Here is a 115,343-nt window from a genome sequence, read left to right as displayed (position 1 = left end):
CGCGCTGATATTCCTGAGAATATCGTAGAGCAGTCTATCATCGAGCTGTACTCTAAGTAATAATTGATCCTTTCCGACTTTCGAGTCATTTAATAGCAGTGATATGGCTTTACTAGTATTCCAAAAACCAGACAAGCTGGTCTTCACGGAGTCGACACCCACACATGGGAGAGCAGACTTCAAGCCATTGGAGCCCGGATACGGTCTTACCATTGGCAATGCTCTGCGTCGTATTCTCCTCTCCTCGCCCGTGGGCTTTGCCATCAATTCCATCAAGATCTCCGGCGTGGCTCATGAGTTTGCCACCGTGCCCGGAGTTGTTGAGGATGTGACAAATATCATTCTTAATCTCAAGAAGGTCCGCTTCAAGCAGACCATCCAGGGTGAGGACGATGAGCAGGTGACGATCAAGGTCAGTGGAAAGGATAAGAAGCAATTGACAGCAGGCGACATCGCCCCGCTATCCAATTTCGAGGTGATCAATAAGTCGCAGGTCATCTGCCACCTCGACAAGTCAGCCTCCTTTGACCTCACGCTCTTCATCGACAAGGGTCGTGGATGGGTCTCCTCTGACGATATTGCCGAGTCCTTTGATGACCCGGAGCGTATCGCCATTGATGCGATCTACACCCCGATCCTCAATGTCAAGATGAGCGTCGAGAATACCCGTGTGGGTCAGAAGACTGACTACGACCGCCTGATCCTTGACATCGACACCGATGGCTCGGTGACGCCCAAGCAGGCGCTCGTGGATGCGGCTGATGTCCTGATCTCTCATCTCCGACTTTTCCACGATGAGACGATCGAGTACGATCTGGAGACCGAGGAGGGTAGCGATACCTTCGACGAGGCCACCATGCGTCTCCGTCAGCTCCTGAAGACAAAGCTCTCTGAGGATATGCTGTCCGTCAGAGCGCTCAATTGTCTTCGTGCTGCCGGCATCGATACGCTGGGGGACCTGGTCGCCTTCTCGGAGAGCGAGCTGCTTAAGATCCGAAACTTCGGCAAGAAGTCTCTCAATGAGGTCTACGCACTCCTCGATGAGCTCAAGCTCACCTTCGATATGGATGTCGCCAAATACAAACTTGATAAAGACTAAGTAGCATAATGAGACATAATAAGAAATTCAATCATCTCTCCCGCACCAGCAGTCACCGCAAGGCTTTGCTCTCCAATATGGCTGCCTCGCTGATCATGGAGAAGAGGATTGTCACCACCCTCGCTAAGGCCAAGGCACTCCGTATGCACGTAGAGCCGATGATCACCCGCGGTAAGGAGGACAATCTCAATAATCGCCGTATGGCATTCCGTGACCTCCAGAATAAGGAGGCTGTCACTGAGCTCTTCACGGTGATCGCACCCAAGGTGGCTGACCGTCCCGGTGGCTACACCCGCATCATCAAGCTGGGTCGTCGTCGTGGTGATGACACCATGACCTGCTTCATCGAGCTGGTGGACTTCAATGAGGTCTACACTCAGAAGGGCAAGACCAAGGCTACGGAGGAGAAGACCGCTAAGAAGACCCGTCGCTCTCGTCGCAAGAAGAGCGAGGAGACCGCTGAGGCTGCTCCCGTAGAGGAAGCCAAGGTCGAGACCCCCGCCGAGGAGGAGACCAAGTAAGGTCACTTCTATATATAAAGTCAATGGAGACGTACCCCGCTCGTGGAGTACGTCTCCTTTTTTTGTACCCCATTACGCGGAAAATGGGTAACTTGCCGACGTATGTAATGACAAGACCATATCCAACTATTTCTAAAAAAATACCATGACCTACGATATCGCAGTCATCGGCGGTGGTCCCGCCGGATACAATGCAGCAGAGTATGCTGCCGGGAAGGGGAAGAAGGTGGTCCTCTTCGAGAAAGGCAACCACCTCGGCGGCGTCTGCCTCAATGAGGGCTGCATCCCCACCAAGGCTATGCTCCACTCCGCCCACCTCCTCGAGAAGATCAGCAATGCTGATAAGTACGGCATCACCGTTGATGGCGACGTCACCGCCGACTACGGCAAGATCATGACCCGCAAGAAGAAGATCGTCCGCAAGCTGGTCGCCGGCGTCAAGCAGAAGCTCCTCAAGTCCGGCGTCGAGATCATCGATGGTCTCGCAGCCCTCGACGGAGAGACCGATGACGGCAAGATCCGCATCCGCTGCAACGACACCGAGTACGCCGCCACCGATGTCCTCATCGCCACCGGGAGTGAGGTGAGCATCCCGCCCATCGATGGCATCGGAGAGACCGAGTACTGGACCTCCACCGAGGCCCTCAGCGCTCCTGAGCTCCCTGGGTCGATCCTCATCATCGGCGGAGGAGTGATCGGGATGGAGTTTGCAGGCTTCTACTCCGCTATGGGCGTCGATGTGACGGTCGTGGAGATGATCCCCAAGATCCTCGGCCCGATGGACTCTGAGGTCTCCTCGCTCCTCCAGCAGGAGTATGAGAAGGCGGGGGTAAAGTTTTACCTCCAGGCTAAGGTGGTCTCCCTCCATACTGGAGCCGTTACCATAGAGACCTACGAGGGTCAGCGAGAGGTCCTCGAGGCAGAGCGCATCCTCCTCTCCACCGGTCGCCGACCCATCACCGAGGGGCTGGGGCTGGAGACGCTCGACATCGAGATGAACCGCCGTGCCATCAAGGTCGACAGCCACATGCGCACCTCTCACAAGCACGTCTACGCTGCAGGTGACTGCGTCGGTGGCATCATGCTCGCCCATGTCGGTTACTACGAGGGCGAGGTGGCCATCCGCAATATCGTCGATGGTGCTGATGAGGAGGCTCGCTACGACTCCATCCCCTCAGTCATCTACACCAGCCCTGAGTTTGCGAGCGTGGGAGCCAGCGAGGATGAGCTGCAGAAGGCTGGCACCGACTACAAGGCTCTCAAGATCCCGATGACCTTTGCCGGACGCTTCATTGTAGAGAATGAGCGCGCCACCGGACTCTTCAAGATCCTCTACCATGCCGAGACGAAGAAGGTCCTCGGGGTGCAGATCTATGGTGACCCCGCATCTGAGATCATCGCCATCGGCGGTCTGGCGATCACTGAGGGCATGACGCTCGATGAGCTCCGCCATCAGATCTTCCCCCACCCGACGGTTGCCGAGATCTTCCACGAGGCTGCCTATATGGCCGAGGACTGATTCCCCCTATATTCTTACAGTTGCTAAGGCAGAGAGATCGTCGCAAGACAATCTCTCTGCCTTAAGTTTTGGTGTCAAAGGTCAGCGCTTTATAGATCGAAAAGTGGTCTCCGACATATACTCACGACCATAAGAGTCTATCGTGCGGACCTTGATGATATGCTCACCGGGAGTGGTCTTGCGAGGAAGCCCTGCACTCCAGATATGTGAGCAGATAATAGGATTATTGGGTCGCCGACCGTCCTTAAGTGTATCTCGCTCCTCATCGTACTCCATCACCATTTGAGCGTAAGATGGGTCAGGCAGCAGCACCTTGGTCATAGGTCTCCATTCACCTCCATCAATCGAGTACTCCACGATGTCACCCACACGTCCCATGAAAATATTTGCCGTCAGTATGCCTCTCCCGTCGTCCGCGTCTACGACCCTCGTATTGTATAGTCTCATCCCCATACTAGGATCAGCACCCTGCACCTCATATCTAAGCTTGTAGTCTGTCCCATTGACATCAATATAAGCGAAGCCCCTTGGGGTCCCGTCCCGCATAGTGCCGTCAGGACACTTAGGATCTGCATGGAAGTCACCTGACCACCAATCGCCACAGACGGTGCCGACATTATACTCATGGAGAGGCTTGACACCATACCAGCCCTCTTCGGGACCAAAGAAGTGGTGCATCTGATAGTGGGTGTGAGCAGAGAGAAGGAGGACGTTCTCGAAGGGTCTCAATAGCTCAAAGAGCTGACTCCGGTCCCGAGTGTTGAATGAGTCTCCCGACTCATTAAAAAGTGGGATATGCTGGGCGATGATCACAAGACGATCGTGAGGTACATGTTTGAGATCGTTCTTGATGAAGGTTAGCTGGTCCTCTCTGTATCCACCCCAATATTGTGACTCCCCTTTTGGGTCCGGGAAGAGGATATCGTCTAGGACTAAGAGATGCACCTTGCCATAGTTTACGGCATAGTTCTCAGGTCCTAGTACCGCACGGAAGGTCTCCGAGGCTAGACTGTCGTCCGCAACGTCCTGATTGTGGTCATGATTTCCCATCACGTGATACCAAGGAAGACCAATCCTGTCTATGGCGCCCTTATAGTCTGGGAGGAGGTCGAGGACATTATTGACCAGATCTCCTAGGGTGATCCCAAAGGCTGCCGACCTGGTGCCCTCAAGCTCATCGATCACACTCCTCTGCAAATACTCGACTTCCTTCTCATTGGAGACCTGTGTGTCCCCGAAGAGGAGTATACTGAAGCTATTCTCCTCAGTGGGATCAGCGATGAGACCGAAGTCTACTGACCGAGGCAGTGGACCGGTCGGCTTAATCCCCGTATACTTCAGCTTCTTCGATGAGCCCTTCTCGCTGTGGACGTAGTAGGACTTAGACTGTCCCTCTCCGTCTGCGAGAAAGCGATACCCCTTCGGCTTGATCACGAAGACGACACCTGATGGACCCATTGGCAGGTTATAGGCGCCATCTGAGGAGGTGAGTACCACCTCTCTGCCGTTGGATACCGGGATGCCGGATAGGCCCCTTTCGCTGCTGTCCCTGAGGGCATTGATATTCCTATCCTCATAGACGAAACCGCTTACGTTCTGACCCCGCATTGTGATGGAAGCGAGTGATAGGAGTGTTACTGTTACCGCTAGGATTGATCTTTGGTGTGACATTGTTTAGAGTTTGAAATGATTAGACCATATTTACGTATTGCAAAGGTGCCAATACACTTTGACGATCTGCCTACAAATCTGTGACGATACGGATACTCCTATACTAATTTTGTATTTGCCTCTCTCTGTGACAATTCTTATGTGTTTTGTGATTAGTTCGTAAACAAATCGTCATACGCATCGTCTATTTTTGTCATGGATAAAGTCCGTAAAGAAAATGACAAGTAAGATGACTCTACAAGCAAATCTCAGGCTCAGGGAGCTTTTGCTCCTATTGATTTCAGTACTCTTGCTCAGCGTGTGTCTCCACACATTGAGGGCACAGACTACCCTTGCTACTATCAGTGGGATGGTGTATGATGAGGAGGATCTGGCACTCCCGGGTGCTATCGTCAGGCTTCGGAATGAGTCTACCGGATTTCGGCAGACCACGGCGACCGGAGCAGACGGGAGATATCTTTTCAGGGAGGTCCCCCTTGGGGGTCCCTACGTAGTCTCCGTATCCTATGTGGGGTATAAAGACCTGTTCAAGAATGGGTATACCCTCAATCAAGGGAATGCATTGAGTGTGGACTTCCACTTTGGCAGTCACTCTGTCAACCTGGATGGGATCACCGTGGTTGCCAATTCGCTCAAGAACGAACTTCCCAATGTAGGGGCTGCCACATCCATCTCCACTGGAGACATCGCTCTGCTGCCGGTCGAGGGGCGAAATTTTACCGGACTGATGGAGCTCTCGCCCCTGACGAGCGGAAGCAGCCTCGCAGGGCAGCTCCAGAGCTCTACCAATTACACAGTCGATGGTATGACTTCCAAGAGCACCTATTCCTCAGGTACAACCAATAGGGGACCTTACTCCATCTCTATGGAGGCGATCCGTGAATTTGAGATCGTCACTAATCGCTATGACGTTACCTTTGGGCGATCAGGAGGAGGTACCGTCAGTACCGTGACAAAGTCTGGGACTAATGATCTGCGAGCAAGCGCATTCACTTTCATACGTCACAATGTGCTAGCAAGTCCCTTCGATGCCTCGGGCAATGATCGGACGAGTGAGTATTCTATCTATCAGTATGGTGGGTCAGTAGGAGGTCCGATCATCCGTGACCGGCTGCACTTCTTCTTCGCCTGGGATCATCAACGGGATGCCAGACCCCTTAGGATTGCAGATATTCACAGTGTTGACGAGGAGCGCCGGTATAGTGTCTCGCAGGAGACGCTAGATGCATTTCTCGATATTGCCCGGACCAAGTATGGGGTCGGCGAGGGAGCTCAGTTTGGCTCCTTCGACAAGATTCGTCACTCTGATGCCCTATTCGCACGACTTGACTTTCAGATCAATGAGGACAATCTCCTCACGGTAAGAGATAATTTCGTCCGTGACTTCAATCGTCGAGGAGTTGGTGATCGAGGATACAATATCAACCTCCTAGAGGTCTACGGGAGCCACTTATCGATGGACAATAACCTTATGGTCCAGCTCCGGAGCAAAGTCGGGGCCTCGATGACCAACGACCTGAAGCTTCAGTACCTCCACGTCCTGGACCATGGCACTCCGGGGGAGGAGCTCCCGAGAGAGAATATACCTAGAGCTATAGTTGAGAATGTCGTCTCCAGCGTAGATGGCAAGGAGGTCCGCAAGGGGTTCCAGATCGGAGGACAGCGGTACTTACCAGAGAAGTTCAGCGATGATGTTCTTCAGTTGGTCGACAATTTCTATATTGATCGTGGACCTATGCAGTACCTTGCAGGAGTCGACCTAATGTACACCCATATGTCCTCCCTCATTACGAGTGAGCAAAACGGTGTTTTCTACTTTTCTGGTCTGGACGACTTTAGAGACATAAAGCCCTACCGTTTTGCTCGAGAGGTCCCCCTGGTGGACGATCCTACAGTGCGACAGGGAATACTTTTTGCTGCTATCTACGGTCAAGTGACAGCACAGATAGGAGGGGGACTCACCCTGATGGGAGGCCTGAGAGGTGAAGGCACTTTTTACTTCAATAAGCCTGCCCACAACCCTCTCATCAAGCAGGAGCTTGGGCTCGATACTGACAGAGGCGTCCGCAGTCTCCTCCTGCAGCCTCGTATGCAGCTCACATGGGATATCGGAGAGAGAGGCACCGACTTCTTGCGTTTCGGGACGGGGCTCTTCGGCTCAGCCATCAATAACTACTCTATGATTAATAATCTTCTCAATGATGGAACCAAAGTTGGTGCTGTAGATATCAGGCAGGATCTGCCGGTGCCCGACTTCAAGGGTTATCGTCAGGATCCCTCCACAGCTCCTGGTCGGGAACTACCGATGGTCTCTACGATTAATATGAATAGCCCCCATGTGCGTGTCCCCTATGTCATCAAAGCCAATCTCTCCTACTCCCACTTCTTCTCCAATGCGCTCAAGGTCACAGCGACCCTTTACGGCTCTTGGACGAGGAATAACTACTTCTACGTTGATCGCAACATGGTGGAGAAGCCCTTCTTTACCCTCTCTCAGGAGGCCGGTAGAGGAGTTTTTGTTCCTGCTGAGACGATCAAAGGTGGACGACCTGACTGGAGAGAGGGACGACTCAGCCCCAGGGTTGGTCGTGTCCTCGAACTCATCAGTGAGGGACGGGTCAATCAGTATGCACTAGTCCTTGATGCTGTCTGGCACTACTACAGAGATGGTGTACTCAATGTCAGCTACACCCTCGGCGATACACGGGACAACACCTCATACAACGGAAATGTCGCCAACTCTGCCACCCTGTATTACCAGGTAGTGGATGATCCTCGCGATCTCTCGCGGATGAATTACTCCAATAATCACTTCCGCCATAAGGTCGTCGCCTATGGAGCCTTACCTTCTATCTGGGGAGTGTCTGTAGGTATGCGCTTTAGCGGGATCGCCGGGCAGAGATACTCTATGACGGTCAATGGTAATGTCAATGGAGACTTTGTCGACAGCAACGACCTCGCCTATGTCTTTGATCCCGACGCCCCAAGCACCCCCAATGAGATCGCAGATGGCCTCACTGAGATCCTCAATAATCCCGAAGTAGATCCAGGGTTCAAGAAGTATCTCAAGAGTAGCTTCGGTAAGGTCGCCGAGCGCAATGGAGGGGAGCAGGGATTCTATGGAACGCTTGACCTCCGCCTCACCAAGGACTTCAAGGTCTACAGAGACCACCACATAGAGCTGTCGCTTGATCTATTCAATGTAACTAACCTTCTCAATAAAGCCTGGGGAGTGGATAAGAGACTGGGGAGCACTGTCGCCCTCTATAATATCAAGGGTTTTGACCCTGTCACTAAGGCTTATCAGTATCAGGTTAGACCCAATGCTGGTATGCCCTTTTACTCCGGTAATCCATGGCAGATCCAGCTCGGAATACGATACCGCTTTAGGTAACTCGTACCTAGGACTATCTTCCTTCGGGGCACTTCGGCGCAGACCCGGGGTGTCCTTTTTTTGTATGATGGGCATGTCATACATCTGTGGTGAAAGTCCACTCGGGGTGTAGTTGCCAACGAACTCCATAGCGACTTGCAATTCTCAAGGGGTGACCCTTGTGAGAGAAGAAGCAATAGCGAACTCGTGGCCTGACGAACAGAAACCTAATACAAAAGTGTATCAAGCGGACAAGCTGTCCAAAGACAGTTAAGATCCAAAAGGCAACCGTAACCTTGACGCGTCAATTAGGCAGATAAACGATGAAAGATGTAAGGCTTATCCCGTGAGGTCTCGGCAGTCCATTGAGGATAGTAACAACGAATGTCGAGGAGTCAGCAGAGGTCGAAGTAGCAGTTCTCGAGCAGGATAAGACGAAGGACAGACGTTAATCAAGAATGTATGTTCCGATGTTATTGCTGACGGGTGGCAACGGTCAAAATGTCAATGCTAGCGACCACAAAGAGCTAAGCACGCATGCATCGGAAGCGGCAATTAAGAGAGACGGAAGATAAAACTAATCGAATATGATTAGACACTCTTTGAAAAAGAATTAAACCGCCGAATGCCAGACGGCACGTACGGTGGTGTGAGAAGGAAGGAAACGAAAGTAGGTCAGAAAACTTTTGCTTCCCAAATGACTCGTTCCTTATGCCCTCTCTACAGTCGATCCCATTGCCATCAGTCCCTTTTTACCTTAGTATACCTCTCGCTAATGCCGGTATTAGACTCCGCTCTTCCCGCAGGCTGTCTCAGAGCCGATTGCGCTCGGAGGACTTGACGGTCGACCGGTGCTGCTTGTTTTCCTTGGAGCTAAAGCGCCATGTGATCGTCGCACTGATGTACGATAGGTCTTGATCCTCCACCTGTGCGAACCCTATGTCCCCTATCTGCGTGGCGTACCTGCTGATGTGCTTCCGCAGTGGGTCGTGCCACTTGAGCGTCAGGTCAAGTCCCTTACTCGGTAGGGAGCCGTGGATGCTGAGGTCTATGTAGTGCACCGGCTCCACAAGGAATATGCCGGAGTAGCCCTTGCCGGTATATGTATAGTCTAAGCTCATATCCACGTGGTCGAGAATCAGGCTGTTGCCCAGGTGGAGGTATGGCTGTGGTCTGCTCAGTCGCTTCACTTCATCGCCGACCCTTACTGCGGCTGAGCTGCCGAAGAGTCCGAGCGAGATATTCGGGTTGTAGACTCCGTATCTGTGATTGAAGTTGGCTAAGAGGGAGCTGCTCCAGTAGTCCCCCTCAAAGTTGTCCCACGAGTTAATGAATCGATGTCGGTCAGTCGGATCGGTCCTGTAGGTGACGAAGATCGGATCCTTGGTGCGGGTCAGCTTTCCGCTCACGTAGAAACTCCTGACAGACACGACGTACTGCAGTGTGGTCTTGAGCTGTCTCTTGAGGTCGGGGTTGCCTACCTGACTATTGTACTTATTGAGGTAGTAGGTGCTGTTACTGAGCTGTCCGAGGGAGGGTCTCAGAGCAACGGATCGGATGCTGAGATTGTGAGACCATATCCCGGATGAGAAGGAGAGGGCGAAGTAGGGAAGTAAATTTCCATAGCTTGCGACCTCGCCGGTCTCTGACATCTCTGTACGCTGGTACTCGTATCGCAGTCCCCCACTTAGTGAGACCTTGTCGAGGGAGTGGGTATACTCTGCATAGAGGGCATTCACTGTCTCGTCGTATCCGGCCTCCTTGTCTGTCATACGGGGGAGTCCGGTGGTGGTCGCGGAGAGATGGATGAGATTGACCTCGTCCCCCACCAGTAGGTTGCCGTGGTCGCCGAGACTATAGTGGACCTGACCGATACCTGCCAGCAGTCGATACCTGCTGCCATTGGTGGTGGTGACACGGCGAGACCTCTCGCCGGGGGTGCTCTCATCGACAGACTGCTGGCGATCCGCCCGAGTGTCGAGGTAGTCGGCTGAGAGGTCTACCCTGAGCCGCTCCGATAGGGTGTATCTCCCGGTCAGAGTGACCTGGCTCTGAGATCCTCTCTGGGATAGAGAGGAGTGTGAGCTGCTTGTGAGACGCCGCGTGCCGGACTCCGAGATCTCATACGATGCATCACCGAGGTCTTGCATATGGTAGCTGTCCCGACTGCCGTCAAGCGTCACTTCCCATCTCTTACTTGGTCGGTACGAGATGCCGGTCCCCATCGACAGGGTGTTCATATAGGTTTTGCTGAGGAGGAGGGTTCTCATATCCTCTCGCGGAGGTGCCCATTGGGTATAGGTCATGTCCTGACGAGCGGCTCTGCCAAATCTATTGTATTCCAAGTTGCCGAAGAGACTCACCCGGTCATTTTGGTAGGCGAGGTTGCACCACTCTCGGTGGGAGTTGAGGTGGTTGCGCGTGTAGCTTGCGCCGAGTGTGGAGGAGAGCCCTTGGAGACGCTCATTACTCTGTATCTCGACGACCGCGCCCGTTGTGCCGGGATACTTCACCCCGGGATTGGTGATCAGGGAGACGGACTTTACTCGCTTGGGGTCCAGCTGCCTGACTTCCTCCATGCGACGTACTTTTCTCCCATTGATGTAGTACGTCACGCTTCCTGATACGAGAGACCGGAGGCTGCCATTATCGTCCACTATGCCGGGGAGCGTGAGGAGCAGGTCTTTCATAGAGGCTTTAGTCGCGAGGATTGTCCCCTCCACAGACATGCGTAAGCCGCCGGAGGTGGGGCTGAGGCTCTTCCGCTCACCGATCACCAGGAGATCGTCAAGGAGGGACGGATCAGCGGCTAGTGGAATCACAAGTGTCGATGTGGTACTCTCCACGCGTCTGTAGGAGGCTTGGTATCCCAGTGAGGAGATGCGTAGGAGGGCAGGCAGGCTCACCCCGTCCATCGTGAAGCGCCCAATCTCGTCTGCAACCAGCCCGTCTATGACGGTGCTGTCGGAGGGGTTGCAACGGGCGATGGTGGCGAAGGAGATACCCGCTCCTGTCTCATCCACCACCTTGCCGGCTATCGTATGATCTTGGGCGATTGCCGGGAGGGAAAGTATGAGGAGGAGTAGGCTTAGGGCAAGTTGTCTTTTCATGGCGTACATGGTGATGATGACAGACTTATTTTGTGCCCCAAAGATACTTTTTTTAAAAACCTGTCAGGGGCAGTCTCTCCTCGTGAGGGTGAGGAGCTCGGGGTAGGAGGGGAGGCGGGAGAGGAGGCGGGTCTCCTCGCCGTCGTAGCCGACGAGGTAGGCGTAGATCTCACGCCCATTGGTGATCACCAGCACGGGGACCCGGAGGACTGAGTTGTACCGGTAGATCTGCTCCAGCACCGCATCTGAGAGACGGATGGAAGGCGCCTTGTACTCGATGATCATCAGCGGCGACCGGTCGGGGGCGATGACGAGGGTGTCGCAGCGACGGGAGAGCTTCCCGACGCGGAGCGCCACCTCATTGCCCATCAGCTCGGGCGGATAGCCCAGCTTGTCGATCAGGTGGCGCACGATCCCCTGCCTGACTCCCTCCTCGGGGGTCAGCGCCACCTCCTTCCTCCGGAGGGGGTCGTAGACCATTGGTCGTTCGCTCGCTCTACTTTCCGCCATAAAGGGGTATATTTGTCTCAGAAGTCATCACTACCGCCATGCCCTACACTAAAGAGCCACAGAGTGTCCTCGCCGCGATCGACTCCACCAAGGAGCCGTACCGCATCTACCTGCTCACCGGAGAGGAGGAGTACTTCACCGACAAGATAGAGAAAAAAATCGAGGCCGCCTATATGCCGGAGGAGGCGAGGGACTTCAATTACACCCTCCTCTACGGCACCACGGCGACACCCTCACAGCTCCTCACTGCGGCACGGCGCGCCCCGATGATGGCGAAGTACACCCTCACCGTGGTCCGGGAGGCGCAGGCGATGATGCAGGGTGGGGGAGGAGCGCTTATGGAGGTGCTGGGCAACCTCGTCGATCACCCGGTGCACTCGTCCATCGTGGTGCTCTGCTTCAAGGGCGGGAAAAAGCCCGCCCGCACCCTCAGCGTGATCAAGAGCCTGACGAAGAAGGTGGGGCTCTACGTGGAGTCGCCCGAGATCCGGGACTACCAGATCAGTGGCTACATCCGCCCCCTCGCCCTCGAGCATGGGCTGACCCTCACGCCGGAGGCGGTGCAGGTGGTGGCGGAGCATATCGGGACCGACGTCACCCGACTAGATAGCGAGCTCGGGAAGCTGGCCCTCGCCCTTCCCTCAGAGGTGCGGGCTCAGGTCACTCCCGAGCAGGTGCTCACCTACACGGGGCTCAGTAAGGAGTACACCGCCTTTGACCTCAAGCGTGCCCTCGCCCGTAAGGACCGACGGCAGTCACTCATCATCGCCCGCTCACTCTCGGAGGACAGCAAGCGGGTGCCGGTGCAGATGATCATCCCGACGCTCTTCGGCTACTTTGCCGACCTGCTCACCGCCTTCTACGCCCCACGACCCTACACCGAGCAGAGTGTGATGAGCTACCTCGGTATCAGCTCCTCCTTTTTTGTCAAGGACATTATGCTCGGGATCAAGAGCTACAAGCCCCAGCGGGTCGTCGAGATCATCCACGCCCTGCGCCACTCGGATGCGAGGAGTAAGGGGATGTACAGCGACCAGGGTGATCCCGATGAGATACTGATAGACCTCGTGCTGCTGATCCTCAATTGATACAAACCTACCAAGCGAGTCATACAAGATATTTATGGAGAAGAAAAATGTAACCACCACTCCCGCAGGGGCTGCCGCTGAGCATCCTCTTGAGCTCTTTGCCCACTGTCCCAAGTGTGGCAGCCCTCACTTCGGGGTCGTCAATGCCAAGGCCAAGAAGTGCGAGGACTGCGGCTTTGAGTACTACGCCAATGCGCAAGCCGCCTGTGCCTGCTTCATCACCGACCTGATGGAGAATATGCTTGTCGCCGTGCGTGGCAAGGAGCCTGCCATCGGTACCTACGACCTGCCGGGGGGCTTCGTTGACATGGACGAGACCGGTGAGGAGGCGATGGCGCGTGAGCTGCGTGAGGAGACCGGCATCGATGCCTTTGGCGGCCTCCGTGGAGGGATCCACAGACCACCGAAGTACCTCTTCTCTCTCCCCAATCTCTACCTCTACTCCGGGATGACGCTCCACACGCTGGACCTCTTTTACCACCTCAAGGTGGAGTCCCTCGTCCCCTATGTGGATCAGGCCGGAGACGACGTTGCGAGGCTGCTCATCGTCCCGATACGCGAGATCGTGCCGGCTGACTTTGGTCTCCGCTCCATCCGTCGGGCGGTGGAGATGGTCCGGGAGGAGCACTACTTCTGATCCAAACCCGGGCGAGAGGCTAAGACTCCAGCGCGGCAAGCGCGGTGCGGAGGAGTTCCTTTGCCAGCTCCTGCCGGTCGCTGATGTAGTCGTACAACGCATCCTCGGAGAGGATACCGCGGAGGAGGTCGTTGGGCAGCTCGCCCCTCTCGTCCGCCTCGTAGTCCTCCATCCAGTCATCACCCTGGTAGTACTCCTCGAGGATGCGTGAGTCCTCGAGGGCTTCCCTCCACTGCTTACAGGCGGCGGAGAGCTTGGCAGTCGTCTCCACGCAGCGGTCGAGGCGCTCCTCCATAGCCCGGATCCGCTCTACTCTTTCTCTTGTCTTTGCGTCCATATCTATTCCACTTGGTGTGATAGTCATCTGTCGCAAAGTTCCGAATAAAAGTAATAGGAGCAAATGTAATCGGCTGATTGCAGAGGGAAAACATAATGTAGAATAATAAAAGGTGAACGATTTGGAAACGAGCGAGTTTCTTTCCCTTTCATTATTCTGCAATGTCTCAAAGACCACTACCTAACGTCCTAGGTTCTCCTTCGAAGTGCAACACTAGAGGAAAAAGTTTGGCGAGAGTCCCCCGCCCCCATCCCCCCTTTGGGGGTGGAGGGGGACTCTCGCGTCGACCAGACTCACCTCTTCGATCCCCCCCCTAAATGAAAAGAGGAGACCGAAGTCTCCTCAAAATGAGTTACTTTTACATTGTTCTAAACATCTCTATTTATGTATAAGCAACTCACTTCATCGCAAAGGTACGTAATTAAGAATGGACTTAAGGAGAACGTGCCACTCCGTATGATTGCACGTCTGATCGGAGTTAGTCCTTCTACCGTCAGCCGAGAGATAAAGAAAAACTCCTCGAAAACAGGAGTATACATCTCTGCCCTAGCCAATGAGATGGCTGGGGAAAACAGAGCTCGATCAGCTCGAAACAGGTGGACAAAAAGGAGGTATCGCTATAAGGTGCTTACCTTACTAACCAAGTACCAATGGTCTCCAGAGCAGATATCCGGTACTCTTCGGAAGGAAGGGATCAGAATCTCTCACGAAACTATCTACCAATGGATTAGGAATGATAAGACTAGAGGCGGCTCCCTTTACCTTAACTGTCGTCATAAGATCAAACATCGGAGTAGAGCTCTTTACAAGAAATCCTCTGCCGCTCATATCCCTAACAGAGTCTCTATCCATCAGAGACCTACGGAGGTCGATGGGAAGAGATTTGGGGACATTGAGATGGATACCATTGTTGCCAAAGGACAGAAGTCTGCCATCCTTACCCTTGTCGAGAAATCTACCAACATGTGTTTCATCAAGAAAAGTGATGGAGGTTTTAATCCGGTGGCAGCTGCTAAAGCTGCTATCTTGCTGTTGCTCCCCTATAAGGATAAACTCAAGACTATTACTACCGACAACGGATTTGAATTTAGAGATCACGACACAATTACTCGTGTCCTCGGTATTCCGGTCTTCTTTGCCGACCCCTACGCTTCTTGCCAAAAGGGTGCCATCGAGAATACCAACAAAATCATCAGACAATACATCCCTAAAAATTCTGATTTCTCTGACTTCCTCCCTGTTGCACTTCGTCCTTGAGTCTAGGGATAAGATTTCACTATGGGAGTGGCAATCCTCGAAATTGGACTGAAGGTTGTTTCGTTTTATCATCAGAGTATGTAATCAATGAGCATGGAAACATTAGTTATAACAGAGCGAATTCAATGGAGGCATCAAGAGCTTTCGACACAGCATTAGGTGCCAGTGAACACTTTAGTTATAAGACAGGTAAGAAAACACGTGAAGGCTCAAGATTTCCGAACTCAATAAAACACAAACTCATATTAAAGTCCAAAGCATATGAACTCTAACAAAAGAATGCATAAAGACATGTGTCGTATTCCAAGATGTGTTTTTGGGGTAATGGCTATCATTCTGTTTTGCTGTGCGATATTGATGTGCAACAATTTGATTTTTGGCAATTTTACTGATAGAAACAAGGGCATTATGGAACAGAACGCAATTGATTCAATATGGACTGCTCAACATAGAACGACATATTACGGAATTCGACTTTGGCCAAGATCTTCTCATAAATCATGTAGGTCTTGTAATCTCGAAAACACAGTCGCTCTCTGCTTAATAAAAGAAGAAAAAGCGATCATTGTTTCATCAGCATCTGTTTTATTCTATAACAGACTCTACTCGATTAAGTCAAAAGATGATTTTAGTAATATTTTTAACGGTTGGAGAGTTGAGTTTGATGATGATCTTCCAATAATGGCTGGTGCTATTTCTCATTCGGACTCACTTATATATATGCAACCTGTACCAAGAATGTCAAATTATGAGTTATGCTTAGGAGTTTTACACTCAAACCTTTTAGATCTATCATGGCTTTCAGTAGGCTCACCTATTTCGGAGTTGCTCCTTAGACTAGGCTTCGACATTGAAATCGTCCAAAAATTGATCTCGAAGTGTAATAGATTTTATTTTATCCATCCTGCAAGTGTAAACACACATTGGAAGGACAGTACAGAATATTGTCATAACCACCTTAACTCTAACCTATCCTTTTCTATGATAATTTGCACTACAAAAAACAACAAAATACAGTCTGTGGAGTTTTGTAATTTTGGTGATTACAACCTAAGAGATGACGAGAGTGTAAAATCCTTCATTGAAAATTACTGGTTGATTGGCTAATTCCTATTTTGAGGTGCTGGGGGAGAAAGCCACCCACAAAAAACTAACTGAAGTGAATTGATTAACTTGCACCCCCAAATGAAGGGAAGAGCTTTTTCACCCTCCCCCTTACCTCCTTAGATATGACTAAAGAACTAGATTGTACAGCTGGCGACTATCCGATCTTGTCGTCATATGTTAAGACGTAGGAAGCAACGATTGGTAGCACCCTTCTTAAAGCGCCGAGGACAGATATTCTCCATTACAACTGATAGCGGGAGTTCACCCACTTCAAGTCTATAGAGCGGGCACTCAAGATCCCTGTATTCTTTGCTAAGCCTTATTGCTCTGATGACAAACCTCACATTGAAAATATCAATGGATTGATTTGACGATACATCCCTGAAGGATAATCATTGGACGAAATCTCCGACGATGAAATCAGACAAATTCAGAATCAACTAAACAACAGACCGCGCAAAAAGATAGGGCTGACGCATTTGAGCTTTACTGCAAAGAAGTGATCATCCCTGTCGCTGTGCAGGCACCAGCCGAGTGTCTATCTTGTCGGGCAAGTCGGGCAAGTCGGACGCTCAGCACAAACTTACCGGCTTTCACAGCATGCCGGCATCCGAAGGATGCCCGCTCCATAGGCATCGGTCGAGGCACGAAGTGCCGAAGACCGATGTATAGGCGTACGCATAATGCCACGACGCCTTGCGGGTCGCCGAGAGAGGGGTTGTGTGCTCGGCGACCCACAAGGGGTCGAAGGGGTAGGGGTGGGATGCTGTACATCGGTCACCGCTTCGCGGATGACCGATACCTATGGAGCGAGCACCCCGGCAGGGGTGCTTCCTTCTCTGCAGTGAAGCTCAAATGCGTCACCCCTGATAAAAGCAGACCTACGCCCTATGAAGCGGTGGAAAATCGCTACCTTTGAGACCTATGAAAGAAGAGGATCATACATTTGACCGGCTGCGGTTGCTGGTCGGGGCGAAGGGCTGCGAGCAGCTCTCGAGAGCGCACGTGCTGGTGCTTGGGCTCGGGGGCGTCGGGGGCTTTGCTGCCGAGATGGTCGCCCGGGGTGGAGTGGGGCAGATGACGATCGTCGATGCCGACGTGGTGACCCCGTCCAATATCAATCGCCAGATCATCGCCACGCAGTCGGGGATCGGTCAGTCCAAGGCCACCCTCTGGCACGACCGCCTTCTCTCGATCAATCCCGCTCTTCGGCTGGAGGTGATCGCTGAGTATCTGCGGGATGAGCGTATGGAGGAGGTGCTCTCGGCCGCCCCCTACGACTTCGTCATCGATGCCATCGACACGCTGGCGCCCAAGGTCTTCGCCATCGCTTATATGCAGCAGCACGGGATCCCCTTCGTCAGTGCTATGGGGGCGGGTGCCAAGACCGACCCGACGAAGATCCGGGTGGCACGCATGGATAAGAGCTTCAATGATCCGCTCGCCAAGATGATACGCAAGCGGCTGCGCCACCTCGGGGTCAAGCTTGACTTCCCCGTCGTCTTCTCGACCGAGCTACCGGTGGAGGAGGCCATCGTCCTGACGGAGGGGGAGCAGAATAAGAAGTCCACTCCCGGCACCATCTCCTATATGCCGCCGATGGTGGGGGGCTACTGCGCCTACGTGGCGCTTGATCACCTATTACACCCTGAGTCATGAGCAGCACACCAACTGATGCACCCCTGATGGAGGTGCGGGATATCTACAAGAGCTTCGGTCGGCTGGAGATCCTGCGGGGCATCAGCCTCCAGCTCCACCGGGGAGAGATCCTCGCTATCGTCGGTGCCAGCGGGGCGGGCAAGACGACGCTCCTGCAGGTGATCGGCACACTCGATGCCCCTGATCGGGGGGAGGTGATCATCGGGGGTGAGCGGCTGTCAGCCCTATCGGGTGACCGACGTGCCGCCTTCCGCAATCGTCACCTCGGCTTCGTCTTCCAGTCTCACCAGCTGATGCCCGAGTTTACCGCTGTGGAGAATGTCGCCATCCCGGCGATGATAAGCGGTAAGAGCCGTCGCGAGGCGATGGCTGAGGCGGGCGAGCTCCTTCGCCGTCTCTCCCTCGGTGATCGGCTGGACCACCGCCCGGCGGAGCTGTCGGGAGGAGAGAAGCAGCGGGTCGCCGTGGCGCGCGCGATCATCAATCACCCCGAGATCGTGCTGGCGGATGAGCCTACCGGCGCCCTCGACAGCGTCCGTAAGCGTGAGCTCCTTGAGCTCTTCCTCCGGCTGCGCGAGGAGGAGGGACTCTCCTTCATCGTCGTGACGCACGACCGGGAGACGGCGGAGATCGCCGATCGGTCGCTACTCCTGAGTGATGGTCGGATCGTAAGCGAGCAGGGTGGCGATGAGGCTCCGATTTAATAAGAGCGACCGGGTGGTCCTCATCCTCCTCGTCGTCCTGATCCTCTCCTACGTGCTCTACTCCGGCGTCACGGCGAAGGGACTCCCCGGCATGTCTGAGGTGCCGGACACCATCCCACCGGTCGTGGCGAAGCTCGACACGGTGCCTCAGGCTCCTGTAGAGAAGGAGAAGAATACCCCCGCCCCCATTCGCACCGACCGCTATCCCGGTCCTCCGCCCGAGGCCAAGCGGGCAGAGGCGTACCTCCCCAAGCTCAAGCCCGGCGCCACCATTGACCTCAATAGTGCCGACACGACCCTCCTCAAGCGCGTCCCCGGCATCGGTAGCTCCTTTGCCCGCCGTATCGTCAAGTACCGCGACCTCCTCGGCGGGTACTACGTGGTGGAGCAACTCCAGGAGGTCTACGGCATGGACCGGGAGCGTTACGATGCCATCCACCCCTACTTCACGATAGGGACAGCGGTCAGGTCCCTCACTCTCACCATAGACAGCATCAGCTACCACCCCTATCTCTCGTGGCGCCACAAGCGCACCCTGCGCAGGCTTTTAGAGGAGGAGCAGCCCCTCGACTGGTCGCACCTGATGGCCACCGGAGACTTCACCCGCGACGACTCCCTCCGCCTCGCGCCCTACATGCCCTTCTGAGGATAGACTTTCAGAAAGATTAAGGGAAAAAGGTGGGTGAGACACGCCTTTTTCCCTACATTTGTTGGGTTGCGAGATCGCAGGGCGGTCTTCGCGCCAAGTGACATCAATCATTTTTACACAAAAACCATATACTTATCTCATGAAAAAACAAACCAACCGCTATCCCTCCGAGTGCACCACCATCATCGTCGGCAAGGAGCTGATGGAGGACGGATCGATGATCGCCGCCCGCTCCGAGGACTGGGACGCCATGGTGGCGAAGAATCTGGAGATCTTCGAGACCACGGAGAATGGCCCGGAGGAGTTTATTGCCAAGGAGACCCCCTTCCGCTGCAAGCTCCCCAAGCGCCGCATCGGCTACTCCGCCCTCTCCCCCTACCACCTGCACGGCGAGTGGGGTAGTGCCGGCTTCAATCGCGAGGGCGTCGGCATGAGCGCCACGGAGAGTATCTTCAGTAGCGAGAAAGTGCTGCAGTACGACCCGCTCGTGGAGGATGGTCTGGCGGAGAATTCGGTCTTCAATATCGTCCTCCCCTACATCACCACCGCGCGTGAGGGTGTGGAGCGTCTCGGCTCACTGATCGAGAAGCACGGCATCGCTGAGGGCTTCGGCATCAGCTTCATCGACGAGCACGAGATGTGGTACCTTGAGACTGCCTCCGGTCACCGCTGGCTCGCCACTCGCATCCCCGAGGATAAGTACTTCGTCTCCGGCAACCAGAGCCGCTTCCGCGACTACGACCCCAAGGATAAGACCAATTACCTCGCCTCCGAGGACCTGATCGACTTCGCCAAGGAGCACCATCTCTATGAGGGCGACTTTGACTTCCACGAGGCCTATGCCCGGGATGAGAAGCTCGACACCACCTACAGCTACCCGCGCGTATGGTACCTGCAGCAGATGTACACTCCCTCTAAGAAGCAGGACGTGACGAAGAACGACTTCCCTGTCTTCCTTAAGTCGGATAAAAAGCTCACCCTCTGCGACATCAAGAAGGGCTTCCGCTCCCACTACAACGACACGGAGCACGACCCTTACCTCCACTGCAACCCCAAGGAGCCGTGGCGCCCGATCTCGATCTTCCGCACCACCCAGACTCACATCCTGCAGCGTCGCCCCGGCCTCCCCAAGGAGATCGGTCAGATCGACTATATGTGTGAGGGAATGGCAGCGCTCGGCATCTTCCTCCCGCTCTACGAGGGGATCAAGTCTTACCCCGAGGCCTACTGCATCGGTGGCGGTGAGTCGTGCAATAAGTCGGCGTACTGGAAGTTCCGCCACGTCCAGATCCTCGGCATGACCGACTACAATCGCTACGCCCCCGTGATCCAAGAGACATATGCTCAGCTCGAGGAGGAGATCGCACAGCGTCAGAGGGAGATGGAGCAGGAGTACCTCGCCATCTACAAGGATCGCCCGCTGGCTGCACAGGATCTGCTGCAGAGGTTCTCCGATGATATGCTGACCCGCGCCCTCGAGGTGACGGATGAGCTGACGGAGCGCCTCTTCACGCTTATCGCCCTCCACATCGGCGAGACCTACGAGTTCCACGGCGCCTGATCGATAACTAACTAAGTCCTAATAGCGGGGAGCCTGTGGCCGATATCGGTCGCAGGCTCCCCGGCTATTGTATGGCGTCTTGTGTCCGGGAGTGAGATCCTAATTGGGCGACCCCGGGTGACCGGGTAGGAGTGGGGAGAAAATTTCGGACCTCGTTTTAACCTTTTGCACAGATGTGCATCTGAGTTCCGTATCCGTTCCCCGATTTTCTGACTATTGGCGGGGAGGATCATTTACCAGAGATGATGAGTATTGATATGAGAATTCTGAAGAGTGTCCTCGAGGTCCTTGTCCTGACGATGCTGGCGACTCCTGCCCTTCTTGCTCAGGAGCCGGTCTACTCGCTGGAGGACTGTATCCGTATGGCGACCGAGAGTAACGAATTGCTGAAGGCTGAGGAGCTGAAGGTCGATGCAGCCAAGGCAAAGAAAGGTGAGGTGGGGGTCAACTTCTTCCCCAAGGTCTCCCTCGGTGGGGTCTACTCCCATATAGAGGAGCCTCTCCAGCCGATCGACTGGGACCATGCGCTCCTCGGGCTGGGGCAGTACCTGCCGGAGAGGATCAAGGATAAGACCGCCATCGACCTCGGTAATACGAGAGTGGGGACGGTCTCCTTTGTGCAGCCGATCTTTATGGGGGGGAAGATCTTTAATGGCTATAAGATGGCCTCCTCGGCGGTCGACCTTGCCGGTATCATGGTGGAGACGAAGGAGCGAGAGCTGGAGCTGAGCGTGGAGGACACCTACTGGCAGGTGGTCTCCCTCTCGGGTAAGCTGGAGCTGGCGACGAAGCTCACCTCTCTCCTTGACGAAGCGGTGGAGAATGTGGACCTGGCGGTCAAGGAAGGTGTGGCCACTGAGGCAGATGCGCTCTCCATACGGGTCAGGCAGAGCGATGCCAATCAATTGCGGCTCAAGGTGGAGAATGGTCTCTCCCTCTCCAAGATGTTGCTTGCTCAGAAGTGTGGCATCGAGCTGGAGAGCCACTACCGTCTGGCGGACGAGGTGACGATCGATGGGGCCCGTGATGAGGTCTCACAGACGCCTATCCTCCTCTCTGATCAGGAGATCGCCTCCGGCATTGCGGCACGACCTGAGGTACGGGCGCTCGAGACGGCGGATAAGATCTTTGCGGCCAAGGAGCGGGTGGAGCTGGCGGACGCCCTCCCCAAGCTGGTCCTCCTCGGTGGCTATACCACCATTAACCCCAATCTCTTTGCAGGGATGCAAGATGAGTATGGTGGCAGCTGGCATGTGGCACTCGGTCTGCAGATCCCCCTCACGGATATCTATACGGGGATCACGAAGCGGAAGGGTGCCGCCGCTGAGCGGGAGATCAAGCAGCGACAGCTGACGGATGCGAGGGAGAAGATCAATCTCCAGATCCATCAGCTCCTCCTGACCAATCAGGAGGCGTACAAGCAGCTCTCCGCTGCCCGGCTCAACCTCAGCAGTGCCGATGAGACCCTCCGGCGGGCTCAGCTGGGGTACAAGGAGGGGGTGATCCCACTCCTCGGACTGACGGAGGCTCAGACCTCCTGGTCCGCTGCTTACGACCGATATATCGACGCTGCCATCGCACTGAAGTCCAGTGAGAGCAAGATCAGGCACTACGTCCCCACGGCACGCTTTGTCAAATAATAGTATTTAGGATAATGGTACAGACAGAAGAGAAGAGCTCCCTCTCAAAGGAGCTGAGACATAAAATGGTGGTCACCATCGTCACCACCCTCATCGTTATTGCTCTGGTGGCACTTGCCGGATTTGTCTTCTTCTCCCCCCGGGAGTCTGAGGTGATCGGGCATGTGGAGGTGGATGAGATCCGCATCTCCGGGAAGGTGCCGGGTCGTATCTCGGAGTATCTAGTGGAGGAGGGGCAGATGGTCCGTAAGGGCGATACCTTAGTGCGCATCTACTCGCCTGAGGTCTACGCCAAGCGGGAGCAGGCGGAGGCTATGCGTGCCTCGGCCCAGGCGCTCAATCGCTCCCTCTCCGGCGGCAGCCCCGTAGAGGTGCAGGAGGCCGCCCACCAGATGTGGCAGAGTGCCAAGGTGACCCTCGAGGTGGCTCAGTCCAGCTTCCGTCGTGTGGAGAATCTCTACAAGGAGGGTGTCGTGTCGGCGCAGAAGTATGATCAGGCGCGGGCGCTCGTAAAGTCTGCCGAGGCTGCGGAGGCTGCGGCTAAGAACCGCTACGAGCTCTCCCGCAAGGGGGTCCTCTCCGATCGCACAGGTGCCACCCGGGGACTGGTAAGCAATATGGATGCGATGCTCAAGGAGGTGGATCTCTACGTACAGGAGGGAGCGCTCACATCGCCCCTCGATGGTCGCGTCACCGACATTGTCCCCCACGTGGGTGAGCTGGTCGGCACCGGGTCTCCCGTGATGAATGTGGCGGACCCCACCTCGTGTTATGTGGTCTTTACTCTCAGCGAGGATCGTCTGCCGGGCATCCATAGAGGCACTACGCTCCGGGGGACGATCCCCGCACTTGGGGGTAAGGAGTGCACCCTCAGGGTGGTTCATCTCAAGGATATGGGGATATACTCTGTCCGCAAGGCGAAGAAGCCTACGGGGCAGATAGACTTCCGCACCTTTGAGGTAAAGGCCGAGCTCATCGATGAGATAGAGGATCTGGAGCCGGGGATGAGTGTCGTCATCGATAGGTCTCACCTGCAGTGAAGCGTTGTCCCGTGAGTACATCCTCTCCTTTCCTCAGAGTGATGCAGCGTGAGTGGAGGCTGGTCTCCACTCACTCGATCTACTTTGCAGGGATGATCGTAGTGCCGATGTTCTTTGCCGTCTTCCTCCTTACCCTTATGGGTGAGGGGCTGCCGGGCGATCTGCCGATCGCTGTCGTGGATCTGGATAATACGTCCAATACGCGGCGGCTGGTGGACAATCTCGACAGCTTCTCCGAGAGCCACGTGGTGCTGAGGACGGCAAACTTCACCGAGGCACGTGAGCTGATGCAGCAAAATGAGGCTTTTGGCATCCTCGTCATCCCCCGAGGATTTACCGAGAAAGTTTCCTCCGGCAAGCAGCCCACCATCAATTATTACCTCAATTACCACTCCATCATCGGCGGAAACCTGAGCTATAAGAACCTCCGCATGATCAGCGAGATGGCTAATGGGGCCGTGGGGCTCCAGATGGGGACCCTGATGGGCAAGACGGAGACGGAGATCATGGCCAATGTGATGCCGATCGTCGTCAAGGATCAGATCAAGGGGAATAAGTGGCTCAATTACTCTGTCTACCTCAGTAATATCCTCATCCTCGGGATCATACAGCTGCTGATTATGCAGGTGACGGCTTATGCTGTCGGTGTGGAGATCAAGGCTGAATCTGCCGAGGAGTGGTTGGAGACCGCGGGGGGTAACATGCATATCGCCCTTGCCGGGAAGCTGGCTGTCCATACGCTCATCTGGCTGGTGATTGGGTCGGCCTGTCTCGGGATGCTCTACACCACCTGTGGCTTCCCCCTCGCCAATGGCTGGGGACCTATGTTGCTTGCGCTCTTGCTACTGATCCTTGCGGCTGAGGCGCTGGGCGTTTTCTTCATCACCCTCGTCCCGATCCTAAGACTCGGGGTGAGTCTCGCGAGTCTCTTCGGCGTGCTGACCTTCTCTATCGTCGGCTACTCCTTCCCTCTCGATGCGATGTATTCTCCCTTCGTCACCCTCTCTTATCTCTTCCCGATGAGGTATTACTATATGATCTACACCGATCAGTCGCTCAATGGTTTTCCCCTCGCGCTGAGCATCCCCTACTACCTGGGGCTGGCAGCCTTTATTCTCCTGCCGCTGCTCTGCAGTCGCAACCTCAAGCGTGAGCTCTTAGAAGTGTCTTATGTCCGATAATAAGTGGCGGCGGAGACTCTCCCTCCTCCATACCGATACCAAGGCGATCTGGCGAACGGAGATCAATGCGATCAAGGGGGACGCCGGTGTGCTGCTCTTCTTCTTTTTCGTCCCGATCGTCTACCCCTTCCTCTACGCAGCCTTCTACAATACCGAGGTGGTCGAGGAGGCAAAGCTGGTCATGGTCGACGAGGACAATAGCGCCCTCTCCCGCGAGTACATACGACGGGTGGATGCCTCGCAGGAGGTGGATGTGGTGGCTGTCGTCCCGACGATCGAGATGGCCGAGGTGATGATCATGGATCGGGATGCCTATGGCTATGCGCGGATCCCGAGGGACTTTCAGGCCGATCTCTATAGGGGCGAGGACCAGGTCCATGTGGAGCTGATGAGCCTCGGGAATGTGCTGCTGTACTACAAGAACTATATGGTGGCGCTCAATAATAATGCCCTCCAGATGGGTGGGGAGATCCATGCGGAGCGTGCCGGGAAGTCGACCAAGGCGCTGACCGACATAGAGGTGCGCCCGGTCTATCAGGACGGGAAGGGGTACTACAATCCCGTGGGCGGCATCGGTACCTTCCTGATGCCACCGATCCTGATCCTGATCCTCCAGCAGACGCTGATCATGGGGATCTGTATGCTGGCGGCTACAGCAAGGGAGAGCAACGACACGCACTACCTCATCCCGTCGACGATCTATGGGCCCATGCGTATGGTGATTAATAAGAGCATCATCTACTTTGTCCTCTACCTGCTCCTCAGCATCTGGGTGCTCTGCATCGTGCCGTACTGCCTGCGGATCCCTATCCTGACGGACCCGCTGAGGATGCTGATCTTCATCATCCCCTACCTGCTGTCGGTCGTCTTTATGTCGATCGGTCTCTCCTTCCTCTTCAAGAGACGTGAGGTGGTGCTGATTTACATCGTCCCGCTGTCGCTGGTCTTCTTTTTCCTCACCGGTGTAGTGTGGCCGTGGCAGAATATCCCCGCCTTCTGGAAGGCTCTCGCCTACTTGGTCCCAAGTACGCATGCGGTGCAGGGGTATATTGCCCTGCTGGGTACCGGCGCATCCCTCTACGACATCCTGATACAGTGTAGGGCTATGTGGGTGCTGACGGCGCTCTACTTCACGATCGCCTCCCTCGGCTACTACTACCAGTACCGCCATGGGCGCCGGCGGAGGGACCCCGCGTGACTGCCCCCTCTTCCTCATAGGAAATTCTTTTACCGATATTAGGCGCGCCTAATATCGGTAAAAGAAATCCCTAATACCGGTATTAGATGCGCCCCTCTCTATGGGAGGAAAAAGGGGCATGCCACAGCCAATAGTGGATAGATAAGGAGCCCCGGCCGCCTCATACTGATGACCCCTGAGGGCAATAAAAAAAGAGGGTGCGCCATCCCATACGGATGACGCACCCTCTTCTCATATGGAATAAGCCCTATGGTCCCGGGAGAGGACCCCTGTGAGGGGCACTACGCAGCCCCCACCGGGAGGCGCACCAGTAGCCTCTCTACCGGCAGCGGGCGACCCCCTTCAGGGGACGCATATATATATGTATCGACTGCTTCCCGGGGGCTACCAGCCTCGGTGATGCTTGATTTGTATAAACGTGTTATTAATAAGTTGCGGCTCATATATCCATTTTGTCAAAAAATAGGCCCTGATGGAATTTATGGATTTTTTCATCGGTATTTGGGGCTCTTCACTTAACGCAATCCCCGATGGGGACAATGTTTTAGGTTTTCATAAAAAATTGTGTTCTTTGGCGGATCTGCTTGAACGTTTGTGAAAGTGAAAGGAAAATGCGACCTTTGGACCACTGAGAGATATATTAGTGTCTTCTTCCATTAATGCAGATTTTTTTTCTGTCCTAATGGATGAATGATTAAACAGATCGCTGCTTTTTTGATTTAACTTGAATTACTTCCTACTTCCGTAAGGTAACTCTCCTGCCGTAAGGGTGTTTCTCGGAAATATGTGTTGTGATCAAGATTAGGATAATTGTCATCAGCGACACCAGGTACCCGCTTCTCTATATGAGGCTGTACAAGATGGTCGGATGATCTATGCGAGTTAGTAAAAAAGATGAGAATAATCCACGTGTATCGACTTGCGACTCTCCTCGGGGTCCTCACTGCTCTCTTGATCGGTAGCAGGGCGGATGCTCAGAGGGTAGCCCTCAAGACCAATCTCCCCTACTTAGCTGCCACAAGTCCCAATCTTGGGCTCGAGCTGAGGGTGGGGCGTCACTCCACGATCGACCTCGGTGGCGGGATGAGCCTTTGGAAGTTTGACGAGGCGACGACCCTCAAGCACTGGCTCGTCCAGCCGGAGTACCGCTACTGGATCTGTGAGCCTATGAATGGTCACTTCGTGGGACTTCATCTCCACGGAGGTCAGTACAATATAGGCGGGATCAATATCCCGATCGGACGGCTCAAGAAGCTCAAGGAGGAGCGGTACCAAGGCTACTTCTACGGAGCCGGTCTCAGCTATGGGTATCAGTGGGTGCTGTCGAGTAAGCTCAATCTCGAGGCCTCCCTCGGAGGCGGATATGCGCGGGTCTGGTACGAGCGCTACCCCTGTGCTGCCTGTGGCAATAAGTATGGCGAGGGATTTTACAATTACTGGGGCCTCACGCGCGCCACGCTCTCACTCGTTTACTTCCTTAATTGATAGATCATGAAACGCAGACTACTCTATATCACGACCACGCTCCTCTTGCTCCTCACGCAGACTGCGATGGCTCAGGAGGTGCTCAGTGTCACCCGCGCTGAGTCCGGTGTCACGGATGGTAATCTGGTGGTCGCCCTTGACCTCCGTCTCGATGAGGTGGAGCTGAGACCCAATGACCTACTGGTCCTTACCCCGATCCTTACGGACGAGAGTGGGACGGAGAAGGTCCGGCTGCCACAGATCGTCCTCTCCGGCAAGACTCGCTATAAGGTGCTGAAGCGGACAAAGGACTTCCGGCATCCGGTCCCCTACGATAAGCACCCCTACTATGAGGATATGCGGGACAATGGCAGGCCCCTCACCATCAATTACTCTCAAGTAGTGCCCCTGCAGTCGTGGATGCATAAGGGGCAGCTGAGGCTGATCTCCGCCCTGACCGGATGTGCCTATTGCGACAAGGAGACCATTACGAAGACCATCATCGACCGGCTCGTCAAGGAGCCCTACAAGCCCGACTATAGGCTCACCTACATTGTCCCGGAGGCTGAGCCGGTCAAGGCGAGAGCCGAGGAGCACACCGCTCAGCTCAATTTCGTCGTCGCCAAGCACGACATCGTCAGAGGACTCGGAAATAACGCCATCATCCTCGATGAGGCCGATAAGATCCTCGGTGACCTCATGGGGAATAAGGACCTCAAGCTGACCAACCTGCAATTCACCGGCTGGGCCTCACCGGAGGGCAATCAGAGCTACAATCAAGCACTCTCCGAGAGACGTGCCCACAGCTTCGCCGACTACCTTATCCAGCGTCATGGTCTGGATCGCTCCCGTGTGCGTATCGTAGGGGGCGGTGAGGACTGGAGTGGCGTACGCGACTTGGTGAAGGACTCCTCCCTTGCTGATCGCGATCAGGTGCTGCGGATCATCGATAGTGGCATCGACTATGACGCACGGGACGCTCGGCTCCGCCAGCTCTCTCGGGGAGCGACCTACACGCAGATGCTCCAGGAGATCTATCCCAGGGTGAGGCGTACCGTCTACCGCATCGCCTATGAGGTGCGTGCCTTTGACGTGGAGGAGGCCAAGGAGGTGATCAAGAGGGATCCGAAGCTACTCTCACTCAATGAGATGTACCTCGTCGCACAGACCTATGCACCCGACAGCCCTGACTTCAAGGAGGTCTTTGACATAGCAACGCGCATCTACCCGGATCAGCCCATAGCGATCAACAACGCCTCCGCAGCCGACATCGAGGGAGGTAACTACGAGGCCGCCATCCACCGGATGCAGAAGATCAGCGGGGACGCTCGGGTATGGAATAATATGGGTGTCGCCTACGCCAGGTCCGGCAAGCTCGAGACGGCCAGGCGCTACCTCGAGCAGGCGACCCAGAGGGGCGATCAGCTCGCCAAGCACAACCTCGAGGAGCTCGATAAGGTGATCGAGGACCAGAAGGGGAGACAAAACCAAGACTAAATTGTATCATTTCATAAATCTTTACCATTTTCACAATTACACAAGTAGTATGAGAAAGAACTTTACTGCCGTTGCACTGCTCTGCGCCACCTTTATGGTGGGTATGACTGCCTGCAACAAGAGTAACCAGGGACCTGAGGTCCCCCAAGCAGGTGAGAGCAGCTATGCTGTGCTCTCCATCTCCCTGCCTACCCCCAATAGCACCAAGGCTGTTGATGATGTACACCAGGGAGATACCTATGCCGGCACCGTCGCTGAGAATAAAGTCTCATCAGTGCTGGTAGGTTTCTACAAGGGTGACAACTGCGCTGCCCGCATCGATCTTGATGCCACTCACGATGGTACGACCTCCGCTAAGTTTACCGGTAATGATGTCGCCACCACCTCTACCGGCTACAAGCTGGTGACCAAGGCTGTCAAGGTCCCCAAGATCGCTGCCTCCGACAGCTACGACGTCGTCGTCTTCTTCAACCCCACCGAGGAGGTGAAGGGACGTATCAATAAGGGCACCAGCATAGAGGACCTCAAGAGATTCTCTAACTATGATGAGGCCAAGGTGATCACCACCAATGGCATTATGATGAGTAATGCTAAGGGTCTCGTGAATATCAAGGGCGACAAGCTCTACAATACCAAGGAGGAAGCTGAGAAGGCTGCTGCCAATCAGGTTTCCGTCCAAGTCGAGAGAGCCGTGGCCAAGGTCTTTGTCAATCCTGCGATCCCCGCTACGGCTTCCGGCTCTATCTCAGGCGCAAAGCTTAAGCTTCTGGGCTGGCAGCTCGATGTGACCAACCTGAAGTATTTCCCGATGCGTGTGATGGATCAGGCGATCAAGGCTAATAGTGTAGGTAGCGCTGCTGCCACTCTGGAGGCTGAGACAGCCGCGTCTGCACGTGTCGACTCTTACGCTAAGGACCCGAACTTTGATGCTGCTACTACCACCATCGATGCCAATAACTTCGTATACCTCGCAGGTCTGTCGACTCTGCCGACTTTCTATGAGGCCGGCTATGATGATGTGAAGGGGCACTATGTGGCAGAGAATACGATGGCTCCCGAGGCTCAGAAGCTTCGTGGCACCACACTCGTTGTCTTTAAGGTCAAGGTGACTCCCACGATCGGTGGTGCTGAGGTGACAAGCTACGTTGTCTACAAGGGTGTAGCCTACACGGTAGACGACTTCAGGACGCGTGTCACTAACTCTGCCACCAAGACTGACGAGCAGAATGGTATGCCCGCCGGCTTCCAGACTTTAGTTCAAAGTTTCGCAGAAGGCACAACCACCGGTGTTGATGCTCTCACAGCTAAGATTAACGAGGGTAAGGCATTTGCGCAGAATGGTATCAGCCTCTATGTTGATGGAGTTAATTACTACCATATGCCTATCCGTCACTTCACCAACGAGCAGCAGGCTGCTCCGATGCAGTATGGTCGCTATGGCTTGGTGCGTAACAACATCTACAAGCTCACCATCAACTCTATCAAGAACTTTGGTGATCCTGAGGTAGTGGAGCCCGGTGATGAGAATGATGACCCCGAGACGCTCTTCATCGCTATGTCTGTCGAGCTGCTGCCGTGGCTTGTCCGCGAGAGTGGCTACGATCTCTGATCCCAAGCGGGAGACTTTTATGACATCTAAGTGATCCAAGAGCTGATGATGTCACCCCGGAGACGGTTGATCCTGTCTCCGGGGACCAATAGGAAATCTAATTATTCACTGAGAGAAGTAAGGGAGGGACTGCCTCTGCATGCATGATAATATGAAGAGTATACATCACCTAATGATCTGCCTGCTGGCACTTGTGTCACTGGGACTGACAGGCTGTGATAGGATGATCTACAGCGATCTCGAGCCCTGTCTCTTAGAGGTGAGCTATAGGTACGACTACAATCTTAAGTTTGCTGATGCCTTCGCCTCTCAGGTGCCCTCTGTCGACCTCTTTATCTTTGATGATCAGGGTAGGGCGGTCGCTACGCCCCTGAGAGTGGAGGGGAATCCCTTTGCTGAGGACTTCAGCCACCCGCTGCAGCTCCAGCCGGGTAAGTACACCCTCGTCGCATGGGCGGGTCTCACCGACAGCTCTTATGCCCTCAGCAACATTAGGGATCTTGCACAGATGAGGCTGGCCATCAAGAGCAGTGCCGGCATCTCCGATAAGGCACTTGACCACCTCTGGCACGGGATCGTCCGGCGCGTGGAGGTGAAGGGGGTGCCCGGGGAGCGGGTCGTGATCCCTCTCGTCAAGGATACCAATACCTTCCGCGTGCAATTAGTCACCACGGGCGCGGGCGTGGATCTCGACCCAAATAGGTACGAGGTGACGATCGCCTCTGCCAATGGGCTCCTGGACGGGGACAATAGGATCGTCCCCGGTGATGCCATCACGTATCGTCCCTACCTCAGTGAGCGAGGTCGACTCTCCATAGCTGAGGATAAGCAGGCCGTCGGACTCACCTGTGAGCTACGTACCGGGCGCTTGTCGGAGAATAGCGATGACCGGCTCATCGTCACCGATAAGAAGAGTGGGAAGAAGCTGATCAACGTCAAGCTCAAGGAGCTGATCCAATTCCTGAAGCTGAGCGAGTACGGCAGTATGCCACTCCAGGAGTATATGGACCGGCAGGATGAGTATGTGGTCAGCTTTGTCTTCACCACCTCAGGTCCCGCTTCGGATGTGGACTTCCTATCCTTCTCGATCTATATCAATGGCTGGCTGATCCGGGAGCAGGACATATCGGCCGAGTAAGTGAGATGGTTATGGATTTTAATCAAAGAATCGTCGCAATGACGGCACGTCGTCCGGTGCTGATCTCCCTCATCGCACTCCTACTGGTGGTGCTCCTGTCAGGGTGCAGCAAGTCACGGAGCGACGAAGAGCCGATGATGGCCACCGGATATATGGCGATGAGCCTGCGCTCCATCAATATCCCCGGTGATCAGGAGACGACGATCAAGACGGTCCGTCTCGTCATCGCCAAGTATCCGGGTGGCGAGGTGGTCTACAATCAGCTGCTGACCTGGAATAATGGGAGCCTGACCCCTCCTGCGAACATCAGCACCGCAGCCCTCTCCGACCCCATCGAGCTACGGTCGGTCTCTACTCGATATGACTTCTACCTCTTTGCCAATGAGGAGTCGATGCCGCAGAAGGATCAGAGCATCCTGCAGGGTGGTCTCGACAATGCCATCCGCTTCCGAGACTTCGAGCCGATCCCCTTTGCGAAGTCTGAGATCACTACCATTGATGGGGATGCTAAGCCACTGATCTCCGTCGGTGTGGTATCGAGGAAGTCTCTGCAGGGCAATGGGACCAAGGATGCCCCTGAGGTGGTCAAGGCAACACTGGTAAGGAACATCTCCAAGCTCACCCTCGCAATCTATCGCAAGAAGGACTCCCCTGAGTCTGCGGCAGAGCCTAATGTCAAGGTAACCGGCTTCGAGCTGATCAATATCCCCAAGCAGTATCCTCTCTTCTTCTCCGGTCAGGCCTATGATGTGGCGACAGTCGGCACTTGGTCCTCGGGGCGGGTAGGTGTCTCCATCAGTGACTACAATAAAGGGGCGGAAGAGGCACTATATACCTCCGACCCCTACTATCTCCCGGAGCATCTGCTTGCGAGAGGTGGCACCGACTACACCGCACTCAAGGTCTACTACACCACAGGTGATACCGGTACGGAGCTGAGCAACACCTATTACCTCGATGCAGGGGACGTTAATGAGATCCGCAGTGAGATACTTGACCACATCAATGCGGCCACGGTAGATCTCAATGATATTGACACATACTCCATCTTCCGTAGTCTGCACTACAAGGTCCGGCTCAATATCACTGACCAGCGTGTCAAACCACTGCTCGATATCCGCCTGCAGCCGTGGCTGCCGTCGATGCAGAATGTTGAGTACACGGACCCTCTCTTCAATAGCTCCAAGGATGTCGTCGAGCTCAATTACGAGGAGGGCTCCTCAAATACCGTGCAGTTGCTCAATAACTTTGAGAGTGGATCCTTTACCTGGAGTGTAGAGGGTGACCCCGACTGGCTCGAGGTGATCCCTCCTGCCGGGGCGGAGAGTGGTCATGTGGCTATGGATGGCACGCCGGTCCTCTTCTCCTTCCGGGCTAAGAACGCCAACGAGACTTGGTATGGCGCCGATGGTAATCCTCACGATGAGGAGCGGGAGGCGGTGATCACCTTTACTCCACAGAACTATGACCACCCTGTCCGCGTGGTGGTACATCAGCGGGCAAGGAGGCTGATCCGGCCTGAGAGACGCTATGTCTGCTTCATCGGAGAGGGGGGCTCGGTGGAGATCCCGGTGGAGAGCTTCGGTAGGCAGTGGGGCGCCACCGTGGTGACCAATTACTCCACTACCGCAGACAATACCGGCTGGGTCAAGGCGGAGAAAAACGGCACCGGGAGTGGCGTGAAGATTACCGTCGACAGTACCAACGACACTGATCTGATCCGCTATGCTGAGGTGAAGCTCTATGACGGCACCGGACAGAGCGCCTACATCTGGGTGGAGCAGGGTAATTACAAGCCTGTGAAGGTGACCGAGAATGGTGCCAATCTTATCATCCTCGACCGCAATCTCGGGGCAATAAAGAGCGCATCAAATAGAGGGGCGTGGTTTACCAACTCTGAGATCACAAATCGTGAGCGAGTGGAGCGCAATGGATTCTACTACCAGTATGGCCGCACTCCGGACGGATACCACCTGCTCGGCGTAAACCTCGTCTTTGGCACCATCAATCGCTCTATCCCCATCACTGAGGAGAGAGTTGATCCCTACTATCGACCCGATGGGCCACTCAAGTGGACTGACTTAGCGACCGGGCAGATCATGAGGAAGTCCTCCAGAGATGCCCAGCATGGACTCTTCATTGCTTCCGATGAGAGTGCTGAGGGTACTTCCCTTAGTATGGACAATAGTTGGTTCGTCCCCACAGCGCCTCGTCCCTCGTGGGTCAATGCCGATGGGACCAAGAGGAAAGGAGTGGATCCCTGTCCGGAGGGGTATCGCATCCCGAAGCTGGAGGAGTATGGGAGGATCTTCCCGACGAATGGCACCACCGGTAGCTTCGATCATCTGCGGGTGAGCCATGGTGTCTGGATTAAGGGCGAGGACATAGCCACCTCTACGGCGCGCGACATCTACTTCCCGATCTCTCCGAGGAGAAGCGAGCGCGGTACCCTCAGTATTCGCCAGTGGACCATAGACGATGGCGTAGAGAATACCTCCTACTACGGGACTTCCGATGGGGCGACAGATAACTACTGCAATGCCCTCTATATGCACTGGAACGACTCAGGGAATTTGTGGTGGGAGGAGAAGACCCCGATCAGCTACGGCTCCGGTGTCGTCATCCGATGCATCAAGGAGTGAAGTGATAAATAAGTGAATGAGTTCGCTATGAATAAGATATACACCCTTGCCCTACTCCTACTCTCTCTCCTCACACTGGGAAGTTGCCGTGACCCCCGTATGGAGGGCGACGAGTTGACGCCGGGTCGCGAGGTCACGGTGATGATCAATATTCACCTGGCAGAGAGTCAGGTGCTCTTGCGTGCCGCACCGGATGCCCCCTCTGGAGAGACGGATGAAGAGAAGGCGGTCACCTCACTTTACTATATCCTCGCCAAGCCGGATGGCACTCTCATCGGCTCTCCTGTACGGATAGATCAGAGCAATGACCTGAAGAAAGTGAGCGACACGGAGTATCAGTACCCTATCGCACTGACAGCGGGGGTAAGCTATAGGATTGCGGTGATTGCCAATGAGAAATTACCTGCCACCTTCCGCCCCACGACGCTTGTCCAGCTCAGGAGTCGCCTCGTCAGCTCCGGCACGGGTCTTCCCTCGACACCCCTCCTGATGTATGGTGAGGTGAGTGCGGATAATGTCCAGACATACACCAATATCCGGGCTGAGCTGCAGCGAAGCGTCTTTGCTGTCGACATTATCTCCACCGCAAGAGCTGAGGATGGATTTGAGCTGGAGGACGAGTGGTATCTATACAATGGTGAGACCAATGGCTACCTGCAGCAGGATGATCCCGCTACAGTTGCCGGCTACACCTCCGCCCCGGCAAATAGCGGTAAGCTCTCCACCGGTCAGAGGGTCTACAGCTACCCGAAGCGGGTAGAGAACGACCCGACCAAGGAGGCGTACGTGATCTTCAGGGGACGGTATCATGGTGTCAGCTCCTACTATCGTGTCGCCCTCAATGTCAAGGAGGGCGTCCAGTCCCTTCAGCATGGTCGCCACTACCGGCTCAATGTCGTCAAGGTGATCGGTGTCGGCTATAATACCCTCGAGGAGGCTGTGGCCAATACCGCAAATAAGACTGTAGTCTTCACGGTCGCCGACTGGGACATGACCAATAGCAGTGAGGTGGTATTCTTCGACAATTACTACATCTCCGCAGATCGGGTGTTCTTTGAGTACGATGCCATCCAGCAGCAGCGCTCCACCACCATAGAGACCAATGTCCCCTCTCTGGTGCTGATCCCTCCTGTGGTCAGGAAGAAGACTCAGGACGAGGATCACCCTCCCTTCGAAGAGGCCACTTGGTCGACGATGTCCCTCTCTCCGGACGGAGGGGGCACTGATGTGATCGGTCCCAATGGGGCTCGGCGCTACAGGCTGAATGTCGGCTGCTTCCAGAATAATAGTAATGAGCAGCGCGATGCGTACGCCTTTGTCCGGGCGGAGGGGATACATACCGATGACCTGAAGCTCCGTATCGACGTACGACAGAGGGCCGATCAGATCTTCTACTCCGATGCACTCAATATGTCAGTCAACCCGACTGACTTCTTCTCAGACAGCGGTGAGGCGGAGGAGTTTAGGTCCCATGTTATCCTCCCCATCGAGCGACAGTCATGGTCTGTCAGGGACGTCCTTTTCTACGTCCCCGGCAAGGGCTACGTGTCCGTCCGTGACAAGAATGCTGATGGGAAGCAGGTCCTTGACAGTACTCTCAAGGAGGAGTACGAATTCATCGAGTCGGTCACTCTCCCCAATGGCAAGAAGTGGGACTTTGACGAAGCCTTTGCCTCCGAAGATGAGGCGTACTTGGTCTCTACCATCGGCGCGGGTGACGTTGTCATCAAGACCAAGAAGATGGCTAAGGCTATGCCTCGTGCTGCCAAGGTAGTTATCCAGACCGGCTCCTATAATTACTACTTCAGCACGATCTACGTGACGCAGGACTTCAGCTTTGACTACAAGATCACCTACCCGGAGGACTATCCCGGAGATATGAAGCGGGATCGCTATGTGATCGAGACCGATATGCAAAGGAACCAGCCATCGGTCTTCTATGTCGATGTCACCAGTAACTGCTCGTGGAGTGCCGAGGTGACGCCGGCGGGAGCCAAGTCGTGGATCACGCTTGAGCCTATAGCTTTTAACTACGGGACAATGGAGGGCTATGGGACGGAAAAGAAAACTCAAAGGCTGAAAGTGACGATCCAGCCCAATGAGACCATACCCCACTATGATGAGACTGAGAAGGCTTATGTCTATCCGGAGGCTAGGGCGGCTACGCTCTCGATCATCTACAAGGGTAACGCCGAGGACAGTCAGGGATTTCCCATCCTCGACCTTGGTGTGGATCGGATAGATGTCTATCAGGGAGGCTACTTGGAGATCAATGGAAAGAGGTGGCTGGATCGTAACCTCAAGACCGGCTACCTCTTCTCCGAGGAGTACGACTCGTATACGAATGAGGGCTACCCGATGCTCTACCCCTACGCCAATCCGATCGGGCTGCCTACCTCGGTCTATGGGGCCTATGGCAAGAGTAACCACTACCTCGCACCGACACCATCCAGTCGTAATGTCGGAGGAGACTATGGAGACGACGGTCTCTTCCCCTGCGGTGCGCCACAGTCCGGCTACTATGCGGGAAACTTCTATGAGAGTCATCCCGAACTATACTACTATCGCTCCGGACTAAAGTATACAGAGTACCAGCTCTTTTGGTTCGGTAGCTATACCGGGAATTACCAGAATTACTCCTTCGACTGGAACAAAGCTAAAGCTCAATACAAACTGGAACCTCTGCAGGTAGGATACACGCTCAATCCCTGCCCCCCGGGATGGGGTCTCCCCAAGCAGCAGGATATGAAGGATCTCGTCGCTACGATGAGCGACTTCGGAGGCGGTCAGTATGGTGTCCCCAATACGTTCCCCTGGGATAGCCACCCCGATCTCACCTACACCTATGGGGATATGGGTGTCAAGAATAGTGGCTGGAGGACCTGGATCCCCGACAGCCAGCATCGTGACGATCGCCAGGCAACACCCTTCTTCCTGCCGGCAGCCGGGGCTCGTCTGCTTGCGTGGAACTCTACTGACCTCTCGGGGGCTATAGGGTACTACAAGCAAGCTGAGAAGGATCCACTCAAGCCTGGTGATGCAGATAATATGCTGCAGGCTAGCTATACCATGATCGTGACGCCATCCAGAGTGCAGATGGGCATACAAAATGCCGCTGAGAGTGCCTCGGTACGCTGTGTGAAGCTTGGAGAATGACAAAGGAAGTAAAGAAGGACTATGAGAAGTATGATATCCAGTGATATATGGTCCCGCTCGAGTCGCTACTTAGGGACGCTGGTGATGCTGCTCCTTGCGGTAGCATGCACTCAGCAGAGAGAGATGGCCGAGGAGCTTGTCCCTTCGCGTCACGGCACCGAGGTGCAGATCGACTTTACCGTACCCCGATTTGGCAAGTCTCGGCTCGGGAATACGCCTACGCTCAAGTCTGTCGAGGGAGGAGACTTCGAAAATGAGGCTGAGGTGAGGAAGATCTACCTCTTCTATGCTCCCTCGACCGACCCGGCAGCTCCACTCACCAGGGTGGTGCTCGACTACAGTAGCTCACCTGTCATCTCCGGTCTCTTCTCCACACGGCTGGATCTCGCTGAGGGCTCCTACGACTTCTATGCCGTGGCCAATCCCACCGCCTCTCTCGAGGGTGCCCTACAGACGGTGACCACGAGGCAGGCTCTGAGTGATATGGTGGTGACCATCTCAGAGAGTGAGGATGAGCTTTGGGCCCCATTTATTATGTATGGTGAGGCAAAAAGCGTAACCATATCCGCCACTGAGCGAGTGGCTATGAGACTCCAGAGGTTAGTCTCACAGATAGAGGTGCACTTGAACGACAATCGGTACACGATCGCCTCAGTGCAGCTCTACAATGGTGCCAAGAGCTGCTACCTCTCACCGCACAGAGACCCCGTCACCGGCAAGAGTCTCACTCCCGCCGTAGCCGGGGAGAGGTATAATGGGGCACAGATCTCATTGGGTAATGATAGCAGAGTGGCACATCTCTTTACCCTCGAGTACTTCAGCTACGACAGGACCGGTGACTCAGAGGACACTAACCCCGCCAACGACCAGTCGATCTACTTGATCCTCCACCTCTTCAAGGGAAAGACGGACTGGGGCTACTTCCGGATAGACCCTGCTGACTACAGAGGCGAGCAACTTATATCCCGCAATAGTCTGTACACTATTACTATCAATGAGGTGAGGGGTTATGGGTACTATGATATAGAGGAGGCGAAAGCCAATAAGGCTACCAATCTCGTGCTGGAGTACGCTCAGGACGCCGACAACTTTATCTCCAAATTCGGGAGGGACTACAGGTATGTTAAGTCTGACGGCCAGTACTATCTCGCCATGGAGGATCGAGATCTGCAATTGGTGAAGGATGGTCGGACTGATCCCTTTCGTCTCGAGACAAACGCCCCAAATCCTGAGATACAGACAAGGGTAGTCTATGTCGATCCGGCTGAGTCTGAACCTCTCTATGATGATTGGCTGAAGGTAGAGGTGAATATTAACGAAGATAGTGGTCGGCCCGATGGCCTTATTATCACACGTAAGCCCCTGCCTGACTACAGTAATATGGAGGGCATAGGGGAAAGATCTCCGGTCAGGAAAGCGATCATCTGTGTGAGCGTGGTAGGCCACCCCAATCTCTATACGGAGATCCCGGTCTCACAGCAGCCGGATGATGGATACTTCGATAACCTCGATGCTGATCCCTCGCTCCATGTCAGCAATGGAGCACAGAGAGAGGTCTTCTACTCCACTATCGCTACCACTTTCCCGGACACTTATTGGTACATCAGCAAGATCTATGACTCTAAGGGCGTCGATCTCCTCGACCCCGATCTCTCCGAGGAGGACAAGTGGATCCATGTCACACTGGATACGAAGCCTTCGTATGTGGATAATGACTTAGATCGCCCCATATATATCGGACCCTCCTCGCTCACGATCGTGGCGGATGGCTTGCCAGAGGGGTCTTTCTATAGGGAGGGATATATCGAGCTGAAGCTGCTGCCCTACCATCCGGACTACCCCTCCAGGTCTGTTACCATTCGAGTGGTCTCCGGACTGGGACTGGACTATCGGATCACCTATCCCGATAGTGAGCCCAAGAAGCCCTTTGTGGAGCGATCCACACGAGTCATTGAGAGCAGTCTCTATCAGACGGAAGCTCAGACCTATTCCATCGATGTTAGCTCGACGATGAAGTGGGAGGTCAAGGCTTCGCACGACTGGATCATTGTTACGCAGCCGACCTTTGACAAGGGGTCCTACAATAGTACCTTCACCGTCACTCTCCCGCCAAATAATCAGGGGGAAGAGATCGGTGGGCTCTATCCTGCGCGCGAGGGGTATGTTGATATCATCGGGGATCAGTTCTTTAAGCGCATTATGGTCTATCAGGGGGGGTATGTCCGGATAGGCAAGGAGATCTGGATGGACCGCAACCTCAAGGTCTCACGCTTCGTAGGAGGATCAAGCGATAGGAATCGCTATGTCATCAAGACGGACCGGTATGGTCAGGTCCTCCCGCCGCGCGACCTGCTCTATGCATGCGCTGTCCCGATAGCCCACCCGGGAGATGAGCCGGTGATCTATGCCTACGGGCGATTTTTTGACAAGTCACCCTCTGAGTGGGGCGGGAGTACCACTGTACCGACAGCTACCTACGGAGGTGATAAGACCTCTTACTTTCGTCGGTCCGTAGACCCGGCACGAATTAATAGCTATGGGAATAATAAGACACGGTATAACTTTGCTGGGCGTAATGTCCCTGAGGCTAATGACGGCTACTTCTCCTGGGGAATGTACGGTACCTTCCCCGCACGAAACTCAAATGCGAGTAGGCTGAACGATGCCTGGAACTGGTCGTACTATGTAGGTATGGCGACCAATGTGATGCAGATGCCGACAAGCAAAAGCTATAACGACCCCTGCCCCGAAGGGTGGAGGGTACCAAGCTATGCAGAGCTCTTCAGGCTCAATCGCTACCTCTCTCAGGCCCGTATCTATGCCAATGGTACCGAGGACTACCTGCCCAGTGAGGGGCTGGATGCTGCCGCTAAGGATGGTATGATCAATAACGGGGTCTTCTTCTACAACGACGATAAGGTGAGCTGCTGGTTTCCCTTCGCCGGCTTCCGTGCCATGAGTACTGACGCAGCCTTCAGTATCGTCAGCGAGGGGGTCAAGACTGCATACTGGGCAAACTTCAGCTCTGATGGTATGAATGCCTTCCGCGCTACCCTTGAGTACCAGAATGCATTCATTGAGTACTGGAACGGCAACTTCTCCAATCCGATCCGCTGTATCCAGAACAATACTATCGAATAATCGCTATTCTGATGCGAGTACATCAGTAAACTAAGCTTCATATATGTGTATACCAATATCCTCTTAGACACAGGATATTGATATAATCAAGGAGAGTGTGCTCGTGATGGGTACACCCTTCTTTTTGGTACCCTCTCGCTGATCATCAGTTGATCCGAGAGGTCGGACACGAGCGACGGCACCCCGACGGGGATGCACGCTCCCTGTGCATCGGCCATCCTTACGCCTGCCGGTGTACCATCTATTAGATGGCCCCATTTGCGCCCCTTCGGGACAGGCTCCGGCGGTGAGACGACGACGAGGCAAGCCGGCTCTCTGAAGAGGCGATATAAGTGGGGAAATTCTAATACCGATATTAGTGATCACTAATATCGGTATTAGACGACACTAATATCGGTATTAGACTTACGCGAGAGCAACCCCTCCCCTAAAGGGTCCCCCTTTGGGGAGCACTATCCGACCTCGTTCGGCGAGGGGAGGCGGAGCGGCACCCCGGCAGGGGGCGTTTTTCATAGCTGTAAAGATCAGGTACGTCCCCCCTCCCCAAGTCCCCTATCGACTATAGCTATTGTGCTGCGGTCTTCTGTAGCTTCAAAAAAAAGAGGGTGCGCCATCCCATACGGATGACGCACCCTCTTTTTTGGGGTGGTGGCGGATTACTTGGCGTAGGAGACGACGCGGCGCTCCCGGATGACGGTGATCTTGACCTGACCGGGGTAGGTGAGCTCGTCCTGTACTCGCTCAGCGATCGCATTGGAGAGCTCGACCGTGCCGGCATCGTCGACCTTGTCGGCCCCGACAACGACGCGGAGCTCGCGACCTGCCTGGATAGCGTAGGTCTTGATCACTCCGGGGTAGGAGAGTGCGAGGTCCTCAAGTGCCTTTAGTCGCTTGATGTAGGCCTCTGCTATCTCGCGCCGTGCTCCGGGTCGTGCGCCACTGATGGCATCGCAGACCTGGATGATGGGGGCGATGAGGGTGCTCATCTCAATCTCATCGTGGTGGGAGCCGACGGCATTGCAGATGTCCGGCTTCTCCTTGTACTTCTCGCAGAGCTTCATGCCGAGGAGGGCGTGGGGCATCTGTGGCTCCTCGTCTGCCACCTTGCCGATGTCGTGGAGGAGTCCGGCACGGCGCGCCTTCTTGGCGTCCAGTCCGAGCTCCGAGGCCATGACGGCACAGAGGTTGGCGGTCTCGCGGCTGTGCTGGAGGAGGTTTTGCCCATAGCTGGAGCGGTACTTCATCTTGCCGACGAGGCGGATCAGCTCAGGGTGCATGCCGTGGATGCCGAGGTCGATCACGGTTCGCTCACCGGTCTCCATGATCTCCTCCTCGAGCTGCTTCTCAGTCTTCTCGACCACCTCCTCGATGCGGGCGGGGTGGATGCGTCCGTCCTGCACCAGCTCGTGGAGGGACAGACGTGCCAGCTCTCGGCGGACGGGGTCAAAGCAGGAGAGCAGGATCGCCTCAGGGGTGTCATCGACGATAATCTCGACGCCGGTGGCAGCCTCGAGGGCGCGGATGTTGCGCCCCTCACGACCGATGATGCGCCCCTTGATGTCATCGTTGTCGATGTGAAAGACGGTGACCGCATTCTCGATAGCGGTCTCGGTGGCGATGCGCTGGATGGTCTTGATGACGATCTTGCGCGCCTCGGCATTTGCCTTGAGCTTCGCATCATCGATGATCTCATTGGTCATGATGGCGGCGCTGGACTTGACCTCGCTCTTGAGGTGCTCCATCAGTTGCGCCTTGGCTTGCTCCTTGGTAAGACCGCTGGTCTCCTCGAGCTGCTCAAGCTGGCGGAGACGTAGCGCCTCGAGCTCGGCCTCCTTGGCCTTATTGAAGTCGATCTGCTTCTTGAGGTTGACTCCCTCCTCCTCTATCGCCTGTGAGCGGCGGGACATGTCGTCCTGGAGCTTGGTGAGCTGCTCCTCGCGCTTCTTGAGCTTGTCCTCGATGGACTGGAGTGAGGCTTGACGAGCCTGTACTTCGTCTGCGAGCTCGGCCCTGCGCTTTAGGAATTCTTCCTTGATCTTCAGGAGCTTGTCTCTCTGGAGCATCTCGGCATCCTCTCTCGCCTTGGCCATGTATTCGTCTCGAGTGACCTTGGCCTGGTCGAGGTACTCCTGCCGAGCCTCTTTGGCTTTGGCGATCTCGTTTTCATAGAGCCTCTGAGCATGGCGCTCGTTCTGCTTATTGAGCAGAATCCAGCCCGATGCCAGTAGGACTATGGCGACGATGATCGCAATTATTATGGGACTCATATAGTGGTATGTCTTTATCTAAGTGTTGTCTCTGGGGGAGGTCTGTGTACTCAGACCATCAAGTGCCTGATCAAGGTCCCTTGAGAGCTTGGCGAGTCGTCCCTCGTAGTCGGCGTGCTCTTGCTGCTGCAGTAGGCGGTACTTGTCGCGACCGAGGTGGATGGCAGCGTAGGTGAGTGCCTCGATGGTCGTGAGGTCGTACTGGGACCTGTACTCGTCAAGGAGGTGATTGAGCTCCTTGGCGGCTGCTCTCAGGGTGGCCTCCGCCTCCTCCTCACGGGGAATGGTGACGGCCATCGGGACCTCCCCCACGCGGAGGTTGATCACGCGGGTGAGAGTGGGTACAGGCGTCTCTGCCTGCATATCCGGGGATCTGTCAGGCATGACGGCTGTGGCGCGTTGGGTGGTAGGTAGTGAGTACGGTGTCAGTCGGTATTACTTGACGTGGGTCTCTAAGAGGCGAAGTACATCGTCCACGGTCTCCACGAGATCATCGATCTCTGCGTAGAGACCCGCTGCAGACTTGCGTACGTCCGGGTCATCGGCTGAGATGGGCGCCCTGAGGGCGAGCTTCTGCTCCAGTCCGTCGGCTCTTGTCGTCTCCTTGGCTAATAGACTACGGAGCTGACCATTCTGGTCTCTAAGTAACTCCACCTCCTGCCGAAGCGCTTGGTAGCGCTCTATGAGGTAAGACGTCCTTAGCTCTACGCGATGGAGGGCATCCCCCTCGTGGGACCGGTGATCGGTACTCTCTGACACTGGTGTGGCGTGAGAAATCAGCCCTCTCGTCCCTCTACCGTGACGCTTCGGTCGATGCGGCGGATAAGCCCCTGCAGGGTGTTACCCGGGCCAAACTCGATGAAGCGATCCGCTCCGTCAGCGATCATGCGCTGTACCGTCTGCGACCAGAGTACAGGGGCGGTGAGCTGCTTGACTAAGTTGCTCTCGATCTCCTTGGGGTCGGTGTGTGGCTTGGCGTCTACATTTTGGTAGATCGGACAGCGGGGGGTCTGGATGTGCGTCTGGTGGATCGCCTGCTCCAGCTCCTGCCGAGCCGGCTCCATCAGCGGGCTGTGGAATGCACCACTCACCTTCAGAGCAATGGCACGCTTGGCTCCGGCCTTCTTCGCCTCCTCGATGGCTTGATTGACTCCATCGATGGAGCCGCTGATGACCACCTGCCCGGGGCTATTGTAATTGGCAGGTATGACCAGCTTGTCAAGGATATTGGCACAGATCTCCTCCACATCGGCGTCCGGAAGACCGATGATAGCCGCCATCGTCGATGGAGCCTCTGCGCAGGCCTTCTGCATAGCCACGGCACGCATATGTACGAGTCGGACAGCGTCCTCAAAGGAGAGCGCCCCGGCGACAGCGAGGGCGGTAAACTCTCCCAGAGAGTGACCGGCCACCATGTCGGGCTTCTCCTCAGAGCCGAGGACAGCTGCGGAGATGTAGGAGTGGACAAAGACGGCAGGCTGCGTGACAGCGGTCTGCTTCAGCTCCTCCTCCGTGCCGTCAAAGATGATCTTACTCAGACCGAAGCCGAGGATCTCATCCGCACGATCAAAAAGGCGCATCGCCTCAGGATTATTATCATACATGGCCATACCCATGCCTATGTGCTGGGATCCTTGGCCGGGGAAAACGTATGCTAGCATATGATTGTATGTATCGTTAAGAATAGGGTTTCTAAAAACTACTCCCACAAAGATAAGTAAAAGAGAGGAGTATCGGAAAGCTTTTTCAACACATGCGCAGGGCGGATACATCAGAATTGACCATCAGTCGCCGTCGGGCTCACAGCCTTGACGCAGGAGCTGTGAAGAGATCTCTGCAAGGTACTGGTTGTCAGCCGGCAGAGATCCTCCGTTTCTATTACCGGCTTTAGTTTTGACTAAGACCGACTTCCCGATCTTTCTCAATGAGATATTCCCTGTAACCTCAGTGTGGACTGTCCTCAGGTATTTCAAAATTGCCGTGCCCTACCGGTACCTCTCTGTCGGCTCTTATGGACGACCTTATCGATTGACGACTAACGGAACAGATGTAAATAATGAGAGGGTGTGCCCTCTTGCGGACACACCCTCTTCAGTCTCTATTGCACTCATGCGGAGTGCTCCGTCTGTGGTGCTATTTGCGCCCGGGGATTGCCGACCTCATAGCCTCTCACTTCGTCTCCGATTCCTAGCGGATCATAAAGCGGATAGGGACGCTCATCCGCGCAGCTATGGGCTTGCCGTCCTTTGTCGCCGGCTGCCACTTAGGCATACTGCGGACGACTCGGAGAGCCTCTTCGTCCAGCGACTTGCTGACGCCCTTCAGGATCTTGAAGTCCGATAGGCTTCCGTCACTCTCTACGACGAATGACGTGTAGACGGTGCCGGACATTTTTGCCTTTTGTGCCTCCTCGGGGTACTGGACGTTCTGAGAGAGCCACGCCATCATAGCTTTCTGTCCTCCTACAAATTCCGGAGTCTTATCGGGCTGATCCGGTATCCCTTTCTCTTTGCTGCTCGATGGTGAGAGCTTAAAGATGACCGGGATAATCATCTTGCACCGGACCGCTTTTCCTCCAGAGTGACCCGGTACCCACTTGGGCATTATCGACACGATCCTAAGAGCCTCAGCATCGAGTGCCGCTGTGACACTTTGTACTACCTCCCCATGAGTGACCGTCCCGTCCTCCTCCACAAAAAAGGAGACGATGACCTTTCCCTCGGTGCCTGCCTTGACCGCTTCCTCGGGATACTTGACATTATCGTTGAGCCAACTGAGGAGAGCCTTCTCCCCACCCCGGAAGTGGGGCAGCGAGTCTGCCTGCTCGGAAGGAAGGCTTGAGACGGTGTCAGAGGGAGCCGCTTGCATTTGCTCCACAGACACCATCTGTGTCCCCAGGGCGACCAGCGCGAGGATCGGTGTGGCGAAGAGGGCATAGACGACGGACATCTTGCTACTCGTTTTCTTTTTGTTATTCATAATGGTAATTCGATTTCTTAGATTTTGCATTGAGAATGAGAGTGAGGGCACTTCCACCTTTCGACCCACTGTGCACTTCAGCAACAGATGCTGGTAGGCTTTCCGGTCGATGCCCTCTCGCAGTACTCCCTGGTCAGCAAGGTACTCAAGGTTATTGCGCAGATCTTGGAGCAGACCCCATGTGCACGGATGCCACCACTGTACGATCTGCAGTATCGTCCCGATGGTGATATCTCTGTAGTGCCTCTGTCTGATGTGCTCCAGCTCATGAGACAGAATGGTATCGATCATCTCGCTCCCCTCGAGAGAGCGAGGAAGGTATATGGACTTTCCTTGGGTAAAGGGGGCGATCTCCTCGTCGGTAAGGTAGATGGCAGCCTCCTTGTGCGCTACCGGTGTGGCACTCTGTCTGAGACGGTGGAGCCTGTAGTACCCGGAGGCGATCCACCCGGTGGTGATGAGTGCACCCACGCCCCAGATAAGGAGGAGAAGCTCAGCCCGACTCATCGGTCTGCTTACACTCTCTCCCTCACTCACCACCGGCGCCTCCTCTATCCTTATCGTAACGACCGGCAGGATCTCCTTGCTCTGGCTCTCCTCTCTGTCGCCGAGCGTGAGACTGACAGCGGGTAGGAGCAGGCAGGTCAGTATGGCGATGATGTAGAAGTACCGCTTGGTGCAGAGGAGCGAACTCTTGCGTAGCAGCACCACATCTAAGAGATAAAAGAGGAGCAGCCCTATCCCCGAGATCGCCAAGTACTCTATCCAGACGATCGGCTCCATACTACTTATCCTCTCCTCTCTCAATTAGGCTCAGGATCTCCTCGATGTCCTCCTTGCTCACCACCTCCTCCTCAGCGAAGTGCTGCACGAGGCTCTTGTAGGAGCCCTTGAAGAAATTGGAGACCACATACTTAATGGTCTTGCCATAATACTCCTCCTGAGTCACCTCAGGAGCGTATACGTGTCCACGACGCTTGCCGACACGTGCCACGTAGCCCTTGCTCTCAAGCTTGCTCACCACTGAGGCAATGGTGGTGTAGGGGGTCTCGGATTGCTCCATCAGCGGGATCACGTCACTGATCTCACCCTTGCCGACCTGCCAGAGTGCCCTCATAAAGTCTTCCTCCAGTGGGGAGAGACCGTTCAGAAAGTGGTTGTTGCTCATACTCTAAATTCTTCTTCTACGATTTCTTCGTAGCAAAGTTACGATAATTTCGTAGATAAGCAACAAGAGCGGATTACCGAGCCGAAGGAGTCGCATTAGAACTCACTATTACAAGCTATTGAACTCGCGACCTTGAGCAATGAGACGATGGGGGCGTATCATACAATGGACTGACTATCATCGAGATATGATCCTCTGTTTCTGTTACCGATAGTAGTGTTCATTGAGAGCGACAGGTGAAAAAAAGGCTGCGCCTCGCGTGAGACGCAGCCCTGGATGACTTGGCGGAAGAGCCTCTGCTACCGACGTGACCGGTGGTAGAGGAAGTCGATGATCCCCTCGAGGACCTTCCCCGGCACGAGACCAGCGGCACGGATCTGCTGGGGGATGAAGCTGGTGGCGGTCATCCCGGGCGTGGTATTGACCTCCAGCAGCACGGGAGTGCCGTCGCTCTCGATGAAGTAGTCGACCCGGATGATGCCGGCGGCTCGTAGGTGGCGGTAGATCTGGTGGGTCAGCTCCTTGACACGCATTGTCGTCTCCTCAGGGAGACGGGCGGGCGTGATCTCGTCCACGGCGCCATTGTACTTGGCATCGTAGTCGAAGAACTCACTCTTGGGCACCACCTCGGTGATCGGCAGGATGTGGATCCCCTCGGCGTCCTCATAGGCGCCACAGGTGATCTCGGTGCCGGTGATGAGGGACTGGATCATCACATCGCCACTCTCGGCGAGTGCCTTATCTATCGCCGGCTGCAGCTGCTCTCGCTCCGTCACGTGCGTCGTGGCGATGCTGGAGCCGCCGTTATTGGGCTTGACGAAACAGGGGAGCCCCGGCTCTCGGAGCAGGTCATCGATGTCGATCCGGTCGTACTTGGTGAGCCGGACTGCCGGAGCGATCTTGATCCCAAAGGTGGAGAGGTAGCGGGCGCAGACGTACTTGTCAAAGGTGAGCGCTCCGATCAGTGTCGGGCAGCAGGAGTAGGGGATCTGCAGCATATCGAGGTAGCCGGTCAGGTGCCCGTCCTCGCCCGGTGTGCCGTGGATAGTGATGTAGGCGAAGTCGAAGCGAACCTTGCGACCGGTCTCGGGGTGGACAAAGGAGAAGTCTCCCTTGTCGATCTCAGGTGTGTCCTCGAGTCCGAGGACTATCCAGTGATCACGCCGTATCAGTACCGGGTAGATCTCGTAAGGACTGTCGGAGAGAAACTTCATCAGCCCCTCCTGACTCGATAGGGAGACGGTATACTCGCCACTGTAGCCACCGGCGATGAGCGCAATCTTTAGTTTTTCTTGATCCATAAAGAGATGTGATCAGAGGTTCTCTACATTGCCGTCGTCGACATACTTCCGCCACTTCTCGATGAGGGCGGTCATATCGGGCGGTAGCGTGCTCGAGAAGTCCATCTGTCGCTTAAGTATGGGGTGAAAGAAGCCCAGCGTCTGCGCATGCAGTGCCTGCCTTGGGCAGATGGCGAAAGCATTCTCCACAAATTTCTTGTAGCTGGCGAAGCGATTACCGCGGAGGATCTGATCCCCACCGTAGACGGCATCATTGAAGAGCGGGTGCCCCTCGTGGGAGAGGTGGACGCGGATCTGGTGCGTGCGTCCCGTCTCGAGGCGGCAACGTACCTGGCTGAGGTAGCCGAGGTACTCCTCTGTGCTGTAGTGGGTCACGGCCGTCTTACCCACTTCGCCCTCGTAGGGAAAGGGTGCCATCCTCGTCCGGTCACGAGGGTCGCGAGCGATGTTGCTCCTCAGCACGCCCTCCGCCGGGTCCATATGTCCCCAGATCACCGCCACATACTCGCGTCGGGTGGAGTGGTCAAAGAATTGCTTCCCGAGAGCACTCTTCACCTCCGCAGTCTTGGCGATCACAAGGAGCCCGCTGGTGTCCTTGTCGATGCGATGGACCAGCCCTATCGCCGGATCATTGACATCGAAGTCGGGGTCATTCCGCAGGTACCAGGCGAGTCCATTGAGGAGCGTCCCGTCCCAGTTGCCATGCCCCGGGTGGACTACCAGTCCCGCCGGCTTATTGACCACCAAGAGCCAGTCATCCTCGTAGACGATCTCGAGAGGCATCTCCTGGGGTGTGATCTCAAGATTCATTGGCGGGCGCTCGAGCCGCATAGAGACGCGGTCGAGAGGCTTGACCTTATAATTGGACTTCACCGGCTCGCCGTTGACGAAGATGAAGCCGGAAGAGGCTGCCCGCTGGATGCGACTGCGGGAGATCTTCGGCATCATATTGACGAGAAAGCGGTCGACCCTCAGAGGCTCCTGCCCCTGATCTGCTGAGATGGCGTAGTGCTCGTAGAGCTGGTCAACCTCCTCGTCCTCCTCGTCTACCGGCTCCGGCTCGGTCGGCAGGTCTCTCTCGGTCATTTACTGTAAGGCGTATGCTGGTGTGACTGGACTTCTATCAGCTCAGAGCTCCGGCAGATCCTCCCCATCGGGCTCCTCAGCCTGTCCGATCCTCTGGAGTGCCTCCGCGACCTCGCGGTCCACAGCTGTGGTGTCGGCATCGTAGAGGCTGTCAAGAGAGGAGGTCGAGGTGATCGAGAGGACGAGAGGGGTATTGAATGGTAGCTTAGTGCCCGGCTGGATCACTTGACCGGTCTGACGATCGGACACCTCCACCGCGAGATCATTGTATCTCCCGGGGACCATCTTGATCGTCACATCGACAAAGCCTGCCGACCTGAGGGCAGCTTGAGCACGGCGTCTCGAGGTGTCGTAGACAGCAGGCATCACCACCTGCTCCACGGTCGTGGTATTGGTGGTCAGGAAGATCGTGCGGTGCTTCTTGATGATCGATCCGGGACCGGGAGAGGTCTTCAGGATCACACCGGGTGCCATCCCCTCCGTATAGATAGAGTCGACGATCTCGAGGTCCAGGTCCATGGACCGCACCGCCGTCTGCGCCTCCGTTAGGGTCATACCGGAGAGATCCGGCACCTTGGCCGCCTCGCCATGGTGGGTGTAGACATCGAGGAGATAGAGTGCTCCTACGATGATAAGCGCCCCCACAGCGACCATAGCCAGCAGGTTTAGCAGCGTGATCCTGACAGCGCGTCCTGTGCTCATCGTCCGCTTTTTCTCCTCCGTCCGATCCTCTGTCTCTCTGTCCATCTCCTCCTCGCTCATGATGCCGTCGGTATCGTCCTTACTTACTCCTCGTCGTCACTGTCGTCCTCAGCCATGTCGGAGAAGACGTTCTGTACATCATCGTCGTCCTCGATCTTGTCGATCAGGGTATTGACCTCCTCGCGCTCCTCAGGAGTGATCTCCTTCGTCATCTTGGGGTCGCGGATGAAGTCTGCCGACTGGATCTCGAAGTCCATCCCTTCGAGTGCTGTCTGCAGGGTGCCATTGACGGCAAAGTCGCCCGTCACCGTGTAGCCGTCGTCCGAGCTGGAGACATCCTCCGCACCGGCGTCGATGAGCTCCAGGAGTAGCTCCTCGGGATCGTACTCCTTGCCCTCCTCCTTGGGAGTGACAGTGAAGACTACCTTGTGGTCAAAGAGGAACTCTACGCTACCATTCACACCGAGGCTCCCACCGTACTTGGTGAAGTAGCTCCTGAGATTGGCCACCGTGCGGGTCGTATTGTCGGTCATGGTCTCCACGAATATGGCGATGCCATGCGGAGCATAGCCCTCGTACGTGACGGTCTCATAATTTGCCTGATCCTTGTCCGTCGCTTTCTTGATGGCGCGCTGGACATTCTCCTTGGGCATATTCTCCTTCTTGGAGGTCTGGATGAGTACGCGCAGGCGGGGGTTGGTATCCGGGTCGGGACCTCCGTCGCGGACCGCCACGGTGATCTCCTTGCCTAGCTTCGTAAATGTACGGGCCATATTGCCCCAGCGCTTCATCTTACGCGCTTTTCTGTACTCAAATGCTCTTCCCATGATTATTGTCAGTAACTATAGTCTCGGTCGACCGTTTTATCGGAGAGTCGCTCCGGTAGCGTGCTCGATTTGATTGAAAATTTTCTGCATTGTCTTCTCGATCGCCTTATCGCTCAGGGTCTTGTCCGGGTCGAGGAGCTCAAAGGTGACGGCGTATGACCGCTTGCCCTCGGGCAGGGTCTTATCCTCGTAGACGTCGAAGAGCTCGACGCTCCTCAGTAGCTTGGGCTCAGCCTTCTCAGCGGCCTGCTTGATGGTCTCAAAGGTGACACTCTTGTCGACGAGGAGTGCGAAGTCGCGCTTGACGGAGGGGAAGCGGGGGATGCTCGTCGCCTTGGTCAGCCGACCAAGGACGCGGTGGAGCAGGATGTCCCACTTGATCTCAGCGAAGTAGACCGGCACGTCTATGTCGTGCATCGTCGTCAGCATCTCCCGGTCGAGGAGTCCCCAGCGGGCGAAGACCTCCCCGCCCTTGAGTGAGAGTACCTGGCACTTCTCGAAGAGTGGATCGTCCTCCCTCTGCTCACTGCTGATCTCTCCGGCATTCACGCCCATGCGGGTCAGGATCTGCTCGAGGACTCCCTTGAGCTCATAGACCGAGATCTCCCGCTCGGGGGTGATCCAGTTGCCGGTATCGGTGTCCCCGGTCATCCAGAGTCCGAGACGGAAGCTCTCGTGGAAGCCTCGTAGCGGGTTTTCTTCCCTCTCGTCGACGCGGGTGTAGGTGTTGCCAAACTCGAAGAAGCGGATATTTGTTGCCTTGCGATTGAGATTTCGCTCGATCGACTCCAGGCCGCCGTGAACCAATGTCTGACGAAGCGTGGAGAGGTCGGCAGAGAGGGGATTGATCACCCTCACCGCTTGCTCGGAGTTCTTCTCGTCGCTGTAGTAGGACTCCTTGGAGAGGGAGTTATTGAGGATCTCAAAGAATCCCGCTCCCACTAATTGCTCGCTGATCACCTGCTGGTAGCGGACGCTCTGATCCTGGTAGGAGGGAGCGCCCATCGTCAGCGTCAGTCGCTGGTCTGGGGCCTGGTAGGTATTGTATCCGTAGATGCGGAGGATCTCCTCGATCAGGTCCACATCGTGTGTCACATCGTATCGGTATCGGGGTACCTCCACGTGGATCCCCTCCTCGTCCCCACCGGTAATGGTGATCAGGAGCGACTCGAGGATATTGCGCACCTGAGCCTTGTCGATCTCGAAGCCGATCAGACCATAGAGGCGCTTCCAGGAGAGGTCGATCGTATAAGGTCCCACGGGACTGGGGTACTCGTCGTAGATGGCGCTCGCCACCTCGCCCCCTGCCACCTCGGTGATCAGGTCGACGGCACGCCGGAGGGCGTAGGGGATCTCATTGGGGTCCAGCCCTCTCTCGTAGCGGAAGGAGGCATCTGTATTGAGCCCATGCCGACGGGCTGTCTTGCGGACGTAGGTGGGGTGGAAGGTGGCACACTCGAGGAACATATTGGTCGTCTCCTCGGTGATGCCGGAGTCCTTCCCACCGATCACGCCGGCGATGCAGATCGGGTCGGCAGCGTCGGCGATCACCAGATCTCTCTCCGTCAGCTCGTACTCCTTGCCGTCCAGCGCGGTGAGCTTCTCCCCCGCCTTAGCGAGCCGTACGTGTACCTCGCCCCCCCTGACCTTATCGAGGTCAAAGGTGTGAAGCGGCTGTCCGATCTCCATGAGGACAAAGTTGGCGGCATCGACAACGTTATTTACCGGGTGGACGCCCATCGTCTCAAGCGCCTCGCGAAGCCACTTGGGTGATGGCCCGACCTTCAGACCGCGAACCACCACTCCCGCATAGCGCGGGGCAGCCTCCGGAGCGTCGATGTGGAGGTTCACGGGGTGTCCCTCTCCCTTTATCTCACTCACCTCGGGCTTATGGAGTGCTGTCCTGAGTCCGCGCGACCGGAGGTAAGCGTAGAGGTCGCGGGCGACACCATAGAGGGAGGTGCCGTCGACGCGATTGGGTGTGATGTCGATCGTGATCACCTGATCAGAGTGTACACCGAAGTAGTCTGCCGCCTCGGTCCCGGCGGGGATGTCGTCCGGCAGCACCATAATCCCGTCGTGGGCGCTGCCGAGTCCGATCTCGTCCTCTGCGCAGATCATACCGAAGGAGTCCTCCCCGCGCATACGGCCCTTCTTGATCGTAAAGGACTCCTCGCCATCGTAGAGTGTGCAGCCTATGGTGGCTACCACGACGGTCTGTCCGGCAGCGACGTTGGGCGCCCCGCAGACGATCTGCAGAGGTCCGTCCGGGCTGTACTTGCTACCGAGATCCACCGTGGTGATGTGGAGGTGGTCAGAGTTGGGGTGCGGGACACAGGTGAGGACCTTCCCGATGACGAGACCGCGCAGTCCGCCACGGATCGACTCACGCGTCTCCACGCCGTCTGACTCCAGACCGGTTGATGTCAGGATGTCGCTGACCTCCTCAGCAGTGAGGTCATGGTCGACATACTTCTTGAGCAAGTTGTACGATACGATCATTCTTTTTCTCTCAATATATATATGTGTCGCTTGGCGTCATCCTCGTCTAAGGTCGATGGTACACGGCACAGGATACTCAGTATAATGGGACCACAAATTTAGCCCTAATTCCGCCCAATCACAAAAGCCAGCCTCATCGGTCCATCTGATCCGCGATTGGAGACCCGGATAGCTGCGGATCTGGGCAAAAAGACTAACTTTGTCTCTATCCTTATATAAGCCCACCTGAGATGATGACAGCCACAAAGCGAATCTTGCTCTTGCTCCTCCTGATGACCACCCTGCCTCCCCTATCTGGTGCGACCGACTGGCTGGGGGATAAGTTTTCGCTCTTCATTCACTATGGTCTTTACTCTACCTATGGTGGGGTTTATGATGGAGTGCCGGTTAGGGAGGGCTACTCGGAGCAGATCTTCTCCTTCGGGGTGCACTATATGGATGTCTACGAGGCTTCGGCAAGGGACTTCACGGCGTCGGACTTCGACGCTGACTCAATAGTGGCACTGGCGAAGAGGGCCGGTATGCGGAGTGTCGTGCTGACGGCGAAGCACCACGAGGGGTTCTGCCTCTGGGATACGGCTACGACCGACTTCTCCGCTGCACGTGCGCCCCGCTGCGGACGAGACCTGGTGGGTGAGATGGCGGAGGCGTGTCATAGGGCGGGACTGCGCTTCGGGCTCTATTTCTCCCTCATCGACTGGCACTTCCCGGGCGCGGTGCCTTACTCGTCGCACAATGCCGACTCGGTCACCCCGGCACATCACGAGTACAATAAGCGCCAGGTGCGTGAGCTATTGACCAAGTATGGATCGGTGGACGAGCTCTGGTTTGATATGGGCTCGCTGACGCCCGGTCAGAGCCATGAGCTCTACCGGCTGGTGAAGAGCCTGCAGCCGGACTGTATGGTGAGCGGACGGCTGGGAAATGACTGTGCTGACTTTGCCGTCTTTCCGGACAATGAGACACCTGACTACACTCTAGACATTCCGTGGCAGACGGCAGCAAGCTTTTTCCCCGAGACATGGGGCTATCGCTCCTGGCAGCGGAGGGGCAGTGTGGAGACCAAGGTGCGCGAGAAACTCTCGGATCTCCTCCGGGTCGTCTGTGGAGGGGGGAAGTACCTCCTTAATATAGGTCCCGATGGAGAGGGTGGGGTGGTCCCCTTTGAGCGCAAGGTGCTGGAGCGTATGGGAAGGTGGCTGAGCACCTATGGCGCAGCTATCTACGGGACGGAGGGGCTACCCTGCCATAATCGGCTGATGACTCGACGGGCGGATGGTCGGGAGCTCTACCTCTTTGTCCCCGATCACAGGACGCTGGTCGAGCTGCCGGCGCTCACTGCTTCGCCCCTAACCGCTGCGGCCCTTGATGACAAGGGGGGTGTGGAGCTTACTTCTGTAGACGGGCATCCCGTCGTGCGCTGCGTCCCTCTTGCTGGTGTGCCTTATCGGGCGATACGTCTCTCCTTTGCCGATCCGGTCTCGCTGCAGTCCCGGTCGGAGACTATCTATGCCTACTCTCTGGCGGACTATTACTCCGGGCTGCGGAGCGTGGTTGGCTACAGGGTTGTAGGTAAAGGGTTGAGGGAGATCTCCTTCCCTCGGGAGTACGAAGGCCGGGAGGTGGAGGTGAATGGGCATCTGCTGACGCTCAAGGGGCAGCCGTATGAGTCCAAGTCTCCGACCGTACGCCCCATAGGACCTCTCGCTTGCCGTCTCGTGGGCGGACAGCTGGGACGGATGCCGTCGGATGATAGTGTGGTCCCTCAGCCTGTCGAGGGAGCGATCCTGGGGGACACGCTCCTTGGCTCTCCCGATCAGCATAGGGGGCTTCTCCTTGAGCAGGAGCTGGCTTGCGATCAGTCGGGCGACCTGAGGGTGGACCTCGCCTACAGCGGGGGCTTCCTCCTTTACCTTGATGACAAATATATAGATGGGGGCTTCGTCCGAGAGGGTGAGGAGAGGATCCCACTTCTCCTATCCCTGACACCGGGTCGGCACAGGCTGCGGCTCAAGCTCTACAATGGCTTTGGTCCTCGTCCCTACGCCCTCCTTACGCCCATCGACAAGTACGAGATGCAGAGGATGACTCTTCCCGTCACCGATGAGGTGACGATCACCCGCCCCCATCGCTTCCCTATCGCTTCTCCGGCTCACCTCTCCGCCCTCCGCCTCCGATAGAGGGCCATCGTGTAGCTCGTTTTTGTGGAAATGGGTGAATACCTGTACCTTTGTGATGAGTGGGGGAGGCAGGTATTTGGATTCGTACACCATATATATATGAGTAGACAGACAGATAAGATCAGGGCGCTCATCGAGCGAAGGGAGCAGATGCTCCTCGGAGGTGGAGAGGATGCGGTAGAGAAGCAGCACAGCCGCCACAAGCTTACAGCCCGAGAGCGGATCGAGAGACTCTTGGATCCCGGCACGTTTGAGGAGCTGGGGACTTACGTTCGTCACCACAATGCCAATTTCGGGGCTGACAAGAAGGTCTACGATGGGGACTCGGTCGTCACCGGTAGTGGTCTCGTGGATGGTCGTCTGGTCTACGTCTATGCGCAGGACTTCACCGCCTTTGCCGGCACCTGCGGCTATATGCATGCTCGCAAGATCTGTGAGGTGCAGCAGCTGGCGATGAAGGTGGGGGCGCCGATCATCGGCATCAACGACTCCGGCGGAGCGCGCATCCAGGAGGGCGTCAACTCGCTTGCCGGCTATGGTGAGCTCTTTGAGAATAACATCCTCGCCTCGGGCGTGGTACCACAGATCTCCGGGATCTTCGGTCCCTGCGCCGGTGGGGCGGTCTACTCCCCGGCACTGACCGACTTCAATATCATGGTCTCCGGCACGAGCTATATGTTCCTCACTGGTCCTAAGGTGGTGAAGACGGTTACCAATGAGGAGGTGACCGCTGAGGAGCTCGGTGGAGCGTCCGTCCATACCCGCAAGAGCGGTGTGGCGCACTTCGCTGTCGAGAGCGACGAGGAGGGGCTGGAGCTGATGCGTCACCTGCTGAGCTTCCTTCCGTCCAACAATATGGAGGAGGCGCCTCGCGTCGCATCGTCCGATCCTGTAGACCGCGATCTGTCGGTGCTGAATGAGTTGATCCCCGATAACCCCAATACGGCGTACGATATGTACGAGGTGATCGGTCAGGTCGTCGATGGAGGTGAGTTCCTCGAGGTGCAGCGTGACTTTGCCCGCAGCATCATCATCGGCTTTGCCCGCATCGATGGGCGGAGTGTCGGTATTGTCGCCAATCAGCCCGCTGCCGCTGCGGGGGTGCTGGATGTCAATTCGTCCCGCAAGGGCGCCCGCTTCGTCCGCTTCTGTGATGCTTTCAATATCCCAATCGTCAGCCTCGTCGATGTCCCCGGATTTCTCCCCGGCACCGGTCAGGAGTACAATGCCGTGATCACCAATGGCGCCAAACTCCTCTATGCCTATGGAGAAGCGACAGTCCCCAAGATCACCGTCATCACCCGCAAGGCGTACGGTGGTGCCTACATCGTGATGGGGTCAAAGCACCTCCGTGCCGACATCAATCTCGCCTGGCCCTCCGCCGAGATCGCTGTCATGGGTCCCGATGGAGCAGTGGAGATCCTCTATGGTAAGGCTCTCCGTGATGCTGAGGATCCGGCTGCGCTCAAGGAGGAGCATATCCGGGAGTACAGGGAGAAATTTGCCAACCCCTACTACGCTGCCTCATACGGATTTATCGACGATGTGATCGTCCCCGATGAGACCCGTAAGCGCATTGCCCGAGCACTCCGAGACCTCCGCAATAAGCGCCAGGAGCTGCCGGCAAAGAAGCACGACAATATCCCCCTCTGATATGGACAATCAGTACTTTGACCCCTCCATCGAGGCTCTGCTCTCTCTCGGTCGTGCGATCGATGAGGCGCGGGGCGAGGTGGTGACGGCGATCGCTCTCGCACTGAACGACTATGGACGAAGCGTGGAGACCTCTGCGCTCTGCGATGAGGAGCGTGGCGAGCGGCGGTCGGGCTGGTCCGACAAGTCGCTCACGATGCGTCGCCGCCCTTGGTAAGGACATACTACCACACAAGAGACCTATGAAGCAATACCGATACACCATCAATGGTCACCCATACGAGGTGACGATCCACTCTGCCGACGAGGAGATGGCGGAGGTGGAGGTGAATGGACACCGCTACAGCGTCCGCCTGAGTGACGAGACCGCCTCAGAGCCTGCTCGGCGGACCCCTAAGCCCCAGCCCGAACCGGCTGTGAGTAAAGCGCCTGTCCCCGAGGCTCCCAAGGAGGCGCCCACTGCTCCCCTCCCGCAGAGTCAGCCTAAGCGTGACGCCGGCGGTCGTGAGGTGATCGCTCCCCTCCCCGGCCTGATCCGTGAGGTGCTGGTGTCTGAGGGAGACCAAGTGAAAAAGGGTCAGAAGATCATGGTCCTCGAGGCGATGAAGATGGAGAATGAGATCAATGCCGATAGCGATGGCACGATCACCTCTCTCTTGGTCTCCAAGGGTGACTCCGTCCAGGGGGGCGATCCGCTCGCCACGATAGGGTAAGGGGTACCCTCTTCAGCGTATGATAGACCTCCTCGTGCCTCCCAGCGATCGCATCTGGGGGTGGTCCCGTTTCTCGAAAAAGAGAAATAGCCCAAAGTCACTTCCGTAAAATGAGGGCTTTTTCGCTGAGAATCTTTACCTTTGTGCGATATCGTGGAGGGACAGCTGAGATTTTAGATAACCGAGCTTGCAATGCGTAGGCTCGAAAAGATGTAAAAGTATGAATGTAATCACAAAGACCATCACTCTGCCCGATGGTCGTGAGATCACGATCGAGACAGGCAAGCTTGCCAAGCAGGCTGATGGCTCCGTGGTTGTGCGCATGGGCAAGACCATGCTCCTGGCGACGGTGGTCGCTGCCGAGGAGGCACGTCCGGGCGTAGACTTTATGCCCCTCCAGGTGGAGTATAAGGAGAAGTTCTCCGCCGATGGCCGCTTCCCCGGGGGCTTTACCCGCCGTGAGGGCCGTATGTCGGACCATGAGATCCTGATTGCACGACTGATCGACCGCGCTCTGCGTCCCCTCTTCCCCGAGGACTACCACTGCGAGGTCTACGTGCAGATCATCCTCTTCAGCGGTGATCCCAATGAGCTCCCCGACCAGCTGGCCGGGCTGGCAGCCTCTGCCGCCATGGCGGTCAGCACCGTCCCCTTCGACGAGGTGCTCTCTGAGGTGCGGGTGATCCGTCTCGATGGTGAGTGGGTGATCAATCCTACACTCGACCAGCTCAATCGTGCCGATATCGACCTGATGGTCGGTGCGACGGAGAAGAATATCATGATGGTCGAGGGTGAGATGAAGGAGGTCCCCGAGAGCGATATGATCGAGGCGATCAAGCAGGCTCACGAGGCGATCAAGGTACAGTGCCGTGTGCAGAACGAGCTGGCCCGCGAGGTGGGCTCCGACGTCAAGCGCACCTACGAGGGCGATGCACAGGATCCCGAGCTCGACAAGAAGATCTACGACAGTTGCTACGACAAGCTCTTCGAGATCGCCATGTCAGCCGATAATGACAAGCACTCCCGCTCTCGCCGCTTCACTGAGGTGGGCAAGGAGTTTAAGGCTCAGTACAGCGAGGAGGAGCTGGCGGAGCTCGAGCCACTGATCAATCGCTACTTCGATAAGTACGTCAAGCTGGCGGTACGTACCGCTGTGCTCGACCATCACCAGCGTCTCGATGGTCGCGGTCTCGAGGATGTACGTCCGATATGGACGGAGGTGGACTGCCTCCCCGCCCCTCACGGATCAGCTATCTTCACCCGCGGAGAGACCCAGGCACTTGCCACGGTCACTCTCGGTACCAAGGACGATGAGAAGCTGGTCGATGATGCCCTCTTCCAGGGTAAGGAACGCTTCCTCCTCCACTACAATTTCCCGCCCTTCAGCACCGGAGAGGCATCTCGCCCCAAGGGCGTCAGCCGCCGAGAGATCGGTCACGGCAACCTCGCCATGCGTGCCCTCCACGGCATGATCCCCGAGGACTACCCCTACACCATCCGCGTGATGAGCGACATCCTGGAGAGCAACGGATCCTCCTCCATGGCTACGGTCTGCGCCGGTACGCTGGCGCTGGAGGATGCCGGTGTGCCGATGATCCGTCCCGTCTCTGGCGTTGCAATGGGTATGATGAGCGAGGGAGACAAGAAGGCGGTCCTCACCGACATCCTCGGTGATGAGGACCACATGGGAGATATGGACTTCAAGGTGACCGGTACCCGTGAGGGCATCACCGCCACTCAGATGGATATCAAGATCGACGGGCTGAGCTACGAGGTGCTGGCACAGGCCCTCGAGCAGGCACGTCGTGCCCGCTTCCATATCCTCGACATCATCGAGAGCACCATCCCCGGACCTCGTCCTGAGCTGAAGCCTCAGACGCCCCGCATGGAGCAAATGGAGGTGCCGAAGGAGTTCATCGGCCCGATCATCGGCCCCGGCGGTAAGATCATCCAGGGTATGCAGGAGGAGTCCGGTGCTCAGATCAATATCGAGGAGGACACCGAACGCGGTGTCGGCGTGATCCAGATCGCTGCGTCCAATAAGGAGGCGATCACTCGCGCCCTCGAGATGATCAATCGCATCGTCGTCATCCCCGAGGTGGGTGAGACCTACGAGGGTACCATCAAGAGCGTGATGCCCTATGGTGTCTTCGTCGAGTTTATGCCCGGCAAGGAGGGTCTGCTCCATATCTCTGAGTGGGACTGGAAGTACTTTGGCAACATCGAGGAGACCGGTGCTGCAGAGGGACAGAAGCTGCAGGTGAAGCTGCTGGAGGTGGATCCCAAGACTGGCAAGTTCCGTCTCTCTCGCCGTGCCCTGATCGAGAAGCCTGAGGACTACGAGGAGCAGTCCGAGCGTCCCCGCGAGCGCCGTCGTGGTCGGGAGGAGCGTGATGGAGAGGGTCGCCGTGGCGAGCGTCGCCGCAACCCTCGCCGCGAGGAGCGCAACTCTGATGACGCTGACAGCGAGGAGCAGCGTCCCTCTGATGAGGAGCGTCCGCGCCACCAGGAGCGCCGTCGCAATCCCCGCCGTGAGGAGCGCGATGAGGAGCCTCGTCACGAGGAGCGCGAGGAGCGTGATGAGGAGCCCCGCTGTGAGGAGCGTGAGGAGCCGAAGCGTGAGCCAAAGTCCTCTGAGGACAAGCCCGGGAGCCCGGCTGACTTCTTCAAGCAGTTTGGTCAGTTCTGATCAGTAACCCCTACTTAATATGCAGCGAGCCGAGTGCGATCCTTTCGTCCTCGGCTCGCTTTTTTGCGCCCTCATAAAGCACTTTATACCCCCTCTCACTAATACCGATATTAGAGAAGTCTAATATCGGTATTAGTGAAGTCTATTACCGGTATTAGATTTCTCTTTTATCCCTAAAGGATTTCTGCCCTACAAGCTACGCTTCAGACTAACGAGCAAAGGTGGGAATAGCTGTGGAGATTTCACCAACCATTTTGACCTTTACGCCTATATTACGTAGCTTTGAAGATAGGATTATCGTTAAACCCTTAATCACCAAACTATCACCATAAAAAACTTATCGTGCTGGGAGTCGTCACCCTTGCCTCGAGGTCTGTTAGACGCTACTACACGGCACTTTTTCCATAATAATCTTATGCGTATCAAGTTCTTTGTTTTAGAGCTCTGTATCATAGGTGCTACCGTCTGGGCCACCCTTGTTCTTTCAAGGGTTGAGTCCTTGATGGCTCTTAAGGAGTCGATATTCCGGTTTGTTATACCGGTCATTGTCCTTGAGTCTCTGTTTGTACAGCTGATGACACTCGTGCCCGAAGAGAGATGTCAGTCTGGAGTTGTTTCCCCATGGGTCAAGGCTCTCGACATTGCCTTTTGGGGTGCACTCTTAGTAGTTTCCATAGCCCTCCTCCTGATAGATATGGGGGAGCCTTTTACGATACTGCGAAAAGATATTGGACTGTTACTCTTAGTAATCATAGTGGGAACAAGTCGCTATCTCTATTACCACAAGCTCGCTAAGGCGATAAAGCAGTCCAAGTCCGCAAAGGATTGACATCAGCAGCACTGCCCTATTATGTCTATATCGGTTTCAGAGGGAGCACCCTTTGGAACCGATTTTTTCACGAACGAGGTCAAGCAGGGGTGACGCATTTGAGCCTTACAGCTAAACAAAATGCCCCTCTTTGAGCGTTTCTCCGCCTGTTACGCTATCTTATTGGGCGATCCGGCTGGATCGGACAAACCGCAGTGCACCCCGGAGGGGTGCCTTCTTCATAGCCCGGGTGTCGAGGCACGCAGTGCCGAAGACCCCGGGTTACCTGAGATCCGCCTTGTATATATACGACCCCGATAGGGTGTCGCTCCCTCTCACGATCACTATTACGAGCGACCCCTGGCGGGGTCGAGGAATTGAGGGCTATGATTTCCCGGGGTCGTCGGGGCTACGCCCCTCCGACACCCGGGCTATGAAAAATGCACCCCTGCCGGGGTGCATCACCGTCACCCCTACCCCCTCCGACTAATACCGATATTAGAGAAATCTAATATCGGTATTAGTGAAGTCTATTATCGGTATTAGATTTCCCTTTTATCCCTAAAGGATTTCTGCCCTACTTGTCCCCCCAAGTGACAGCATGGACTGCCACGACTGACTTTTATTTCTACGAAAAGACATAATGGACTGACAGATAGGGTGGGGCTTCGTTTTTGTACTTATGGTCTCAGAATAAAACGAAAAGAATAAAGTGAATATGAATTGGGATAAGTACACAATCAAGTCGCAGGAGATGATCCGGCAGGCTATGGAGGAGGCGCGCAAGCGTGGCCACCAGGCGATCGAGCCGGAGCACCTCCTTGCAGCCCTCACCGCAGAGGGGGATCAGGTGGCAGAGTACCTGATTCCCAAGTGTGGGGGCAACCTCGACACGCTTAGGTCGAGGATCGAGGAGGACCTCAGTGCCCTCCCTAAGGTGCAGGGCGGGGAGCCCTACCTCAGTAGGGATCTCGCCTCAGTGCTCGATGCAGCGGAGCGTATCGCTGCCGAGATGAGCGATCAGTATATCGCAGTGGAGCACCTCTTCCTGGCGCTCCTCAAGACCGATACCACCGCCGGTCGCCGACTCAAGGATCAGGGCATCACCTATCAGACGATGCTCGAGGCGGTGCAGTCGCTTCGCAAGGGGGCTAAGGCGGACTCCCCCTCCTCGGAGGAGACCTACAACGCACTCAATAAGTATGCGACCAATCTCGTGGCAGCGGCTCGCGAGGGCAAGCTCGACCCGGTAATCGGTCGGGATGATGAGATACGGCGCGTGCTGGAGATACTCAGTCGCCGGACGAAGAATAACCCGATCCTGATCGGTGAGCCTGGCGTCGGCAAGACCGCCATCGCCGAGGGCCTTGCCCGCCGTATCGTGCGGGGCGATGTGCCGGAGAACCTTCGGGACAAGCAGCTTTACTCCCTCGACATGGGGGCGCTGATTGCCGGAGCGAAGTATAAGGGCGAGTTTGAGGAGCGACTCAAGAGCGTCATCAACGAAGTGAAGGGCTCTGATGGTCAGGTGATCCTCTTCATCGACGAGATCCACACCCTCGTCGGTGCAGGCAAGAGCGAGGGCGCCATGGATGCCGCCAATCTCCTCAAGCCGGCTCTCTCCCGGGGCGAGCTCCGGGTCATCGGTGCCACCACACTCGGTGAGTATCAGAAGTACTTCGAGACCGACCGGGCGCTTGAGCGGCGCTTCCAGATCGTGATGGTGGATGAGCCGAGCGAGGAGGATGCGATCAGTATCCTCCGCGGACTGAAGGAGCGGTACGAGACGCACCACCATGTGCGCATCCTCGACGAGGCAATCGTCGCCGCCGTCCGTCTCTCTCGGCGCTACATCAGCGACCGCTTCCTCCCCGATAAGGCGATCGACCTGATGGATGAGGCGGCAGCCCGTCTCCGCATGCAGATCGACTCCATGCCGGAGGAGCTGGACGAGGTGGAACGGAGGATCAAGCAGCTCCAGATCGAGCGTGTCGCCATCAAGCGTGACGGCTATGAGGATAAGGTCCGTGCGATCGATGAGGAGCTGGCCAATCTCTCCGAGCGACAGACTGCGCTCAAGAGCCAGTGGCAGCGAGAGAAGGATCAGATCGACCTGATCCAGAAGGCGAAGACCGAGCAGGAGCAGCTTAAGCTCCTTGCCGAGCGCGCCGAGCGCGAGGGCGACTACGCCAAGGTGGCGGAGATCCGGTACGGCAAGCTCCAGCAGCTGCAGGAGAGCATCGATGAGGCGGAGAAGAAGCTCCACGAGGCTCAGAGTGGCAAGGCGATGATCAAGGAGGTGGTCGATGAGGAGGATATCGCAGAGGTGGTATCCCGCTGGACCCACATCCCGGTCACCAAGATGATGGAGAGCGAGCGGGAGAAGCTCCTTCACCTCGAGGAGGAGCTCCACAAGCGGGTCATCGGTCAGGACGAGGCGATCACCGCAATTGCCAATGCGGTCCGCCGCAGTCGTGCCGGCCTGCAGGACAGCAAGCGCCCGATCGGCTCATTCCTCTTCCTCGGCACCACCGGTGTCGGCAAGACGGAGGTGGCGAAGGCGCTGGCGGAGATCCTCTTTGACGATGAGGATATGATGACGCGCATTGATATGAGCGAGTATCAGGAGAAGTTCTCCGCCTCCCGCCTCGTCGGTGCCCCTCCGGGATACGTCGGCTACGAGGAGGGTGGACAGCTCACTGAGGCGGTCCGGCGGAAGCCCTACTCGGTGATCCTCTTCGATGAGATCGAGAAGGCGCACCCCGATGTCTTCAATGTCCTACTCCAGGTGCTGGACGATGGTCGCCTGACGGACAATAAGGGGCGAACGGCGGACTTCAAGAATACGATCATCATCATGACCTCCAATATGGGTAGTGACCTGATCCGGAAGAGCCTCGAGAGCATGACGAAGGCAAATGCCGATGAGGTCGTCGGCAAGGTAAGGGCTGAGGTGATGGATATGCTCAAGGAGCGGATCCGCCCTGAGTTCCTCAATCGTATTGATGAGATCACGGTCTTCCGTCCCCTCACAGAGGAGCAGATCGCGGAGGTGGTACGCCTGCAGCTCGACCGGGTGGTCAAGACCCTTGCCTCCAATGGCATCACGCTGACCTACACCGATGCTGCCGTGCAGCAGATAGCCCACGAGGGGTACGACCCGCAGTTCGGTGCACGCCCCGTGAAGCGGGTGATCCAGAGCAGGGTGCTCAATACCCTCTCCACGGACATCATCAGCGGCACCCTCCGGCGCGACAGCGTGATCGAGCTGGATGCCGAGCATGGCGACTTCGCCTTCCACAATAAGTAATACCGTTTCCTAACAAAAGACCTTTGCAAAATGGTCTTTCGCCGAAAAAGCACCGCTTTTTCGGCAGGGACTTTGCAGAATGCCCCAGATGCAAGGAACTGAGAGTGAGGGCGAAGGGAGTGTGCTAACGCACATGACCAAGCCCGAATCTCGAAAGTGACGCCGCAGATGGGGTATTATGCAAAGGTCTCAACAAGAAAGGATCCGAGTCAGCCCCACTGCGGGACCGGCTCGGATCCTTTTTCTTTTTGTTAGTATCTATTTGCGAAGGTCACGCACAAGCGATCGTACCAGCAGGTAGATACAGACAAGCAGGATGACCCCGTAAGAGAGAGAAATTACTATACTCAGAGTCGGTCCCCAGGAGATAACTTTAAGCACATACAGTCCGAGACCGATCAGGATCCAGTCCAGCAGGTGTCCCAGAGCCGCTCTCGTCAATGTGTATTCCCCTTCACTGTGCTCCATATCTCGCATACTATCTCTGACACAAATGTATGCAAAACAGACGAACTCGGGAAAACGGAGTGAGGACCGGCATCTAGGTGGATGCGAGGCCGGGGGTGACGCCTTTGTGCATTGGGGTAATGATATACCAAGGATTGCTCAACCGTGAGGCACCCGCAAGGGTGCTCGCTCCATAGGCATCGGTCATCCGCGAAGCGGTGACCGATGTACAAAGACCCTTCCCTACCCCCTCGACCCCTTGTGGGTCGCCGTACAGAGATCCTCCCCTCCCATAACCCCGCAAGGGTGTCAACCTCAAGCCTGCCCGGGGAGTGCGACACCCTTGCGGGGTCGAGGGTTTACTTGTACCGCCTGGTCCACGGGTCTTCGGGGCTACGCCCCTCGACCGGTGGCTAAGAAGCGGGCATCCGCAAGGGGGTGCTCGGTTCCCTAATCTTTCACGATGAGATGAATGGCTACTGCGTCATCCCTCCTGTGTCTCTTTTTCCTGGAGTTTTTTCGAGGATAATGGCTGCATATGTTGTCGTGAATGATGTATTGTTTCGCGACAGATGTTAAGCGTTATTATGGGGGAATTGACTGAGGATAAGATACTTGAGAAGTCAAAAAGGTGCGGGACCGGCTCGGATCCTTTTTTTTGTCCCGGGTGACCTGCCCCCTCAGCCATAACCCCTGATTTCTGTTGTTGGTGGCTCAGTACGGTATTATTTAGACGTATGCTCTGACGTATGTCTACAGGGATGACGCATTAGGGTAATGATATACCAAGGTGGGCTTATCCGTGAGGCACCCGCAAGGGGGTGCCACTTCGCCCCTGCGAGATCGGCGGGATGGACGTGTCTTCTAGGTGTCCTCTGCGCCGTCCGACTCGTCCGACACGTCCGACCTGTCCGATAATATAGCGCTCCCGGGGTGCCACGCAGTCGGATGATCCTTGTCCTTGGGATTATGCTGGGGCGCAATTAAATAGATGGCATGATGGCAACCACAATGGACGCATCAGTCCTTACTCTTCACGATGAGCTCAAATGCGTTACCCCCTCAAAAGTAAAAATGGGCTGTCAGAGATGTCGCATTTAATGCTTAAATTTGTAAGCTTTAGGAGACAAATAGGAGAGAATAATTAAGTCTATGGATAGAGAGGATAAGGGAGAGGAGAGAGAAGATCACCTGACCGACACGGAGGAGGGGCTGGCGCCGACCGAGGAGGGGGCGCCGCTGGCCGACGAGGTGCGGTATGGGCGGACCCACGACAGCCACGGCAATTACGTGCTGTCGGGGATGTATCGCTCTTGGTTCATCTCCTATGCCTCTTACGTGATCCTGGAGCGGGCGGTGCCCTATATCTCTGACGGGCTCAAGCCGGTCCAGCGACGGATCCTCTACACGATGTCGCAGATGGAGGATCGGCTGATCAAGGTGGCGAATATCGTCGGCCAGACGATGCAGCTACACCCGCACGGTGATGCGAGCATCGGGGACGCCCTCGTGCAGCTGGGCCAGAGACGTCTACTGATCGAGTGTCAGGGCAATTGGGGCAACCTCCTCACCGGTGACGGCGCAGCGGCCCCGCGCTACATTGAGGCACGCCTCACGCCCCTCGCCAAGAGGGTCCTCTTCTCCCCCAAGATCACCGACTACGTCCCCTCCTACGACGGAGCCAACGAGGAGCCGGTCAATCTGCCGGTGAAGTTTCCCCTCCTCCTCGCACAGGGCGCCGAGGGCATCGCCGTCGGACTCTCCTGCAAGATCCTGCCGCACAACGTGGGCGAGTTGCTGCAGGCCTGCGTCAGTTACCTCCGCGGGGAGCCCTACGAGCTCTACCCGGACTTCCCCACCGGCGGTCTGGTCGATGTCGCCAAGTACAGCGACGGAGAGCGAGGTGGTCAGGTGAAGGTGCGGGCGAGGATCGAGAAGGTCGACTCCCACACCCTCGCAATCACTGAGCTGCCTTACTCGACCACGACGGGCTCCCTCATCGACTCGATCCTGAAGGCGAATGAGACGGGGAAGATCAAGATCAAGAAGATCAACGACAAGACCGCCGCTGAGGCCAATATCGAGATCCAGCTGCCCGGCGGTGTTTCGCCCGACAAGACGATCGATGCGCTCTACGCCTTCACCGGTTGCGAGATCTCTCTCTCGCCCAATTGCTGCGTGGTGCGAGACGACCACCCGGAGTTCCTCACCGTGAGTGAGGTGCTTGCGGACGGCTGTGAGCGGACGATGGGCTACATCCGTGCCGAGCTGGGGATCCGGCTGAGTGAGCTGCAGGAGCAGCACCTCTTGGAGTCCCTCGAGCAGCTCTTCATCACCCGACGGATCTACAAGGATAAAGACTTCGAAGAAGCCAAGAGCATCCCCGAGGTGGTGGCACACATACGAGGGCGACTGGAGGATGCGCTGGAGACCTTCTTCCGTCCCGTGACGGATGAGGACCTGAAGCACCTCCTGGAGCTCAAGATGGCGAGGATCCTGAAGTTTAATAAGGAAAAAAGCGACGCCTCTATCGCCCACCTTATGGACGAGATGGCAGATACCGAGCGACGCCTCGGCGATGTCCGCTGTGAGGCGATCAGCTGGTACGAGACGCTGTACGAGGACTTCGGGAGGCAGTACCCGCGACGGACGACGATCCGGAGCTTCGACGACATCGAGGCGGCAAAGGTGGCGGTGAAGAGTGAGAAGCTCTACGTGGACCGCAAGGAGGGCTTCATCGGCACGGGGCTCAAGAAAGCGGAGTACGTCGGCGACGTATCCGACATCGATGACGTGATCGTCTTCCTCCGCAGCGGGGTCTACTTCATCACCAAGGTGAGCGAGAAGAGCTTCGTCGGCAAGGACATCATCCACGTGGCGCGCTGGGTGCGAGGCGACGAGCGGACGATCTACAACGTCGTCTACCGCGACGGCAAGGAGGGTACCGCCTTCATCAAGCGCTTCGCCGTCACCTCTGTGATCCGCGACCGGGAGTACGACCTGACGCGCGGGAAGCCGGAGTCCAAGGTGCTTTACTTCACTGCTAATCCCAATGGTGAGGCGGAGGTGATCAAGACCGTGCTGCGGCCGAGTGCCAAGAAGCGGCGGCGCAAGAGTGGGCTGATCTTTGAGACCGACTTTGCCGACCTGCTGATCAAGGGACGCCAAGCGCGAGGGAATATCCTGACGAAGGAGCCGGTCTTCCGCATCTCGCTCAAGGAGGAGGGCAAGAGCACCCTCGGAGGCAGGGACGTATGGTTTGATCGCGACGTCTTCCGCCTCAATTACGATGAGCGGGGCGATTACTTAGGCGAGTTTATGGGAGACGACAAGCTCCTCGTGGTGCTCGACGACGGCACGGTGTACCTCTCCGACTTCTCCGACAGCAACCACTTCGAGCGAAATATCCTCGTGATCGAGCAGTATGATCCGGAGAAGGTCTGGACCCTTGTCTACCACAATAGCAAGGAGGGCTACACCTACCTGAAGCGCTTCCTCCTCGAGGAGGATAAGCTGCGGAAGAAAGACTCCATCCTCACCAATCCCGACGACACCCTTCTCCTCCTCTCCGATGAGCCTTACGCCCGCGTGGAGGTAGTCTACGAGGAGGGACCGGCGGAGGAGATCGAGGCGGAGGACTTCATCGCCGTCAAGGGGGTGCGAGCTAAGGGCAAGCGCATCAGCACCAGTCATGTTACGGAGGCGCGCGAGCTGGAGCCCCTGAAGCGACCTGAGGATGAGGAGGGAGACGATGATCCGGACGAGGAGGATGCCCCCGACGGCGAGGGAGAGCCCGACGTGGACGACAGAGCCGAGGAGGAGGCGCAGGTGATCGAGGAGGTAACCCGTCAGCAGAGACTGGCATTTAAGGACGAAGAGGATGAGTAAGAGATACCGCAAGGCTGCACTACTGCTGGTCCTGACTCTGAGCCTCTCTCTCCCCGGTGTGGCACAGACCGGAGGATGGAGGCAGAGAGTGAGTGACCGACTTGAGAAGCTCGGCCGACAGACACGAGAGTACATCCACGGTGAGCCGTGGACCTACGATGGGCAGCTCTACACCACGCACCGCGAGATATTGCTCATCGGTGGGCGGGTAGGCGTCATCGATCAGTATGTGAGCCCCTCCGCCCACACGGGAGATGACCTCCGGGTCTCGCTCGGGGTGGATCGCCCCTACTTTGCCGACCGCTGGCACCTCAGGCAAGACCTGGACTTAGGGCTCGGGATGCCGAAAAATAAGGCGAATGGAACCCCGATGTATCTCCCCGGTCTCTACACACAGACAGCCTTTGCCTACACCCTGCTGGAGCGAAGCGGACTGAGGCTGGAGGTTGCGCCCGCCTGGTCACTTACGGTGCAGGGCAATCTCAAGCTCTCCAATAGCAATAACGTGGCGAATGTCAAGGCGACAACCGGCCTCGATGCCTGGTCCCGCCTCAGCTATCGGATCCCGTGGGAGACGCTCCCGATGCGCCTCTCCTACACCCTTTCGCTCCCCCTCCTCCACGTCGCCTACCACCCCGACTACGGGCAGAGCTACTACGAGTATGTCTCGGGGGATAATAGGGCTCCGATCCGTCTCTACCTCACCGCACCGCACAATAGTCGCTCGATCCGTCAGCGACTGCTCATCGAGCTGCCGATCCACAGCACCACCTGGGTCGTCGGGCTTCAGCACATCGGCACCACGGAGCAGATCAATCATACCAAGTACCAGCTTGGCAGCGTCGGCCTTGTCCTGGGGCTCACCCTTGAGACCTCTGCTCTCTCTGGTGGGCGCGCCCTCCGCTCCGCTCACGTCAGTTCATCATACTAAGGCTATGGCACTCAGACTCACACACACTCTACCCGCAGTGGTGGCCCTCCTCCTCGGACTCTCAGCCTGCATTCCCTCGCAGCCGGAGAATGCCGACTACAGAGCCAATTTTGAGGCCCTCTGGACGATCATCGACGAGCGCTACTGCTTCCTCGACGAGAAGGGCATCGACTGGGACTCGATCCACACCGCCTACAGTAAGAAGATCGACCTTATGGAGGAGAAGAAGGTGGCCAATGACCTCGCTTTCTTTCACCTCATGGCGGAGATGCTCAATGAGCTGCACGATGGACATGTCAATCTCATGACCGGCTTTGATGTCAGTGCCAATAGCGACTGGGCGGGCGACCCTACGGAGGGACTTAACATCTATGTGAGGCAGAGACAGATCTCCGGCCGTCTCATGCAGTCGGGAGGCATGCTCTACAATAACTTTGGCATCAAGGGGCAGCCCGACCACCGCATCGGCTACATCCGCTACAATAGCTTCTCCTCGTCCCTCGGCAGTATGGACTTCATCCTGAAGTACTTCGACAATACCGATGGGATCATCCTCGACGTGAGGGGAAATGGGGGCGGTCTCGTCAGCAACGCTTCCGACCTCGCCGGCTACTTCTTTGACGAGCGGACCTTGGTCGGCTATGCGACCCACAAGACCGGACCGGGACGAGACAGCTACTCGACGCCCAAGGAGATCTACGTCACTCCTGCCAAGGGTCGGCGCTGGACCAAGAAGCCCCTCGTGATCCTCCAGGACCGGGGCTGCTACAGCGCGACGAATGACTTCCTCGTCAAGGTCGCCCTCGCCCCCAACGTCTACCGCATCGGTCTCCCCTCCGGTGGAGGCGGCGGTATGCCCGCCACCTCGGAGCTGCCCAATGGCTGGCGCGTGCGCTACTCCGCCGTCAAGAGCCTCGACATACACAAGCGGTCGATCGAGGGTGGCATCGCACCCGACAAGGAGGTGGCCAATGAGACCTTTGATAAGAACCCCAAGGCGCCCGACCTGATCCTCAGCGAGGGGATCCTCTACCTACTTAAGTGCGCCAAGGATAGTAAAGAAAGCACAGAATGAGCAATCAAGATAAGAATCCACTAGAGCTGGAGGAGCGGATCATCGCCGCCCTCCGCACCGTCTACGACCCCGAGATCCCGGTCAATGTGTACGACCTGGGACTGATCTACGATGTCGATGTGGATCACGATACCGGCGTCGTCAATATCACCATGACGCTCACGTCGCCCAATTGCCCCGTCAGCGACTTCCTCTGCGAGGATCTCGAGATGAAGGTCAAGGCTGTAAAGGGGATCACAGAGGTCCATATCGAGATCACCTTTGAGCCCCAGTGGGACCAGTCTATGCTGAGCGATGAGGCTAAGCTGGAGCTGGGGATGATGTAGTCCTTCCTCTACCATGACTGCCCGCACCAAGACCTTCTTCGCCTCCGACCTCCACCTCGGATCGCCCTACCACGACGATCCTCGAGAGGCGGAGCGACTCTTTGTCCGGTGGCTCCACAGTATAGAGCCTGAAGCGAAGCGACTCATACTGGTGGGCGACATATTTGACTACTGGTACGAGTACCGGCAGGTGGTGCCGCGGGGATTTACCCGCACGATAGGGCTGCTGGGCGAGATGGCGGACGAGGGCGTGGAGATCCACTTCTTCACCGGCAATCACGACATCTGGATCTCCGACTACCTCCCCACGGAGATCGGCTGCACACTGCACCGAGAGGCGACATCGATGGAGCTGGAGGGACACCGCTTTTTCATCGCTCACGGCGACGAGTATGCACCGAGCAAGGCTTACGCCGTCACGCGGGCGATCTTCCACTCGAGGGTGTGCCAGTTCTTCTATGGCCTCCTGCCCGCATGGCTGACGATCCCACTTGCCCAAGGGTGGGCGCGGAGGAGTCGCGAGCGAGGTCTCAGGAAGAGCCGGCAGCTCCCACAGCCGGAGATCGGGGAGGAGTATCTCGTGCGCTATGCTGAGGCGGATGCGCGCGAGAGGGGCGGGGAGGCACCCGAGTACTACCTCTTCGGTCACCGCCACCGTATGGCGGATCATCCCGTGGGCGATCACAGCCGCGTGATCCTCCTCGGGGACTGGATCAAGTACCATAGCTATGCCGTCTGGGACGGCGAGACACTCACACTTAAGCGCTACCAAGTATGACCAATCGGCGACACTACACAGACCACTCGAGGATGGCTGACCTGCTGAGCGAGCACTACAACATCTTCTCCCTCATCTCTCGTCTCGGGATCCCCCTCGGGATGGGCGACCACACGATACGCGAGGTGTGCGAGGCCAATCACGTGGATACCGACACCTTCATGTACCTCGTCCACTTCGACCTCTACCCCGATCTGCGGGAGACACTCACGCCGGATCCTGAGACGATCGATGTGGCGCAGATCATCTCCTTCCTCCGCACTAGCCATCGCTATTTCTTAGAGGTTCGGCTGCCCGACATCGGCGAGGCGCTCGAGGTGGCACTCGAGGGTGCTCCGCACGACATACGGGTGGTGGTGCAGCGCTACTTTGCCGACTACTGCAAGGAGGTGCGCAATCATATGCACTACGAGGACGAGGTGGTCTTCCCCTACGCTGAGGGACTGCTCCGGGGAGGGGAGGGAAAGCGAGACTACAGCATCATCAACTTTGAGAAGCACCACGATCAGGTGGAGCTGAAGATGCATGAGCTGAAGAGCCTCTTCCTGAAGTACTACACCTGGGAGGCCAATCTCAAGCTCTACAACGTCCTCCACGACCTCTACGCCTGTGGTGAGGAGCTGCTCAACCACAATGATATAGAAAATCAGATCTTCATCCCCTGCATCAAGGCTCTTGAGGTGAGCCCTTCACGATGAAAGCCAACCTACTCATAGCGCTCTCCGACAGCCGCACACAGGAGGCTCTCGCGACCCTCATCGGTCGGGAGAAGGGGGCCGAGGTGACAGTACATACCCTGAGGGACCCCTTTACCCTCGTCCGGACCATACGGAGCCTCCGCCCGGACATCCTCATCGTCTCCTGCAATGTCTGTAGCCCACCACTCATCGAGACGCTCCGGACCATGGCTGACCTGCCCGAGACGCGCTTCATCCTATACTGCGACACGATCACCGATGAGCTGCTGGCAGAGCGGTGCGAGGGACATCTATCCGCCGAGGAGAGCGATAAGGAAGTGATCGACCTGATCTCCGCTCTCCTCACGGCCGAGGAGGGTGAGAGAGAGGTGGTGGGGGAGCTCACCCCGCGCGAGCGAGACATCGTCATCGGCGTCGTCAAGGGGATGACGAATAAGGAGATCGCCGACAAGCTCTTCATCTCCATCAATACCGTCACCACGCATCGGCGCAATATCGTCAAGAAGCTCGACATCCACTCCGCCTCCGGCCTCACCGTCTATGCGATTATGAATAAGCTGGTGAGCCTCGAGGAGATCAAGATCTGACCGATGGCCGGGGTCTACGTCCATATCCCCTTCTGCAAGACGAAGTGTCCCTACTGCGACTTCTACTCCGTCACCAACCTCCACCCCGTCGAGGACTACCTGAGGGCGCTCGCCACTGAGATCGATCTGCGTTCCTACGAGCTGGCGGGAGAGCCGGTGGAGACCATCTACTTCGGCGGTGGCACCCCCTCGCTCCTCAGTGGGCGAGCCATCGGCGACATCATCCGCCGGCTCTGTCGCTCCTTTGACGTCGCTGCCGAGGCGGAGGTCACCCTTGAGTGCAATCCCGGGGACCTCTCCACACTGGGCCTGGACGAGGTGATCGCAGCGGGGGTCAATCGCTTCAGCATCGGTGCACAGTCCTTTGACCCGAGCCTGCTCCGATTCCTCGGAAGGCGTCACACCGGCGAGGAGACGTGGGCGCTCGTCCGAGAGCTCCACCGCCGAGGGGTGAGAAATATCTCCCTCGACCTGATCTACGGCATCCCCGGCTCCACCGAGGAGACCCAAAGGGCTGACCTCGATGCACTGGTCGCCTTAGAGCCGACCCACATCTCCGCTTACCACCTGATCTACGAGGAGGGGACCCCGCTCCACTACCGACTGCGGCGAGGGCGGGTAAGCGCCATCGATGAGGAGGAGAGCCTCCGGCAGTCTCACTATGTCGCTGAGCGACTGCGGTCGGCAGGGTATGAGCACTATGAGATCTCTGCCTATGCCCTCCCCGGCTACCGCTCGAGGCACAATAGCTCCTACTGGCACGGGATCCCCTACATCGGTCTCGGACCGGGCGCGCACAGCTACATCCACCCCTGGAGATCCTACGATCCGAGCGACGTCACGCTCTACTGTCGTCAGCTCCTCCGCTCCACCCCCTTCCTCAGTCGCACCTACGAGCGCATCACCCCCGAGATGGCTCTCGAGGAGTACGTCCTGACCCGCCTGCGGACCTGCGAGGGTCTCTCGCTGAGCGAGATGGATAGTCTCTTCGCCTCAGGAGTTAGGGAAAAGGTGCTACAGAGGGCACAGCCCTACTTAGCATCGGGCGATCTGCTGCTTGAGGGCGATCGGCTCCACCTCTCCCTCCACGGGATCGACATCTCCGACGCCATTATCCTTGACCTGATCTAAAGGTCCCTCAGCTGGATCGCCTCCTCATCGGTCTGCCCAAAGATGAAGGCGGGCGGGTCGATCAGGTAGAGCCGCTCTGTGGCGCGCGTCACCGCTGTGTAGAACCACCGGAGGAACGACAGGTCGATCATCTCCGGAGTCAGGTACCCGAAGCTCACAAAGACCTCGCGCCACTGACCGCCCTGAGCCTTATTGCAGGTCATGGCGTAGGCATACTTGATCTGCAACGCATTGAGGTAGGGGTTTTTCCGCATCTCCGAGTAGAGCTGCCGGCGCGACTGCACCCCGGGGTAGTCGAGGGCGACGTTGTCAAAGAGCAGCTGTCGCTGCTCGCCCGTGAGGGCTGCGGTGCCGCTGTAGAGACTCTCTAAGAGGATCTTCGCTGAGATGAAGCCCCCCTCGCCATCCACCAGCTCTGCGTCCCTGAAGGTAAAGCCATACAGCTCCGCCGTACGGCGCGCGTCCCGCACCTCCAGGATCTCGCCGTTGGCGATGAAGCCCCCGGTCTGCTTTCCCTCACCATCCACCGGTTGGTAGAAGTAATTATTCCGCACCACCATCAGCCGCTCGCCCGGCACCACCTCCTCCTCGTAGCCGAGGGTCTGGTGGCGGATGCCTTGGTTGTAGGACTCTGCCTCGCGATTGGACCGCGTGATCAGCACCGTCTCCTCCTGCCCCGCCCTTCGGTAGGACTCCTCCATCAGCTCCGGCAGGTCGTACCCCGAGATGATCCGAACCTCCCCGCCCCTGCGCGGGGTCGCCAGTAGAGGTTCGGTCCACGGCTGCCCCTGCTGCAGGTCAGCGATCCGCTGCCTCAGGTCGTAGCTCGTCAGGACGATCTCGCCGGCGCTCTCCTGCCGCACGATGTCGGTCAGCGTCTCCTCGTAGAGGTGGGAGCAGTAGCCCCGCAGGTAGTCCGGCGAGAGTGCGGGACTCTGCGGCGTGCCGACAGGGGGAAGCTGTGCATCGTCACCGATGAGCACGATCCTGCTGTACGGCACTGAGTGGCAGAAGTCCATCAGGTCATCCAGCAGCCGACCGCTGCCAAAGGAGTCATTCCCCTCGCTCTGATTGCTGATCATCGACGCCTCATCGACCACAAAGACGGTCCCCTGCTGCCCGGCGTTGTACCCGAGGTCGTAGGTGAAAGCGCCTCCCGCTCCGATCCGCTGACGGTAGATCGTCCGATGGATCGTGTAGGCCGGCATGCCGCAGTAGGCGCCCAGCACCTTAGCTGCCCGCCCCGTCGGTGCCAAGAGCCTCACCGGTACGCCCATCGAGACCAGCATCCGGGTCCAGGCACCGACGAGGCTGCTCTTACCCGTCCCCGCATAGCCACGGAGGAGGAAGAGTGAGTCCTCCTCCCCGTGGCGGAGGAAGTCGTCCAGCTTATCGATCACCCGCGCCTGTGACGGCGTCGGGGTGAAGGGGAAGAAGTCAAGTATTGCTGATCGCTCTGTCATACCGCAAATATACCGCTTAGGGAGCGTCCCGCCACACGCTCCATTCTAATACCGATATTAGTGATCTCTAATATCGGTATTAGTGATCTCTAATATCGGTAAAAGAATTGACCGAGGTAACAAACGATCTCTTTCTATGGGTGTGGGATAGCCAGGCCTCAGCGTGAACGGCTGAGATAGATGGATTTCCCAGGTGAGAGCAGGTGTCCTCTGCACTGTCCGACTCGTCCGATAACATAGCGCGCCCGGTGAGCGGGCACCCCGGAGGGGTGCGTTTTTCGTAGCCCGGGTGTCGGAGGGGCGCCGCCCCGACGACCCCGGGAAAGCATAGCCCTCCTTTATCCCCTCGACCCCGCCAGGGGTCGCTCGTAATGGAGGATCGCCCGAGGGAGCGACACCCTGTCGGGGTCGTATCTATAAGGCGTATCGCAGGAGACCCGGGGTCTTCGGCACTTCGTGCCTCGACCACCGGGCTATGCAGAAGGGACCCCTGTCGGGGTCCCTTGCCGGACGGCAGGCGGTGCACCCCTTGTGGGATCGGCAGGATGGGGATGCCTGCTCTGCGACCCACAAGGGGGCGTTATCGTATGCGTCGGCTGATCCACGGGTCATCGGGGCTGCGCCCCTCGACCCGTGGCTATGGAGCGAGCACCCCTCCGGGGTGCAACCCCGGTCCCGCTCCTGCGGAATCGGTGGGCGCGGGAGGTCGGTGAGAGCAGGTGTCCTCTGCGCCGTCCGACTCGTCCGACTTGTCCGACCCGTCCGATAATATAGCGCAACCCAGCCCCTCGGCGATCGGCCGGGATGGGCGGATTTCGCCTGATTTGTAACGTCATCGACACAGACTTGTAATGGGATCTCAACATACACTTATCCACTTTGTCACAGGAGATTAATCGCTTGGTAATATCCCTTTATGACCTTTGCGGTGAAAAATAAACAAGAAGAAATGCTCTTACAGTAATGAAGGCTTACCGTATTACACTCCTGGCGATCATGAGTTGCAGCACAGCTGTAGCGACAGCGATCCCATCACTCGGAAGCAATCGTCCGCTCACTATGGTGGCAGAGCCGGATGGCGACGTCGCCAGTGGCACACTCCATGGCATCATCACCGATGGGGCTACCAAGGAGCCACTCATCGGTGCCACGGTCCGTCTCGAGGGTACCTCTCTCGGCGGGATCACCGATATGGACGGAAAATTTACCATCAACGGCATCCCCAAGGGGGTCTACACCGTGGTGATCTCCTACGTCTCCTACAAGACTGAGCGGATCCCCAATGCCGTGATCGAACCGGGGCAGCGCGCCACGCTCGACTTCACCCTCCGTCCCGATGATGAATTGCTCGACGAGGTGGTGGTGACAGCTAAGGCCAATCGCGAGTCGGAGAATATGCTCCTCCTCGAGCAGAAGCGCGCCCTCATCGCGATCGAGGCGATCGGCGCCATGGAGCTGGATCGCAAGGGGATCTCCAATGCAGAGGCCGCCGTGCAGCAGGTCTCCGGCATCTCCAAGCAGGAGGGGGTGAAGAATGTCTTTGTCCGCGGACTCGCCGACCGGTACAATAGCACCTACCTCAATGGCTTCCCCATCCCCTCGGATGACCCTGAGTACAAGAATATCTCGCTCGACATCTTCGATACCGATATGATCCAGAATATCGGTGTCAGTAAGGCCTTCAGCTCCACCCGTGGCGGTGACGTGGGCGGTGCAGCGATAGACATCAAGTCCAAGCAGCTGCAGGGCGACCACCTCCTCTCCATCGGAGCCGGCGTGGGGGGCAATGCGACACTCCTCGGTCGCGACACCTTCCTCCGTCAGGATGGGGTGAACTACTTTGGCTTCGCCAATCGGACCCAGCCGGATCGCAGCCTCTTCCCCGGCTACGGATCCGAGATCCAGAGTGGTACGGATTACCCCTTCGTCAATAAGCTCCAGCCGGTCAGGGTGCAGGCCCCCGTGGATCACAACCTCAACCTCTCCCTCGGCAAGCGGCTCGACCTCGACAGCGTAGTCCTCGACCTCCTGCTCGTGGGCCGGCACGAGGTGGGCTACTCCTACTCCAATCGTATCAGTCGCAGCTTCTCCACCGTCTTCAATGGCGGGACCACCGGTCTCTGGTACACCAATCAGGAGGGACCGATGTACGACACCGATGTCCGCCAGCTCCTCCTCGGAGACGCCTCGATGCGGATCCTCGACAAGCATACCATCCGCTACACCGGGCTCTTCATCCACTCCTCCAAGCAATTTGTCACTACCCTCGTCGGTCAGCACTCTGAGCACAATCAGGATGGCTCCACGACGCGTCAGCCGGATGGCGACCTGCTCCCCGAGGGATCTGTGCCGATGGAGCTCAATCACATCAGCCTTACCCGCCAGCAGAATAACGACAACCGCCTCCTCATCAATCAGCTCGACACCGACTGGCAACTCACGGATGCGCTGACCCTCAATGTCGGAGCTGCAGCGAATATCCTGCAGGCGTACGAGCCGGATCGTCGGCGCCTCTACATGGTCTTGACTGATAAGGGCTGGATCCCGGACTGGTCGATCAGCAACGACCGCTTCTTCTCCCACCTGAGAGAGAACGACTACAATGTCAAGGCCTCTGTGGAGTGGAAGTTTGCCCCCGAGTCGTTCCTCACCCTTGGCTACAAGGGTCGGTTTATCGACCATAAGTTCAATTCCATTGCCTACAACCTCCTTACCACGGTTTCTGAGGGGTTGGATGCCAAGGGGTACAAGGAGCTGGACTGGGACCGGATCTACAATGCGGAGACCCTGCAAAATAGGGACACCCGCGAGACCCCCTTCTCCAATATCATGCTCAATAACGACGAGTGGTATCAGGCGCTCAAGCAGACACATGTCGGCTACCTGGATGCGGTCTGGAAGGTGACCGATGCCCTCACCCTACAGGGCGGACTGCGGGTGGACCTCCTCCGCCAGCGTGTCTCCACGGGGATCAACTCCGACACCGCCACCTCCACCGTCTACGCCGGCACCGACCCCGACAAGTATAGCATGAAGCCCTTCGTCCTCCCGAGCTTCAACATCCGCTACGACATCAATGACCAGCACACCCTCCGCCTGAGCGCCTCCAAGAGCTACTCTATGCCACGCTTCAAGGAGGTCTCCACCTACAAGTACGTCAATATCGACTTCACCAGCTGCGGCTGGTCCAAGGTGCGCTACTCGGAGCTCTACAACGTCGACCTGAAGTACGACTGGTACTTCTCCCCGAGCGAGCTCTTCACGGTCACCGCCTTCTACAAGCACATCAAGGACCCGCTCTCTCGAGTCTTCCTCGCCGGTACCGCCGGCATCCTCCAGTACGCCAATCCGGCCGACAAGGCTGAGGTGGCGGGCGTGGAGCTGGAGCTGAGGAAGGACCTCCTCAATACCTACAGCATCGCCACAGAGCGGCGACACAAGCTCAGCATGGGCCTCCGCGGCTCCTACCTCTACTCCGATATGATGCTCGACCTGGAGCCCTTCGGTGTGATCAAGAGCGAGCGGACCGAGCTCGAGGGCGCGTCTCCCTGGCTCGCCAATGCCGACCTCACCTACAGCTACTCCAATGCGCGCAACAGCTACACGGGGACGATCCTCTTTGACTACTTCAGTGACCGCCTCTACACCTACGGCACTGTGGGGCAGAATGAGAACGGCATCATCGAGAAAGGCATCGCCAAGCTTAACCTCGTCGGTGAGGCCAACTTCGGCAAGCACTTCTCCGTCAAGATGAAGGTGAATAACCTCCTCAACAGCCCGATCCGCAAGGTCGAGGTGCCGGGAGAGGTACTGCAAAAGACCTACACGGAGTACTACAATGCTCACCCTGAGCTGACAGCTCCTCACGAGCCGGATGCCCCGCAGGTCATCTCGGAGTACCGCAAAGGGGTCAGCTTTAGCCTCAGCGTGGGCTATAAATTCTAAGCAATAAATAATCACTCATTTTCAAATAGGAAAAGACAATGAAAGCACTTACTAGAAGCATCGCCCTCCTCATGATGGGGATCGCTACGCTCAGCCTTGCCACCTCCTGCAAGGAGGATGACAACAAGAAGCCCGAGGTGAAGAAGGAGCAGGCCTCCCTCAAGGGGAATATCTCCGCCGATCGCACCCTCGACGCTAAGGTCGCTTACACCCTCGACGGAGCTCTCTTCGTCAAGAAGGGCGCCACCCTCACCATCCCGGCCGGTACGGTCATCACGTCGGAGACAGGATTTGATAAGTACATCCTCGTAGAGCAGGGTGCCAAGATCAATATCCAGGGTACGGCACAGAGTCCCGTCACCCTCACCGCTAAGGACAAGAAGCCCGGCGCCTGGGGCGGACTGGTCATCAATGGCTACGCTCCCCTGACATCCAGCCAGAAGAGCGCCAAGACGGAGATCAACCCCGAGTACCCCTATGGTGGTGATAACCCCGCAGACAACTCCGGCTCCATCACCTACCTCCGTCTGGAGTATTGCGGTGCGCAGAGTAACGACGCTGTGGAGCACAACTCTCTTACCCTCAATGGTGTCGGTAGCGGTACTAAGATCTCCAATATCTTCGCCTATATGGGTGCAGATGATGGAGTAGAGTTCTTCGGCGGTGCTGTCAGTATCGACAACTTCCTCGCTGTCAATATGGATGACGATATGTTTGACGTCACTCAGGGCTGGTGCGGTAAGCTCACCAATGCCTATGGCGTCTGGGAGGATGGTCACGTCAGCACCGAGAAGGACCCCCGCGGCTGTGAGGTGGACGGTAACCACGACGGCAACTATGCCGGCGATAGCCATCAGTCCAACTTCACGATCGAGAATATCACCATCCTCCTCGCCCAGAAGCCCTCTCAGGACAAGGGGCAGTTTGCCAACGACATCTTCAAGATCCGTCGTGGCGCCACCGCTAAGATCATCAATGCCCTCGTTAAGGGTCAGGGTCAGGCAGAGAACTTCATCAACACCACCGACAAGCTCGGCAATGGTACTCTCACCATTACCTACAATAACCAGCTCACCACGCCTCTCATGGGTAAGCTGATCAAGACCGGCGCAGAGAGTGAGGTCAATGCCTCCGAGGACAAGAGCCTCAAGGGCTGTGATCCTGCTCTCTTCGCATGGACGGGATACAAGTTCCCGGACGTCAAGTTTGAGAGCCTCAAGGGCAACATCGCCAAGGACATGACCCTCGATGCCTCTGTCGCCTATATGCTGGATGGCCCTCTCTTCGTGAAGAAGGGTGCCACCCTCACCATCCCCGCAGGTACAGTGATCACCGCCGGTCAGGGATTTGATAAGTATCTCCTCGTGGAGCAGGGGGCCAAGATCATGGTCAAGGGTACCGCTGAGAAGCCTGTCATTATGACCGGCATCGAGAAGCGCGCTGGCTCCTGGGGCGGACTGATCATCAACGGCTACGCTCCCCTTACCTCCGGTCAGAAGAGTGCCAACACCGAGATCAATCCGGAGTACCCCTACGGCGGTGACCAGCCTGAGGACAACTCCGGCTCCATCGAGTACCTCGTCCTCGAGTACTGTGGTGCGCAGGATAATGACAACGTGGAGCACAACTCCCTCACCCTCGATGGAGTCGGCAGCGGTACCAAGATCGCCAATGTCTTTGTCTACGCTGGTGCAGACGATGGCGTGGAGCTCTTCGGTGGATCAGTCTCTGTGGAGAACTTCCTTGCCGTCGATATGGACGACGATATGTTTGACGTCACCCAGGGCTGGTGTGGTAAGCTCACCAATGCCTACGGCGTCTGGAGAGATGGTCACGTCAGCACCGAGAAGGATCCCCGTGGCTGCGAGGTGGACGGTAACCACGATGGTAACTACCCCGGCGACAGCCACCAGTCCAATTTCGTGATGGAGAACCTCACCATCGAGCTGGCTCAGGCTCCCTCTAAGGACAAGGGGAAGTTTGTCAACGACGTCTTCAAGATCCGTCGCGGTGCCACCGCCAAGATCCTCAACGCCCTCGTCAAGGGTCAGGGTCAGGCTGAGAACTTCATCAACACCACCGACAAGAAGGGCAACGGTACCCTCACCATCACCTACAACAATCAGCTCGCAACCCCTGTCTTCGGCAAGCTGATCAAGAGTAAGGATGCGAAGGAGGTGGATGCCAAAGAGGACAAGAGCCTCAAGGGCTGCGACAGCGCCCTCTTCGGCTGGACTAAGTATGACTTTGAGAAACACACATACAATCGTAAGTAAGTAAAAGGAAAGCAGAAGAATAGGCATAGATCCATTCATACTGTAAGATAAAAGGAGTCCGGAGGTCGTGTCTCGTGAGAGATACGGCCTCCTTTTTTTCTGTGCCGACCGACAATATGATGCGTCCGGCATTGATGCACCCCGGAGGGGTGCATCCCCGACCTCGCACCTCCCTCTCGGCGACCCCAAGGGGTCGTGGCGTATATGTGTATGCTTATACATCGGTCGTCGGCACTGCGTGCCTTGACCGATGCCTATGGAACGAGCATCCCGGAGGGGTGCAGCCCCGCCCTACCGTGATCGGCTGAGATGGATGAATTTCCTAGGTGAGAGCAGGTGTCCTCTGCACCGTCCGACCCGTCCGATAACATAGCGCGTCCGGTGAGCGGGCACCCCGGAGGGGTGCGTTTTTCGTAGCCCGGTGGTCGGAGGGGCGTAGCCCCGACGACCCCGGGAAAGCATAGCCCTCCTTTATCCCCACGACCCCGCCAGGGTGTCGCTCGTAATGGCGATCGTCAGAGGGAGCGACACCCTGTCGGGGTCGTATATATTATGGCGTATCGCAGGAGACCCGGGGTCTTCGGCACTTCGTGCCTCGACCACCGGGCTATGCAGAAGTGACCCCTGTCGGGGTCGTTATCGTTTGCATCGGCTGATCCACGGGTCTTCGGCACTGCGTGCCTCGACCGATGCCTATGGAGCGGGCATCCTTCGGATGCAGGCATACCATTCATTTGATGGCTTTCATTTCCTCCGACCCGTCCGACCCGTCCGATTCGTCTGACTCGTCCGATAATATTGCGCCCCCTTGCGGGTAGGCGGGATGGGGGTGCTTCCTCCTGCACTCTTCACGATGAGAGGAATGGCTTCTGTACCACTCTCCAAGGGGCAAAAAAAGCCCTCGCCCCATCCGGTCGGATGGGGCGAGGGCTGTAGATAGCGGTATGGAGGCTCTATCAGAAGAGGTAGCTGAAGCCGGTGCTGACGTAGATCGGGTAAAGCTTGGTCGTCAGAGCGGTGAAGGAGCCGGGGAAGATGGGGGTGAAGGAGGCTCTCAGCTCACCGTAGACGAGGAAGTGGCGGTAGGCGCGCCAGCTGCCGCCCACCTGCATACCTGCCTCGAAGCGGCTTAGCTCGCCGGAGAAGTCGTAGGTCGCCTGCTTGTCAGCGGGGAAGTCGACCCGCTCACCGACGGGCGACCCCATGCGGAAGTGCCCGTCGGTGACGTGTCCGGTGAAGCTGCCATCGAAGCGGTAGCCGGCGTAGAGGCCCGCCTGCACCTTGCCGTAGTCATTGATCTTATAGGCGGCGCTGATGGGGAGGACGATGGAGGAGGCGGCGTAGTTGCTCTCGACGTACCCGGTCCAGTTGCCCGACACCTCGGCGCCCTCACCGAGGAGGAGCGAGGTGTGGTAATTCTTTACCCGGGCACCGGTGACCATGCCCTTTTGCTCCATACGGAGTCCCATCACCAGCCCCCAGTGGGGGTCAAACCACTTGGTCGCCTGACCCTCGACGTGGACGTTGAGCTTGGGATTGTACTTCTCCACACCACGGATCTCCCGGGGCATGGGGATGGGGGCGGTGCCGCCCATGGAGAGTCCGGCACGGAGCTCAAAATTCCACCCATGGCGCAGGGCGGCGAGGATATTCTTGTCACGAGCCTCCTGCCCCATGACGAGGGAGGCGGTGGCGAGGAGTAGGAGCGTGGTGTATATCAGTCGTCTCATTTGATTACTCAAAGTATAGGTTCATCTCATCCACGAAGAGCGTGCTACCGATGGCGCCCACGAACTCTGCGCCATCCCGGCTGGAGGTCATCACGATGGTGAGCTTGTAGCGGCCGTCCTCCAGCTTGGCAGGGTCGATGCTCTTGCCCTCCACCGGCTCAAAGGGGAGCTCAAAGTGGATCCACTCGTCGCTCTCCTTGGGGTCCTTGAGCTGAGCGGTGAGGACGATATTGGGTGAGGTGAGGACATTGCCTCCGTCGAGGTAAGGGGTCTCCTTGTCGGTCTCGAAGAAGACGGCATAGATCGCCGGGAGGTCCCTCTTGCCCGCAATCTCCTTGGAGTCCTTGTCGGTCAGTTTGTCGCCTGACTTGTACTTGTAGTATCCTGTCAGCATAAGCGGCTTGCGGGACTCCGGGATGCCAAAGAGAGTTGTCCTAAGATGATTGCTCATGGCCTCATTGACATTGAAATCTCCGAGGAAAAGAGTCCCGGGGGCAATGGGCTTACTGAACATCGCACCGAAGCTCCCGGTACTGAGCGTGGCGAGCTTAGCGCACTTCCCACGATAGCCACTCTGATCCTGTGTCACGGGATAGACTGAGGGATCCTTGGGATCACAGGAGGGATCGAGGGCGAGTGAGAGCATAAAGCCTTCGTTAGGGCTTGACCACTTGAGCCCGTCAGAGATAGTAAATTCATAGAAGAGCTCGTCTCCGGTGTCGCGCTTCTTATATCGGCTCACCGTCTCAAAGTCAAAGTGTCCCGGGGCGGGTCGCGAGGAGGCGATGGTGACGGTGTACTCCTTCGTCCATTGTTTATCCTCCGAGGTGACGGTATAGGTGACGGGCCGGGTAAAGTCTTGCTTGCTGCCACTCGCCGGGGAGATGGTAGCGCCGGGGGTGAGCGTAAAACTCAGCGCCACGGCGGAGCGCTCGACCCACGGCTCTGCCTCGATCTTGATGGCGGTATTGGTGATGAGGGGCTTCTCCCTCGGGGTGATCCCCTCCACCTCGACGGAGAGGATGTCTGCCTCCGCATTAGGTGCCTCGGGGCGGATGCAGGAGTCGAGGCCGACGAGCAGGAGAGTAAGAAGGCTGATCATCGGGATCAGCAGGTGCTTTGACTTGCTCATATTCATATCTGTTTTCTTGAAAAAGAAGTACAAAGATAAGGGAAAAACAGATACTCAGAGCCGGCGCTTGACGACAGCAGGGTTGCCGGCGGCGAGGCAGTCGGCGGGGATGTCCCGTGTGACGACGCTCCCGGCAGCGATGACCGAGCGGTCACCGATCGTCACCCCGGGGCAGACGATCACGCCGCCGCAGAGCCAGCAGTCCTCACCGATGGTGATCGGGTGGGCGGTCTCCACGGGACGACGTCGCTCCTCAGCATCCATCGGGTGGGAGGGGGTATAGAGCTGACACTTCGGCCCGATGCAGATATGTTCTCCGACATAGCTGTACACCTCTAGGAGCCAGGACTTAAATGCATTGTGGAACGTGATAGGCGATAGGGTCTGGAAGACAGCGCAGAACACATTGTGCGAAGGTGTGTACCTCCTGAGTACCTTTCCCGAAATCTTGAAATAGAGTTTCCTCAAGTCTTTCTGATGAATCTCGGCATAGTCCTCCATCGCATGCCACGAAGTTTGGTTGCACATCATTGTGCAAAAAGCCACAAGCAAAAGGTAATCAATGGGATAAACCAGATGATTTCCTTTCCTGAACTCAGGAATGAGCGAGATGACCGAGAGCAAATTATTCATACCTAATAACGCTTAAAAAGAGAGACAAACGATTGATTATCAGGTATAAAGATACGAATAATTCTTAGGCTGTGCAAGCTTAACGCCCTGATTTTCAGACATTTTTCTCGTTTTTGCTCAGGAAGACCTCAGGCAAATCCAAAAACGTCAGCCCTGTACCGGTATGAGTTCGCCTTGCCGGGGTAGACTAATTTGATAATTGGAGAAAAGGAGAGATAAAATACTCACTTCTGAGTATGTCCGGCGAGGGAAAGAGTTCCTACCTTTGCACAATGATCTGACCATGCTGTATATAGAGACATACCGACAATTGTCAGGAAGAGCTGAGCAGCTCAAGAGGCTGTTTATCGGCCTCTTCCTCATCGTCGTACTTGCCTCGCAGCTGATGATGGTAAGGATCCATATCGACTCCCCGTCACACCAGGTACACGTAGCCTCTCAGATGACGCAGGAGAGTGGGTATGCGGATGTCGGCTCTCTCTGCGTCCTGCAGCTAATGGAGAGCACCATGTATGAGGATCTGGTCGAGATCCCCTACGTGGCCAGAGTCGAGGGCTTCGTGCTTGCCCTTGCGATGACGGAGTGTGTCACTCCGCTGCTACCGCTCACGGACCAACCCGCTCTCCGGGCTCCTCCGACTCGAGTGGCAGCGTAATCCCCTGCACTCACCTAACGCTCTCCTACGGGAGATCCATAGCCTTTAGCCCCTATCCTGATCTAGGGGTAGTAGTCACCGCTCACTTCGCTCTCATAGTGGTGGACCATCGGGCATATCGCCCCACGACTCCTCAAGAGCTGCAACTAGCTCTCGATACACTCATAATATACGTAATACCATGACCAAGCATATCGGTCTCTCGCAGAGACCTAATACGCTGATGCTTCTCCTCATCCTCCTGCTGGCAGGATGGGCATACAGCAGCCATGCGGAGGAGAAGACCCGCAGGCTCACACTTTGCGTCCTCGATAGTGCGACCGGAGACCCGATCCCTGGTGCTATCGTACGCTCCGAGGAGGCACTCAGTGCCCAGCCCACCGATCCACAGGGACACTGTACCCTATCCTTCCCCATCACTAAAAAGCGGGTGACGCTCACCACCTCTTACCTCGGATACAAGAGTGACAGCCGCACGATCTCACTCTCGGAGGTACGCGGAGTCCTGACGATCCGTCTCGAGGAGGATGCTACTCTGATTGACGAAGTGGTGGTCCAGGGAGATCTCCGGCAGACCAGTATCCTCCAGCAGACAATGAAGATCGACCCTAAGACGCTGGAGAAGTCAAGTACCCTCACCCTCGGACAGCTCCTGGAGACAGTACCAGGTGTAAGCACCATATCCAGTGGCAGCACGATCTCCAAGCCAGTGATCCAGGGAATGCACTCGGGACGTATCCTACTGCTCAACAATGGGGTGCGACTCGACAGTCAGAGCTGGGGCTCAGATCACGCTCCGGAGATCGACCATACTGGTGCTACTAATGTAGAGGTTGTGAAGGGTGCGGAGTCGGTTCGCTACGGCTATGGTGCCATAGGAGGAGTCGTACTCTTTAGTCAGGCGGAGCTCCCTTACGGATCCAAGAATCTTCGTGTCTCCGGCACGACTGACCTCGGGTACGACACCAATGCTCACGCCTACAGTGGCACCGGCAGTATCGAGATGGGCTGGAGGAGTCTGGGGCTTCGTCTCCACGGACTCTACCGTCGGGGTGGGGACTACTCTACGGCGGAGTATATCCTTAATAACACCGGTTACACCAATATCAGTCTTTCGGCACTTGCAGGCTGGAGCAATGGAGCGATCACAGCCACACTCTTCAGCAGTCTCTTCTACGCCCGTAATGGCATCTACTACGCCAGTCGAGTCTCCGACATAGACCAGTTACTAGCGCGCTTCCTTGCTGGACGTCCTGACGAGCGGTCACTACGGCCCTTCTCCTACGAAGTGGAGCCTCCATTTCAGCAGTCACAGCACTTTATGCTCAAGGGAGAGGTAAAGTGGCAGGTGAGTGAGGCACACAAGCTCCGACTGATCCTCTCTCATCAGGATAATCTGAGGTGGGAGTTTGACAAGCGAACCAAGGCGGACTGGAGCCGGATCCCCATGCAGGACCTGATCCTCTCCACAGAGCGCAGTGACCTCTCCTGGGTCGCTCAGTGGGGCGGTCCCTTGGCACTGAAGACTGAGTCCGGTCTTTCAGGCACCTATCAGCGTAACTATAACTATCCGGGGACGAAGCAGCCCGCATTTATCCCCAATTATGCCGCTCTCACGCTGGGAGGATACATACTGCAGGACGCTACATTCCTTGAGCGACTGCGCTGCTCGGTCGGTATGAGATACGACTTTAGGGCAATGGATGTCCGTGGATACACTTCGCTAAGCAAGTATAGGTATTACTCGGACTTCAAGGTCTATAGTAACTTCACGGCCAGTCTGGCTCTGCACTATCAGATCAGTGATGAAGCTGATCTCAGAGGTAATATCGGCTGGTCCTGGAGACCCCCGGACATCAACGAGCTCTACGCCACAGGACTCGAGCATGGCACCTACTGGGTGGTGGGCAATCACCAGCTGACAGCAGAGCACGGCTACAAGTCTGTCCTTGGTGGACGGTGGCACAATGAGTGGCTGTCTGTGGAGCCCAGTCTCTTCTACCAGCATATCGACAACTATATTTATGATGCGATAGGCAAGGGGCTGGAGCGCTTCCATAATCATCCAAGCGGGAAGTATCCTCGATTTATCTACGGACAGGACGATGCCAGGCTCTATGGTGGTGACCTGACACTCTCTGCTATGCCACTGCAGGGACTGACCCTGACGGGCAAGGGTGAGTGGATCCGCGGACGTAATGTGACCCGCTCCGAGTGGTTACCCTTTATGCCAAGCGACCGTTATGGTCTCTCATGCAGCTATGGCACTTCGCTTGGCTCGGATGACCAGTACCATACTTCCGTCTCTCTCTCGACGATATACGTGACAAAGCAGAAGCACTTCAATCCTGAGAAGGACCTCGTCCCCGAAACTCCTCCCGCATACACGCTACTCAATGGCAGCGCAGAGTTTTCAATGGATCTACCAGGTGGACGTGAAGTGAAGCTGATGCTGGTAGGGGACAATATCCTCAATACCCTGTATAAGGAGTACACAGACCGCTTTCGCTACTATGCCCATGCGAGAGGCGCCAATTTCTCGCTGCGCACGATTGTAAAATTCTGATACCACCCCTACCATGATAAAGACAAGACATATACTCATACTCCTTACTCTTTCGCTTCTCCTCATCGCCTGCTCGGACGATAAGGTGGACGCCCTGATGAAGAAGATAGTCGTAGCTCCGCCTGCCTATATTGAGCGAGACATCAAGGGACATGAGCAGATCTACTCCTGGCAGGTGATCCTACGCCTCGCTCGCAGGATGGGTCCGACAGAGCTGTCAGGAGGATCGACGGTCGAGCTTTATAAAGCCTACGACCTAAGTCATAGAGAGACTCCGATCCCGGTCTACCAGGACATCACCTTCAGAAAGGATGAGAGCGGCAATATCACCATCAGCTCCGAGCGGAAAGCCTTTGAGGTGGTACGGTCAGACCGCTTTTGCTACGCCATGGAGATCCGCTACTTCGACGCCAACGGGATACTGATCAACCACCAATTCGCTCAGTACGATCCCAATGATCCGGACAACTCCACCCTATGCGTCCACCAGCACTTCTTCACTATCCGCCAAAACTCCCTTGATGGTGGGCAGCTGGTTTATCCAATGACTCTGGACAGCCTATACTACGACCGATTCCTCTTCGAGGGAGAGTCGCTCAGCCACGCAAGTCTCATCTCCGCTGGTGGTGTCTATACTCCTGAGGACTATACTGTCGGTTCCGGTATGCTCCGGTATGACCGGATGCTAGCAGAGATGGCGGTTGAGAATACGATGACCAGTCGTGCCACCCAGCCACTAACGCATGACGGACATAGGTATGTCCTCGCTGAGACAATTCAGACTCCTGAGCTTAATCAGCGGGTCCCGGAACTCTTCTCCTACGAATACCGTGACACAGACCCCGTCGAGGAGCAGCTCGGGGAACCACTAGAAGAGAGTGATGACCTAGGACGCAACCGTGCCGGAGGCGTGGTCGTGCCACTCCGTCAGAAGCGTGAGTATGCCAGTCCTGGAGTGGATCTAGATCGGCTGGGATTCAAGGGGCTGATCCGCTTCGGCATGGGAAACGTCTGCTTCCAGATGCGAGTCAGTATCTGCCACATACAGGATCGAGTACAGGTGCCTGCGGGACTAGTCTTAGGCAAGTATGCCAATACTGCCGCACCCGGAGGACTCTACGACCACTACGAACTGCAGTCCTCGTGGAATACCTTCGACATCGACTACCCTGTCCCCTTCATCGTCCTTGGAGATGTCGCTAATCGAGAGCAATGCCGCGCCTCCATCCTGAGGTATTATGCGGATCGGGGACGAGAGGTGGACGAGAGTGCTCTGGAGGAGATGCTCTGGGGCGATGATAGCTACTTTACCGGCATCCCCGGTACCACCTTCTGAGAGATTACCATGAGACGAATACAATACCCTATATTACTCCTCACCTTCCTACTATCGCTTACCGGCTGCCAGAAGTTTATCTTTGGGGACATATCGGTTAGCTACGAGAATAATCCTCTCGAGCAGAAGAAGACTCCCCGTACCGGTGCTGACCTCTACGAAGCCCCAAGGGTGACTACTCCTATAGCCAATCCTGATCCGGATGGAGCGCTGAAAGACTGGGCCACATGCCTGGTCATGCTTAAAGAAGGGCACCCACACGGTGGTGGTAAGCTGCATGGTAACTTTGTCTATGATAAGGCACCATGGCGACAGGAGGAGTTTGTGGTGATCCATAATACACCCTCCGGCAAGCCCTCCATCGAAGTGCTACGCTCCAGTACCGCCACCTATGCAGAGACGCTTCGAGGAGCTGAGGGACCGGACTACCTCCGAGTCATTGGGGGAAAGAGCAAGCTCTGGGGGCTCTGCCTCTACTTCTTCGACAAGGAGGGGAAGCGAATCAATGACCGGATCTATGAGATGTCCGACCGGTACCAGATTTTCTATACTGTAAGTGATCTCGATAGCATCGGTAGGCCCTACGCAGTGATGGATGTGAGGTACAATGGAGATAAGGATCCCCAGACAGGGGCACCCATAGTGCATCCCGTCCCATCGGAGTTCTTTGCTGACAAGGAGACCTTCGAGGCACGTGCCGCAGCCACTCCGGAGATATTCCGCTACATCTACCGCGATACCTGGACAGAGGCGGATATGTCGGATGGCGTGAGGGAGCTCTTCAATATCCGGCTCCTCCCTCCTCTCGGTCGCAACGATGAGCGAGCCTCTGCGCCCTATGATCAGGACTGCGTTGGACTAAAGGGTCATTTCCTCTTTGAGTCGCAGGTCTCTGAGGGAGTCGATGCCCGGTACGCCGGTACTGATAAGGCATGGACTATCACTCTGACGGATGGTCGTCCATACACACGATCGACCTACCTTCTACCACAGTTTTTCCTCTCCATACGAGTAATGAAGTGTCCGGAGGGGAAGAAGGTGCGACGTCCCATGCCGACCAATAACGCTGGTGAACCTATGGGCTATAGTAAGCTGGTCTGTGATCCCTACTATGCTCCGGACATGTCATCAGGCTGGGAGGAAGTGACTCGCTTCAATATCCCACTCAAGGTCTACACAAACGCCTACGACTCTGACCCCACACATACTGATCCTAACGAGCCCTACTACTTTCATCTCGGACTTGAGATAGGTCTTAGTCCCACAGAAGCCTATAAGGCGGTCAACAATCTGATCACTCATGGGAGCGGTGGGGCAGGTTACGGCGCATGGTTCCTATAACTCGAATTATTACTTTTCAAAACTCTATACAACATCTACTTATGAGATATTACACTACGCTCACGCTCCTCATCACCTGTATGGTGATTGGTCTCACCGGATGCCGCCGCGATGGCATCCCTACGGGTGGAGAAGGGAATACCACTGAGGAGAGCAAGCAGACAGACCTACGCATCCTGGAGGTATACTACGCCGGATCGGAGTACTCCCGAGTCGCCGAGGGAAAGAGGTACGACACTGAGTACACCGATGATGCTTTCATCAAGATCTACAATCCTACCAAGGAAGTAAAGTATCTTGACGGGATGCTCATCGCCACAGGTAGCCTTGACCCCGCAGCCAATATAGAGGTCACGGCGACTGACGGCAGCTCCTCCGGGACAGCCGACTACTATCTCAAAAACTTCCTTGTAGGCTCGATGCTTCTCTTCCCCGGTAGCGGCACAGAGCATCCGGTCCAGCCCGGCACCGCAGTGATCATCGCTAAGAGGGCAATTGATCACAAGGCCACTTTTGCCAAGCAGCTGACAGAGTACGGTGAAGATTTAGGGACCTATGACCTCTCCAAGCTGCTCGACCTCCATCAGGCTAAATATAGCTGGACTGAGGGCTCTGGTGAGATCTGGGTACATGAGGTCTTCAATGCCGGCGGCATTGAGTCCTCGGAGGAAGCAGCCAACGCCTGGGACCCTGAGGAGATGAACGACTTCTCCATCTCCGGGAAGACCGCTCTTGCTCTGATACGCCCCACTGTCGAGATCAACAAGATCAAAGAGGCATTCCTGAAGGAGTGCAAGCTCCCCGCATCAGACCGGGAGAAGGCGGTCTACTACAGAGATATCTACTTCAAGTCGACCCACCACTCCAGCCGCAAGGTCGGACTCCTCTTACCTAATGATCAAGTGATCGATGCAGTCGTCATCTGCCCAATGAAGGAGAAGAAGATGCAGATACTCAACCTCTCCCTCGACAAGGGCTTCCATGGTGTACAGCAGTCCTCTGGAGATACGAGGTCTACGTATGCCGGTAAGTCGATCGTCAGGAAGTGGGATGGCAAGGGCTTTGTCGATGAGGACAACTCAACCAGTGACTTCGAGGTAAAACCGGTTAATCCTACCACCACTATCATACGGGACTGATCATCCCGACCAGGAGCAAAAGAAAAGCCCCCCTGCAGAGCCTGGACTCTGCAGGGGGGCTTTTCTTTTGCTCTCATTGGCGATCGCTCCTATCTAATACCGGTATTAGTGACTACTTATACCGGTATTAGTCCTCTCTATTACCGGTAATAGAGTAACCGCTCAGGGGGAGGGACTCAGGTCGGGTGGAGAGGCGGTCCGGAGATGGCGCTTGACGACAGCAGGATTGCCGGCGGCGAGGCAGTCGGCGGGGATGTCCCGTGTGACGACGCTCCCGGCGGCTATGATCGAGCGGTCTCCGATCGTCACCCCGGGGCAGACGATCACACCGCCACCGAGCCAGCAGTCCTCACCGATGGTGATCGGGTGGGCGGTCTCCACGGGACGGCGTCGCTCCTCAGCATCTATCGGGTGGGTGGGGGTATAGAGCTGACACTTGGGACCGATGCGGGTGTGGGCGCCGATGGTGATCAGACCGCCGTCCAGCAGGACGCAGTCGGCATTGATGAAGACCTCCTCCCCGAGCCGGATCCCGTGACCGTGGTCGCAGAAGAAGGGCGGGATGATCGTGGCACTCTGCGGGATACCGGGGATCAGCTCCTCCAGCACAGCCCGGTAGTCGGGGTGCCCGGGGTAGAGGGATCGGAGACGACAGCAGAGGCGGGAGGCGTGGCGAAAGCTCTCCGCCAGCTCGGGCGAGGAGTAGTCGTAGAGCCGCTCGCCCCGCATATCATCGAGTAGGCTCATCAGAGCACGTAGAGGCTGTGGATCGCCTCTCTCGGCTCCGCAGCACCGAAGACATAGCTCCCCGCCACCAGCACATCGGCACCAGCAGCGACCAACTTCGCCCCGGTCTCGGCATTGACGCCGCCATCCACCTGGATGAGGAGGTCAGGGGCAAGGGCGCGGAGGCGACGGACTTTGTCTAGTGCCCGGGGGATAAACTTTTGCCCCCCAAAGCCGGGATTGACACTCATGATCAGCACCATATCGACAGCGTTGAGGATGTCCACGAGCGTCTCTACCGGTGTGGCGGGATTGAGCGCCACGCCGGCCTTGCAGCCGAGGTCGTGGATCTGCGCCACCTGTCGATCGAGGTGGACGCACGCCTCCTGGTGGACCGTGATCATATCTGCCCCGGCATCGGCAAAGGCTCCCACATAGAGCTCCGGGTGCTCGATCATCAGGTGACAGTCGACCACCTTCTTCGTCGCGGGGCGGACTGCCTTCACGACCGGGATGCCGTAGGAGATATTGGGTACGAAGTGACCATCCATGATGTCACAGTGGACCCACTCCGCCTCACTCTCCTCGACCATATGGATCGCCTCACCGAGGCGAAGGAAGTCTGCTGAGAGGATGGAGGGGGCGACGATGGTATGTTTCATGACTTACTTATGGGGAATAAAGGGTTTTTGATTGGGTATGGGGATGCCGCGACGCTCCTCGGAGTACTCGGGATAGATCTGCCGGACCTTGAGGAGACCCAGTCGCTCCTGCATCTCGCGCATCATCGTTTCGCGCTCCGCCTTGTCTCGCACGCGGATGTGGATCGACCCCACGGCACTGCCGTGGATGCTGTCGACATTGAGCCCGATGACGGGGATGTGCAGCTCCCGCACTATGTCTATCAGCTCGTTGAGGAACGTGGGGGAGTCATTGCCGGAAAACTCAAGCGTGATGCCAAAGTTGGAGTGGATGTGCGGTCCCCATCGGACGGCGACGATGTCGTCGCCATAGGTGGCCTTGAGTCGCATAGCCTTGGGACAGGAGGTGAGGTGGACGACCGGCTGTCTCAGCTCATTGATGATCCCGTGCACCTCCTCCCCGTAGACGGGACGACAGCAGGTGGCGCGGATGTAGTTTCGGATACCGTCATTGGCCCGCAGGGTGTAGATCTCCTTCATCCGCGCCGGGTCTACCGTCGGCACCTTTGTCTCATCGGAGTCCTCCCGCTGCTGCACCGTAGGCTGCTGTGTCCTCGTCCGGGCCTCCTTGCGCGCCTTGATCAGGTGCTTGATCAGCGCATGGTCCATACGCACCTCGTACCTATTGACGGCGAGGAAAAACTGGTCCCGCGAGGGGTAGGAGAGTACCGGTGCCTGGTCATCCTCCGGTAGTACATGCTCTGGATCGTACCCCAGACCCTCCGCAAAGCGAGCAAAGGCCTTGCGCCCCGCCTCAATCTGACCCTGCTCCTGTCGGTGGAGGAAGTCGGTGATGTACCGCTTCGTCGTCGGGCTGGTGGCGTACTGGAGCCAGGACTCCTTAGGCTCCGTATTCTCTGTCGTGATGATCTCCACCTGGTCCCCATTCTGCAGCTTGCCGGTGATGTCGACCATCTCGTGATTTACCTTCGCCCCGATGCAGTGCCGCCCCAGCTCCGGGCTGAGCAGGTAGGCAAAGTCGAGCACCGTGAAGTCCTGCGGACAGCGGATCCGATCGCCCTTGCGGGTGAAGATGAGCATATCCTGATTGGCAAACTTGTACATCATCGTCTCGTAGTCGTCTGATGCACTGGGACCGGGGTTATTGAGTAGGGTGTGGACGTTGCTCAGTATCTGCTCCTCGATCGGGTCCACCTCCTCCTCGCTGTGGGTCTTGTACCTCCAGTGAGCCGCCAAGCCCCGCTCCGCCATCTCGTGCATCTGGCGGGAGCGGATCTGCACCTCCACCCACTCTCCGGTGGGGCCCATCACGGTGATGTGCAGCGCTCGGTAGCCATTGGGCTTCGGGTGGGTGAGCCAGTCGCGCGTCCGGTCATCCTTGAGGGCAAAGTGGGAGGTGAGGGCGTGGTAGATCTTGAAGCAGTCGGCGTACTCCGACCGGTCGTTCTCCGGATCAAAGACTATGCGGATGGCAAAGACATCGTAGATCTCCTCCATGGGCAGGTCCTTAGCCTGCATCTTATTCCATATCGAGTAGGTGCTCTTGATCCGGTGCTGGATCTCGTAGGTGAGACCGGTGGCATCGAGATCCGGCTTGATGATCTCGTAAAACTTATCGAAGAGTCCCTCCCGCTTGGTGTACGTCTGGGAGATCTTCTCGTGCACCTCTCGGTACTCCTCAGGGTGGATGTACCTCAGCGCCAGGTCCTGCAGCTCCTCCATGATCGCATACATACCGAGTCGCTCAGCCAAGGGGGCGTAGAAGAGACGCGTCTCGGCAGCGATCTTGGACTGCTTCGTCTCCGGCATACTGTCGAGGGTGCGCATATTGTGCAGCCGGTCAGCGATCTTGACGAGGAGGATGCGGATGTCCTGCGTCGAGGTGACCAGCAGGCGCCGGATATTCTCCAGCTGACCGGAGGTGTTATTGGTCTCCGTCATCACCTCCACGAGGATCTCGCCCGAGAGCTTGGTCAGTCCGTCGACGATGCGGGCGATCGAGTCACCAAACATATCGCGGATATCCTCCACCGTGTACTCCGTGTCCTCCACCACGTCGTGCAGCAGTGCCGCCGTGATCGAGGTGCTGCCGAGCCCCATCTCCGAGCAGGCTATGGAGGCGACAGCGATGGGGTGGAGGATGTACGGCTCCCCGCTTCGCCGCTTCACCCCCTTGTGGGCAGCACTGGCGAGCCGGAAGGCCTTGATGATCGGCTCCGTATGCTTGCGATGATTGGAGCTGAGGTAGTCGCTCAGCAGCTTGTCGAAGGCGGCCTGCGCCACCATCTCGTAGTCTATAGGATTACTCTCTTGGGTACTCATAGATAAAGGGTGGGAGGAGCATCCTCCTGCGGTCTCCACAAACTTACGAATTATTAAGACCGTTGCAAAAGGAGCTTCGCCCCCTCAGCACAATATTGACCGAGTTGACAGCTCTTCCGACGAGACGGATCGGAGGGGTGGGGGATATGGCGCAAAAGCGTATCTTTGCGACCACTTAGGAGGGTCGGAAAGCAGCAGCGGCTGCGATTTTTTGCCACTTCATTGCCAATGGATTTGGAGAGGTAATCTTTTTTTGACTACCTTTATGAAGTAAATAAAAATCACCGACCTTGCTCTATGAGATGGAACAGTCCGACGACTTACTGCATAAGACACTGAAGCACTTCTTCGGCTTTGATACCTTCAAGGGGGATCAGGCTGAGATCATAGCGAGTATTCTGGAGGGGCATGACACCTTTGTGCTCATGCCGACCGGCGGGGGCAAGTCCCTCTGCTACCAGCTGCCCGCCCTGATCAGCAAGGGCACCTCGATCATCATTTCGCCCCTGATTGCTCTGATGAAGAATCAGGTGGATGCGATACGCGGATGCGCTGAGGATCCGTCAGTGGCTCATGTGATGAACTCGTCCCTCACCAAGGCAGAGCTCGAGGCAGTGCGTGCCGACCTCGTGGACGGCAAGACGAAGATGCTCTTCGTCGCCCCTGAGAGTCTGACGAAGGAGGAGAATGTGGAGTTTCTCAAGTCGATACCGGTCTCCTTCTACGCTGTGGACGAGGCGCACTGCATCAGCGAGTGGGGGCACGACTTCCGACCGGAGTATCGCCGCATCCGGGAGATTGTGGATCAGATCGAGCACCGACCGATCATCGCTCTTACAGCGACCGCCACGCCGATGGTGCAGCAGGATATCCTGAAGGCTCTCCGGATGAGAGACGCAAGGGTCTTCCGTAGCTCCTTCAATCGCGCCAACCTCTACTACGAGATCCGACGGAAGGATAGCGAGATCGAGCCGGACATCATCCGCTTCATCAAGGAGCACCACCACAAGAGCGGGATCATCTACTGCATGAGCCGCAAGAAGGTGGAGAACCTCGCTGAGGTGCTTAGGGCCAATGACATCAAGGCGCTCCCCTACCACGCCGGCATAGAGAGCAAGGTGCGGGACGAGACGCAGGATGCCTTCCTCAACGAGAGCATCGATGTCATCGTGGCGACGATCGCCTTCGGGATGGGGATCGACAAGCCGGACGTCCGCTTCGTGATCCACTACGACATCCCGAAGAGCCTGGAGAGCTACTACCAGGAGACCGGTCGTGCCGGGCGAGATGGCGGCGAGGGGCTCTGCATCGCCTACTACAGCAATGCCGACATCGACAAGATGACGAAGCTCCTCCATAGTAAGAATAAGACGAATAACGAGAGGGTCGTGGGCTCCCTCCTTCTCGAAGAGATGAAGTCCTATGCAGAGAGCCCAATATGCCGACGGAAGTTTCTCCTCAATTACTTCGGAGAGACCTACGAGCAAGATAACTGTCACAACTGCGATAACTGTAAAGCGCACCATAGAAGAGTGGAAGCAAAAGAGACACTGACAAGCATACTCGAGGCAGTGAGTGTGCTCAAGGAGGAGTTTAAGACCGACTACATCATTCACTTTCTCCTCGGTAAAAAGACGGTCGACATCGAGAATTACAAGCACGATGATCTTGAGGAATTTGGTTCCCTCAAGGGAGAGGACGAGGAGCTGCTGGATGCCGTGATCCGTCAGGCGATCATCGAGGGGTACATCGACAAGAGCATCGAGCGGCAGGGGATCCTGAGCCTCACTGCGAAGGGGCGGGCCTTCATGAAGAAGCCCAAGTCCTTCCTCGTCAGCCTACCCTCCGATGAGGAGGATGAGGATGAGGAGGCCGAGCGCGCCTCCAAGGGCGCCGGCACAGGAGGTGGTGGTGCGGCAGACCCGGAGCTCTACTCCATACTTAAGGATGCGGTGAAGAAGAAGGCGAAGGAGCTCAAGGTGCCTGCTTACGTCATCTTCCAGGACTCCAGCCTGCAGGATATGGCAAGTGTCTATCCGGTGTCGATGGAGGAGCTGCAGAATATCACCGGGGTAGGGAAGAGCAAGGCCGAGAAGTATGGTGCCCCCTTCATCGCCCTGATCAAGGAGTATGTGGAGGAGAATGACATCGAGCGACCGGAGGACATACGCATCCGGACGGTCCCCAATAAGTCCAAGCTTAAGGTCTCTATTGTCCAGCACATCGACCGAAAGGTCTCGCTCGAGGACATCGCCAACTCCAATAACATGGACTTCAGTGACCTCCTCTCGGAGATCGAGTCGATCGTCTACTCCGGCACTAAGATCAATATCAATTACTTCATCGATGACGTCATGGACGCCGACGATGTGGATGAGATCTTCAATTACTTCCGCCACTCCCCCACGGACGATTTGGACACAGCGATGTCTGCTCTGGAGGTGTACGAGGAGGATGAGGTGCGCCTTGTCCGGATAAAATTCATCTCTGAGCTGGCTAATTAATAAGTCATGACACGATCTAAGTCCCTCCCTCTCCTCTTGCTGCTGGGCTGTCTCGCCTCCTCAGCGCTACTCCTCTCCGGATGCCATAAGGGAGACAATGGTGGGGATATCAATCATCAGATCAGCTGGCAGACGATCCACGTGGCAAGGGAGTACACCGACACCCTTATGCCGGTGATCCGGCAGGATACCTCCCTCGCCGTCCCTGCCTTCACCGTCTCTCTGGATCTCCTGGAGCCGACCGCCGAGGGAGATGCGGGAGTGATTGCAGACTCACTTCGGAGCTATCTCGTCGCCTGCCACGCCCTGGAGGGTCCCGATTACGAGGCCCATATGAGCATGCAGAGCTACCTCGACAGTGTGGTGGCTCAGGGGCTGGAGAGCTATATCTCCGACCTGACACGCGCCAAGACTCTGATGAGAGACGATGCGGAGTCACCCACGGCGCTTCTCTCCTTTTTTGTCGAGGAGATGCTCAAGTCCGACTCCCTGACCTATAATCAGGCAGACCTGGTTTCTATCAAGATCAGCCAGTACGACTTCAGCGGCGGAGCCAATGGCGCCACCTCGATCCGGTCCGCCAATTACGACCTCAAGCACAATACCCCGGTTACCGTCCATCAGCTCTTTGCAGACGGCAGTGAGGATAAGATTGATGAGCTGCTCCTTGCCGCACTGATGAAGTCCTTCAGCGTGGATAGCCCCGATGCTCTCGCTGACAAGGGAGTCTACTTCTACGAGGAGGCGAAGATGGGCGAGTACTTTTATCTCACCTCGGAGGGTGTTACCTTCTACTTCAATCCCTACGACATCGCTGCCCACTTCGTCGGACCGATAGAGCTCACGCTGCCCTACGCTGATATCGCCGGTTGTCTCAAGGATGAGTACAAGCAGCGACTGATGACCGAATGAGCGCTGACCTGACCACCATAGAGCGGTACTTCCCCGCCCTCACTGCTGAGCAGCTGGACCGCCTGAGCCGGCTGCCTGATCTATATAAGGAGTGGAATGAGAAGATCAACGTCGTCTCCCGCCGGGACATCGACCAGATCCTCGAGCACCACATCCTCCACTCGATGGTGATCGGGCGGTACACCTCCTTCCGTCCTGGGACGCGGATCATCGACGTCGGCACCGGTGGCGGACTGCCGGGGATACCGCTGGCAATCCTCTTCCCAGAGTGTCACTTTACCCTGATTGACGGGACGGGGAAGAAGATCCGCGTCACGCAGGCCATTGCTGATGCGATCGAGCTGACAAATGTGGAGGCTGTCCATACCCGCTCCGAGGAGTGGCAGGGGCGCTACCACTTCATCGTCAGCCGGGCGGCTATGGACCTCTCCGATCTCGTCCGCACATCGGGTCACCTGGTCGACCGAAGGGAGCAGCTCAATGCCCTCCCCAATGGGATCATCACTCTCAAGGGCGGCGACCTCAGTGAGGAGCTCCGGCCCTTCCGCAAGTCGGTCGAGGTGACGGAGATCAGGAGCCTCTACCCCGAGCTCGAGTACTACGACACTAAGAAAATCATTTACCTACCCCTACACTGATGCTACACTTCCAGACATTTACCGTCAATCAGATCTTTGAGCACCCCTACCTCGTATGGGACGACACGCTCGAGACGGTCATCATTGATCCAGGCTTCGGCTCGGTCCGTGCGACGGATCAGCTGGCCGCTTACGTCGAGAAGAAAGGTCTGCGCCCCGTCCGCTGCATCCTGACGCACGCCCACTTCGATCACGTCATGGGCGCCTCCTTCGTCCAGGACAAGTGGGGGCTGGAGATCGAGGCATCGTCGGATGAGATCGGCAGCCTGCCCAGTCTGATGGAGCAATTTGCCGCCATGTCCCTGAAGGTCCCCGAGGGGGTGCGCGAGGTGGAGCTTGTCCCCTTCCGCGACGAGGAGCAGGGACAGGTCCACTATGGAGAGCGGACGCTGCGGATCCTGAAGACCCCCGGGCACACGGCCGGTGGCGTCTCCTTTTTTGACCAAGAGGCCGGAGCGCTCTTCACCGGAGACACGCTCTTCGCCGGGGGCTGCGGCAGGACCGATCTCTGGGGCGGTGACGAGGCGCAGCTGATGCACTCGATCCGCGAGGTGCTCTTTGCCCTGCCCGATGAGACGGAGGTCTACCCGGGGCACGGGCCCTTTACCACCATCGGGGAGGAGAAGAAGAATTACAAGTAAAAACCAAACATACAACCATCTATGAAAGTAAGAGCAAAGTATCTGCTGTGCCTGCTCGCACTCCTGCTCCTCGTCCCCTCCGCCCGTGCGGACAAGGGGATGTGGATCCTCAATGAGCTGAAGAAGGAGAATATCGAGCGGATGAAAGAGCTCGGGCTGAAGATCGACCCGACCAAGTTCTTCTCCAACGCCGACCCCGGCATTGCCAATGCGGTGGTGATCTTCGGTGGCGGCTGCACCGGCATCACCGCCTCAGACCAGGGGCTCATCTTCACCAATTACCACTGCGGCTTCGGCTCCATCCAGAGCGTCAGCGCCGTGGAGCACGACTACATCACCAATGGTTTCGTCGCCCACCGCACCTCTGAGGAGCTCCCGATCGAGGGGCTGCAGGTGAAGTACCTAAGGGAGACGGTCGATGTCACCGCCCGCGTCATGAAGGTGGCGGCTCAGGAGCCGGATCCGATGAAGAAGTATGGCGCGATCCGCGCCTGCTGCGAGCTGATCGCCAGGGAATACGGTGGGGACAAGCACACCGAGGCGGAGGTGATCCCCTTCTATGAGAACAATCGCTACTACCTCATCGTCTACGACGTCTTCACCGACGTGCGTCTCGCCTTTGCACCCCCCGCATCGATCGGGAAGTTTGGTCGCGACACCGACAACTGGATGTGGCCCCGTCACACCATCGACTACTCCGTCTTCCGTGTCTACGCCGGCAAGGACAATAAGCCTGCCGACTACGCAGCCGACAACGTCCCCTACAAGCCCGCCTACTTCGCCAAGATCTCCCTGAAGGGGGTAAAAGAGGGCGACTACTCCATGACCATAGGCTTCCCCGGCTTCACAGACCGCTACCTCTCCTCCTGGGGCGTCATCGACCGGATCGAGAATAGCAACAAGCCGCGCATCCTCGTCCGTGGCATCAAGCAGGACATCTGGAGTGAGTATATGTCCAAGGACAATGCTATCAATATCCAGTATATCAGCAAGTATCTCGGCTCCTCCAATTACTGGAAAAACTCGATCGGTATGAATGCCGGGCTCAAGAAGCTCGACGTCGAGAGCGACAAGCGTGCCATCGAGGAGGAGTTTGCCCGCTGGGTCGCCGCCGACCCGAAGCGTCAGGCAGAGTACGGAAGCGTGCTCCCCCGACTGCAGCGCAACCTCGAGAAGACCGGTCCCATGAAGCACGACCTGACGATCCTCACCGAGGCGCTCTCAGGCACTGAGCTCCGCGCTCTCGCCACCCTGCCCGGCAAGGATCCCGGCGCCTTTGACGGCACCAAGCTCTACAAGGACTACAACCCCATCGTCGCCAAGGCGACCACTCCGGCGATGCTGAGGGTGATCCGGGAGAATGTCGCCCCGGAGCACCTCCCCTCCATATTCGCGAAGATCGACGAGAAATTTGGCGGCAACGTGGAGAAGTATACGGACTACGTCTTCGCCAACTCTGTCGTAGTGGAGAAGGGACGGATGATGGAGGCTCTCCGCAACTACGAGGCGCTGAAGTCTGCCTTCCCCACTGACCCCGCCGTGGAGCTGGTAGGTAGCATTATGAAGCAGGTCAATGAGATCGCCTCCGAGATGCAGCCCTACACCTACGACTACTACGCTGCCCGCAGAGTCTTCATGAAGGGACTGATGGAGATGTGGCCCGACCGTGCCCTGCCGAGCGACGCCAATTTCACCATGCGCCTCAGCTACGGCTCCGTCGGCGGGTACCGTCCCTATGATGCCGGCTGGTACGACTACTACACCACGTCGGTCGGTATGCTGGAGAAGAATGCAACCGGCAAGGAGGACTACTTCGTCCAGCCCGAGATCGTAAGCATGCTCAAGGACAGTAGCACCTATGGTCGCTGGGCAGCTGAGGACGGTGCGCTCCACACCGACTTCATCTCCAATAACGACATCACCGGCGGCAACTCCGGCAGCCCTGTCTTCGACGGCGAGGGACACCTGATCGGTCTCGCCTTTGACGGCAATTGGGAGGCAATGAGCGGTGACATCGAGTTTGAGCCCAACCTCCAGCGCTGCATCTGCGTCGACATCCGTGCCATGCTCTACTATATGGACAAGTGGGGCAAGGCGGACAGCCTGATCAGCGAGCTCACTTTTGTGAAGTAAGCTTCCCGTACCCCTTTTACGACGATTGCCCCGGAGCGTCTCTCCTGACTGCTCCGGGGCAATCGCCTTTTCCCGAGTATGTGGGGGAAGTAGCTCTCTCCTCAGGTGAGAATGTTGCACGAAGTGCCATTCTCGCACTTTTGTTTCAAATGTGCTGAGACTTTGCACGAAGGATGAGATGCAAGGCACTGAGGATGAGGTCAAAGGGAGCGTACTCACGTACGTGACCGAGGCCGAATTCCGAAAGCAACGCAGCAGATCGCCTTCGTGCAACAGTCTCTAGGCATCAGAGCGGCTGCGTCCGTCTTAGGAAGCCCCTTGAGTGACGGCAAAATGTCCCTTCAGTCTGAGCTTTCTCTAATACCGATATTAGGCGCGACTAATATCGGTAAAAGAAAATGTCCTGTGGGGGAAACTTTTCCTACGGTCTTATTTAGTACTTTTGTAGTAATGATAGACGAAAAGAACCTTACTCCTAAGGATAATAAGGAGGAGCTACGCGCCCTGCTCGTTGGGGTCACCACGCCGGAGCAGACAGAGCGCCAGACGCGAGACTACTTAGATGAGCTCGCCTTCCTCGCTATGACGGATGGCATCACCGCCGCTGCGACGATGACGCAAAATCTTGATGCCCCCAAGGCCGGCTCCTACCTCGGGAGCGGTAAGCTCGAGGAGTGCGCTGAGCTGATCGAGCGGGAGAAGCTCGACCTCGTCATCGTGGACGATGAGCTGACCGCCGTGCAGATCAATTCGATCGAGAAGGCGTGCAAGGTGCCGGTCCGTGACCGCACCAGTCTGATCCTCGACATCTTTGCCGACCATGCCCGCACCGCCTACGCCAAGACTCAGGTGGAGCTGGCGCAGTACAATTATATGCTGCCTCGCCTGACCCGTATGTGGACCCACCTCGACCGCCAGCGTGGTGGCGGGACCAATATGCGCGGACCGGGTGAGACGCAGCTGGAGACCGACCGCCAGCTGATCAAGCGGCGCATCTCCAAGCTGCGGGACGACCTTACGAAGATCGATAAGCAGAAGCAGACGCAGCGGAAAAACCGAGGTGCCCTCGTGCGTGTCGCCCTCGTCGGCTACACCAACGTCGGCAAGTCGACGATCATGAATTCGCTCTCCAATAGCGAGGTCTTTGCCGACAACCGCCTCTTTGCCACCCTCGACACGACGGTGCGCAAGGTGGTGATCAAGAATCTTCCTTTCCTCCTCTCTGACACCGTTGGCTTCATCCGCAAGCTCCCGACAGAGCTGATTGAGTCCTTCAAGTCCACCCTCGACGAGGTGCGCGAGGCGGACCTCCTGCTCCATGTGGTGGACATCTCGCACCCCGCCTTTGAGGACCAGATCGCCGTGGTCTCCAAGACGCTCGAGGAGCTACTGGAGGGGGAGAAGAAACCGGTCATCCTGGTCTTCAATAAGATCGATGACTACTCCTACGTGGAGAAGGATCCGGACGATCTCACCCCGGCGACGAAGGAGAACCTCTCCCTCGAGGATCTGGAGAAGACCTACATGGCGCATATGGGCGAGAGCGACGTCGCCTTCGTCTCCGCCAAGACCGGTCAGGGCATGAGTGAGCTGAAGGAGCTCCTCTACGACCGAGCTAAGGAGATCCACGTCACCCGCTATCCCTACAACGACTTCCTCTACTGATCCCGGGATGAACCACCTCTTCCCCATCGTCATCGGCTTTCTCCTCGACCTCTGCCTCGGTGACCCGAGTCGGGTGCCCCATCCTGTCATCGGTATGGGGCGGCTAATCGGTCGGCTGGAGCGGTGGCTGAGGCGTGACGAGCAGACGCCGGGGGAGGCTTATCGAGCCGGGCTCCTGCTCTGGCTCATCGTCGTGTCGGTGAGCGGGAGCCTCTGCGCCCTCGTGATTTTCCTCGCCACAGCCATACATCCCATAGCAGGGCTGGTAGTGGAGAGCATCCTCTGCTGGCAGGTGCTGGCGACCCGCTCCCTCGTCACGGAAGCGAAGAAGGTGGAGCAGCCTCTACTCAGCGGGGATCTACCTGCAGCGCGCCGAGCGGTCTCGATGATCGTCGGGCGAGACACGGAGAGCCTCTCCGCAGAGGGGGTGATCAAGGCTGCGGTGGAGACGGTGGCGGAGAATACCTCCGACGGCATCGTGGCACCGCTCCTCTTCCTCATCCTCGGTGGTGCGCCCCTCGGCATCGCCTACAAGGCGGTGAATACGATGGACTCCATGATCGGCTACATCGATGAGCCGTACACCTACTTCGGACGCTTTGCTGCCCGAGCCGATGACGTTTTTAATTACCTCCCCGCGCGACTCTCTGCGCTCATCATACTGCTTGCCGGTCTGCTCCTCGGGCTGGACGGGCGTCAGGGGTGGCGAGTGTTCCGTCGCGACAGGTACAAGCATGCCAGCCCCAATTCTGCTCAGACGGAGTCGGTGATGGCGGGACTGCTGAGGGTGCAGCTGGCAGGCGATGCCACCTATGGCGGACATATTCACCATAAGCCTTTCATCGGTGATCCGCTTCGCCCAATCGAGCCGCGGGACATCGACCGCAGCTGTCGCGTGGCGGTGGGGACGGCGCTGCTCACAATGTTGCTCTTTGGCTCCCTCACACTCCTCATTCTCTGATGCTTTACCGGGAAGACTACCCCCACGGAGGGGATCGCTACCGACGACCGATCCGGCTGGACTTTTCGGTCAATACCAATCCCTTTGGTCCTCTCCCCGAGGTAGTCGAGGCGGCTCTCGGCAGCCGGGGTGAGCTCGACCACTATCCGGATCCCTACTGCCGTGAGCTGGTGCAGGCGATTGCCCGTAAGGAGCAGCTGCCGGAGGAGTACATCCTCTGTGGCAATGGCGCTGCTGACCTGATCGACCTTTACGTCCGCGCCCTGCGACCAAGGATGGCGCTGGAGGCGGCACCCACCTTCTCCGAGTACCGTCGCAGCCTCACCGCTGCAGGGTGCGAGGTGAGGGAAGTGGTGCTGACGCGAGAGAGCGGCTTCGTGTGGGAGGAGTTGGTCCTCAGTCGCCTGGACGAGGAGCAACCGGATCTCCTGGTCCTCTGCAACCCCAATAACCCTACCGGACGGCTCATCAGCTCCTCGCTCCTCGACCAGATCCTCTCGCTCTGCGATGAGCGGGGGATAGCGGTCCTGATCGATGAGTGCTTCATCGACCTTGCTGACCGGCGGGAGAGCCGGACGACCGACCTGGCGCGCTACCCGGGACTGATGATCCTCAACGCCTTTACCAAGAGCCACAGCCTCGCCGGACTTCGTCTCGGCTACTGCATGACTGCCGACAGTCGCTTGCTCGCTCGGATGAGCCGTCTCTCGCAGCCGTGGAATGTCTCCGTACCGGCTCAGCGTGCCGGGGTGGTGGCTGCGGGGCGGAGTGACTTCCTCATCAGGTCTCGGGCGATGATCTACGAGCAGCGGGCGGCACTCTCTGCGGGCCTTGAGGAGCTGGGGCTGGAGGTGCTCCCATCGGAGGTCAATTTTCTCCTCCTTCGGGGACCGGTGGGGCTGGACAAGGAGCTGGAGCGGAGGGGGATTCTGATCCGAAACTGCGCCAATTACCCCGGACTCTCCGACGGCTGGTACCGCATCGCTGTCCGGAGGGAGGAGGAGAATAGCGCTTTACTCAATACATTATACACCATACTGAAGTGCCATGGCTAAGAACCTTATGATCCAGGGGACTATGTCCAATGCCGGGAAGAGCCTCGTGGCTGCCGGCATCTGTCGTATCCTCCACCAGGACGGCTACAGGGTCGCCCCCTTTAAGAGCCAAAATATGGCGCTCAACTCCTGCATCACCGGTGACGGCGGGGAGATGAGCCGTGCGCAGGTGGTCCAGGCGGAGGCGTGCGGCATTCGTCCCGATACGCGGATGAATCCGATCCTACTGAAGCCCAACTCCGACCACAGCAGTAAGGTGGTCGTCAATGGACGTCAGGTCGCAGTGCTGCCCGCCGGTGAGTACATGAAAGAGCGCTCTCGGCTCATACCCGAGGTGCTCCGGGCGTACAACAGCCTTGCCGCTGAGGCGGACATTATGGTGATCGAGGGTGCCGGCAGCCCGGTGGAGCTCAATCTCAATCGCCGGGACATCGTCAATATGGGGCTTGCCGAACTGGTGGACGCACCGGTGCTGCTCGTTGGCGACATCGACCGAGGCGGGATCTTTGCCCAGCTCTACGGCACCGCTGCTCTCTTTCGCCCCGAGGAGAAGAAGCGGCTGAAGGGGCTCCTGATCAATAAGTTTAGGGGAGACCTCGATCTCCTCCGTCCGGGGCTCGCAACCCTCGAGGAGCTCTGTGGCGTGCCGGTGGTGGGTGTGATCCCTCACATCGACGTGGATGTGGAGGATGAGGACAGCCTCTCCGATAAGCTGACCGCCCACAAGCCCCGCAAACCGATCGACATCGTCGTGATGCACCTGCCGCATATCGCCTGCTTCTCCGACTACTCTCCGCTGGAGCTCTACGACAATGTCTCCGTGCGGTACATCAAGGATCCGGAGGACTTTGGCGAGCCGGCGCTGGCGATCATCCCGGGGAGCACCTGTACGACGAAGGATCTCGAGTGGCTCCGTGCCTCCGGTCTCGCCGACAGACTGCAGCAGTACATCGCCTCCGGAGGTCTGACGATCGGGATATGCGCTGGCTACCAGATGCTCGGCGAGGAGATCCTCGACCCGGACCACTTAGAGACAGAGACGATCGAGTGCATCAAGGGGCTGGGACAGCTGCCCGTCCGGACGCTCTTTAGTGGGGAGAAGGAGCAGCACCGCTCCACCGGGCGACTGGGGGAGATAGCGGGCGAACTCTCCTGCCTCAGCGGTCGAGCCTACGACGGCTACGAGATACACACCGGCCGCTGCACCGACCGGGAGACAGCGCCGGTGCTTAGGGGCGAAGGGAATGTCTACGGGACCTATGTCCACAGCTTCTTTGACCATCCCGAGATCTCGCAGACGCTCATCGCCCGGCTCTCTGAGCGGCTCGGCATACCGACTGACCTCCGTCGCTTTGACCTTAAGGCGTACAAGGAGCAGCAGTACGACCTCCTTGCCGATGGCGTCAGGCAAGCGCTCGATATGGACCTTCTCTACCGGATCATTGACCGGAAGGTATGAGCCATATCCTGCTGATCATCGACGGGATGACCGACCCGGACTTCCGGCTCACTGACTATCCCTCTATGGACTCGATGCAGCAACTCACTCCCGTTGATTACTCCGAGGGCGGGCGTCCCGAGACCCTCACCTGCACCCTTCGGATCCTCGGTCTCCGGCAGGTCCCGCCCCACATTCGCCCCATCGTAGAGGCTTATGGCGCCGGGCTGAGGGTAGGGCCCGACGACCTCTGGCTCCGAGCCAGCTGGTACCACATCGACGAGCAGGGGCATCCCGACAGGCAGGAGAGTCCCGACGACTTCGCATTTCCCAAGGTCACCGGCAGAGACGTTGAGCCTCATTACCTCGGGCAGGGGCACTGGCTCTTTCGCCTAAGAGAGGGGCGCTCCCTCTGTGAGAGGCTCACGCTGCCCACCCCCTTCGTCACCGGAGAGGGCGACCTGCTGCCCGAGGGAGACGGCGCCATCCGAGACTACTTCAGTCGACTGACGACACCCCGGCATCGGCTCATCGTGTGGGACAAAGGGGTGAGTAGCCCCCTGCCGCTGCTCCAAGAGCCATCGATCATCATTTCGGCGGAGAAGGTCTTGCTCGGACTGGGGAAGATGCTCGGCTGGGAGATCGTGACGCACCACGCACTCACGGGAGATACCGATACCGACTTCAACCTCCTCGGACGGCTCACGCTGGAGGCTGCCGATCGTAGCAGTCGTGTGATCGTGCACATCAATGGAGCAGACCAAGCGGGACACCGCCGAGACGAGAGGGGCAAGAGGGATTTCCTTCGTCGTGTAGACAGCGAGCTCCTTCCCCTGCTCCTTCGGTCGCCGCACCACCTGACGCTCACCTCCGACCACGGCTGTGACCCCGCCACCGGCTGCCACCTCCCCGGACCTCAGCCGCGTCTCCGCTCCGAGTAGTAAATGTATCGGTCCCAAGCGCTGGTATAATGGAAAAATAGTAGTACCTTTGCCCACACAAAAGGAGGAGAGCAACGGGATGTAGCTCAGTCCGGTTAGAGTGCGCGTCTGGGGGGCGTGAGGTCGCTGGTTCGAATCCAGTCATCCCGACAAAGGCGGAGAGCAGGCAGTTAGCCGGCTCTCCGCCTTTTTTTTTATCACTCCCTGCAAGTCAAAATGGTGGGGTGAAAAAGAAGACCTGCACCGCTGCCGACACACGCCATAGTCGGCAAATATGTAAGTGGTACGGAAAACCATTCAGCTCATAGTGATGATATGGGTGAGAAGGACCCCTTGCGGGTGCCCATCAGTCCACCTAAGTGCGACACCCTTACGAGGTCGTATAAATATAAGTTGTGTGTGCGTGTGATCCGGGCTTCTTGCCTCGACACTGTTAGGGTGTTACCCTGACTTGACAGTGCAAATATACTACCTCCGCAGGAGAGGTTGTCTCTTCGTGCCTCTTCCTGTCACTTCCTGATTAAAAATGCGTCTTTCAATGTTTTTCCCACTTCGCCCCTCTCTCATTGCTCTATTAAGCTTCTTGGCTATTGGGGGAATGGGGGAAAATGGCTAACTTTGCCCCATAGAGAGATAGATATGCGGAAATAGCTCAGTTGGTAGAGCATTGGCTTCCCAAGCCAAAGGCCACGGGTTCGAGCCCCGCTTTCCGCTCCACTTTAGAGACTGTGCCTTCTCGTCGTCGAGAGGGCACAGTCTTTTTTTGCTTCCTCCTCAGCTGGTGACCAAGTCCCCGGTGCGAGAGGCTCAGGGGTGGCTCACCACGCGAGCAGATCGGATGTATATTTCTTTCCGGGGCTTGTCGCCCTCATCCGTCTCCGTGGCACAGATCTTCTCGATGGTGCGCATCCCGGAGACGATCTGCCCAAAGACGGTGTACTCCCCGTCAAGGTGAGGCGTGCCCCCCTCGGTCATATACGCTTTCTTCACCTCCTCGGGCATCGGGTGCTCCTCGCTCTCAAATTGCTTCAGCTCCCCCTCGAGGTAAAATTGCCCCATCACGATGTAGAATTGCAGTCCATCGCTCCTCCGGTCGGGATTGATGTCATTCCCCACGCGGGCTGCCGCGACAGCGCCCCGCTTATGGAAGAGCTTGGGGTAGAGGATCTCCGCCGCAATGGTGGCGTGACTGAGGGAGTCGATGTAGGTCCCCTTGGGATCCTTGCCACCCTTAAGTCCCCCTCCGGCCTGTGCCATGAAGTTGCGGATCACGCGGTGGAAGGTGGTCCCGTCGTAGGCTCTCTCCCTTACACGGGAGAGAAAGTTCTCCTTGTGGAGCGGTGTCTCGTCGTAGAGCTCGATGACGAAGTCCCCCTTATTCGTCTTGAAGCGGACGTAGGAGGGCTTCCCCTCCTGTGCAGCAGCGGTGAGTGAGAGGAGGAGGGTGAGAAGGAGAGTGAAGGGTAGGGCGTGTGGCTTCATAAGCTTTAGATGATCCGGGAGAAGTGGGAGAGTATGATGGCAGCGCTGAGGGCGACGTTGAGCGAGTCTCCTGCCGCTGTCGGCGACTTGGGGATCAGGATGGTCTCTGTGCAGAGTGACTTCACCTCGGGACGGAAGCCGTGCCCCTCGTTACCGAAGAGCACCACCGCCTCCCGGGGTGTCTCAGCCTGGCCGATAGGTTTGCCGTCGAGGTCGGCGGCGATGATCGGCCCGTCGAAGTCGGTCAGCGTGGCGGCGAGGTCTATGTCGTAGTGTATGGTGAGGGCACCGAGGGCGCCGGCGGTGGACTGCACCACCTTAGCCCCGTAGGGATCGGCGCACCCGCGACTCATCAGGAGTGTGCCGATGCCGAGCCAGTCGCAGAGACGGATGATCGTGCCGATGTTACCGGGGTTCTGCACCTCGTCCAGCGCCACCACCAGCCCCTTGAGCTGTCGGACCGCTTGGGCAGCGGGGATCCTGAGGAGGGCGAGGCAGTCCGAGGGACACTCGAGCTGCGACACTCTCTTCATCTCCCGCTCGCTGACGAGGCGCATCTTCGTCTCGTCTACAGACAGTTCGGTCGGTGCGGTGACGAGTAGCAGCTCTACGTCAAAGTAGGGGAGCATCTCCTCAACCACTTTGACTGTCTCGGCGACAAAGAGCCCGGAGGCGTCTCTATTCTTCTTTAGCCTGAGGGAGCGGATCAGCTTGCTCTCCCTCTCAGACAGCTTTTCCATAGGTCACGCGCCACCAGGCGAGCAGTGCCCGCATATTGGGAAAAATGAGATTTGCCCCCTCGCACCTGAGGAACTCCTCTGGGATGGGGCCGGTGGTGACGGCGACCGTGAAGGCTCCGGCAGCTACGGCCGAGCGGACCCCCAGCGGAGCATTCTCCACCACTAGCGTCTCACCGGCACTGTGTCCGGTGAGGCTCATCCCCCGGAGGTAGGGCTCCGGGTCAGGCTTCCCCCTCTCCACCTTATCTGCCGTGATCAGCTGCTCCTCGGAGAAGAGTCCCTCAAAGTAAGTCCCTGTCCTCGAGAGGGCATTGGCTGTCGTGCTGCCTGTGACCACGGCGAGGTCGATCCCTCGCACCTCCTTGAGGTAGAGGATCAGGTCGTGCACATGGGGGATGGGGTGTAGGAGTTCGGTCTGCTTCTCCTCGAAGAGGTGTGTCTTGTAGGCGTACACCTCCTCGATGAAGTCCTCTGTCGGCTCCGCATCGTAGGTCTTCCGGTAGAGGAGGCTGATGGTATCCCTCCCTTTCATCCCCTCAGCCCGGAAAAACTCTCCCTCCTCGTACTTGAGCTTATACTTGTCTGCCGCAGTTCGCCAGGCATAGTCGTGGATCGGCATCGAGTCGACCAAGACGCCGTCCATATCGAGGAGGACCAGCTTTGGCTCCTCGGGGGGTAGGGGTGAGATCGTCATTTCTTTACCCTTCCTGCTCCGAGGTAGGTCCTGCGGTAGTACGGTTCGCTGAGACGGGAGATGATCACGCCGCTGCGTGTGCTGGCGTGGGCAAATTTCCCATCCTCGAGATAGACCCCCACATGGGAGGCGCGACCACCGCGCCTGTTGCGGATGTTGAAGAAGACCAAGTCGCCCTCCCTCAGGTCATCCCGGGAGACCCGCTCAGTCCGGCTCATCAGGTCGGCAGAGGACTGACGACCGATATTGGTCTCGTAGACCGTCTCATAGAGCCGATAGACAAAGCCTGAGCAGTCGGTCCCCCTCCGGGACATCCCGCCAAAGCGGTACGGCGTGCGCAGCCAGTCCGCTACGAAGGCATACAGCCCCAGGTCATTCTCCGGATAGGAGAGCTCCATGCCGAGCTTGCTCGAGATGCTCTCGCTGAGAGCCACCATCTCCGGGGAGGGCGTCGCTGCAGCCTCCGAGGCCTGCTCAGCAAAGTAGAGCGAGCTGATCGGTCGCTTCGTGACGCTGCAGGAGGTGGTGCTGACAAACATCAGTGCGACGGCGATGAGATAGAGTGGGTTTCTTTTCATAGCTGAGTAGTGATCCGTGTGTGGGGCGAGACGCATCGGCTCTTTCCCTATAGGGTAAGGTGCTGAAAAAAGAGAGAAGCGTATGCTCAGCACTCATCTCATAAGGAGAATAGTGACGGGCATACGCTTGTGAGTTAAGTGGCTTAGTCTTATCTGATCGAGACCTATGTCAGTAAGGTATCGTCTTGCAGAGTGAAGCCGAGTAGTGGTTAGTTGGCGACGATGTCCTTCGCCTCTACAGAGACGATCGACTTGTCACCCGTCGTGGTGCGGAAGGCTACCACTCCATCGGTAAGCGCATAGAGAGTATGATCTTTGCCCATACCTACGTGCTCACCGGGATAGTGACGCGTGCCACGCTGGCGGACGATGATGTTGCCTGCCTTGACGACCTCGCCGCCAAACTTCTTGACGCCGAGGCGCTTGCTCTCCGATTCGCGACCGTTCTTGGTACTACCTACACCTTTCTTGTGTGCCATATCTTGTATTCGAAATAGTCTAAAGAGTGAGTAAATAACTGACTGTCTCAGATCAGCCTACGATAGACTTGACCTGCAGCTGAGTGTACTGCTGACGGTGGCCATTGAGCTTGCGGTAGCGCTTGCGGCGCTTCTTGTGGAAGACCAGCACCGTCTCGCCCTTGACGAGAGGCTCTACCACCTCGCAGGTCACCTTAGCGCCCTCGATGGTGGGCACGCCTACGGTGACGTTGCCCTCGTTGTCCAGCAGCATTACACGGTCAAAGTCTACCGTGTCGCCCTCCTTGACATCCTTCATGTGGTAGACGAAGAGCTTGCTGCCCTCCTCGACCTTAAATTGCTGTCCCTGAATCTCTACGATTCCGTACATATTGCTTTAGTTCTTAGAGTGATACCCGGCGGGTGAGGGGCTTATGGGCACCTGCTTACACGACCCGATGCGGAGTATTTCGTCTGCAAAGGTACTGATTTCCTTTGACATCCTAAAGTCTTCACCAAGTGTGACCCCTGAGCTTAGCCCCCTATTCGGCTGTAGAGGGTGCTCACTTCGTAGCCCTCGAAGACCGAAATCAAAGGGGAGGTCAGCGCAGCTGGTGTCTCAGTGGTAGCAGGAGAAGCAGAGGTAGACCCCATCGTCCCGACTGCCTGACTCATACGGAAACTTCTGTGGCGCAAATATACCACCTCCACGGGAGTGGATTGTCTCACAGAGTCTCTTTCTGTCTCTTCTTGACCGAAAGTGTAGGCTATAGTTATGGTATAAAAACAATCCACCTTACCATTGCGGGTCACTTGTGGAGCGTGAAGAGGAATTCGAGCCCGCCCTCGGGGCAATGCCTCCGCGCCTGTATCTGTCCGCCATGGAGGCGTATCGCATTTCGCACAATGCTGAGCCCCAGTCCGGAGCCACCTCGGTCACGTGTGCGGCCGGAGTCGATGCGGTAGAAGCGCTCGAAGATACGCCCCAGCTTCTCCTCCGGTACCCCTCGCCCGGTGTCGTAGTAGGAGAGGTAGACGTACTCATCGTCCCGGTGGTAGCAGGAGAAGCAGAGCGTTACTCCATCGCCGGCATAGCGGAGAGAGTTCTCGATGAGGTTCTGGAAGACAGAGTGGATGAGGGAGTTATTGGCGTGGATGGTGAGCCCGTCGGGGATCTCATTGACGAAGCGGTCACCACTCTGCTCTATACGGTCGGCGAAGGCGATGCGCGCCTCCTCGACGATGAGCCCGAGGTCGAGCTCCTCCATCCGGTACTCCTCCGCCTCCCGCTCGTCCATCTGGCTGATGAGGCGGATGTCGTCCATCATCGCGCTGAGCCGCTCCGCCTGCCTGTAGGCCTTGTCGGTAAAGGCGGCCTGTTGCTCCGGCGAGAGGTCGCTGTAGCGCAGTGTCTCCAGGTAGCCTCGTATGGAGGTGAGGGGCGTACGTATCTCGTGGGTGATATTGCTGGTCATTTCGCGCTTGAGCTGCGCCGTCTGGACCGATACGGTGACGTCCTCTATCGTGAGGTCAAAGGTCTCCGACGCTGAGCGGAAGGCCTTTACCTCAAAGATGTGGCTCCCCGAGGGGATCATCGCTCTGCGGCTCCGCTCCTCGCCACCGGGAGAGGAGGCGATGAAGTCTCCGATAGGCTGCATGCTCTCCTCCGTGAGCAGTTCGGACAGGCTCTCGAGCGGAAGCGCCCGGGAGGAGATCATGCTGGCAAATTGGATGAAGTGGGTATTGGCAAAGAGAGTCGTCCCGCTGCTGTCGAAGAGGGCGATGCCGATCTTGGAGAGGTCAAAGAGGGCGATCAGGTGCTGCCGCATCTCCTCCGTCCGCTGCACCGTCGCCTCGCTCTCGCTGAAGAGCCGGCGAAGCTCCTCGCCGAGGGTGCCGATGTCGTCGTCGGCAAAGAGCGGTCCCTCCATATGCTCCCCGCGGCGCAGAGCGGCGGTGAGTCGTCTCAGCCCGCTGACGGAGCGGTCGGTGGCTCGGAGGCTGAGGAAGGTGCCTACCAGCA

84 protein-coding genes, 2 tRNA genes and 1 pseudogene (2 of these 87 cut by a window edge) are annotated in these 115,343 nt (G+C 57.0%); 58 read left to right on the top strand and 29 right to left on the bottom strand.

The features are described 5' to 3' along the window. The 4 genes from rpsD to lpdA all read left to right on the top strand — a co-directional run. A protein-coding gene (gene rpsD, locus AC1EKE_RS06060; RefSeq protein WP_070465481.1) for a 30S ribosomal protein S4 crosses the window boundary here: on the top strand, positions 1–60 show its final stretch. It extends 540 nt beyond the left edge of the window; the window shows 60 of its 600 coding nt (coding positions 541–600); its start codon lies beyond the left edge, outside the window; the stop codon is at positions 58–60. Positions 61–103: 43 nt separating this feature from the next. Then, positions 104–1,099 (top strand): DNA-directed RNA polymerase subunit alpha, encoded by a 996-nt coding sequence (locus AC1EKE_RS06055; protein WP_296164101.1) that lies wholly within the window; start codon positions 104–106, stop codon positions 1,097–1,099. An 8-nt stretch (positions 1,100–1,107) separates the two neighbouring features. Next, on the top strand, positions 1,108–1,620 hold the full coding sequence (rplQ, locus tag AC1EKE_RS06050) for a 50S ribosomal protein L17 (protein ID WP_296164099.1): 513 nt from the start codon (positions 1,108–1,110) through the stop codon (positions 1,618–1,620). A 145-nt stretch (positions 1,621–1,765) separates the two neighbouring features. Beyond that, on the top strand, positions 1,766–3,139 hold the full coding sequence (lpdA, locus tag AC1EKE_RS06045) for a dihydrolipoyl dehydrogenase (RefSeq protein WP_480308681.1): 1,374 nt from the start codon (positions 1,766–1,768) through the stop codon (positions 3,137–3,139). An 81-nt stretch (positions 3,140–3,220) separates the two neighbouring features. Here lpdA and AC1EKE_RS06040 read toward each other — a convergent pair whose 3' ends face one another. Further along, a complete protein-coding gene (locus AC1EKE_RS06040) occupies positions 3,221–4,747 on the bottom strand; it encodes a calcineurin-like phosphoesterase C-terminal domain-containing protein (RefSeq protein ID WP_480308680.1) in 1,527 nt (508 codons plus the stop codon). Between the two features lie 292 nt (positions 4,748–5,039). Between AC1EKE_RS06040 and AC1EKE_RS06035 the strand changes: the two genes are divergently transcribed. Then, entirely contained in the window at positions 5,040–8,204 is a 3,165-nt protein-coding gene (locus AC1EKE_RS06035) for a TonB-dependent receptor (protein WP_480308679.1), read from the top strand. A gap of 791 nt (positions 8,205–8,995) precedes the next feature. Here the strand turns inward: AC1EKE_RS06035 and AC1EKE_RS06030 are convergent. Beyond that, complete coding sequence (locus tag AC1EKE_RS06030) at positions 8,996–11,293, bottom strand: outer membrane beta-barrel protein (RefSeq protein ID WP_480308678.1); 2,298 nt, start codon at positions 11,291–11,293, stop codon at positions 8,996–8,998. A 63-nt stretch (positions 11,294–11,356) separates the two neighbouring features. Continuing rightward, positions 11,357–11,803, bottom strand: coding sequence for a type I restriction enzyme HsdR N-terminal domain-containing protein (locus AC1EKE_RS06025; RefSeq protein ID WP_480308677.1), 447 nt, complete (start codon positions 11,801–11,803; stop codon positions 11,357–11,359). A 38-nt stretch (positions 11,804–11,841) separates the two neighbouring features. Between AC1EKE_RS06025 and holA the strand changes: the two genes are divergently transcribed. Next, complete coding sequence (gene holA / locus AC1EKE_RS06020) at positions 11,842–12,891, top strand: DNA polymerase III subunit delta (RefSeq protein WP_480308676.1); 1,050 nt, start codon at positions 11,842–11,844, stop codon at positions 12,889–12,891. A 34-nt stretch (positions 12,892–12,925) separates the two neighbouring features. Beyond that, entirely contained in the window at positions 12,926–13,528 is a 603-nt protein-coding gene (locus AC1EKE_RS06015) for an NUDIX hydrolase (RefSeq protein WP_480308675.1), read from the top strand. 19 nt (positions 13,529–13,547) lie between these two features. On the opposite strand, the gene AC1EKE_RS06010 is transcribed toward AC1EKE_RS06015, so the two are convergent. After that, on the bottom strand, positions 13,548–13,865 hold the full coding sequence (locus AC1EKE_RS06010) for a DUF4298 domain-containing protein (RefSeq protein ID WP_480308674.1): 318 nt from the start codon (positions 13,863–13,865) through the stop codon (positions 13,548–13,550). A gap of 384 nt (positions 13,866–14,249) precedes the next feature. Between AC1EKE_RS06010 and AC1EKE_RS06005 the strand changes: the two are divergent. The 17 genes and pseudogenes from AC1EKE_RS06005 to AC1EKE_RS05925 all read left to right on the top strand — a co-directional run. Further along, a pseudogene (locus AC1EKE_RS06005) lies at positions 14,250–15,098 on the top strand (IS30 family transposase); the annotation flags it as partial. Positions 15,099–15,530: 432 nt separating this feature from the next. Then, a complete protein-coding gene (locus tag AC1EKE_RS06000; RefSeq protein WP_480308673.1) occupies positions 15,531–16,229 on the top strand; it encodes a hypothetical protein in 699 nt (232 codons plus the stop codon). A 924-nt stretch (positions 16,230–17,153) separates the two neighbouring features. Beyond that, positions 17,154–17,888, top strand: coding sequence for a tRNA threonylcarbamoyladenosine dehydratase (locus AC1EKE_RS05995; RefSeq protein WP_480308672.1), 735 nt, complete (start codon positions 17,154–17,156; stop codon positions 17,886–17,888). Next, entirely contained in the window at positions 17,885–18,592 is a 708-nt protein-coding gene (locus tag AC1EKE_RS05990) for an ABC transporter ATP-binding protein (protein WP_480308671.1), read from the top strand. The genes AC1EKE_RS05995 and AC1EKE_RS05990 overlap by 4 nt, the downstream gene beginning before the upstream one ends. Then, positions 18,576–19,238, top strand: coding sequence for a ComEA family DNA-binding protein (locus tag AC1EKE_RS05985; protein WP_480308670.1), 663 nt, complete (start codon positions 18,576–18,578; stop codon positions 19,236–19,238). Before AC1EKE_RS05990 ends, AC1EKE_RS05985 begins: the two co-directional genes overlap by 17 nt. A 142-nt stretch (positions 19,239–19,380) precedes the next feature. Then, positions 19,381–20,802 carry a C69 family dipeptidase gene (locus AC1EKE_RS05980; RefSeq protein WP_480308669.1) on the top strand — a complete coding sequence of 474 codons (1,422 nt, stop codon included), beginning with the start codon at positions 19,381–19,383 and terminating at the stop codon, positions 20,800–20,802. 257 nt (positions 20,803–21,059) lie between these two features. Beyond that, positions 21,060–22,442: a TolC family protein gene (locus AC1EKE_RS05975; RefSeq protein ID WP_480308668.1), complete on the top strand. Its 1,383-nt coding sequence runs from the start codon at positions 21,060–21,062 to the stop codon at positions 22,440–22,442. A gap of 14 nt (positions 22,443–22,456) precedes the next feature. Then, positions 22,457–23,482, top strand: a complete 1,026-nt coding sequence (locus tag AC1EKE_RS05970; RefSeq protein ID WP_480308667.1) for an HlyD family secretion protein — start codon at positions 22,457–22,459, stop codon at positions 23,480–23,482. An 11-nt stretch (positions 23,483–23,493) separates the two neighbouring features. Further along, a complete protein-coding gene (locus tag AC1EKE_RS05965) occupies positions 23,494–24,663 on the top strand; it encodes an ABC transporter permease (protein WP_480308666.1) in 1,170 nt (389 codons plus the stop codon). Next, positions 24,653–25,861 (top strand): ABC transporter permease, encoded by a 1,209-nt coding sequence (locus AC1EKE_RS05960; RefSeq protein WP_480308665.1) that lies wholly within the window; start codon positions 24,653–24,655, stop codon positions 25,859–25,861. Before AC1EKE_RS05965 ends, AC1EKE_RS05960 begins: the two co-directional genes overlap by 11 nt. A gap of 894 nt (positions 25,862–26,755) precedes the next feature. Further along, entirely contained in the window at positions 26,756–27,346 is a 591-nt protein-coding gene (locus tag AC1EKE_RS05955) for a DUF3575 domain-containing protein (protein ID WP_480308664.1), read from the top strand. Positions 27,347–27,352: 6 nt separating this feature from the next. Beyond that, the gene (locus tag AC1EKE_RS05950; RefSeq protein WP_480308663.1) at positions 27,353–28,822 is read left to right on the top strand and encodes a DUF3868 domain-containing protein; all 1,470 of its coding nucleotides are present in this window, start codon (positions 27,353–27,355) and stop codon (positions 28,820–28,822) included. A gap of 49 nt (positions 28,823–28,871) precedes the next feature. Then, positions 28,872–30,431 (top strand): Mfa1 family fimbria major subunit, encoded by a 1,560-nt coding sequence (locus AC1EKE_RS05945; protein WP_480308662.1) that lies wholly within the window; start codon positions 28,872–28,874, stop codon positions 30,429–30,431. A gap of 151 nt (positions 30,432–30,582) precedes the next feature. Then, positions 30,583–31,569 carry a FimB/Mfa2 family fimbrial subunit gene (locus AC1EKE_RS05940; protein WP_480308661.1) on the top strand — a complete coding sequence of 329 codons (987 nt, stop codon included), beginning with the start codon at positions 30,583–30,585 and terminating at the stop codon, positions 31,567–31,569. A gap of 38 nt (positions 31,570–31,607) precedes the next feature. Next, complete coding sequence (locus tag AC1EKE_RS05935; protein ID WP_480308660.1) at positions 31,608–34,211, top strand: BACON domain-containing protein; 2,604 nt, start codon at positions 31,608–31,610, stop codon at positions 34,209–34,211. 27 nt (positions 34,212–34,238) lie between these two features. Next, positions 34,239–37,367, top strand: a complete 3,129-nt coding sequence (locus AC1EKE_RS05930; protein WP_480308659.1) for a hypothetical protein — start codon at positions 34,239–34,241, stop codon at positions 37,365–37,367. A 30-nt stretch (positions 37,368–37,397) separates the two neighbouring features. Then, positions 37,398–40,508, top strand: coding sequence for a hypothetical protein (locus AC1EKE_RS05925; RefSeq protein ID WP_480308658.1), 3,111 nt, complete (start codon positions 37,398–37,400; stop codon positions 40,506–40,508). A 656-nt stretch (positions 40,509–41,164) separates the two neighbouring features. Here the strand turns inward: AC1EKE_RS05925 and rny are convergent. The 11 genes from rny to pheT all read right to left on the bottom strand — a co-directional run bounded on the left by rny (position 41,165) and on the right by pheT (position 53,340). Then, the gene (gene rny, locus AC1EKE_RS05920) at positions 41,165–42,775 is read right to left on the bottom strand and encodes a ribonuclease Y (RefSeq protein WP_297128598.1); all 1,611 of its coding nucleotides are present in this window, start codon (positions 42,773–42,775) and stop codon (positions 41,165–41,167) included. An 18-nt stretch (positions 42,776–42,793) separates the two neighbouring features. After that, positions 42,794–43,159, bottom strand: a complete 366-nt coding sequence (locus AC1EKE_RS05915) for a cell division protein ZapA (RefSeq protein WP_297128595.1) — start codon at positions 43,157–43,159, stop codon at positions 42,794–42,796. A gap of 51 nt (positions 43,160–43,210) precedes the next feature. Next, positions 43,211–43,534 carry a hypothetical protein gene (locus AC1EKE_RS05910; protein ID WP_296122577.1) on the bottom strand — a complete coding sequence of 108 codons (324 nt, stop codon included), beginning with the start codon at positions 43,532–43,534 and terminating at the stop codon, positions 43,211–43,213. 17 nt (positions 43,535–43,551) lie between these two features. Continuing rightward, positions 43,552–44,436, bottom strand: coding sequence for an ACP S-malonyltransferase (fabD, locus tag AC1EKE_RS05905; protein ID WP_480308657.1), 885 nt, complete (start codon positions 44,434–44,436; stop codon positions 43,552–43,554). A 526-nt stretch (positions 44,437–44,962) separates the two neighbouring features. Next, positions 44,963–46,537 carry a TonB family protein gene (locus AC1EKE_RS05900; RefSeq protein WP_480308656.1) on the bottom strand — a complete coding sequence of 525 codons (1,575 nt, stop codon included), beginning with the start codon at positions 46,535–46,537 and terminating at the stop codon, positions 44,963–44,965. A gap of 1 nt (position 46,538) precedes the next feature. After that, entirely contained in the window at positions 46,539–46,922 is a 384-nt protein-coding gene (locus tag AC1EKE_RS05895) for a BlaI/MecI/CopY family transcriptional regulator (protein WP_296165306.1), read from the bottom strand. A 299-nt stretch (positions 46,923–47,221) separates the two neighbouring features. Beyond that, the gene (locus AC1EKE_RS05890) at positions 47,222–48,223 is read right to left on the bottom strand and encodes a D-alanine--D-alanine ligase (RefSeq protein ID WP_480308655.1); all 1,002 of its coding nucleotides are present in this window, start codon (positions 48,221–48,223) and stop codon (positions 47,222–47,224) included. Positions 48,224–48,235: 12 nt separating this feature from the next. After that, positions 48,236–49,309, bottom strand: a complete 1,074-nt coding sequence (locus AC1EKE_RS05885) for an RluA family pseudouridine synthase (protein WP_480308654.1) — start codon at positions 49,307–49,309, stop codon at positions 48,236–48,238. 42 nt (positions 49,310–49,351) lie between these two features. Continuing rightward, complete coding sequence (locus tag AC1EKE_RS05880; RefSeq protein WP_480308653.1) at positions 49,352–50,071, bottom strand: PASTA domain-containing protein; 720 nt, start codon at positions 50,069–50,071, stop codon at positions 49,352–49,354. Between the two features lie 23 nt (positions 50,072–50,094). Continuing rightward, positions 50,095–50,838, bottom strand: a complete 744-nt coding sequence (locus AC1EKE_RS05875) for a YebC/PmpR family DNA-binding transcriptional regulator (RefSeq protein WP_480308652.1) — start codon at positions 50,836–50,838, stop codon at positions 50,095–50,097. A 36-nt stretch (positions 50,839–50,874) separates the two neighbouring features. Continuing rightward, complete coding sequence (gene pheT, locus AC1EKE_RS05870; RefSeq protein WP_480308651.1) at positions 50,875–53,340, bottom strand: phenylalanine--tRNA ligase subunit beta; 2,466 nt, start codon at positions 53,338–53,340, stop codon at positions 50,875–50,877. A gap of 230 nt (positions 53,341–53,570) precedes the next feature. Between pheT and AC1EKE_RS05865 the strand changes: the two genes are divergently transcribed. The 15 genes from AC1EKE_RS05865 to hemW all read left to right on the top strand — a co-directional run bounded on the left by AC1EKE_RS05865 (position 53,571) and on the right by hemW (position 74,554). Continuing rightward, positions 53,571–55,520, top strand: coding sequence for an alpha-L-fucosidase (locus AC1EKE_RS05865; protein WP_480308650.1), 1,950 nt, complete (start codon positions 53,571–53,573; stop codon positions 55,518–55,520). Between the two features lie 99 nt (positions 55,521–55,619). Next, on the top strand, positions 55,620–57,173 hold the full coding sequence (locus AC1EKE_RS05860) for an acyl-CoA carboxylase subunit beta (RefSeq protein WP_296159284.1): 1,554 nt from the start codon (positions 55,620–55,622) through the stop codon (positions 57,171–57,173). 1 nt (position 57,174) lies between these two features. Further along, positions 57,175–57,390 carry a hypothetical protein gene (locus AC1EKE_RS05855; RefSeq protein WP_296159275.1) on the top strand — a complete coding sequence of 72 codons (216 nt, stop codon included), beginning with the start codon at positions 57,175–57,177 and terminating at the stop codon, positions 57,388–57,390. A gap of 25 nt (positions 57,391–57,415) precedes the next feature. Next, on the top strand, positions 57,416–57,886 hold the full coding sequence (locus AC1EKE_RS05850; protein WP_480308649.1) for an acetyl-CoA carboxylase biotin carboxyl carrier protein: 471 nt from the start codon (positions 57,416–57,418) through the stop codon (positions 57,884–57,886). Positions 57,887–58,106: 220 nt separating this feature from the next. Then, complete coding sequence (locus AC1EKE_RS05845) at positions 58,107–60,575, top strand: polyribonucleotide nucleotidyltransferase (RefSeq protein ID WP_480308648.1); 2,469 nt, start codon at positions 58,107–58,109, stop codon at positions 60,573–60,575. Between the two features lie 415 nt (positions 60,576–60,990). Continuing rightward, a complete protein-coding gene (locus AC1EKE_RS05840; protein WP_480308647.1) occupies positions 60,991–61,404 on the top strand; it encodes a hypothetical protein in 414 nt (137 codons plus the stop codon). A 697-nt stretch (positions 61,405–62,101) separates the two neighbouring features. Beyond that, positions 62,102–64,693, top strand: coding sequence for an ATP-dependent chaperone ClpB (clpB, locus tag AC1EKE_RS05835; RefSeq protein WP_480308646.1), 2,592 nt, complete (start codon positions 62,102–62,104; stop codon positions 64,691–64,693). A gap of 1,599 nt (positions 64,694–66,292) precedes the next feature. Continuing rightward, positions 66,293–69,028, top strand: a complete 2,736-nt coding sequence (locus AC1EKE_RS05830; RefSeq protein ID WP_480308645.1) for a DNA gyrase/topoisomerase IV subunit A — start codon at positions 66,293–66,295, stop codon at positions 69,026–69,028. Then, complete coding sequence (locus AC1EKE_RS05825; protein ID WP_480308644.1) at positions 69,021–69,959, top strand: hypothetical protein; 939 nt, start codon at positions 69,021–69,023, stop codon at positions 69,957–69,959. Before AC1EKE_RS05830 ends, AC1EKE_RS05825 begins: the two co-directional genes overlap by 8 nt. A gap of 4 nt (positions 69,960–69,963) precedes the next feature. Further along, positions 69,964–71,034 carry a S41 family peptidase gene (locus tag AC1EKE_RS05820; protein ID WP_480308643.1) on the top strand — a complete coding sequence of 357 codons (1,071 nt, stop codon included), beginning with the start codon at positions 69,964–69,966 and terminating at the stop codon, positions 71,032–71,034. Beyond that, a complete protein-coding gene (locus AC1EKE_RS05815) occupies positions 71,031–71,360 on the top strand; it encodes an iron-sulfur cluster assembly protein (RefSeq protein ID WP_297129492.1) in 330 nt (109 codons plus the stop codon). The genes AC1EKE_RS05820 and AC1EKE_RS05815 overlap by 4 nt, the downstream gene beginning before the upstream one ends. Positions 71,361–71,373: 13 nt before the next feature. Next, on the top strand, positions 71,374–72,138 hold the full coding sequence (locus AC1EKE_RS05810) for a UDP-2,3-diacylglucosamine diphosphatase (protein ID WP_480308642.1): 765 nt from the start codon (positions 71,374–71,376) through the stop codon (positions 72,136–72,138). Then, the gene (locus AC1EKE_RS05805; RefSeq protein WP_296161209.1) at positions 72,135–72,836 is read left to right on the top strand and encodes a hemerythrin domain-containing protein; all 702 of its coding nucleotides are present in this window, start codon (positions 72,135–72,137) and stop codon (positions 72,834–72,836) included. Before AC1EKE_RS05810 ends, AC1EKE_RS05805 begins: the two co-directional genes overlap by 4 nt. Beyond that, on the top strand, positions 72,833–73,423 hold the full coding sequence (locus AC1EKE_RS05800; RefSeq protein ID WP_480308641.1) for a helix-turn-helix transcriptional regulator: 591 nt from the start codon (positions 72,833–72,835) through the stop codon (positions 73,421–73,423). The genes AC1EKE_RS05805 and AC1EKE_RS05800 overlap by 4 nt, the downstream gene beginning before the upstream one ends. A 3-nt stretch (positions 73,424–73,426) precedes the next feature. Further along, positions 73,427–74,554 carry a radical SAM family heme chaperone HemW gene (gene hemW, locus AC1EKE_RS05795; protein WP_480308640.1) on the top strand — a complete coding sequence of 376 codons (1,128 nt, stop codon included), beginning with the start codon at positions 73,427–73,429 and terminating at the stop codon, positions 74,552–74,554. Here hemW and AC1EKE_RS05790 read toward each other — a convergent pair. Beyond that, positions 74,551–76,017, bottom strand: a complete 1,467-nt coding sequence (locus AC1EKE_RS05790; protein ID WP_480308639.1) for an ATP-dependent DNA helicase — start codon at positions 76,015–76,017, stop codon at positions 74,551–74,553. The two genes, hemW and AC1EKE_RS05790, sit on opposite strands and share 4 nt — an antisense overlap. A 963-nt stretch (positions 76,018–76,980) precedes the next feature. Here AC1EKE_RS05790 and AC1EKE_RS05785 point away from each other — a divergent pair. Then, entirely contained in the window at positions 76,981–79,962 is a 2,982-nt protein-coding gene (locus tag AC1EKE_RS05785; protein WP_480308638.1) for a TonB-dependent receptor, read from the top strand. 38 nt (positions 79,963–80,000) lie between these two features. Further along, on the top strand, positions 80,001–82,238 hold the full coding sequence (locus tag AC1EKE_RS05780) for a hypothetical protein (protein WP_480308637.1): 2,238 nt from the start codon (positions 80,001–80,003) through the stop codon (positions 82,236–82,238). A 956-nt stretch (positions 82,239–83,194) separates the two neighbouring features. Here the strand turns inward: AC1EKE_RS05780 and AC1EKE_RS05775 are convergent. Genes AC1EKE_RS05775 through AC1EKE_RS05765 form a run of 3 tightly spaced genes read right to left on the bottom strand, consistent with a single transcriptional unit; the run spans position 83,195 to position 85,733 of the window. Beyond that, positions 83,195–83,968, bottom strand: coding sequence for a porin family protein (locus AC1EKE_RS05775; RefSeq protein ID WP_480308636.1), 774 nt, complete (start codon positions 83,966–83,968; stop codon positions 83,195–83,197). 4 nt (positions 83,969–83,972) lie between these two features. After that, the gene (locus AC1EKE_RS05770) at positions 83,973–85,100 is read right to left on the bottom strand and encodes a PCMD domain-containing protein (RefSeq protein WP_480308635.1); all 1,128 of its coding nucleotides are present in this window, start codon (positions 85,098–85,100) and stop codon (positions 83,973–83,975) included. 54 nt (positions 85,101–85,154) lie between these two features. Further along, entirely contained in the window at positions 85,155–85,733 is a 579-nt protein-coding gene (locus AC1EKE_RS05765; protein WP_480308634.1) for a transposase family protein, read from the bottom strand. Between the two features lie 310 nt (positions 85,734–86,043). Between AC1EKE_RS05765 and AC1EKE_RS05760 the strand changes: the two genes are divergently transcribed. From AC1EKE_RS05760 to AC1EKE_RS05740, 5 genes are all read left to right on the top strand, one after another. Then, positions 86,044–86,388: a hypothetical protein gene (locus AC1EKE_RS05760; RefSeq protein ID WP_480308633.1), complete on the top strand. Its 345-nt coding sequence runs from the start codon at positions 86,044–86,046 to the stop codon at positions 86,386–86,388. 181 nt (positions 86,389–86,569) lie between these two features. Further along, positions 86,570–88,954 carry a TonB-dependent receptor gene (locus tag AC1EKE_RS05755; protein ID WP_480308632.1) on the top strand — a complete coding sequence of 795 codons (2,385 nt, stop codon included), beginning with the start codon at positions 86,570–86,572 and terminating at the stop codon, positions 88,952–88,954. 13 nt (positions 88,955–88,967) lie between these two features. Further along, a complete protein-coding gene (locus tag AC1EKE_RS05750) occupies positions 88,968–90,290 on the top strand; it encodes a hypothetical protein (RefSeq protein ID WP_480308631.1) in 1,323 nt (440 codons plus the stop codon). 9 nt (positions 90,291–90,299) lie between these two features. Beyond that, positions 90,300–91,631 carry a hypothetical protein gene (locus tag AC1EKE_RS05745; protein WP_480308630.1) on the top strand — a complete coding sequence of 444 codons (1,332 nt, stop codon included), beginning with the start codon at positions 90,300–90,302 and terminating at the stop codon, positions 91,629–91,631. A 41-nt stretch (positions 91,632–91,672) separates the two neighbouring features. Continuing rightward, positions 91,673–92,770, top strand: coding sequence for a DUF4876 domain-containing protein (locus tag AC1EKE_RS05740; RefSeq protein ID WP_480308629.1), 1,098 nt, complete (start codon positions 91,673–91,675; stop codon positions 92,768–92,770). Between the two features lie 162 nt (positions 92,771–92,932). Here AC1EKE_RS05740 and AC1EKE_RS05735 read toward each other — a convergent pair whose 3' ends face one another. The 3 genes from AC1EKE_RS05735 to AC1EKE_RS05725 are packed head-to-tail and all read right to left on the bottom strand — an operon-like array spanning position 92,933 to position 96,480. Continuing rightward, positions 92,933–93,517, bottom strand: a complete 585-nt coding sequence (locus tag AC1EKE_RS05735; protein ID WP_480308628.1) for a sugar O-acetyltransferase — start codon at positions 93,515–93,517, stop codon at positions 92,933–92,935. Next, complete coding sequence (gene rpe / locus AC1EKE_RS05730; protein WP_480308627.1) at positions 93,517–94,158, bottom strand: ribulose-phosphate 3-epimerase; 642 nt, start codon at positions 94,156–94,158, stop codon at positions 93,517–93,519. The genes AC1EKE_RS05735 and rpe overlap by 1 nt, the downstream gene beginning before the upstream one ends. A gap of 3 nt (positions 94,159–94,161) precedes the next feature. Further along, complete coding sequence (locus AC1EKE_RS05725; protein WP_480308626.1) at positions 94,162–96,480, bottom strand: RelA/SpoT family protein; 2,319 nt, start codon at positions 96,478–96,480, stop codon at positions 94,162–94,164. A 302-nt stretch (positions 96,481–96,782) separates the two neighbouring features. On the opposite strand from AC1EKE_RS05725, the gene recQ reads away from it, so the two are divergent. From recQ to AC1EKE_RS05665, 12 genes are all read left to right on the top strand, one after another. Next, positions 96,783–98,984, top strand: coding sequence for a DNA helicase RecQ (gene recQ, locus AC1EKE_RS05720; protein WP_297129367.1), 2,202 nt, complete (start codon positions 96,783–96,785; stop codon positions 98,982–98,984). Between the two features lie 6 nt (positions 98,985–98,990). Further along, positions 98,991–99,896, top strand: a complete 906-nt coding sequence (locus AC1EKE_RS05715; RefSeq protein ID WP_480308625.1) for a DUF3298 and DUF4163 domain-containing protein — start codon at positions 98,991–98,993, stop codon at positions 99,894–99,896. Then, on the top strand, positions 99,893–100,534 hold the full coding sequence (gene rsmG, locus AC1EKE_RS05710) for a 16S rRNA (guanine(527)-N(7))-methyltransferase RsmG (RefSeq protein ID WP_297129362.1): 642 nt from the start codon (positions 99,893–99,895) through the stop codon (positions 100,532–100,534). Before AC1EKE_RS05715 ends, rsmG begins: the two co-directional genes overlap by 4 nt. Next, the gene (locus AC1EKE_RS05705) at positions 100,534–101,175 is read left to right on the top strand and encodes an MBL fold metallo-hydrolase (RefSeq protein ID WP_480308624.1); all 642 of its coding nucleotides are present in this window, start codon (positions 100,534–100,536) and stop codon (positions 101,173–101,175) included. The genes rsmG and AC1EKE_RS05705 overlap by 1 nt, the downstream gene beginning before the upstream one ends. Before the next feature lie 21 nt (positions 101,176–101,196). Then, positions 101,197–103,308: a S46 family peptidase gene (locus tag AC1EKE_RS05700; protein WP_480308623.1), complete on the top strand. Its 2,112-nt coding sequence runs from the start codon at positions 101,197–101,199 to the stop codon at positions 103,306–103,308. A 450-nt stretch (positions 103,309–103,758) separates the two neighbouring features. Then, complete coding sequence (hflX, locus tag AC1EKE_RS05695; RefSeq protein WP_480308622.1) at positions 103,759–104,973, top strand: GTPase HflX; 1,215 nt, start codon at positions 103,759–103,761, stop codon at positions 104,971–104,973. A gap of 7 nt (positions 104,974–104,980) precedes the next feature. Next, complete coding sequence (gene cbiB, locus AC1EKE_RS05690; protein WP_480308621.1) at positions 104,981–105,934, top strand: adenosylcobinamide-phosphate synthase CbiB; 954 nt, start codon at positions 104,981–104,983, stop codon at positions 105,932–105,934. After that, positions 105,934–106,989, top strand: a complete 1,056-nt coding sequence (locus tag AC1EKE_RS05685) for a pyridoxal phosphate-dependent aminotransferase (protein ID WP_480308620.1) — start codon at positions 105,934–105,936, stop codon at positions 106,987–106,989. Before cbiB ends, AC1EKE_RS05685 begins: the two co-directional genes overlap by 1 nt. Next, entirely contained in the window at positions 106,982–108,448 is a 1,467-nt protein-coding gene (locus tag AC1EKE_RS05680) for a cobyric acid synthase (protein ID WP_480308619.1), read from the top strand. The genes AC1EKE_RS05685 and AC1EKE_RS05680 overlap by 8 nt, the downstream gene beginning before the upstream one ends. Beyond that, complete coding sequence (locus AC1EKE_RS05675; protein ID WP_480308618.1) at positions 108,445–109,368, top strand: alkaline phosphatase family protein; 924 nt, start codon at positions 108,445–108,447, stop codon at positions 109,366–109,368. Before AC1EKE_RS05680 ends, AC1EKE_RS05675 begins: the two co-directional genes overlap by 4 nt. Before the next feature lie 75 nt (positions 109,369–109,443). Beyond that, a tRNA-Pro gene (locus AC1EKE_RS05670) sits at positions 109,444–109,518 on the top strand. A gap of 491 nt (positions 109,519–110,009) precedes the next feature. Further along, positions 110,010–110,085 (top strand) — tRNA-Gly (locus AC1EKE_RS05665). Positions 110,086–110,175: 90 nt separating this feature from the next. Here AC1EKE_RS05665 and AC1EKE_RS05660 read toward each other — a convergent pair. From AC1EKE_RS05660 to AC1EKE_RS05630, 7 genes are all read right to left on the bottom strand, one after another. Continuing rightward, entirely contained in the window at positions 110,176–110,850 is a 675-nt protein-coding gene (locus AC1EKE_RS05660; RefSeq protein ID WP_297129480.1) for a peptidylprolyl isomerase, read from the bottom strand. Between the two features lie 5 nt (positions 110,851–110,855). Continuing rightward, positions 110,856–111,590: an RNA methyltransferase gene (locus AC1EKE_RS05655; RefSeq protein ID WP_297129478.1), complete on the bottom strand. Its 735-nt coding sequence runs from the start codon at positions 111,588–111,590 to the stop codon at positions 110,856–110,858. After that, positions 111,574–112,284, bottom strand: coding sequence for an HAD family hydrolase (locus AC1EKE_RS05650; protein WP_480308617.1), 711 nt, complete (start codon positions 112,282–112,284; stop codon positions 111,574–111,576). Before AC1EKE_RS05650 ends, AC1EKE_RS05655 begins: the two co-directional genes overlap by 17 nt. After that, positions 112,281–112,862 (bottom strand): C40 family peptidase, encoded by a 582-nt coding sequence (locus AC1EKE_RS05645; protein WP_480308616.1) that lies wholly within the window; start codon positions 112,860–112,862, stop codon positions 112,281–112,283. Before AC1EKE_RS05645 ends, AC1EKE_RS05650 begins: the two co-directional genes overlap by 4 nt. 209 nt (positions 112,863–113,071) lie before the next feature. Beyond that, positions 113,072–113,341: a 50S ribosomal protein L27 gene (gene rpmA / locus AC1EKE_RS05640; RefSeq protein ID WP_296122000.1), complete on the bottom strand. Its 270-nt coding sequence runs from the start codon at positions 113,339–113,341 to the stop codon at positions 113,072–113,074. Between the two features lie 52 nt (positions 113,342–113,393). After that, on the bottom strand, positions 113,394–113,711 hold the full coding sequence (gene rplU, locus AC1EKE_RS05635; RefSeq protein WP_296158679.1) for a 50S ribosomal protein L21: 318 nt from the start codon (positions 113,709–113,711) through the stop codon (positions 113,394–113,396). A gap of 418 nt (positions 113,712–114,129) precedes the next feature. After that, a protein-coding gene (locus AC1EKE_RS05630; protein WP_297129472.1) for a sensor histidine kinase crosses the window boundary here: on the bottom strand, positions 114,130–115,343 show its 3' portion. The gene runs 535 nt beyond the window's last position; only the last 1,214 of its 1,749 coding nucleotides appear in the window; its start codon lies beyond the right edge, outside the window; its stop codon occupies positions 114,130–114,132.

It is taken from the genome of Porphyromonas sp. C0041D3, assembly GCF_056590575.1.
Note: the sequence above shows the minus strand (reverse complement) of the source record. Positions and strands in the feature narration are given on the sequence as shown.

Bases quoted from the DNA above. Each gene is read 5' to 3' on its own strand.
- AC1EKE_RS06055 (WP_296164101.1), top strand. From the start codon at position 104: ATGGCTTTACTAGTATTCCAAAAACCAGACAAGCTGGTCTTCACGGAG.
- rplQ (WP_296164099.1), top strand. From the start codon at position 1,108: ATGAGACATAATAAGAAATTCAATCATCTCTCCCGCACCAGCAGTCAC.
- lpdA (WP_480308681.1), top strand. From the start codon at position 1,766: ATGACCTACGATATCGCAGTCATCGGCGGTGGTCCCGCCGGATACAAT.
- AC1EKE_RS06040 (WP_480308680.1), bottom strand. From the start codon at position 4,747: ATGCGGGGTCAGAACGTAAGCGGTTTCGTCTATGAGGATAGGAATATC.
- AC1EKE_RS06035 (WP_480308679.1), top strand. From the start codon at position 5,040: ATGACTCTACAAGCAAATCTCAGGCTCAGGGAGCTTTTGCTCCTATTG.
- AC1EKE_RS06030 (WP_480308678.1), bottom strand. From the start codon at position 11,293: ATGAAAAGACAACTTGCCCTAAGCCTACTCCTCCTCATACTTTCCCTC.
- AC1EKE_RS06025 (WP_480308677.1), bottom strand. From the start codon at position 11,803: ATGGCGGAAAGTAGAGCGAGCGAACGACCAATGGTCTACGACCCCCTC.
- holA (WP_480308676.1), top strand. From the start codon at position 11,842: ATGCCCTACACTAAAGAGCCACAGAGTGTCCTCGCCGCGATCGACTCC.
- AC1EKE_RS06015 (WP_480308675.1), top strand. From the start codon at position 12,926: ATGGAGAAGAAAAATGTAACCACCACTCCCGCAGGGGCTGCCGCTGAG.
- AC1EKE_RS06010 (WP_480308674.1), bottom strand. From the start codon at position 13,865: ATGGACGCAAAGACAAGAGAAAGAGTAGAGCGGATCCGGGCTATGGAG.
- AC1EKE_RS06000 (WP_480308673.1), top strand. From the start codon at position 15,531: ATGGAACAGAACGCAATTGATTCAATATGGACTGCTCAACATAGAACG.
- AC1EKE_RS05995 (WP_480308672.1), top strand. From the start codon at position 17,154: ATGAAAGAAGAGGATCATACATTTGACCGGCTGCGGTTGCTGGTCGGG.
- AC1EKE_RS05990 (WP_480308671.1), top strand. From the start codon at position 17,885: ATGAGCAGCACACCAACTGATGCACCCCTGATGGAGGTGCGGGATATC.
- AC1EKE_RS05985 (WP_480308670.1), top strand. From the start codon at position 18,576: ATGAGGCTCCGATTTAATAAGAGCGACCGGGTGGTCCTCATCCTCCTC.
- AC1EKE_RS05980 (WP_480308669.1), top strand. From the start codon at position 19,381: ATGAAAAAACAAACCAACCGCTATCCCTCCGAGTGCACCACCATCATC.
- AC1EKE_RS05975 (WP_480308668.1), top strand. From the start codon at position 21,060: ATGAGAATTCTGAAGAGTGTCCTCGAGGTCCTTGTCCTGACGATGCTG.
- AC1EKE_RS05970 (WP_480308667.1), top strand. From the start codon at position 22,457: ATGGTACAGACAGAAGAGAAGAGCTCCCTCTCAAAGGAGCTGAGACAT.
- AC1EKE_RS05960 (WP_480308665.1), top strand. From the start codon at position 24,653: ATGTCCGATAATAAGTGGCGGCGGAGACTCTCCCTCCTCCATACCGAT.
- AC1EKE_RS05955 (WP_480308664.1), top strand. From the start codon at position 26,756: ATGAGAATAATCCACGTGTATCGACTTGCGACTCTCCTCGGGGTCCTC.
- AC1EKE_RS05950 (WP_480308663.1), top strand. From the start codon at position 27,353: ATGAAACGCAGACTACTCTATATCACGACCACGCTCCTCTTGCTCCTC.
- AC1EKE_RS05945 (WP_480308662.1), top strand. From the start codon at position 28,872: ATGAGAAAGAACTTTACTGCCGTTGCACTGCTCTGCGCCACCTTTATG.
- AC1EKE_RS05940 (WP_480308661.1), top strand. From the start codon at position 30,583: ATGAAGAGTATACATCACCTAATGATCTGCCTGCTGGCACTTGTGTCA.
- AC1EKE_RS05935 (WP_480308660.1), top strand. From the start codon at position 31,608: ATGACGGCACGTCGTCCGGTGCTGATCTCCCTCATCGCACTCCTACTG.
- AC1EKE_RS05930 (WP_480308659.1), top strand. From the start codon at position 34,239: ATGAATAAGATATACACCCTTGCCCTACTCCTACTCTCTCTCCTCACA.
- AC1EKE_RS05925 (WP_480308658.1), top strand. From the start codon at position 37,398: ATGATATCCAGTGATATATGGTCCCGCTCGAGTCGCTACTTAGGGACG.
- rny (WP_297128598.1), bottom strand. From the start codon at position 42,775: ATGAGTCCCATAATAATTGCGATCATCGTCGCCATAGTCCTACTGGCA.
- AC1EKE_RS05915 (WP_297128595.1), bottom strand. From the start codon at position 43,159: ATGCCTGACAGATCCCCGGATATGCAGGCAGAGACGCCTGTACCCACT.
- fabD (WP_480308657.1), bottom strand. From the start codon at position 44,436: ATGCTAGCATACGTTTTCCCCGGCCAAGGATCCCAGCACATAGGCATG.
- AC1EKE_RS05900 (WP_480308656.1), bottom strand. From the start codon at position 46,537: ATGGAGCCGATCGTCTGGATAGAGTACTTGGCGATCTCGGGGATAGGG.
- AC1EKE_RS05895 (WP_296165306.1), bottom strand. From the start codon at position 46,922: ATGAGCAACAACCACTTTCTGAACGGTCTCTCCCCACTGGAGGAAGAC.
- AC1EKE_RS05890 (WP_480308655.1), bottom strand. From the start codon at position 48,223: ATGGATCAAGAAAAACTAAAGATTGCGCTCATCGCCGGTGGCTACAGT.
- AC1EKE_RS05885 (WP_480308654.1), bottom strand. From the start codon at position 49,309: ATGACCGAGAGAGACCTGCCGACCGAGCCGGAGCCGGTAGACGAGGAG.
- AC1EKE_RS05880 (WP_480308653.1), bottom strand. From the start codon at position 50,071: ATGAGCGAGGAGGAGATGGACAGAGAGACAGAGGATCGGACGGAGGAG.
- AC1EKE_RS05875 (WP_480308652.1), bottom strand. From the start codon at position 50,838: ATGGGAAGAGCATTTGAGTACAGAAAAGCGCGTAAGATGAAGCGCTGG.
- pheT (WP_480308651.1), bottom strand. From the start codon at position 53,340: ATGATCGTATCGTACAACTTGCTCAAGAAGTATGTCGACCATGACCTC.
- AC1EKE_RS05865 (WP_480308650.1), top strand. From the start codon at position 53,571: ATGATGACAGCCACAAAGCGAATCTTGCTCTTGCTCCTCCTGATGACC.
- AC1EKE_RS05860 (WP_296159284.1), top strand. From the start codon at position 55,620: ATGAGTAGACAGACAGATAAGATCAGGGCGCTCATCGAGCGAAGGGAG.
- AC1EKE_RS05855 (WP_296159275.1), top strand. From the start codon at position 57,175: ATGGACAATCAGTACTTTGACCCCTCCATCGAGGCTCTGCTCTCTCTC.
- AC1EKE_RS05850 (WP_480308649.1), top strand. From the start codon at position 57,416: ATGAAGCAATACCGATACACCATCAATGGTCACCCATACGAGGTGACG.
- AC1EKE_RS05845 (WP_480308648.1), top strand. From the start codon at position 58,107: ATGAATGTAATCACAAAGACCATCACTCTGCCCGATGGTCGTGAGATC.
- AC1EKE_RS05840 (WP_480308647.1), top strand. From the start codon at position 60,991: ATGCGTATCAAGTTCTTTGTTTTAGAGCTCTGTATCATAGGTGCTACC.
- clpB (WP_480308646.1), top strand. From the start codon at position 62,102: ATGAATTGGGATAAGTACACAATCAAGTCGCAGGAGATGATCCGGCAG.
- AC1EKE_RS05830 (WP_480308645.1), top strand. From the start codon at position 66,293: ATGGATAGAGAGGATAAGGGAGAGGAGAGAGAAGATCACCTGACCGAC.
- AC1EKE_RS05825 (WP_480308644.1), top strand. From the start codon at position 69,021: ATGAGTAAGAGATACCGCAAGGCTGCACTACTGCTGGTCCTGACTCTG.
- AC1EKE_RS05820 (WP_480308643.1), top strand. From the start codon at position 69,964: ATGGCACTCAGACTCACACACACTCTACCCGCAGTGGTGGCCCTCCTC.
- AC1EKE_RS05815 (WP_297129492.1), top strand. From the start codon at position 71,031: ATGAGCAATCAAGATAAGAATCCACTAGAGCTGGAGGAGCGGATCATC.
- AC1EKE_RS05810 (WP_480308642.1), top strand. From the start codon at position 71,374: ATGACTGCCCGCACCAAGACCTTCTTCGCCTCCGACCTCCACCTCGGA.
- AC1EKE_RS05805 (WP_296161209.1), top strand. From the start codon at position 72,135: ATGACCAATCGGCGACACTACACAGACCACTCGAGGATGGCTGACCTG.
- AC1EKE_RS05800 (WP_480308641.1), top strand. From the start codon at position 72,833: ATGAAAGCCAACCTACTCATAGCGCTCTCCGACAGCCGCACACAGGAG.
- hemW (WP_480308640.1), top strand. From the start codon at position 73,427: ATGGCCGGGGTCTACGTCCATATCCCCTTCTGCAAGACGAAGTGTCCC.
- AC1EKE_RS05790 (WP_480308639.1), bottom strand. From the start codon at position 76,017: ATGACAGAGCGATCAGCAATACTTGACTTCTTCCCCTTCACCCCGACG.
- AC1EKE_RS05785 (WP_480308638.1), top strand. From the start codon at position 76,981: ATGAAGGCTTACCGTATTACACTCCTGGCGATCATGAGTTGCAGCACA.
- AC1EKE_RS05780 (WP_480308637.1), top strand. From the start codon at position 80,001: ATGAAAGCACTTACTAGAAGCATCGCCCTCCTCATGATGGGGATCGCT.
- AC1EKE_RS05775 (WP_480308636.1), bottom strand. From the start codon at position 83,968: ATGAGACGACTGATATACACCACGCTCCTACTCCTCGCCACCGCCTCC.
- AC1EKE_RS05770 (WP_480308635.1), bottom strand. From the start codon at position 85,100: ATGAGCAAGTCAAAGCACCTGCTGATCCCGATGATCAGCCTTCTTACT.
- AC1EKE_RS05765 (WP_480308634.1), bottom strand. From the start codon at position 85,733: ATGAATAATTTGCTCTCGGTCATCTCGCTCATTCCTGAGTTCAGGAAA.
- AC1EKE_RS05755 (WP_480308632.1), top strand. From the start codon at position 86,570: ATGACCAAGCATATCGGTCTCTCGCAGAGACCTAATACGCTGATGCTT.
- AC1EKE_RS05750 (WP_480308631.1), top strand. From the start codon at position 88,968: ATGATAAAGACAAGACATATACTCATACTCCTTACTCTTTCGCTTCTC.
- AC1EKE_RS05745 (WP_480308630.1), top strand. From the start codon at position 90,300: ATGAGACGAATACAATACCCTATATTACTCCTCACCTTCCTACTATCG.
- AC1EKE_RS05740 (WP_480308629.1), top strand. From the start codon at position 91,673: ATGAGATATTACACTACGCTCACGCTCCTCATCACCTGTATGGTGATT.
- AC1EKE_RS05735 (WP_480308628.1), bottom strand. From the start codon at position 93,517: ATGAGCCTACTCGATGATATGCGGGGCGAGCGGCTCTACGACTACTCC.
- rpe (WP_480308627.1), bottom strand. From the start codon at position 94,158: ATGAAACATACCATCGTCGCCCCCTCCATCCTCTCAGCAGACTTCCTT.
- AC1EKE_RS05725 (WP_480308626.1), bottom strand. From the start codon at position 96,480: ATGAGTACCCAAGAGAGTAATCCTATAGACTACGAGATGGTGGCGCAG.
- recQ (WP_297129367.1), top strand. From the start codon at position 96,783: ATGGAACAGTCCGACGACTTACTGCATAAGACACTGAAGCACTTCTTC.
- AC1EKE_RS05715 (WP_480308625.1), top strand. From the start codon at position 98,991: ATGACACGATCTAAGTCCCTCCCTCTCCTCTTGCTGCTGGGCTGTCTC.
- rsmG (WP_297129362.1), top strand. From the start codon at position 99,893: ATGAGCGCTGACCTGACCACCATAGAGCGGTACTTCCCCGCCCTCACT.
- AC1EKE_RS05705 (WP_480308624.1), top strand. From the start codon at position 100,534: ATGCTACACTTCCAGACATTTACCGTCAATCAGATCTTTGAGCACCCC.
- AC1EKE_RS05700 (WP_480308623.1), top strand. From the start codon at position 101,197: ATGAAAGTAAGAGCAAAGTATCTGCTGTGCCTGCTCGCACTCCTGCTC.
- hflX (WP_480308622.1), top strand. From the start codon at position 103,759: ATGATAGACGAAAAGAACCTTACTCCTAAGGATAATAAGGAGGAGCTA.
- cbiB (WP_480308621.1), top strand. From the start codon at position 104,981: ATGAACCACCTCTTCCCCATCGTCATCGGCTTTCTCCTCGACCTCTGC.
- AC1EKE_RS05685 (WP_480308620.1), top strand. From the start codon at position 105,934: ATGCTTTACCGGGAAGACTACCCCCACGGAGGGGATCGCTACCGACGA.
- AC1EKE_RS05680 (WP_480308619.1), top strand. From the start codon at position 106,982: ATGGCTAAGAACCTTATGATCCAGGGGACTATGTCCAATGCCGGGAAG.
- AC1EKE_RS05675 (WP_480308618.1), top strand. From the start codon at position 108,445: ATGAGCCATATCCTGCTGATCATCGACGGGATGACCGACCCGGACTTC.
- AC1EKE_RS05660 (WP_297129480.1), bottom strand. From the start codon at position 110,850: ATGAAGCCACACGCCCTACCCTTCACTCTCCTTCTCACCCTCCTCCTC.
- AC1EKE_RS05655 (WP_297129478.1), bottom strand. From the start codon at position 111,590: ATGGAAAAGCTGTCTGAGAGGGAGAGCAAGCTGATCCGCTCCCTCAGG.
- AC1EKE_RS05650 (WP_480308617.1), bottom strand. From the start codon at position 112,284: ATGACGATCTCACCCCTACCCCCCGAGGAGCCAAAGCTGGTCCTCCTC.
- AC1EKE_RS05645 (WP_480308616.1), bottom strand. From the start codon at position 112,862: ATGAAAAGAAACCCACTCTATCTCATCGCCGTCGCACTGATGTTTGTC.
- rpmA (WP_296122000.1), bottom strand. From the start codon at position 113,341: ATGGCACACAAGAAAGGTGTAGGTAGTACCAAGAACGGTCGCGAATCG.
- rplU (WP_296158679.1), bottom strand. From the start codon at position 113,711: ATGTACGGAATCGTAGAGATTCAGGGACAGCAATTTAAGGTCGAGGAG.